Genomic DNA, 115343 nt, shown 5'->3' with positions numbered 1-115343 from the left:
TCCTCACCTTCGACGGCGAAATCGAGGAAGGCAGGCCGTTCGCCCATATGGTCCCGAATGTCGCCATGGTGAGAGCACTGCGCGGTGCTGCCGAACGCCTCGGCATCACCATCCGCCACGGGCTTTCCGCCACCGGCTTCCAGTCCGGCAGCAGCCGTTGCACCGTGTCACTCTCCGACGGCTCGACGGCCGAGACGCGCCTCCTGGTCGCCTGCGACGGTGTGCGCTCCAAACTGCGCGACATGGCCAGCATCAAGACCGTCACCTGGGATTACGGCCAGTCCGGCATCGTCACGACGGTTGCCCACGAGCGGCCGCATGAAGGTGTGGCGGAAGAACATTTCCTGCCGTCCGGCCCGTTTGCCATCCTGCCGCTCACCAACAACCGTTCCTCGCTCGTCTGGACGGAGCGCACGGACGAGGCCAACCGGCTGGTCGCCTCCGACGACCTGGTGTTCGAGGAAGAGCTGCAGCGCCGTTTCGGCCACAAGCTCGGCGAACTGACGGTAGTCGGCGGCAAACGCGCCTTCCCGCTCGGCCTGACGCTCGCCCGCGCCTTCGTGGCACCGCGCGTCGCCCTTGCCGGCGATGCGGCGCACGGCATCCACCCGATCTCCGGCCAGGGCCTCAATCTCGGTTTCAAGGATGTCGCGGCGCTGGCGGAAACCGTCGTGGAAGCCGATCGTCTCGGCCTCGATATCGGCGCGCTCAACGTGCTGGAGCGTTACCAGTCCTGGCGGCGTTTCGATACGTTCCGCATGGGGGTCACGACCGACGTGCTGAACCGGCTGTTCTCCAACGACGTCACCCCGATCCGCATCGCCCGCGACTTCGGCCTGGGCATCGTCGAACGCATGCCAAAGCTGAAGAGCTTCTTCATCGACCAGGCAGCGGGCAAGAGCGGCGAAGGCGGTCCGAAACTGTTGACGGGTCAAACAATTTAAGCCCGCGCCCAGAGCCCCTCATCCCGCTGCCGCGACCTTCTCCCCGCACGCGGGGCGAAGGGGTTATGCCGCACCGACGTGTTCAAGCAACGAAGCCCAGCGACGTGCAGCTCGGCAAATGGGAGCGAGGCGGATACGGCTTGCGTCCTTCTCCCCGCAAGCGGGGAGAAGGTGCCGGCAGGCGGATGAGGGGCAAACCTCAGTCCTCGATCTTGCGGGCCTCGGAGATCAGCATGATGGGGATGCCGTCGCGGATCGGGTAGGCGAGCTGCGCCTTCTGGGAGATCAGCTCGTTGGTCTCGCGATTGAGGGACAGCCGGGTCTTGGAGAGCGGGCAGACGAGCAGGTCGAGCAGTTTCGGATCGACCTTGCTGAGTTTCTCGTCCATGGACCCGGGACCTTTACTGAAGCATGGTGTCGGAATCGCCGAAATCCCGCGCCAGCAGGATTTCCGTGATGGCGATCAGCGTCTCGGCGCGGGTCCGAAGGTCCGGCGCTTCGAGAAGAGCCTGTTTCTCGGCTGGTCCAAAGGGCGACATCATCGACAGCGAATTGACCAGCGTGCGGTTGCCGGCGCGCTCGACGCTTTCCCAGTCCGCCTCCAGCTTGTTGGCGTCGAGATAGGCGCGGAAGACGCGCAGCAACTCGGCGCGGTCGACCGTACTCTCGTCGTCCTCGGTGGAGAGGTCGGTCATCATCGGCGCGATCTTGAAGGTGCGGTAGGGATGGCCCTGGCCCACCTCTTCGATGAGCCGGAAGCGGCAGATGCCGCTGATCGAGGTGATGTATCGGCCATCGCCCGTTTCGGCAAATGATGTTATGCGGCCGATGCAGCCGACCGTCGAGAGCGGAGCACGCGGACCTTCGGCGGCCTCGCCGGATTCGAGCAGCGACGGCTGCACGATGCCGATCAGCCGGTCACCGGCAAGCGCCGCGTCGAACATGGCGAGATAGCGTGGTTCGAAGATGTTGAGCGGCAGCTGTCCACCGGGCAGAAGCAGCGCACCGGTAAGAGGAAATACAGGGACCGTCTCCGGCAGATCCTCGCGCTTCAGATATCTCGCATTTCCCACATGCATGGGTCCGACACTCCCAGACGATCACCAGCTCAGACCAAAGATTCGCCGCTCCGAATAATGTGGGGCGCCCACCGGAGAACGCAAGGCCAATCCTCGAGGATTGGCCCTGGCTTACAAAAACAGTGCCGGGCTCACGAAAACAGAATGGAGGACAGTCGGCGGCGGGCGGCGATCGTCGCCGGGTCCTTCGGTCCCCAGACATCAAAGAATGCCAGGAGCTGGCGGCGCGCACCATCGTCGTCGAACGTGCGGTCCTTGCGCATGATCGTCAGCAGGTGCTCGGCAGCCTTGTCGCGTTCGCCCTGGACGTTGAGAATCTTGGCGAGCTTCAGACGGGCGTCGTGATCGTCGGGATTGGCATCGAGCTGGCGCTCGAGAGCCACGGGATCGCCGAGCTTGCGGGCTTCCTCGATCTGCTCGAGCTTCTTGGCGACCGCCTGGATCGCCGGTTCCTTGGCGAGCTCTTCCGGAAGGGAGGCAAGCATCTGGCTCGCACGGGCCGTCTCGCCCATCGCGATCAGGCACTGGATCATTCCGGCGGCAGCCTTGGCATTTTCCGGATCGGCCTGCAGGACGGCGCCGTAGAGCTGGGCCGCGTCCTGAATATCGCCGGCGACCAGGAAGGCCTCGGCTTCCGCGAGGGCTCCCTCGATCTCGGCCGCATCTTCGGCGCCCGGAGGTCCGGCGAGCTTGTCGATGAACTGGCGAACCTGGCTTTCCGGCACCGCGCCCATGAAGCCGTCGACCGGGCGACCGTCAACGAAGGCGATGACCGCCGGGATCGACTGGATGCCGAGCTGGCCCGGGATCGACGGATGATCGTCGATATTCATCTTGACGAGCTTGACCCGGCCCTGGCCTTCGTTGACCACCTTTTCGAGCACCGGCGTCAGCTGCTTGCAGGGACCGCACCAGGGCGCCCAGAAATCCACCAGCACCGGCTGGCGGCGCGATTCTTCGAGCACGTCCTTGGTGAAGCCGGCGGTGCTGGTGTCGGATACGTAACCCCCAGCAGGACCCGATGCCGCCGGAGCCGCTCCGAAGCTTGCCGAAGCAGTCATCTGCCCGCCGTAGGAACCGCCATAGGGGTTATTGCTGCCGCTCATGAATGTTCTCCCGGGAACGCTTTCGCATCTTTGCCATCTAGGCTGCAAAGATCGTATGTCAGTCTGTCACTTTCAAGACAAGCGGCGCATGGCCGGTCGCCTCCAGAAAGCGGATAAGATCGCCGCTGGCAATGGACGTCGTGGCATCATTCGACAGCGGATGGCCGTTGATGATGTCGTGCTTCATCAGGTCTTCGTCGAGCACGAAGGTAACATTTCGACCCGTATCGTTGAAGGCGCCGAATACCGTCACCGAACCGGGAACCACGCCGAGATATTCCAGGAGCATTTCGGGCCGGCCGAACGAGACGCGGCTCGATGCTCCGATCACCTTGTGCACGGTCTTCAGGTCGACCGTCGCGCGCTCCTCGACCGTCAGGACGAAATACTGGTCCTTCTTGTCCTTCACGAACAGGTTCTTGGTATGGCCTCCGGGGATTTCGTCACGCAGGCTTTCGGATTCCGCCACGGTGAAAACCGGCGGGTGCGTCTTGGTCGAATGGGGAATATCCAGGCTGTCGAGGAAACGGAAAAGATCCTCGGCGGTTTTCGGCTGTGTCTCGGTCATGCTGATGGAATTGGCTCTGTTGGCGGGCGGTCGGACTATGATCATAACCACAATGTTCCGCTCGGCCAAGGCAAGCTCACACGATCTCGTGAAGCGCTTGACCTGATATGACGGTGCAACCATTTTACGATGTGGAGAACCGGCATCCGGCAATTCCGTCGGCCGACCGTAGCCAGTTGATAAACAATAACTTCTCCAGTTAACTCAAGTTTATTTCGGCGCGATATTCCGCGCCCTCGATATCGGCCCCGGCCGATAACAGCCGCTCAATCTCCAGTGCCGGCGCAGCGCCCGGCTTCTCATCTGAAAGGTCTGCCTCATGGTCACCTTCACGCTCAACGGACAGGAAAGAACGTTCGACGGCGACCCCGACACGCCGCTTCTCTGGGTCATCCGCGATTTCGAAAAGCTCACCGGCACCAAATACGGCTGCGGCGTCGCCCAGTGCGGCGCCTGCACGGTCCACCTGGACGGCATGCCGCGCCGCTCCTGCGTGACCCCGATCGCGACTATCGAGGGTTCGGACGTGGTCACCATCGAAGGTGTTTCCGGCAAGGAAGCCGATGCGATCAAGACTGCTTGGGCGGGCCTCGACGTGCCGCAATGCGGTTACTGTCAGTCCGGACAGGTCATGTCGGCGGTCGCCCTGCTGCAGATGGTGCCGAAGCCGACGGATGCCGATATCGACGGCGCGATGACCGGCAATATCTGTCGATGCGCCACCTACCATCGCATCCGCGCGGCGATCCACAACGCCGCCAATTCGATGGAGGGCTGAGCGATGACCATCCAGGACATCAACACCACACGCCGCGGCTTCCTCGCCGGCTCCGGCCTCGTCATCGGAGTGGCGATCGCGCCAAAGATGCTCTCCGCTGCGCCGACCGGCGTGCATGCCGGCGGCGATCCGGCGCTTGCGCCGATGAACGCCTTCGTCAAGATCGGCACCGACGACACCGTGACCGTGCTTTCCAAGCACATCGAATTCGGCCAGGGCCCATTCACAGGGCTTGCAACGCTGGTGGCAGAAGAACTCGATGCCGACTGGAGCCAGATGCGCGCCGTCCATTCGCCGACCGACAACAAGGTTTATGCCAACCTGATGTTCGGCCTGCAGGGCACCGGCGGTTCGAGCGCCATCGCCAATTCCTACGAGCAGATGCGCAAGGCAGGCGCCACTGCGCGGGCGATGCTGGTCGCCGCTGCCGCCGAAGACTGGAAGGTGCCGGTCTCCGAGATCACCGTCCAGAAGGGCCGCATCAAGCATGCCGCCTCCAACAGGGAGAGCGGTTTTGGCGCATTTGCCGAGAAGGCGGCACGCCAGACGCCGCCTGCCGAGCCGAAACTCAAGGACCCCAAGGATTTCGTGCTGATCGGGACGGAACTGCCGAAGCTCGACACCCACGGCAAGACCAACGGCACGTCGATCTTCACGCTCGACATCACGCCGGACAACCTGCTGATCGCCGTCGTCGCCCACCCCGAGCATTTCGGCGCAACGGTGAAGAGCTTCGACGATGCCGAAGCCCGCAAGGAGCAGGGCGTGGTCGACATCAAGCAGGTGCCGGCGGGCATTGCCGTTTATGCGGACAACACGTTCGCGGCGCTCAAGGGCCGCGATGCGCTGAGCATCGAATGGGATCTGTCAAAGGCGGAGACCCGCTCCTCGGAGGAACTCTCGGCCGATTACCGGAAACTCTTCGGCGAAAAGGGACTGGAAGCCACCAACAAGGGCAATCTCGACGACGCCTTCAAGGCGCCCGGCCTGCAGACTGTGGAGGCCGAGATCGTCTTCCCCTTCCTGGCGCATGCACCGATGGAGCCGCTCGACGCCGTCTTCATCAAGGCGGATGACGGATCGGTCGATATCTATAACGGCGCGCAGTTCCCGGGCATGGACCAGGAGGTCGCCGCCAAGATCCTCGGGCTCGACGAAGCGAAGGTCAGGGTGAACACCCAGCTCGCCGGCGGCAGTTTCGGCCGCAAGGCGCAGTTCGGCTCGCCCTACATACAGGAAGCGGCAGCCGTCTATGCCGCAACTGATCGGACCCGTCCCCTGAAGCACATGTGGACCCGCGAGGACGACATCCGCGGCGGCTATTACCGCCCGATGTATGCCCACAGGATGCGCGGCGCCATCAATGCGCAGGGCCAGATCACGGCCTGGGAACAGGTGATCGTCGGCCAGTCGATCATGGGCAAGGCGGATCTCGACGAGACCTCGGTCGAAGGCGCCTCCAACCTGCCCTACACGATCCCCAACCTGAAAGTCAGCGCCCACAACGTCCAGCTCTCCATCCCGCCGCTCTGGTGGCGATCGGTCGGCCACACCCATACCGGCTTTGCAGTGGAGACCTTCGTCGACGAACTCTTCCAGAAGATCGGCAAGGATCCGGTCGAGGGACGGCTTGCGCTGCTTGGCGAAAAGCCACGCCATGCAGGCGTGTTGAGGAAGGCTGCTGAAATGGCGAACTGGGGTTCACCGGCTCCGGAAGGCCGCGCCCGCGGCGTTGCGGTGGTCGAAAGCTTCGGCAGCTTCGTCGGCCAGATCGTCGAGGTCTCGATCGGACCGGAAGGTGCACCCCGCGTTCACAAGGTCTGGTGTGCGGTCGATTGCGGCGTCGCCATCAATCCGAACGTCATCAAGGCGCAGATGGAAGGCGGCATCGGCTATGGCCTCGGCGCGGTTCTCTTCGACGCGGTGACGTTGGCCAAGGGCGGCAAGATCATGCAGTCGAACTTCCACGACTACCGCTCCATCCGCATCAACGAGATGCCGGACGTGGCGGTGGAGATCATCAAGTCGAGCGAAAAGCCGAGCGGCGTCGGCGAACCCGGCGTGCCGCCTGTCGGTCCGGCGGTTGCCAATGCCTGGCGTCGCCTGACGGGAGCGCCGGTCCGGCAACTGCCTATCGTCAACATCGTTTCGGCCTGAGGATCAAAGCCCGATGAACTGGAAATTCGCTATCACCGGCGTCGCTACCCTCTGTCTTTTCGTGGGCGCCGGCACCGCGCTGTCGCCCGCCTCGGTCGCCCAGGACGCCAAGACCGACGCCAAGACGCTCATACCCGCCGCCTCCTTCCAGTCGATCGCCAGCGAGCGGGAACGCTCCGTGGCGCTCTTCCAGGAGGCCGGCAAGGTCATCCAGCACCCGCGCTGCGTCAACTGTCACCCGGCAACCGACCGGCCGCTGCAGGGCGCCAACATGCGTCCGCACCAGCCTCCGGTCTTCCGGGGCGATGGCGGCATGGGCCTGCCCGGCATGCAGTGCACCACCTGCCACAGCGCGGAAAACACGCCCGTCGTCGGCCAGGCCGACACGATCAAGAGCATTCCGGGCAATCCCGCCTGGCATCTGGCGCCGATCGAAATGGCCTGGGTCGGCAAATCGCTCGGGCAGATCTGCCAGCAGATCAAGGACCCGGCCCGCAACGGCGGCAAGACCATGGATCAGATCGTCGAGCACATGGCGCATGACGAACTGGTCGGCTGGGGCTGGAATCCGGGTGCCGGACGCGAACCGGTGCCGGGCACACAGGCCGAATTCGGCGAACTCATCAGTGCCTGGATGAAGTCCGGAGCGGCCTGCCCGGCCTCCTGACAATGAACCAACCGCCGGTTCCGGACGGAACCGGCGGTTTGCAGGCGCTTTGACGGGATCGCAATTTTTCTTCACGCCAATCGTCATTTCCCTGTTGCATTTGAAAAAGGACTGGGCCATATAGCGCCCGTCGCCGGCAACGAGCCACGACGCCACGGTCAAGCTTCACTACCACGGACCGGTGGATTGATGAGCGGGTGTAGCTCAGTGGTAGAGCACAACCTTGCCAAGGTTGGGGTCGAGGGTTCGAATCCCTTCGCCCGCTCCAAATCTCCTCTTCAAGATTTTATAAAGCCGATCTCGATATGACGCCTGGGGGCTCGGCATCTCCCTCGACGACTGCGAAGCAGGCTTCCGTCCCACCTGATTTCCCCATGAATTTGATGACTTTCGCATATTCACCAAATGCGGGAGATGGAATACTGATTGCAACTATCCTGGCGATGTTGCGCCAGTGATTCGGGGGTTGAATTGGGGATGTACCGTCATGGAATCTCGCCCGCACCACAAAAAGCTCAGTCAGAAAACCGCCGTGGAAACCATGCAACGGCTCGAGGGCATCGTCGCCTCTGCAATGGACGGGATCATCACCATTGATGACGAACAACGGGTGATCCTGTTCAATCCGGCGGCAGAGCGCATGTTCGGCCTGTCTGCCAACGAGGCGCTTGGCCAGCATATCTCCCGCTTCATGCCGGAACGACATCGTCCGACCCACGCGGCGCATATTCATCGTTTCACCGAAACCGGGGTAACCACCCGCCAGATGGGATCGCTCGGTGCGATCAGCGGCTTGCGGGCCGACGGCAAGGAGTTTCCGATCGAGGCGTCGATCTCGCAGGTGGAGATCGGCGGCGAACGCCTTGCCACCGTCATCCTGCGCGACATCACCGAGCGCAAGGCCGCCGAGGATGCTCTGCTGGAAAGCCGGCGACGCATGGAGGGGGTCGTGGAATCGGCAATGGACGCACTGATTACCGTCGATGAGGGCCAGCGAATCGTATTGTTCAACCCGGCCGCCGAGCGCATGTTTGGCGTCGCGGGCAAGGATGCGATCGGCTCGCCGATCGAACGTTTCATCCCCGAGCGGTTTCGGCATGGGCATGCCGAACATATCCGCCTCTTCAAGGAGACCGGCGTTACAAACCGCCGGATGGGCGCGCTGGGGGCGATCAGCGGCCTGCGCGCCAATGGCGAGGAATTCCCGGTAGAGGCATCGATCTCGCAGGTACAGATCGGTGACGGAAAGCTGGCAACTGTCATCTTGCGCGACATTACCGAACGCAAGGCGAACGAGGATTCCCGCCAGCTGTTGGCCCGCGAGGTCGATCACCGGGCCAAGAACGCCCTGGCAGTAGTGCAAGCGCTGGTCTCCCTGACACGCGCCGAGACCAAGGAGGAGTTCATCGTCGCCGTTCGTGGCCGCGTTTCGGCGCTGAGCCGCGCCCATTCGCTCCTTGCGCAGAACCGTTGGCAGGGCGGAGACCTCGCTGCGGTCCTCACCGAGGAAACCCGGGCTTATCAGAGCATCAGCCAGCTGATGATCGGCGGACCCGCCATCACTCTTACTCCCAATGCCGTGCAGCCGGTCAGCCTCCTCATTCACGAGCTCGCCACCAATGCCGTCAAATACGGGGCATTGTCGGTCGCCGAAGGGCGTGTCGATGTCTCATGGCGCATCCTGCCGTCACAGGAACTGGAACTCCGCTGGACCGAGGCCGGCGGGCCGGCGGTGCGGAAGCCGGAATCCAAGGGTTTCGGCTCGACCCTGGTGACCGAGGTCGCCACCCGTCAATTGGCGGGCAAACTCGACATCAGCTGGCCTGCGACCGGCATGTGCCTTGTCGCGGTGCTGCCTCGATCCGTCTACCGTCCCGATATTTCGAGCGGCTCGGTTCCCGGCGAGGAGGTCGCGTCCAGGTCGTCGGAGACCGGCTCGGCGGGCCGCATTCTCGTCGTCGAGGATGAGACCCTCGTCGCCATGGAGCTCTGCAGCGAACTTGAATCGCGCGGCTGGGAAGTTGTCGGACCGGCGGCGACCGCCGATGAAGCCATGCGCCTGGTCGACGGCTCGGAACTTCCCGACTTCGCCGTCCTCGATGTCAATCTCGGGGGAAAACCCGTCTACCCATTTGCGGAGTGGCTGCAGACCCATGGCGTGCCCTTCCTGTTCTGCACCGGATATGAGCAGCTTGATGATCACCACAGTTTCAGAAACCGGACGATCATCCGGAAACCTGTAAACATGGCGCTGCTCGAAGGTGAACTGCGCCGCATGATCCAGCCGACATAGCCTTAAAACGGCAAACGCCGCCGGCTTGCGGCCGGCGGTGTCGTCAATTCGGAAAAGCCCGGTCAGGCTGCGCGCGAGCGATAACCGCCGGAAGCATAGCTCTGGGAGGGCGCCCCCGCCTTCGTCTTGAAGCGGGCCATCATGTCGGCGAGGCTGTCTGTTTCCTGCGTCAGGCTCTGGGCGGCGGCGGTGGTTTCTTCCACCATCGCGGCGTTCTGCTGGGTCACCTTGTCCATCTGGTCGGCGGAGGCCGCCACTTCGCGCAGGCTCATCGCCTGTTCGCTGGTGCTTGACGTGATCGTGTTGACGAACGTGCTCATCTGCGCCACTTCGCCGACGATGTCATCGAGCGACTTGCCAGAGGCGGTGACGAGCTCGACGCCCTGTTTGACCTGTGCGGACGATGTCGAGATCAGTGCCTTGATCTCCTTGGCGGCATCGGCCGAGCGCTGGGCCAGCCCACGGACCTCCTGCGCGACGACCGCGAATCCGCGGCCGGCTTCGCCTGCACGGGCGGCTTCCACGCCTGCATTGAGAGCCAGAAGATTGGTCTGGAAGGCGATGTCGTCGATCACGCCGATAATGCGGTTGATCTGCTCGGCCGAGCCTTCGATCGCCGCCATGGCGGCGACCGCACTGGCAACGATCTCGCCGCCGCGCTGGGCCTTCTGCTGGGCAAGCGACGCGACGCCCTGGGCACGGCTTGCGCCGCTGGCGCTGTCGTTGACGGCCGACGTCACCTGGCCGAGAGCCGCTACCGTCTCTTCGAGGCTGGCGGCCTGCTGTTCGGTGCGCTTGGCAAGGTCGTTGGAGGCGATCGAGATTTCCTGGAGGCCGGCGCGGATCGTGCCGACGGCTCCGACGACCGAGCCGATCGCCTCTTCGAGATTGCCGACCGAGCTGTTGAACTTGGCGCGGATGGGCTCGAACTCCGTCGCAACCGCCTGGTCCATCCGGACTGTCAGATCGCCGCCGGCAAGCCGGTTGAAGCCTTCCTCGATGGCATGCACGAAGGCGCGCAGGTCCTCGCCCTTGGCATTGTCGATCGCCGACTGGCGCTGACGCTGGTGTTCTTGCGCCTCGCGGGCCTCGGATGCCTGCTGTTCGAGCCGGATATTCTCCTCGGCGGATGCCTTGAAGACCTGGACGGCCCTGGCCATCGCACCGAGTTCGTCCTGGCGCTCCTGGCCGTCCACTTGGGCGGTGAGGTCACCGGCGGCAAGTTTCGTCATCGTCACGGTCAGGCGACGAACGGTGCCGCCGAGCGACCGGGCAAAGACCAGGAAACCGATCAGCGACAGGATCGAAACGACGACGGTGCCGAGTGCGGTCATCCACAATGCGGCTTCGCTGGCAGCGACCAGCGGCGTGATATCCGATGCGATTTCCAGAACGCCGACCTTGGTCCCCGAGAAGTCGAGAAGCGGCACCGCCTCGACGGCATAATGTTTGCCGCCGATATCCGCGTAGCGTCGCACGACGCCCTTGTCATAGGCCTCCTGCAGTTCCGGCACCGTCAGGATCGGATTGCCGCCATGAGTGGAGGCCTGCTTGTCGAACTTGTCGGCGCCCCGGGTGTAGAGCGTGACATGGGCGTTCACTTCCTTGGTCAGCCGGGAGAAATAGGCATCGACGAGCTTCAGCCCGACGTCCACGACACCGATGACCTTGCCGTCACTGACGACCGGCGCGGTTGCGAACAGGCTGACTGCGGTGCGGCCGGTCTCGATGCCGACAACCAGTTTCTTGTCGCTGAGCGAGGTCGCCACCATCTTGCGACGCGCCTTGACGTTGTCGCCAAAGACATCGGGATCGTGAGCGCGGGCAACGACGTCGGCCGTCGCTCCGACGAAGGTAATCATTTCGAGGCCGCTCGCCTCCTTCACGGTCTTCATATTGGAATAGCGCGAGAGCAGGCCCTGCCGATCGTTGGCAAGGATGAGCGGGGAGGTCTCCGGCAGGGATGCGATCGTCAGCGCGAGCGCGGATGCGGCACGCCCCTGGGCGGCCATGTCGTCCTGGATGACCGCGAGATCGCTGTCGAGTTCCGTCTGCAGCGCCTGCTCGGTCATGCTCGACTGCCGTTCCCAGGCAAGCCCGCCGATCACGACGCTCGCGAAAAGCACGGCTGCAAAACCGAAGAAGGTAAGCCTTCTCGACAGTGGCTTCCTGATGCTGATCTCGTTCATATATCCCTCGAACTGTGCTCCGCAAAAGCAGAGGGCAGCCGCCCGGCGGGCGGCAATGCCAATCCTGAAGAAAACTATGCTGAAATCCGTTGAAATTTAACTAATGTCAAAATCTTACTACGTTCCACAATGTAGAACGGCAAGTGGTAACTTGGTTTCGGAACCCTCACGAAACGATAAAATTGCAAATGAAATCTGCGCCTTACCAATTTTACATGGACGCCGAAGCAAGGCGGGCCTCCATGATAACGGTTATTTGCTCAGGCGCAGATAATCCCGATCCGGACGAGGCCGGCGATCATTGCTTTGAAAAGACATAGTCGGTTTCCTGCAGCAGCACCTCGCCCGGGCGCAGCACGGCATTTGGGAAATCGGCATGGTTGATGGCGTCCGGCCAGACCTGGGTTTCGAGGCAGAACCCGGCGAAGGGACCGTAGCGGCGCCCATCGAGGCCCTCTGCGGGGATCTGCTGCAGCTTGAAGGCGGCATAGAGCTGCACGCCCGGCTCGGTGGTGCGGACTTCCAGCGACACGCCGGAATGGATGCTGCGCGCCAGAGCCACGGAACGCTTGGCCGTTCGCTCCGGCGACAGACAGAAGTTGTGATCGAACAGGACCTGGGCATCGCCGTCGAACCGCCTCATCGGCCCCATGTCGCGCAGGTCGAAAGGCGTGCCTGCGACCGCCATCAGTTCGCCGGTCGGCACCTGCTTGTCGTCAAAGACCAGCACATGGTCCGCGGCGATCATGATGTCGTGATCGAGCGCATCCTCGCGTCCGTCGAGATTGAAATAGGTATGCTGGCAGATATTGGCGAGCGTCGGCTGATCCGTGGTGGATTGGTAGACGACGGAAAGAACGCCATCGCTCTTGAGTTGGTAAGTCGCCGTGACCGTGCAGTTTCCCGGATAACCGGCACGGCCGTCGGGATCGGTGATCCGCAGCACCACCTTGTCGGCGGCATGTTCGACGATCGTCCAGTTGCTGCGGCCGATGCCATCCGAGCCGCCATGGAGATGGGTCACGCCCCGCTCGTTCAGTTCCAGCTGATATTGCTTCCCATCCAGCACGAAGCGGCCACCGCCGATACGGTTGGACGAACGGCCCGGCGTCGCACCGAAATAGGGAGAATGGTTCAGGTAATCCTCGAACCGTTCGAAGCCGAGCACGAGCGGCGGCTGATGGCCGTCGAGCCTGAGGTCCTGGATCACCGCACCCCAGGTGATGACACTCGCGGTGAGCCCGCCGCCGGAGATCCGGACACGATAGACGGTTTCGCCCTTTTCCGTGGTGCCGAAAACTTCGAAATTCTGGTCCGCCATGAGATTGCTCCTCCACCGATATGTTTGCGGCAACCTGCGCGATTTGGCTGCAGGCCGCAACGGCGCGGAGAAGAAAAAGGCTCTAGCGCGTGAGGGCGCGCGTCGCCTGTTCCAGCCCGCCAAGCGTCAGCGGGAACATGCGGTCGGTCATCAGCTGCCGCATGATGCCGATCGACGTTGTATGGCTCCAACGGTCCTGGGGCACCGGGTTGAGCCAGACGCAGCGGCGGAAATGCTCGGTGACGCGCCCTATCCAGGCCCCTCCAGGTTCCTGGTTCCAGTGCTCCACGGAACCGCCCGTATGGGTGATCTCATAGGGGCTCATCGAGGCATCCCCGACAAAGATCACCTTGTAGTCGGCGCCATAGCTGCGGATCAGCTCAAGCGTCGGCGTCCGCTCCGACCTGCGGCCGTTCTCCTTCCACAGCCCTTCGTAGAGGCAGTTGTGGAAGTAGAAATGCTCCATATGCTTGAATTCGGCCCGTGCGGCCGAGAATAGTTCCTCGACAACGCGGATATGATCGTCCATCGAGCCGCCGACATCGAAGAACATCAGGAGCTTGACCGCATTGCGCCGCTCGGGCCGGGTCTGCACATCGAGATAACCGTGTTCGGCGGTGGAGCGGATCGTCCCGGGCAGGTCGAGTTCCTCGACCGCCCCTTCCCGCACCCAGCGGCGCAGCCGCTTCAGCGCAAGCTTGATGTTTCGGGTGCCGAGCTCGACCCTATCGTCGAAGTCGGCGAACTCACGCTTGTCCCACACTTTTACCGCCCGGCGATGGCGGGACTGGTCCTGGCCGATCCGCACGCCTTCCGGATTATAGCCATAGGCCCCGAAAGGGGAGGTGCCCCCTGTGCCGATCCATTTCGAGCCGCCCTGATGCCGGCCCTTCTGTTCCTCCAGCCGCTTCCGCAGCGTCTCCATCAGCTTCTCGAAACCTCCGAGCGACTCGACGAGCTTCTTCTCCTCGTCCGTCAGGTGCTTTTCGACGAGCTTGCGCAGCCATTCTTCAGGGATATTGGCGACATCCAGGCCCGGCTCGCCGGAGACGGCCTCGAGTCCGCGGAAATAGGACGAAAACACCCGGTCAAACTTGTCGATATGCCGCTCGTCCTTCACCAGCGCCGTGCGGGCGAGGAAATAGAAGGCCTCCACGTCGAAATCCGCGATCCCTTCCTCCATGCCTTCGAGAAGGTCGAGAAATTCCCGGAGCGTCACCGGGACTTTCGCTTCTTTGAGGTGAAGGAAGAAGGGAATGAACATCGCGTCGAGGCCTATTCGGTGCCGATCTTCTCCAGGTCGTAAGGGGTCGTCTGGTAGATCTCGTTGATCCAGTTGCCGAACAGAAGATGTGCATGGCTGCGCCAACGGTTCAAGGGCGTCAGCGTGTCGTCGTTATGCGGGAAGTAGTTGTGCGGCATCTTGATCGGCACGCCGGCATTGACGTCCCGGAAATATTCGTCAGCCAGCGAGGTGGAGTCGTATTCCACATGGTTGAACATGTAGAGCCGCTTGCCGGCTTTCTCATGCACCAGGCAGATGCCCATTTCCTCGGATTCCATCAGGATTTCGAGGTCCGGGTGCTTTTCGATGTCGGCGCGGCGCACTTCGGTCCAGCGCGACACCGGAACCTGGAAGTCGTCCGAAAAGCCGTTCAGATAGATCGAGGACGGCACGAGGTTGCGGTGGCGATAGACGCCGAACGCTTTTTCCTTGAGTTCGTATTTCGGCACGCCGTGGAAATGGTAGATCGCCGCCATCGCGCCCCAGCAGACATTCATGGTCGAATGCACGTTGGTCGCCGTCCAGTCGAGAATCTTCTGCATCTCGTCCCAATAGGTGACGTCCTCGAAGGCAAGCGTCTCGATCGGCGCACCGGTGATGATGAAGCCGTCGAACTTGCGGTGCTTCACCTCTTCCCAGGTCTCGTAGAAGGACAGGAGGTGATCTTCCGACGTGTTCTTGGCCTTGTGGCCGCCGACGCGGACCAGCGAGAACTCGACCTGCAGCGGCGAGGCGCCGACAAGGCGCGCCATCTGCAGCTCGGTCTTGATCTTGTTCGGCATGAGATTGAGCAGCCCGATCTGCAGCGGACGAATGTCCTGCCGCACCGCCATGGTTTCGGTCAGCACCCGCACGCCTTCGGAAACGAGCGTCGTGAATGCGGGCAGCGTATCGGGAATCTTGATCGGCATGTCTCAACCCAACAAAAATAAAACCGGCGGCAAAATAAATCGCGACCGGTCCGTGGGAAGACATCTTCTCGCGGCCCTTTAGCGACTTTTTTAACGTGGCTGCAAGCCGGCCGGCCAAATCACCACGAATTCTCGGGAGTTCAAATACGCCTTGCTACTCCCGGCGTCAATGGGAGCATAATCTTCCGCTCACCGCTCCCGCCGCGCCATGAAGGCCAGCCGCTCGAAGAGATGCACGTCCTGCTCGTTCTTGAGGAGCGCGCCATGCAGCTTCGGCAGCGCGTTCTTGACATCGCCGCGCAGATCCGACGGATCGACATCGTCGGAGACCAGGAGCCGGATCCAGTCCAGCGCCTCGGAGGTCGAGGGCTTTTTCTTCAGGCCCGGCATCTCGCGGATCTCGTAGAATTGCGTCAGCGCATTGCGCACCAGCGTCTGCTTGATGCCGGGATAATGAACCTCGACGATGCGGGCGAGCGTATCGACGTCCGGGAAGCGGATATAGTGGAAGAAACAGCGGCGCAGGAAGGCGTCCGGCAGTTCCTTCTCGTTATTGGAGGTGATGATGACGATTGGCCGGACCTTGGCGCGCACCATCTCGCCGGTCTCGTAGACATGGAACTCCATGCGGTCGAGTTCCTGCAGCAGGTCGTTCGGGAATTCGATATCCGCCTTGTCGATCTCGTCGATCAACAGAACGAGCTTCTTGTCGGAGGCAAAGGCCTGCCACAGCTTGCCGCGGCGGATATAGTTCGCGACATCGTGGACGCGTTCGTCGCCCAGCTGGCTGTCGCGCAGCCGCGAGACGGCGTCGTATTCGTAAAGCCCCTGCTGCGCCTTGGTGGTGGACTTGATATTCCACTCGATGAGATCGAGCCCGAGGGCGGCGGCGACCTGCCGCGCCAGTTCGGTTTTGCCGGTGCCCGGCTCGCCTTTGACCAGCAGCGGACGTTCGAGCCGGATCGCGGCGTTGACCGCCACCATCAGATCCTTGTCGGCAATATAGTCCGCTGTACCCTGAAACTGCATCTCGGCATCCTGATCAATTAAGCGCCGCAAACTAAAAGCTCATCCCCGGCGGTGCAACAGCTTTCCCTTTCGGCCGGCTTTGCGCTATGGGCAATGCGCATGAGCCATTCGACCTTCACCATTCTGCTCGGCGGCAATCTCACCGTCACCGACCGCCTGCGGGACACCGTTGCCGGCAGCCGCTTCATTGCGGCCGATAGCGGCATGCGCCATGCAGCGGCGCTGGGCGTCGAACCGGAGCTTTGGGTCGGCGATTTCGACTCCTCCGATGCCGCGCTGATCGCGCAGTTTCCGCAGGTCGAGCGGCAGGCCTTCCCGCCGGCCAAGAACGAGACGGACGGCGAGATCGCGACGGCCGAAGCCGTCGAAGGCGGTGCAACAAGACTGATCTTTGCCGGCGCGCTCGGCGGCGAGCGCAGCGACCATGCGCTTCAGCATCTCTTTCACGCTATGAGCCTGGCCGAACGCGACCTCGACATCATGCTTACGTCGGGCGACGAGGAGGCCGTGCCGTTGCTGCCAGGCACCAAGACTCTGGACCTGCCCAAGGGTTCGCTGTTTTCCGTCATCGGGTTTTCCGACCTGGAAGGGCTCGACATCATCGGCGCACGTTATCCGCTCGACAACTTCTCGCTCCCCTTCGGCTCCTCGCGCACCGTCTCGAACGTTGCGGAAGGCCAGGTGGAATTCCATTTGAGGAAAGGCAAGGCCATGATCCTTGCCCGCCCCTATGACATGACAGGAGCCTAAGCTATTGGCGCCCCCTATCCTGAAACTTGACGATATCTTCCTGAGCTTCGGCGGCGCGCCGCTGCTGGCCGGCGCGGGTCTGCAGGTGGAGCCGGGCGACCGCATCTGCCTCGTCGGCCGCAACGGTTCCGGCAAATCGACGCTGATGAAGATCGCGGCCGGCATGGTCGAACCGCAATCGGGCGAAGTGTTCCGCCATCCGTCCTCGACCATCCGCTATCTCGAACAGGCACCGGATTTCGCCGACTATTCGACGGTGCAGGCCTATGCCGAAGCGGGCCTCGGCCCCGGCGACGATCCCTATCGCGTCACCTATCTGCTCGAACATCTGGGTCTCACCGGCCAGGAACACCCGAACACGCTCTCCGGCGGCGAGTCCCGCCGTGCAGCACTTGCCCGCGTCATGGCGCCTGAGCCGGACATCCTGATGCTCGACGAGCCGACCAACCACCTCGACCTGCCGACCATCGAATGGCTGGAAGACGAGTTGCGCAAGACCAGAAGCGCGCTGGTGGTGATATCGCATGACCGTCGCTTCCTCGAAAAGGTCTCGAATGCCACCGTCTGGCTCGACCGTGGCACCTCACGGCGCCTCAACCGCGGTTTCGGCGAGTTCGAAGCCTGGCGTGACGAGGTGCTGGAGGCCGAAGAGCTGGAGCAGCACAAGCTCGGCAAGGCGATCGAGCGCGAGGAACACTGGCTGCGTTATGGCGTGACGGCGCGCCGCAAGCGCAACATGCGCCGCCTCGGCGAGCTGCAGACGATGCGCAGCAATTACCGCGGCCACAAGGGACCGCAGGGCACGGTCCAGGCGAGCGTCAGCGAAGGCCGCGAATCCGGCAAGCTGGTCATCGAAGCCGAAAACATCACCAAGAGCTACGATCGGCCGATCGTCGCGCCCTTCTCCATCCGCGTGCATCGCGGCGACTGCATCGGCCTCGTCGGCCCGAACGGCGCCGGCAAGACCACACTGCTGAAGATGCTGACCGGCCAGCTGGCGCCCGATACCGGCACCGTCAAGCTCGGCACCAACCTGGAAATCGCCACGCTCGACCAGAAGCGCGAGGACCTGAACCCCGAGGACACGCTGTCCCATTATCTGACGGACGGCCGCGGCGAGACGCTGCTGGTCAACGGCGAGCAGCGGCATGTCGCAGGCTACATGAAGGACTTCCTGTTCCAGCCGGAACAGATCAGGACACCGATCAAGAACCTGTCCGGCGGCGAGCGCGCGAGGCTGATGCTCGCCCGCATCATGGCCCGGCCTTCCAATCTGCTCATCCTCGACGAACCGACCAACGACCTCGACATCGAGACTCTGGACCTGCTGCAGGAAATCGTCGCCGGCTACACCGGCACCGTCATCCTCGTCAGCCACGACCGCGACTTCCTCGACCGCACCGTGACCTCGACCATTGCCCCCGCCAATCCGGACGCACCGGATGGCCGCTGGATCGAATATGCCGGCGGATACTCGGATATGCTGGCGCAGCGGAAAGGCGCGCAGGAAGAACGGCGCCGTGCGGAAAAGGCCGACAAGGCAAGGACCGAATCTTCGGCACCCACCGCTGACGTCCAGAAGGGCAAAGGCAAACTTTCCTACAAGCAGAAATTCGCGCTTGAAAACCTGCCGAAGGAAATGGCGAAAGCCGAGGCCGAGATCGCCGCCCGCGAGAAGAAGATGGCCGATCCCAACCTCTTCACCAAGGATCCCGCCGCCTTCAACAAGCTGGCCGCTGAGATGGAAAAGCTTCGCCAAAACATCAGCAAAATGGAAGAAGAATGGCTCGAGCTCGAAATGCTACGTGAGGAAATCGAGGGCTGATTTTAGATTTGTTAAGCTTAACAATTAGTTAGCTATAAAAATATTTGTCGCGGACCGGAACATATGATGTCCCGAGACGTTCTGGGTATGAATAGTGGTCGAAATGTCCCGGAGACGGATCGGCCTGCCGGGAACCGATCAACCGAATGGGGACATCCAATGCTGACAAATGTTACGCGTCGTCGGCTGGCCACTGAGGCGATGAATCAGAGAGTTATGATTGTCGAAGACGAGTTTCTGATCGCGCTCGATGTGGCTGAGACGATCGAAGCCATGGGCCTCAAAGTCGCGGGTTTTGCCAATGCCCGCAAACACGCCCTCGCACTCGCCGCCTATGCCGATATCGCCCTGGTCGATGTCAATCTTTCGGACGGGCGAACCGGTCCTGAGATCGGCCGCGAGCTTGCCGAGCAATACGGCATTACCGTCGTATTCATGACGGGTAATCCGGACGACGTGAAAGCCGGCGTCAAAGGCTCGCTCGGCGTCCTGACGAAACCGGTCATGCCCGATGTCGTCGAGAAGACGATCGACTACGCCGTTGCCAACCGGCTCGGCGGCATGGCGATCGTGCCGCGTGAACTGAAAGTTTTTCCGCAGAACCACTGAGCATGTTGCTCCCGTAGAATTCGCCTTGAGCCGGTCGCAGACCGCCTCTTGCCAGCTATCTCCCTCGCCGCTAAATCTGATCCTGCTCTAACGGGGTGCCGCGCGTTTTCGTGCGGCTGAGAGGCCTTTGGCCAACCCGCGGAACCTGATCCGGTTAACACCGGCGGAGGGATTAGACGGCTCTTCATCAGCGCCTATTCCCCTTTGTCACCAAAACGAGGAACGCTGATGCGCAGCATCATTCTTTCGATATTCGCGGCCACGGCCGCCTTTTCCCTGTCCGCGCCCGCCGAAGCGCAGGAAAAGACGCTGACCGTCTATACCTATGAGAGCTTCATCTCCGATTGGGGTCCAGGACCTAAGGTCAAGGAGACCTTCGAAAAGACCTGCGCCTGCAAGCTCAACTTCGTCGGCGTCGCCGATGGCGTGGCGCTTCTCACCCGCCTGAAGCTGGAGGGTCCCGGCACCGACGCCGATATCGCGCTGGGCCTCGATACCAACCTGATCTCCGAGGCGAAGGCGACCGGCCTGTTCGAGCCGCATGGGCTCGACGCCTCCGGGGCCAAGGTGCCGGGCAATTACAGCGACGACACGTTCATTCCCTACGATTACGGCCATTTCGCCGTCGTCTACGACAGCCAGGCAATGAAGAGCCCTCCGAAAAGCCTCAAGGAACTGGTGGAGGGCGATCCGGCACAGAAGATCGCCATCGAGGACCCGCGCACGTCGACGCCCGGCCTCGGCCTGCTGCTCTGGGTGAAATCGATCTATGGCGACCAGGCACCGGAGGCCTGGGCCAAGCTCCGGAAACGCGTGCTGACCGTCACGCCAGGCTGGTCGGAGGCCTATGGCCTGTTCACCAAGGGCGAAGTGCCGATGGTGTTTTCCTACACGACCTCGCCGGCCTATCACATGGTCGAGGAGAAGACGGACCGCTACCAGGCCGCCTCCTTTTCCGAAGGACATTACATCCAGATCGAGGTCGCCGGCATGCTGAGGGGGGCGAAGGACAAGGATCTGGCGAAACAGTTCCTGAAATTCATGGTGTCGCCCGCATTCCAGGACGTCATCCCGACCACCAACTGGATGATGCCGGCCGCCAAGACCTCCCAGCCGCTCCCCGACGCTTTCAACAAGCTGGTGCAGCCGACCAAGACTTTCCTGATGGGGTCGGACCAGGTGGCCAAGAACCGGCAGGCGTGGATCGACGAATGGCTGACCGCCATGAGCATGAACTGATCCCATGCTGACGCGAGCCGAGCGGAGACGCGGGATAGGCTGGGGGCTGCTGAGCCTTGTCGGAATCGCCTTCTTCGTCGGCATCGCAGTCGCCGCCCTTCTCTCCTGGGACGCCGGTGACACCCAGAGCCGGCTGTTCACCGCCTATACCTGGCGAATCCTGCGCTTCACCCTGCTGCAGGCGGTTCTTTCGACGCTGCTGTCGGTCATCTTCGCGCTTCCCGTTGCTCTCGCGCTTGCACGCCGCCCAAGCTTTCCGGGCCGAGTATGGGTCATCCGGCTGATGGCATTGCCGATGGGCCTGCCGATGCTGATCGGTGCGCTCGGCCTGATCGGCATCTGGGGACGGCAGGGAGTAATGAACAGCCTGCTATTGAAACTTGGACTCGAACAGCCGATCAGCATTTACGGCCTTTCCGGCATATTGCTGGCCCATGTGTTCTTCAACCTGCCGCTCGCCGCAAGGCTGCTGCTCGCGGCACTGGAACGGTTGCCGGCGGAATATTGGCTCCTCTCCTCCAGCCTCGGAATGAAACCGTTTTCCGTCTTCCGTTTCATCGAATGGCCCGCGGCGCGGCGCGTCATTCCCGGCATCGCCGGCCTGATCTTCATGCTCTGCGCCACGAGCTTCACGCTCGTCCTGGTGCTCGGCGGCGGGCCGGCCGCGACGACGCTCGAGGTCGCGATCTATCAGTCGCTGCGTTTCGACTTCGATCCGCCCCGCGCGATCGCGCTGTCGCTGCTGCAGATCGGCACGACGGCGCTGATCCTGGTCGCGATTTCGCTTTTCCCGGCGCCAGACGATAGCGGCATCACGACAGGCCGGGCCACCCGCCGCTTCGACGGCCGGACAGTGCCGGCGCGGCTCTGGGACACGCTCGCCATTCTGCTCGCGACCGCCTTCCTGATCCTGCCGCTCGCCTCGATCGTCGCTGCGGGCGCTCGGGCCAATCTCTGGAGCCTCCTCAGCAGCGCCACCTTTCTGCGCGCCGCCTGGACCAGTTTCACGATCGCGCTTTCCGCCGGTCTGCTGGCCGTGCTGACCTCCCTGGCTATCATTGCCGGGCGCGAGGCAATTGCAGACATGAAGAGGCCCGCCGGAACGGCCAGGGCGTTTTCCGTGTCCTTGGGTGGAATGTCCTCGCTGGTGCTGCTCGTGCCGCCAGTCGTGCTCGGAACCGGCTGGTTCCTGATGCTGCGCCCGTTCGGCGATGTGGCGCGCTTCGCCCCGGCGCTGGTCGCGATCATCAACATGCTGATGGCGCTTCCCTTCGTGATGCGCGTTTTGGCCCCGGCCGTCGAAACGCATCGCGAGCGGACAGGCAGGCTGTCGGCAAGCCTCGGCCTTTCCGGCTTTTCGCGGGTTTGGAGGATCGACCTGCCGGTTCTGGCGATGCCCCTGCTGACGGCGCTGTCCTTCGCCATGGCGCTGTCGCTCGGCGATCTCGGCGCGGTAGCGCTGTTCGGCTCCAGCGAGCTCACCAACCTCCCCTGGCTTGTCTATAGCCGGCTATCCAGCTATCGAACCAATGATGCGGACGGGCTGGCGCTCATCCTCGGCATCATCTGCCTGGCACTGACGATGATCGGCACTGCCGGCAGGAGGGAAACAAGCCATGACTGACGGCATCGCGCTGGACAAGGTTGAACTGAAGCTCGGCGCCCGGGAATTCCGCTTCGACTGTGCTTTGCCGGCAGGCGCCGTGACGGCGATTACCGGTCCATCCGGCTCCGGCAAATCGACCTTCCTCAATCTCGTTGCCGGCTTCGAGACGCCGGACCGCGGTCGTATCCTGATCGCGGGCGGGGACGTGACGGAAAAACATCCCTCCGAGCGCCCCGTATCGCTGGTCTTTCAGGACAACAATCTCTTCGCCCATCTGGACCTCGCCGCCAACATCGGCCTCGGCATCAGCCCTTCGCTCAGACTTTCCGGCAATGACCGGGCCGCAATATCGCAGGCGCTGGAACGCGTCGGGCTGGGCGGTTTTGAGAAGCGGACGCCGGGGACGCTTTCCGGCGGCGAAAGGCAGCGCGCCGCTTTCGCGCGGGCCCTGGTGCGCAAAAAAACGGTTCTGCTGATGGACGAGCCGTTCGCCGCGCTCGATCCCGGGCTCAGGCTTTCGATGGCCAACCTGCTTATCGACCTGCATCGCGAGACGGGCAATACGGTGCTGATCGTGACCCATGATCCGGATGAGGTCGGCCGGTTAGCCGACCATGCGATCTTCATCGACCACGGCCAGATCCTGCTGCAGGCGCGGGCCGAGGAATTCCTCGTCCGGCGCGATATTCCGGCACTCGCCGAATTTCTCTCCGGCTGATCAGGCAGCCTTTCCGCGAAACCAGGCGCCGGAGCGGATGGCGAGGAACAGTATTCCGCCATAGGCGACCAGACCGGCCGCCAGCGCGAAGAACAATCCGTTCAGCGAACCGGTGAGCTCCAGCGCCAGCCAGCCCCCGAGACCGGCAATGGCAAGTCTCAGGAAACCACAGGCAAGCGGCCAGAGCAGCTGGCCCGCCCCTTGACAGGCGAAATAGAGCGCCAGCCCGGCGCCGAAGAAGCCATAGACCGGCCCGACGATCTGCAGATAGGCGACGCCCGCATCGATGGCGCCATGCTCCTCGCTGAACAGCGAGATCCAGGCAACCGGGAAGATCGCCGCGATCAGGCCGATCATCTCGGTGATGACGAAGGCAATCGCGGCGCCGGTAAAGGCTATGCGCATCGCCCGATCCTTCTGGCCGGCGCCCATATTGGTGCCGACCAGCGCCACCATCGGCGCCCCGATGCCGAAGATCACCGGGATCAACAGATATTCGAGCCGGGCGCCGGTGCCGAAACCGGCAACCGCCGAGACACCCGCCTTGGTCGCCACCAGAGCCGTGGCGAGGCCGATGGTCACATTGGTGAGAACCGAATTGATCGCAGCCGCCGCTCCGAGACGGACGATATCGCGAAACATCGTCCAGCGGAGCGGGCCGACGCCGAAGCGCACGAGATTGCGGCCGGAGAGGATATACCAGGCAAGAACCCCCGTGCCGCCGAAGCTGTAGAGCACCATGGCAAGACCGCCGCCGGCAATGCCGAGCCCCGGGAACGGGCCGAAGCCGAAGATGAGAAGCGGCGATACGGGCACGAGGAGTACAGCACCGACGCAGGTGACCAGGGCCGGAAACAGCATGTTGCCCGTGCCGCGCACGACGCTCGCGAGACCGTTCATCAGCCAGACGAAGATCATGCCGCCGAACACGACGTTGGAATAGACGAGTGCCGCCTCGAGTTCCGCACCTTCGCCGCCGAGCGCCCGATAGATCGGCCGGCCATAGGCGAGCATGACCGCCGAAAACAACAGCCCGATCGCGACATTGACCACGACGGCATGCCAGGCAAGCAGGTCGGCATCGTCACGCCGGCCGCTGCCGAGCGCGCGGGCGATTGCCGAGGAAATGGCTCCGCCGAAACCACCGGCGGACATCATCTGCATCAGCATCACGGCCGGAAAGACGAGCGCCATGCCCGCCAGTGCCGCGGTGCCCATATGCGAAATCCACCAGGTTTCGATGAGGCCTGTCGATGCCTGGGCGAGCATGATCAGGATATTTGGCCATGCGAGCCGGATCAGCATCGGCAGGATCGGATCCTGCAGCAGCTGCCGGGTCCGCGGATCGATCGGTGCCGCGATGGCGTCGTCGAAGGTAGGCACCGCCTCGACGGCTTCGGTGGTCACGGCACTCATCGATCAGCCTCTCTATGCTGCAATAACTGGTTTACGGATGGATATCGACGGCGGATGCGTTCGCTCGCAGCCGGACCGGCCGCGTGGGTGAAGACGGGATCGCTGAGCGGCTTGCCGCTCCGACGGTCGACCATCACCGGTTCGGCCGGCTCGCCGGTCTCCTTGTTGACGATCACCACGCTTTCCCCCTCCGGCGCGAAATGCTGGTTGCCGAAGGCAAGCAGGGCCTGCATCACAGGCTTGAAGTCGCGGCCGCGCTGCGTGAGGTGGTATTCGTCCCGCGGCGGCCGTTCGGAGTAGCGCCGTCGTTCCATCAGCCCGGATTCGACAAGCGACTTCAACCGGCTGGCCAGGATGTTTGGGGCGATATCGAGGTTGCGCTGGAATTCGTCGAAACGTGTCGCACCTCCTAATGCATCGCGCAGGACCAGGAAGCTCCAGCCGTCGCCGACATGTTTGAGACTGCGCAACACCGGGCATCCGGTATCGATGGGACCTGTCCGTTTCATGAGTTCCTTCTCCGGGAAGACGTAGCCTTGTGGCACAAGTGACTTGCAATTTGCAAGTCACTATTTGAGCGATCACGTTTGGCGACGGGGACGGCCACACCGTTATGGAACTCGCCACAATTTGGACGTGCCGCGATGGCATCGCGGAAACGTAGCGGGGATTTTCATTGCAAACGCACCAGCAAGACATATTTCAATAAGAGCATCTGTGCATTCGACGCGAAAATCGCTAAGCGACATAGAGAAGGAGCCGGCTTGGATCGAGAGGACCTCTGCCAAGCCGGATGGCGGACCTTGGGAATGATGGTGCGGAAGACGAGGACGATGAGGCGCGACACAGCGATCCCGGCTGTCTGGGCGATTGTCCGTGCCCTGCCCGGTCGGCGGGCCTTGGGCGCCCTGCTGTTCAGCGGTGCGATCCTTTCCGGCTGCCAGTCGCTCTTCGACCAGGCCTATACCCCGAATGTCTCTCCTTCCGACTCGCCGCAAATCGTCGATGAGGTGCAGAAGAACGATCCGCGGGCGCAGATGGGCGCGCGCGAGCATCCGCGCATCGTTGCGAGCTATGGCGGCGAATATCGCGACGCCAAGACCGAGCGGCTGGTCGCCCGCATCGCCGGCGCGCTGACGGCCGTTTCGGAAAATCCCAACCAGTCCTTCCGCATCACGATCCTGAATTCACCGGCGATCAACGCCTTCGCACTGCCGGGCGGCTATCTTTACGTGACGCGCGGCCTTCTGGCGCTTGCCAATGACGCATCGGAAGTCGCGGCCGTGCTCTCCCACGAGATGGGTCACGTCACCGCCAACCACGGCATCGAGCGCCAGCGCCGCGAAGAGGCGGAAGTGATTGCGAGCCGCGTCGTCGCCGAAGTCCTCTCCAGCGATCTCGCCGGCAAGCAGGCGCTTGCGCGCGGCAAGCTCCGCCTCGCCGCCTTTTCGCGCCAACAGGAACTGCAGGCCGACGTGATCGGCGTGCGGATGCTCGGCGAAGCGGGCTACGACCCCTACGCGGCCGCGCGCTTCCTGGATTCGATGGCTGCCTATGCCCGCTATTCGGCGGTTGATCCGGACAGCGACCAGAGCCTAGACTTCCTGTCGAGCCACCCGAATTCCACCCAGCGCGTCGATCTCGCCCGCCGCCATGCCCGCAATTTCGGCCAGGAAGGCACCGTCGGCGACAAGGGCCGTGATTATTACATCGCCGGCATCGATGGCCTGCTTTATGGCGACAGCCCCCAGGAGGGCTACGTCCGCGGCCAGACTTTTCTGCATGGCGGCCTCGGCATCCGTTTCGACGTACCGCCGGACTTCCGGATCGACAACAAGGTGGAAGCTGTGCTGGCGACCGGCCCTGGCGAAACGGCGATCCGTTTCGACGGCGTTGCGGCGGGCGACAACGACAATCTGCCGAACTATCTGACGAGCGGCTGGGTCGCGGGCCTGCAGCCGGAGACGGTGCGGGAGATCCAGGTGAACGGCATGCCTGCGGCAACCGCACGGGCTTCCGCCGAACGCTGGGATTTCGACGTCACCGTCATCCGCGTGGACAATCAGATATTCCGCTTCTTGACGGCGGTGCCCAAGGGCAGCCCGGCGCTCGATACGACTGCCGAAATCCTGCGTTCGACGTTCCGCCGGATGACGCCTCAGGAAATCGCGGCGCTGAAGCCGCTGCGGGTACGCATCGTCACGGCGACCAGGGACGACACCATCGCATCGCTGTCGGCGCGCATGATGGGCACGGATCGCAAGCTCGATCTCTTCAAGCTGATCAACGCGCTGCCGGCCGGGGGGACGATCTCCCCGGGCCAGAAGTTCAAGATCATTTCCGAATGAGGTAGGGGCGCCGCCTCAGCAGGCGGCCGCAGCCATCTGCGGATTGGCCGACACCAGCGCCGACTTGAGCTTTTCGATAGCCCTGCTTTCGATCTGCCGCACGCGCTCCTTGGAAATGCCGAGTTCTGCGCCGAGCGCTTCGAGCGTCGCGCCGTCGTCGGTCAGCCGGCGGGCACGAATAATCTTCTTTTCCCGGTCGTTGAGCTTGGTGAGCGCGCCCTGCAGCCATTTCAGCCGGCGCTCGCCGTCGATCATCCCGGAAACCTGCTCATCCGGCAGCGGTTCGGCGCTCGCCAGCATGTCGAGCCGTTCGCCGCTATCCGCATCGCCGGCGATCGACGGCGCCTGCAGCGAGGAATCGTTGCCGGAAAGGCGGGCATCCATGGTCTGGACATCGGCGACGCTGACACCGAGCGCCACCGCGATCTCCTCGTGAATTGCCCGGGCGGTGAGATTGGAATCGCCGCGGGCGAGCTTGGCGCGCAGCCGGCGAAGATTGAAGAACAGCGCCTTCTGGGCGGAACTGGTGCCGCCTCGCACGATCGACCAGTTTCGAAGAATGTAATCCTGCATCGAGGCGCGAATCCACCAGCTGGCATAAGTGGAAAAACGCACGTCGCGGGCCGGTTCAAACCTTGCCGCCGCTTCGAGCAGCCCTACATAGCCCTCTTGAACGAGGTCGCTCATCGGCAATCCGAAGCCACGGAACTTCGAGGCCATGGCGATCACGAGACGCATATGTGCAAGGGCAATCTGGTTTCGGGCATCCTGGTCCTGATCGTCCTTCCAGCGGACCGCCAGATCGCGCTCCTCCTCCCGGGCGAGATATGGAGCGGACATTGCTATCTTGATCATCGTGCGGTCTGCGGACATGGCTGTCATCGTGTTCTCCGTGAACGGTCTGATCCGACAAAAACAGCGAGGCACAAACCAGGGACACCGTGCACGCTACAAGCCCGAACGATGATGGAATGAATGTCCTGCCGCTTCTGCTCCCCTCGTCTTGAGTTCCGCGGGGGATTCACAACCGGCTCAAGAGACCGATCTTCCGCCCCGCACTTAGCTGTCCCGAACGCAAACCGACGCACATCAGTTCGCCGTTCCGGCGGGTTAACGCGGAGGCAGGCAAAAAGTTCCAATAAAAAACCCGGCGCGAAGGCCGGGTTTTTGAGAGAACCATGATTGGATGATCAGGCCGCTTCTTCCTGCGCCTCATCTTCCTCGATGTTCTTGCCACGCTTGGGACCCTTGGCGAGATTGACCTCGACAAGGCGGACGGCCTCGGTTTCGGACATCTTGTTGACGGCAGCGATTTCACGAGCCATGCGGTCGAGGGCGGCTTCGTAAAGCTGACGCTCGGAATAGGATTGTTCCGGCTGGTTGTCGGCGCGATAGAGGTCGCGGACCACTTCTGCGATCGAGATCAGATCGCCGGAATTGATCTTTGCATCATATTCCTGGGCGCGGCGCGACCACATGGTGCGCTTCACGCGGGCCTTGCCTTGAACAACCTTGAGAGCGCGCTCGACAAAATCCGTTTCGGACAACTTGCGCATGCCGATGCTGACGGCCTTTGCGACTGGCACCTTGAGGCGCATCTTGTCCTTTTCGAAATCGATTACGAAAAGCTCAAGCTTCATGCCGGCCACTTCCTGCTCTTCAATCGCAGAGATAGTGCCTACACCATGAGCGGGGTATACAATCGATTCACCAGTCTTGAAGCCCTGGCGTGCGGGAGAAGTCTTTTTCTGCTGAGTCGTCATTCGTTTCACAAACTCCCTGTTACTCACCCATTGCCGGGTCGGGGGAACCGGGTCTGTCAGGCCCGGATGAGACGGGGGAAACCGTCGGGTCACTCCATACTGGTCCGACCAACGCGAGCGAAAAAACACCCATCGGGGTACTGCGACCGACAACATTCAAGCGTTGCAATGTCACGGAAACCGCGTTTTGGGTGGTCTGTTGCTTTCGTGATGTTTTTTGGGCACGCACGTGCCGCCTTGTGGAACAGTTCTTATTGTCTACCACAAAAAAGTGCGGAAATCAATAATTTGCTTTTGCAGGTGCACAGAGCGCTACAGCCGCGCTCTGCCCAACAAAAAGGCAAAGTGATTCGAAACCGCTTCCGAGCCATTCCGTCGCGGTAAATCTCAATCGCCCTTGCCGGGCTCGGCGGAGAAATACTGCTCGTACTTGTTGGCAACGCCGTCCATTTCCTTGGCCTCGGGCAGCGCATCGCGCTTGACCGTGATATTGGGCCAGATCTGAGCGAATTCGGTGTTTATCTTGAGCCATTTGTCGAGGCCTGGCTCCGTATCCGGCTTGATCGCCTCGGCGGGACATTCTGGTTCGCAGACGCCACAGTCGATGCACTCGTCGGGATGAATGACGAGGAAGTTTTCGCCTTCATAAAAACAGTCGACCGGGCAGACCTCGACGCAGTCGGTATATTTGCAGCGGATACAATTGTCGGTCACGACATACGTCATGCGGCACTCCAGGACTATCGCGGATCAGCGGCACGTCGACGGATGGGAAGCGCCGGCACACCGGAAAGCCGGGAGAGGCGAAAACCCAACTGCAAAAATGACAGGAGGTAGGCGATCCAGCTTTTCGACAGTCAGGTAAAGCCTTTGGCTTTGCTTAGCAAGGATATCCGTGCTGAAAACCTAGTCGCAGCGGGTCGTTTTTTCTAATCTAGGTCGGCGTCGATACCTGGAAACAGCCGATCGGTCTCGCGGCGCTCCTTCTTCGTCGGTCGGCCGCTTCCCTGCGCGCGTTGCGCCTGTTCGAACAACGTCAGCCTCTTGGTTTCTTCAGGAGGAGGGCTGAGATCTTCATAGAGCAGCCGGGCCTCTTCGAAAGGACCCCGCCTTTCCCCGCCGGTCTTCACCACCAGCACGAGGTCGCGACGCTCAAGCTTGAGATCGATGCGATCGCCCGGCTTCACCTGGGAGCTCGGCTGGGACACCAGATCGCCGTTCACCCGCACGTGGTTTGAACGGATCATATCCTGGGCGATCGACCGCGACTTCGCCATGCGGGCAAAAAACAGCCACTTGTCGATGCGCTGACGCGAACCGGATTGTGGCTGTTTTTCCGTCATGGGCCTTACTTCTTCATCTGCTCCTTGAGAGCTGCGAGCTTTGCAAAGGGCGAATCGGGATCTATCGGCTTTTCCTTGCGCGGCGGCTTTGCCTCAAAACGGGCGGGCTGCGGCCCTTTGCCGCGGTCGTTGCGATCCGGACGAGGACCGCCTTCGTGGCGCTCCCCGCGGTTCGGACGATCGCCCCCGCGATTGTTGGTATTGTTGTTGTCTGGGCGACGGTTGTTGTCGCGGTTCGGCTTGCCGCCGTCCTTGCGTTCGCCACCGCTGCGCTCGCCGGCCGGGCGCGCATCACGCCGCTCGCCACCGTCGCGCCGTTCATCACGACGGCCTTGGGCCGGCTGACCGGCTTCGCCACCGGCATTGTTGCGCTGGCCGCCATGGCCGCGACGATCCCCATGCTGGGGCCGGCCGCCGCGCTGGTTGTTTTCACGGCCGCCGCCCGGACGCCACAGCAGGACCGGCTTCGGCTCTCCAGCCTCGGCAGCCTTTGCCTCGTCGGTGACGTCTCCAGCCGCAGCCTGCTCAGCCGGAGCCTCTTCCGAAGCAACCGCTTCTGCAGTAGCCGTCTCAGCCGGCGCAGCATCAGCCACGGCCTCTGCTGGGGCGGCTTCAGGCGCAGCCTCGGCCGACGGCGCTTCTGCCGTTGTCTCGGCTGGAGCGTCGCTCGCATCGGCGTCGTCACCGTCGGAGGCTTCCGGCGCGTCTCCTGCCGAAGCAGGAGCGACTGCCGGAACGGCGTTGACGGAACCTGCATCCTGGCCCGCCAGGAATGCCTGCGCCTCTTCCGGCTTTACTGCGTCGGCGCGATATCCGAGGCCCTTGAGGATTTCTTCCATATCGTCGGGCGTCGCGCCGAGAATCGAGAGCATCGCGGTCGTAGCCGTGAAGCGGCGGCCGTCATATGCCCCTTCCGGACGCGGCGTCGAACCCGGCTTCCACTGCAGAAGTGGACGGATGAGATCGGCAAGCCGTTCAAGGATGTCGATCCGCACGGCACGCTTGCCGAGGAAGCGGAAACCCGCAAGCTTGTAGAACATCCGCTCGAACGTCGGATCGGCGACCACGGAAGTGCGTCCTGCGGCAAGCGCCGGGATGAGATCGCCGTAACCGGGCTTGTCGAGGCCGTCGTTCTTCAGCGCCCAGAGGAGCGTGATGAGCTCCGCCGGAGCCGGCTTCAAAAGCATCGGCATGAAAACGTGATAGGCGCCGAAACGGATGCCGTAGCGACGCATCGAGGCGCGCGCATCCTGATCGAGCGACTTCACGTCGTCCGCGACGTCGCGCCTGAACAGCACGCCGAGACTTTCGACGAGCTGGAAGGCGAGGCCCTTGGCAAGGCCCTGCAGGTCTTCGGCGCGCGACAGATCGTCGAGCGGCTTCAGAACCGTGGCGATGTGATGATTGACGAAGCGCTCGAGGCGGGCGAGCACATGTTCGCGCGCATTGCCGGTCAGCTGCTCGTCGGAGAGCAGGATGACGCGCGGCCGCATGACATGCTCGGTCGGCGCAAGACGGGCGATAGGTTCGCCGAGCCAGCGCACGAACCCGTCGGAACCGACCGCAAGATCGCTATTGCCGGAGGCATAGAGCCTCGCAGCCCGCGCCTCGAATTCGAGCGCCAGCGCTTTCTGAGCGGCACCCTGCACCGCCTTGGCGTCGGGTCCCTCGGTTCCCGAAACGGGCGTGAACCGGAAACCGGCCAATTGCCCGACGTGATGTCCCTCTACAAAGACATCGCCATTCACACTGATTTCAGCTTCCAGCATCGCATTCTCTCTCAGGCGCTTCATGAGCACAGATGTCCTGCGATCAACAAAGCGTTTCGTCAACCTTTCATGTAGCGCGTCCGATAACCTATCCTCTATTTCCCGTGTCTTTTCTTGCCAGTGTGTCGGATCGGCAAGCCAACCAGGGCGATTAGAGACGTAGGTCCAGGTCCGGATCTGCGCTATGCGGGCCGATAATGTGTCGATTTCACCATCGGTGCGGTCGGCGCGGCGAACCTGCTCCGCCATGAATTCTTCATTCACCGTCCCGAAGCGTACAAGATCGGAAAAAAGAGTCGAAATAAGGTCGGCGTGCTGTGCCGGCGCAATTCGACGATAGTCCGGCAGGGCACAGGCCTCCCAGAGCTTCTCGACCCGCTGGGGCGTTGTAGCGATATCCTTGATTTCGGGATAACGCGAAAGATAATCAAAGGCTTGGCTGTCGGTCGCAGGAAGCGCCCGCGTCAATCCTTGCAGGGTCGGTGAGGCATCCAGGCTTTCCCGCAGAGCCTTGAGCGACGAAAAGTCGAGGTTTTTCGAGCGCCATTGCAGCACTTTGACGGGATCGAAATGGTGGCTTTCGATTCGTTCGACCAGTTCGTCCTCGAAAGGCGAGACCTGCCCGGTCACGCCGAACGTCCCGTCCCGCACATGCCGCCCGGCGCGGCCGGCGATCTGCGCGAGTTCTGCCGGATTGAGGCTGCGGAACTGATAGCCGTCGAACTTCCGATCCTGGGCGAATGCCACGTGATCGACGTCGAGATTGAGCCCCATGCCGATCGCATCCGTCGCAACGAGATATTCGACGTCGCCGGACTGGTAGAGGCCGACCTGTGCGTTGCGGGTCCGCGGGCTGAGCGCGCCCAGCACCACTGCCGCCCCGCCGCGCTGACGGCGGATAAGCTCGGCGATCGCATAGACCTCGTCGGCCGAAAACGCCACGATTGCGGAGCGCTGCGGCAGGCGGGTAATTTTCTTCTGGCCCGCATAGAAGAGCTGCGAGAGGCGTGGCCGCTCGACGACGGTTATTCCCGGCAGCAGCTTTTCGAGAATGGGCCGCATGGTCGCCGCCCCCAGAAGTAGCGTTTCATCGCGGCCGCGCAAATGCAGGATGCGGTCGGTAAAGATGTGGCCGCGCTCGAGATCTCCCGCGAGCTGCACCTCATCGATTGCGACGAACGAGGCTTTGGTCTCGCGTGGCATGGCTTCGACGGTGCAGACGGAAAAGCGCGCGTTCGGCGGTGTGATCTTTTCCTCACCGGTGACGAGCGCCACCTGGGAGGCACCGACCTTCTCGACAAGGCGCGTGTAGACCTCGCGCGCCAGCAGCCGGAGCGGCAGGCCGATCACACCGGTGCCATGCGCCACCATGCGCTCGATGGCATAATGGGTCTTGCCGGTATTGGTAGGTCCGAGGACGGCGGTGACGCCGCGCCCGCTGAGCATCATGGGCTGGAAATTCAAAGCCTGGTTCCGCGCATCACATAAGCCTCAAGTCTCGCGCCGTCGCCCAAAACTAAAAGCCACGCAACACATGGCGATCTCGGTGGGCAAACGCAAGCCTGAAGAATGGTTTTGCGGCAGCGGAATGATCGCCGAGGGCGGCGTATCAACGCTCGACGTTTCGAATTTTAAGCGTGAAGGAACAGACGCGAACGAATCGGAGACGAATCGCAGACTCCAGACGATTCAGCTTTTGTTCACTGCTATATGTTGATGCGACTCCGCACTTCCCCACGACATCCTGAATCTGCATCGCGATTGGAGGCACACAATTGCAGGATTCATCCCGAAGCTGCGCTTTCACGAAGAATCGCAAGAGTCAATCCATTGATATGGTTAATGTTTTATCAACCGATTTAGATCGCTCCGCCCTCGTTCGAAGACGGAATTAAGATTCAGGCCAAACGCGGAACGAATCGCCGACGAATCACAGACATCCATGTCTTCGCCATTTGTTCTCACAAGATATGGTAGGTACAACCAGGACAGACCCGCAAGAAAATCGGCGCGGCGAGGGCCGTCGGAAGTGAATCGTTCAGGTGCCGTTAACATTGGCTGACGCAGTTTGACCACATGAGAGCACACGTTTGCATGCCGATGGAACAAAAATCACGGCGCTACGTTTCCTCGCCAAATCCATACCGGATTATCTAGCGGAGTAGAAAACCATGCTCGGAACCGTGTTGCTCGTCATCCTCATTCTGCTACTCATTGGCGCGTTGCCGAATTGGGGTTATAGCCGAGGCTGGGGCTATGGTCCGTCGGGCGGATTGGGCCTTGTCGTGCTTATCATCATTATCCTGCTGCTGATGGGCAGGATCTAAAAGCGGCGTAGCCGTGTGTACCAAAGGGAAGGGAAACTGACATGATGAAGAAGATTCTGATTGCGGGCTGCATGATCGCCACGCTCGCCTCCTGTACTGCAACTGAACGCGGCACCGCAATCGGCGCCGGCACGGGTGCCGTTATCGGCGGCGCCGTGACGAATAGCTGGGGTGGCGCGGCAGTTGGTGCGGTTGCAGGCGGCCTTGTCGGCGCTGCGATCGGCCAGTCCTCGGAACGCCGCGGCTACTGCATCTATCGCGACCGTTACGGCCGCCGTTACGAGGCGCGTTGCCGCTAACCGCGAGCAACAATCCAGTCCCTCAGGACCGGTGCCCGAGCAATCGGCGCCGGTTTTGTTTTGCTCTGAGAGACCGTTGCATTAACCGTTGGCCAAAGCCGGAACGAATCGCCGACGAATCGGCGACATCACCGGTTTCGCGGTTTGTTCACCGCAATATATCGTGCAATAACAATTCGTTAACCATAGAGACCGACCGTTTCGGCGCACCACGATGCGCCGAAACCCTCTCAAAGGTTAACGGTGAAGATCAGCTCGCGAAGAACTGGCCGCCATTCGCCGTCAGCGTCGACCCGGTGATGAAGCCGGCATCGTCGGAAGCGAGGAATACGACGCACCGGGCAATCTCTTCCGGCTCGCCGAGGCGTCCGACCGGGATCAAGGGGAGTATCCGCTCGTTCAGCACCTTTTCCGGCACCGCCCGCACCATTTCGGTCGCGATATAGCCGGGGCAGATGGCGTTGACGGTGATGTTCTTTGCAGCGCCTTCCTGGGCCAGCGCCTTGGTAAAGCCGAGATCGCCGGCCTTGGCTGCCGAATAGTTCACCTGACCCATCTGGCCCTTCTGGCCGTTGATCGACGAGATGTTGACGACCCGGCCGAATTCGCGCTCGCGCATGCCGTTCCAGATCGGATGCGTCATGTTGAAGAGGCCGGTCAGGTTGGTGCCGATCACCTCGTTCCACTGTTCGGGCGTCATCTTGTGGAACATGCCGTCACGGGTAATACCCGCATTGTTGACAAGCACTTCGATCGGGCCGAGTTCGGCCTCCACTCTTGCTATTCCGTCGACGCAGCCCTGATAGCTGGAGACATCCCACTTGAAGACGGGAATCCCGGTCTCGTCGTGGAAGGCTTTTGCCTTTTCCTCATTGCCCGCAAAATTTGCCGCGACACGATAACCTGCCGCCTTCAACGCGACGGAGATGGCTGCCCCGATCCCACGCGTTCCTCCCGAAACCAATGCAACCCTGCTCATGCGATCTTCCCCTTTGCGTTGTGATCCGATCCTTCTATGTGAACGGATACTTACCTAGTTTGACATGCTTTCGTCGGGGAGATAGGCCCGCCGTGAAGTTTTGCAACCTCGGCGGGATTATCCACAGTCATCCAACGGTATTACATGGCCTCAAGGCACATGGCGACGCCCATGCCGCCGCCGATGCACAGCGTGGCAAGGCCCTTCTTGGCGCCGCGGCGCTTCATCTCGAAAAGAAGCGTGTTGAGAATGCGGGCACCCGATGCGCCGATCGGATGGCCGATCGCGATCGCCCCGCCGTTGACGTTGACGAGCGACGGATCGAAGCCGAGATCCTTGGTGACGGCGCAGGATTGCGCGGCAAAGGCTTCGTTGGCCTCGATGAGATCGAGATCGCCGACCTTCCAGCCCGCCTTTTCGAGCGCCTTGCGGGAAGCCGGGATCGGGCCGGTGCCCATGATCTGCGGATCGACGCCGGCGGTCGCCCAGGACACGATGCGAACCATCGGCGTGATGCCACGGCGGGCGGCTTCCGCTTCCGTCATCAGCACCGCAGCGGCCGCACCGTCATTGAGGCCCGAGGCGTTGCCGGCGGTCACCGTACCTTCCTTGTCGAAGGCGGGGCGCAGCTTGGCCATCGAATCGAGCGTCGCACCGGCACGGATATACTCGTCGTTCTCGACGGTCACGTCACCCTTCCGCGTCTGGATGATGTAGGGGATGATTTCGTCCTTGAAGCGGCCGGCATTCTGCGCGGCCTCCGCCTTGTTCTGGGAAGATACGGCGAACTGGTCCTGCTCCTCGCGGGAGAGCTGCCACTGGCGGGCGATATTCTCCGCCGTGATGCCCATGTGGTAACCGTAGAACGCGTCGGTCAGGCCGTCCTTGATCATCGTGTCGATCATCTTGAAATCGCCCATCTTCACGCCGCCGCGAAGGTGCCCGCAATGCGGAGCCATGGACATCGATTCCTGGCCGCCGGCAACGATGATCTTGGCATCGCCGAGAGCGATCTGCTGCATGCCGAGGGCAACGGCGCGCAGGCCCGAGCCGCAGAGCTGGTTGATGCCCCAGGCGGTGGCTTCCTTCGGCACGCCGGCCTTCATGGCCGCCTGCCGGGCCGGGTTCTGGCCCTCGCCCGCGGGCAGGACCTGACCGAGGATGACCTCGTCCACCTCGGCCGCCTCGACGCCGGCGCGCGCCAGCGCACCCTTGATCGCCGCCGCACCGAGTTCGTGCGCCGGGACATTGGCAAAGGCGCCGTTGAAGGAGCCGACGGCCGTGCGGCCAGCGGCTGCGATTACGATGGATGGATTGGACATGGACGTTTCCTCTTATCCGTTATTTGTCTGCGAGACTGGCAAAGCTTGAGCCGAGAGTCAAACGGCAGCCGAACGCCGCGGCGGACCTGTCGGGCGTTTCGAAAATGCCCGTTAGATTTCACGGGTTTGCTGCGCAATAAACGCGTCGCCGCGCCGCACAAATCGATTGTAAGTCCTCGTCATTTAGGCTTACATTCCTGTCGGGAGAAGCATGCCAATCGATAATGACCAAACCATATTGACGGGAGCAGGAGGCAATCATGGCGAAGACCGAAGGCGAAATCATAATCAAGAAATATGCCAACAGGCGCCTCTACAACACGGGCACCAGCACCTATGTGACGCTGGAAGACCTGGCGAAGATGGTGAAGAAGGGCGAGGAATTCACCGTACAGGACGCCAAGAGCGGCGACGACATTACCCATTCGGTTCTGACGCAGATAATCTTCGAGCAGGAATCGAAGACCGGCAACACGCTGCTGCCGATTTCCTTCCTGCGGCAGCTGATTTCCTATTACGGCGACCAGATGCAGATGGTGGTTCCGACCTTCCTCGAACACTCGATGCAGGCTTTCACCGACCAGCAGGTTCAGATGCGCGAACAGATGACGCGCGCCTTCGGCGATACGCCGCTCAGCAAGAACCTGCAGATGCCGATCCAGATGATGGAGGAACAGGTGCGCCGCAATACGGACATGTTCCGCCAGGCCATGCAGATGTTCTCTCCTTTTGCGGGACAGCCCTCGGCACCTGCCGCCAAGAAGACCGACGCCAAGGACATCGACGAGCTGAAGGAACAGCTCCGCAACCTGCAGAGCCGCCTCGATAATCTCTAAGACCCGAAGGGCGGTTAGAGCCCGATCGACACGTCGCGGCCGGCTGCGCGGATTGCTACCGCGAAGCCGCCGATGACGTCGACGAAGGTGATCGTCATCAGGATGAAGAAGATCTGCGTCGCGGCATCCCGCACCAGCAGGAATTCAACCAGATAGGCGATGAAGACCAGCATCGACAGCATGTGGTTGATCAGCGAGCCGCGACCGTTGCGGCTGGCTTTCAGGATTTCCACGAACAGGAAGACGAGCGAGATGACGATGATCACGTCGCCGAGCGTCATGGTCCAGACGGCACCCGACAGCATCTGAAGCGAGCTGATGACGTTGCCGAGCGACGCGACCCCACCGCCGCCCAGAATACCGAGCATGCCCAGGTTATAGAGAATGAACGGGATGATCATCAGCGGCAATGCAGCAAGCATGGTCTCGGACTCCAGTCGATATGGCCGGACTGTACGTGCTTGCCTTGCTTTCGCAAGTCTTGGCGCAGCAAAACAAGTTCTACGCGCAACAAAAAAGGCCGGCGGAGCCGACCTTTGATGCAATAGAACGAAAAACGCTTATGCGTTTTCCTTCGGCGTCAGAACCTGACGACCGCGATACATGCCGGTCTTCAGATCGACATGGTGCGGGCGGCGCAGTTCGCCGGAGTTCTTGTCTTCGATATAGGTCGGAGCCTTGAGTGCGTCTGCGGAGCGGCGCATACCGCGCTTCGACGGGCTCGTTTTTCTCTTCGGTACAGCCATTTTCGTTACTCCACTTGCGTGCAAAACATAATCCCCGGCCGGAACTGAGGCCGATTGGACATGTCTCGATCTCGGAAATTTGGGCGGCTTATACATGCCCTGCCGGGCTTTGACCAGTCCCTGCCGGGATTTTTTGAGAAATATGCGGCTTAAGCCTCATCCTCCGGCACGATCCAGGTTTCGGCCAGTGCGGCCTCCTGCCACTTGAGCCAGGCCGGATGGGATTTCATCGCCGCCATATAGGCAAGCGTCTCCGTATCCGTCGTCAGGTCATAGACGTCGAAACGGTTGACGACAGGCGCAAACATCGCATCCGCTCCGGAAAATTTGCCGAACAGGAACGGCCCGCCGGACTTCGCCCGGAGTTCGCGCCAGATCGTCTCGATGCGGGCCACGTCGTCCATCACGCCCTCGGCGAGGGGGATCTTCGCCTTCGGCCGGCGCATGTTCATCGGGCAGGCGTTGCGCAGCGCCCGGAAGCCGGAAATCATCTCCATCGAGATGGACCGCGCAACGGCGCGGTCAGCGGCGACTTTCGGCCAGATGCCTTTGTCAGGGAAAAGCTCGGCGGCGTATTCGATGATCGAAAGCGATTCCCAGACGCGAATATCACCCTGGTGCAGCACCGGCACCTTGCCGGTCGGCGAGATCGGCTTGAATTTCGGATTGCCGGCGGGGAAGTCGAAGGGGATCAGCACTTCCTCGAAGGGAATGCCCGCCGCCGTCAGCGCGATCCAGGGGCGAAAGGACCAGGAGGAATAATTCTTGTTACCGATATAAAGGGTAAGCTTTTCCATGCGCCACATCTCCGGTTGGTTCATTCAGCCTCATAATGGGCTTACCCGGACGCGACCAATGAAATCGATAGACCTCAATCATAAATGCATTTGATGTAATCGCCAGAACCGCGCGCTCGGCTCTCGACAACGCCGGCCAGCCGCTGCACGCCGCGGCTCGGTTTGCCGGCGACACGGGTGATCGGATTGGGAAGTGCTACGGCCAGAAGTGCGGCCTGCCGGGCGCTCAGTTTCGAAGCCGGAACCTTGAAATGATATTGCGCCGCTGCCTCCGCGCCATAGATGCCCGGCCCCCATTCGGCGATGTTCAGATAGATCTCCATCATCCGCCGCTTCGACCAGACGAAATCGGCACCCATCGCCAACGGCAGTTCCAGCCCCTTGCGGATGAAGGAACGGCCGTTCCAGAGGAACAGGTTCTTGGCCGTCTGCATCGGTATAGTGCTCGCGCCTCGCGTCGCCTCGCCGTCGAGCGCATCCTCGACCACGCCACGCATCTGGTTCCAGTCGACGCCGCCATGGAAGCAGAACTGGCCGTCCTCCGACATCATGACCGATCGGACGAGGTTGGGTGAAATCTCCTCGAGGCTTACCCAGCGCCGGTCGTATCCGCGAAACAGCGCGAGCTCCGACAGCATCAGCGTCGAGACCGGGCGGGTGAACGGCAGCGCGTAGACGAAGATCAACAGATAGGGCAACACCACCAGCGCGACCGCGATGAGCACGATCCGGCGGATCAGAGTTCCGGAAACCGGGCGCCGTCGCCAGCGGGGCCTCACGGGCTCCTCCTCCTGCACCTGCTGTTCGGGTGTGATGTCCAATATCGCACTCGTCCCTCGTTTTGAGTTTCATAACCGTTCAACGTGGCCAAGGCGAGTCTGGCGCCGAAAACTTCGCGTGTCCTGGTGAATCGCCGTTGCCAGCAAACACTCGGCATGCCAAACAGCGGCCATGACGGACGCGAAAACGGCATTCGAAACACGCCTGCGGCAGAGCGCCGCCGAGACGGGAGCCCTGCTTTCGTCTCTCCTGTCCGATACCCCTCTTCCCGACGAGATGACCCGCCCGACGCATCTGATGGCGGCCATGCGGCATGGTTCGCTGAACGGCGGAAAGCGGCTGCGGCCCTTCCTCGTGCGAGAGAGTGCGGCCCTGCTGGGCGGGCCGGCGGATGCAGCACTTCGGGTCGGCGTCGCACTCGAATGCCTGCATTGTTATTCGCTGATCCACGACGACCTGCCGGCCATGGACGACGACGACCTGCGCCGCGGCCAGCCGACGGTACACAAGGCCTTCGACGAGGCGACTGCGATCCTCGCAGGCGACAGCCTGCTGACCTACGCCTTCGATATCATCGCCGCGCCGGAAACCGAACTCGCCGACCGGCTGAAGACGGAACTCGTTCTCTCACTTGCCCGCGCTGCGGGACCGGGCGGCATGGCGGGCGGCCAGGCGCTCGATCTCGCCGCCGAAAAATCGCCCCCCGACGAGGCCGGCATCACCATATTGCAGGCGATGAAAACGGGTGCGCTGCTGCGCTTTGCCTGCGAGGCGGGGGCAATCATCGCAGGCTCTGAACCGGAGCATCGCGAAAGGCTGCGGCTGTTCGGCCAGAAGATCGGCCTTGCCTTCCAGCTCGCCGACGATCTGCTCGACCTGACTTCGGATGCGGCAACCATGGGCAAGGCAACCGGCAAGGATGCGGGACGCGGCAAGGGCACGCTCGTGGCGCTGCACGGTATAACATGGGCGGAAGGCCGGCTCGATGTTCTGACGAAGGAAGCCATGGAACTACTTGCGCCCTACGGCGAAAAGGCGTCCATTCTGCAGGAGACGGCGCGCTTCATCGCCAGCCGGGAAAACTGAAAAGGATAGGAAACGAGAATGCCGGACGTCCTGAGCTATCTGCCCTACATGTGGCCGGCCTATGTGGCCTATGTCATCAATGTCGCAAGCCCGGGCCCGGCCAATTTCGCCATCATCGGCACCTCGATCTCGCAAGGCCGCCGCGCCGGCCTGATCACAGCGCTCGGCATCGCCTGCGGTTCTTTCACCTGGGCTTGCGCCGCAGCGCTCGGTCTTGCGGCACTGCTCCGCAACTATGCGATTGCCCTGGAGATCATGAAGGTGCTCGGCGGGATCTATCTGATCTACCTGGCCTGGAAGGCCTACAAGTCCGCGCGCCTGCCGGATTCCAAGGTCGCCCTCGGCAATTCGAAAACGAATTATACCGCCCGCCAGCTCTGGCTGCGCGGTTACGCGATCCACGTCACCAATCCGAAGGCGATCTTTGCCTGGCTGGCGATCATTTCGCTCGGCCTGCCGGACAATGCGCCGACCTCGGCGATCCTGTTGATCATCGCCGTCTGCATGAGTTCGAGCATGCTGATCTTCACCACCTATGCGCTGGTGTTTTCGACGTCCCATGCACTACGCGGCTACAAGGCCGCGCGGCGCTGGGTCGAAGGCACGATGGCGGTGTTCTACAGCGTCGCCGGCCTGAAGCTGCTGACGAGCCGCATCTGAACGGCTCGCCTTCCTTATCAGCCTTTTTTTGATCAGCCCTGGGTGATCGGTGCGATCGCCACTTCGACACGGCGGTTCTGCGCGCGGCCATCCGAGGTCGCGTTGGAGGCAACCGGCTGCGACGGTCCGAAGCCCATCGTCGACATGCGGCGCTGGTCCACACCCCCACGGCTTCCGAGATAGTTCGCGACGGAAGCGGCGCGGCGTTCGGAGAGCGCCTGGTTATGCTGCAGGCTGCCGGTCGAGTCCGTATGGCCGTTCACGTCGATCAAGGTGCGGTTGAACTTGTTCAACACGATCGCGACGGCATCGAGCGTCCGGTAAAAGGGCGGGATCACCTGGTCTTGGTCGGTGGCAAACGTGATGTTCGACGGCATGTTGAGAATGATGCGGTCGCCGACGCGGGTCACCGAAACACCGGTGCCCTGCAGCTGGGCGCGCAGTTCCGCTTCCTGATTGTCCATATAGGCACCGATCCCGCCGCCGGCGAGCGCGCCGATACCGGCGCCGATCAGCGCGTTGCGGCCCGCATGGCGTCCGCCGGTCAAGCCGCCGGCCAGCGCGCCGAGGCCTGCGCCGATGGCAGCGCCGCCGGTGGTGTTGGAAATTTTCTGCTCGCCCGTATAAGGATCGGTCGTGGTGCAGGCAGAAAGATAGGTCGCGCAAAGTGCGACGATTGCGATTTTCTTGAGCATGTAAATAAACGTCCCCGTCGTCAGTGGTGCCATCTCATTTACCATGAATTGCGGCAATAACGAGGAGGCCGGCGTATCTTCGTTATTGACCGGAAGGCGGGCGAGAACGCTGCCAATCAAGACACCCGGCGAAGAAATCCGCTAGAGCGAAAAAACGGGCGGATCAGCCGGCGGCCGGCAGGCCTTTCAGGACTTCGAGCAGCCGGTCGCATTCGGCATCCGTGCCGATGCTGATGCGCAGATAGTCGGCTATGCGCGGCTTGTTCCAGTGGCGGACCAGCACGCCTTCGGCCCGCAGGGCTAAATAGACGTCTGCGCCCGGCAAACTGGGATGCCTGGCGAAGACGAAGTTCGCCTGCGACGGCAGAACCTCAAAACCCATCGCGAACAATTCAGCGCTGACACGGTCGCGCGTCGCGATGATCTTCTGCCGGCAGGCCTCGAACCACGAGACATCCTCGACCGCGGCCGTCGCCGCAACCTGCGCCAACCGGTCGAGCGGATAGGAATTGAAACTGTCCTTCACCCGTTCCAGGGCATCGATCAGGTGCCGCTGGCCGAGCGCGAAACCGACGCGCATGCCGGCAAGCGACCGGGATTTCGACAGCGTCTGGATGACGAGAAGGTTTGGATAACGGGCAATCAGGCTCGCGGCCGTCTCGCCGCCGAAATCGATATAGGCCTCGTCCACCACGACCGGCGCGTCCGGATGCGTGGCCACCAGCGCCTCGATCTCCGCAAGCGACAAACCGACGCCGGTCGGCGCATTCGGGTTCGGGACGATGATCGCGCCGCAGGGGCGGTCGTAGTCGGAGATCTTGATCCGGAAGCCTTCATCGAGGGGGATTTCGACCACGTCGATATCGTAGAGCCGGCTATAGGTCGGATAGAAGCTGTAGGTAATGTCCGGGTAAAGCAGCGGCCTGTCGTGTTTCAGCAAGGCCTGGAACGTATGCGCCAGCACCTCGTCCGAACCATTGCCGACGAACACTTGATCCGCCTGCACCCCGAAACGCGCCGCGATCGCCTCCCGCAACACCGTTGCCGATGGATCCGGATAAAGCCGAAGAGCATCGTCCGCCGCCGCCTGGATCGCGGCGACCGCCTTTGGAGACGGCCCGTAGGGGTTCTCGTTGGTATTCAGCTTTACGAGATTCGCGATGCGCGGCTGTTCGCCCGCGACATAGGGTTTCAGCGTGCTGACGATCGGCGACCAGAACCGGCTCATGCGATTATTCGGCAGCCGTGCGCTGGCCGAAGCGTTGCTCGATATAGTCGATGACCAGCTTCTCGAAATCGGCGGCGATGTTCACGCCGCGCAGGGTGAGCGCCTTCTTGCCGTCGATGAAGACAGGGGCTGCCGGCGTTTCACCCGTGCCCGGCAGCGAAATGCCGATATCGGCATGCTTGCTCTCGCCCGGGCCGTTGACGATGCAGCCCATGACAGCCACGTTGAGCGCTTCGACGCCCGGATATTTCTCGCGCCAGACCGGCATGTTCTTGCGCAGGTCGTTCTGGATGTTCTGGGCGAGTTCCTGGAACACCGTCGAGGTGGTGCGGCCACAGCCGGGACAGGCGGCGACGACGGGTACGAACTGGCGGAACCCCATGACCTGCAGCAGTTCCTGCGCCACCTGCACTTCGCGGGTCCGGTCGCCGTTAGGCTCCGGCGTCAGCGAAACGCGGATCGTATCGCCGATCCCGTGCTGCAGCACATAGCCCATGGCGGCCGAAGAGGCTACGATACCCTTGGAGCCCATGCCGGCTTCGGTGAGGCCGAGATGCAGCGCATGGTTGGAGCGCTCGGTGAGCATCGAATAGACGGCGATCAGGTCCTGCACCTGGCTGACCTTGGCCGACAGGATGATGCGATTGCGCGGCAGGCCGATCTGTTCGGCAAGCTCGGCGGAAATCAGCGCCGACTGGACGATCGCCTCATGCATGACCTGGCGAGCCGACAGCGGCGAACCATTTGCGGCATTGCGGTCCATCAGCGTGGTCAGCAGATCCTGGTCGAGCGAACCCCAGTTGACGCCGATGCGAACCGGCTTGTCGTAGCGGATCGCCATCTCGATGATGTCGGCGAACTGCTTGTCCTTCTTGTCCTTGAAGCCGACATTGCCCGGATTGATGCGGTATTTGGCGAGCGCCTCCGCGCAGGCCGGATGATCGGCGAGCAGCTTGTGGCCGATATAATGAAAATCGCCGACCAGAGGCACGTCCATGCCAAGCCGCAGCAGACGTTCGCGGATCTTCGGCACCGCTGCTGCACTCTCGTCGCGGTCGACGGTGATGCGCACGATTTCCGAACCGGCCTTGTAGAGAGCCGCGACCTGGGCGACCGTTCCGTCGATATCGGCGGTATCGGTATTGGTCATCGACTGCACGACGACTGGCGCGCCTCCCCCGACGATGACGCCGCCGACATCGACGGCGACTGTGGCGCGGCGCGGTTTCGGGTCGTAGTCGATGGGTGCGGTCATCGGAAGTCTCGTCGGCTTGGGAATGAAGCGCCTTTCAGGTGGCGTATGGCTCGCGGCTTGTCAACCGCCGCGACACTCACTTTATCGCACCGACCTTACCTGTTCCAGCCCGGCAGGCTGACGCACCTAGTGATGCGCCGTGTCCGCATGTTTGGCCAGAGGCGAGAGTATAAGCACCACGACGATCAGCGCCGAGAGGCCGGCGAAGATGATCGCAAGGCCGGTATGCTCTGCAATGAAGCCGATGGCCGAAGGCGCGACCAGGATGCCGGAGTAACCCATGGTCGTGACCACCGAAAGGCCGACACCGGCCGCCATGCCCGGCAGGTTTCCGGCCGCAGAGAAAGCGATCGGCACGATGTTCGATATGCCGACGCCCGTCAGCGCAAAGCCGGCGATCGCCATCGGCGCATTCTGCGCGAAGCCGATCAGCAGCAGGCCGAAGATCGAGATGACGGCGCAGACGCGCAGCGTTTTCACCGCGCCGAAACGGTCGCGGATCAGGTCCCCGGCAAAACGCATCGCCGCCATGGTCAGCGAGAAGGCCGCGAAGGCGAAGCCGGACAGCGTGACTGAAGCCGCGAGCTCGTTGCGAAGATAAAGCGCACCCCAATCGAGGATCGCGCCTTCCGGGATCATGCAGAACAGCGCCATGATGCCGATCAGCCAGGGCAGTGGCGAACGCGGCAGGCGGCTTCCGCCATGCCTGGCTTCGTCCGGATGCGGGGCATCATGCAGGACGGTCCGCCAGGCAGCGACGATCATCAGCGCGGCCAGCACCGTGACCAGAATGGCATGGGCGGAAACGCCGATATGTTCGATCAGAAAACCGCCCGTCGACGATCCCAGCAATCCGCCGAGGCTCCAGAAGGCGTGGCAGGACGACATGATCGCGCGGCGCATGTTTTTCTCGACCGAGACCGCATTGGCATTCATCGCCACGTCCATGGCCCCGATCAGGCCACCGAACAGGAATATGGCGACCGCACCGGACCAGATGCCGCCGACCCAGGTGAGCAGAAGCAATGTCGGGGTCAAAAGCACGGATGTATATTTGGAAACCTGGCTCGATCCGAAGCGGGCAATCTGGCTGCCGGCAATCGGCATCATCAGCAGCGATCCGAGCCCGAAAGTCAGGATCATCAGCCCGAGCGCGCTTTCGCTCAAGCTCAGTCGGCTCGCGAATTCCGGGATTTTCGGCGCCCATGCACCGATCATGAAGCCGTTCATCAGGAAGAGCAGCGACACGCCCGCCCTTTCGCGGGTGAAGAAGGCTCGGGAGCTGGAGGAAGCGTTTGAGGGTGCGCGACTGTCCATGGATATGTTCCTCTTGATCGCCGCGAACATATTTAAATCGATTGAATTTGCAACGCCGCGAACAAGCCCTCCCTCTCACAAATTGTATCCAGGCGAAACCCACAACGAATAGAAAAGTTCGCGGCCGGACTGCCACGCGGCCGGCATGAGGCCCGGCGCAATCCTGAAGTACGGCGCCGACCTGATGCTCATCTTTGGCGAGGGGCTCGGCTGGAAAGTTCGGGCAGCTGGGGAAGGCGGCTGAAATCAGCCGCCATAGACGATGAGCAGATCCTTGGCGTCGATCTGGTCGCCGGCCTTGACGAGGACCTCGGCCACCGTGCCATCCTTCTCCGCATGCAACGCGGTTTCCATCTTCATCGCTTCGATGGACAGCAGCACATCGCCGGCTTTCACGGCTTGGCCGGTCGTTGCAAAGACGCGGCTGATGACGCCCGGCATCGGCGCGCCGAGATGAGCGGCATTAGCGATATCTGCCTTGCGGCGCACCGCACTGCCGGAAGCCCCATGCGCCCGGTCCGGCACCTTGATGCGGCGCGGCTGGCCGTTGAGTTCAAAGAACACGGTCACCATGCCTTGTGCGTCCGTGCCGCTCATCGCCTGGTTGACGACAACAAGCGTCTTGCCCCGCTCGATATCGGCAAACAGCTCCTCGCCGTCTTTGAGGCCGTAGAAATAGGCATGCGTCGGCAGAACCGAGACCGGGCCGTAAGTGTCCGAAGCCAGCGCAAAGTCGGTAAAGACCTTCGGGTACATCAGGTAGGAGGCGAACTCGAAATCGTTGACCTTGCGCTCCAGCTTGTCCTCGATCGCCTTGCGCTCGGCGTCGAGATCGGCCGGGGCCAGAAGCGAGCCGGGCACCGCCGTATAGGGCGCCTCGCCCTTCAGCACCTTTTTCTGCAGCGCCTCGGGCCAGCCGCCGGGCGGTTGGCCGAGATCGCCCTTGAGCATCGATACGACGGAGTCGGGAAACGCGATGTCCTTGGCCGGGTTCTCGACATCGGCAACCGTCAGGTCTTGGCTGACCATCATCAGCGCCATGTCGCCGACCACCTTGGAGGACGGCGTCACCTTGACGATGTCGCCGAACATCTGGTTCACGTCCGCATAGGTTTGGGCGACCTTGTGCCAGCGGGTTTCAAGCCCGAGCGAACGGGCCTGTTCCTTGAGGTTGGTGAACTGGCCGCCCGGCATTTCGTGCAGATAGACTTCCGAGGCCGGTCCCTTGAGGTCGCTTTCGAAGGCGGCATACTGGCCGCGCACCGCTTCCCAGTAGAAGGAGATGCGGCGGATCCATTCCGGATCGAGGCCCGGATCCCGCTCGGAGCCGGAGAGCGCTTCGACGATCGAGCCGAGGCAGGGCTGGGACGTATTGCCGGACACCGCATCCATCGCCGCATCGACCGCATCGACGCCCGCATCCACCGCCGCAAGCACCGTCGCGGCCGCGATGCCCGAGGTGTCATGGGTATGGAAATGGATCGGCAGGCTTGTCGCCTCGCGCAGCGCCTTGAACAGCACCCGCGCCGCGGCCGGCTTCAGCAGGCCGGCCATGTCCTTCAGCGCGATGATATGCGCGCCCGCCTTCTCCAGCTCTTCGGCCAGAGAAACGTAATATTTGAGGTCGTATTTCGGTCGTGCGGAGTTCAGGAGATCGCCGGTATAGCAGATCGCCGCCTCGCAGAGCTTGTTCTCCTCCTGGATCGCATCCATCGACACACGCATGTTCTCGACCCAGTTGAGGCAGTCGAAGACACGGAACAGGTCGATACCACCCTTTGCGGCCTGGGCGACGAAATACTTCACCACGTTGTCGGGATAGTTCTTGTAGCCGACCCCGTTCGCGCCGCGCAAAAGCATCTGCAACAGCAGGTTCGGCGCGTCCTCGCGGATCATCGCCAGGCGCTCCCACGGATCTTCGGTGAGGAAGCGCATGGAAACGTCGAACGTCGCCCCGCCCCAGCATTCCAGCGAGAACAGGTTCGGCAGCGCCCGCGCATAGACGCCCGCCACCCGCGCGATGTCATAGGTGCGCATGCGGGTCGCCAGCAGCGACTGATGGCCGTCGCGCATCGTCGTGTCGGTCATCAGCACGCGCTTCTCGTTGCGCATCCATTCGCCGAATTTTTTCGGCCCGAGCGTGTCGAGGAGCTGCTTGGTGCCGTCCGGGATCGGGCCGTTGATATAGGGCAGGACAGGCTTTGCGGCGTGCTCGGAAGGCACGGGCCGGCCCTTGGTTTCCGGGTGGCCGTTGACGGTGACGTCGGCAAGATAGGTGAGCAGCTTGGTGGCACGGTCCTGCCGCTTGACCTGCTCGAACAATTCCGGCGTCGTATCGATGAACCGCGTCGTATAGGTGTTGTCGCGGAATTTCTGATGGCCGATGATCGCTTCGAGGAAGGTCAGGTTCGTGGCGACGCCGCGGATGCGGAATTCCCGCAGCGCCCGGTCCATGCGGTCGATCGCCTCCTGCGGCGTGGTGCCGGCAGCCGTTACCTTGACCAGCAGCGGATCGTAATAGCGGGTGATGATCGCACCCGAATAGGCCGTGCCGCCGTCCAGACGTATCCCGAAACCGCCGGCCGATCGGTAGGCGGTGATGCGGCCGTAATCCGGGATGAAATTGTGCTCCGGATCTTCGGTGGTGATGCGGCATTGCAGCGCGTGGCCGTGGAGGCGGATGTCAGCTTGGACCGGCACGCCGGATTCAGGCGTGCCGATCGCAAACCCCTCGAGGATGTGGATCTGTGCCTTGACGATATCGATGCCGGTGACGACTTCCGTCACCGTGTGCTCGACCTGGATGCGCGGGTTCACCTCGATGAAGTAGAATTTTCCGGTATCGGCATCCATCAGGTACTCGACCGTGCCGGCGCCGACATAGTTGGTCGCCGCGGCGATCTTCAGCGAATAGGCGGCCAGTTCCTGCCGCTGGGCTTCCGACAGATAGGGGGCCGGGGCTCGCTCCACGACCTTCTGGTTGCGACGCTGGATCGAACAGTCGCGCTCGAAGAGATGCACGACATTGCCGTGGGTATCGCCGAGGATCTGGCTCTCCACGTGCCGGGCGCGCTCGACGAGTTTTTCCAGATAGACTTCGTCCTTGCCGAAGGCGGCCATCGCCTCGCGCTTGGCTTCCACGACTTCCCTGGCGAGGTCTTTCGGATCGCGGATGGCGCGCATGCCGCGCCCGCCGCCGCCCCAGGATGCCTTCAGCATCACCGGATAACCGATCTCCTCAGCCATCCTGGCGACTTCGGCCATATCGTCCGGCAGCGGCTCGGTTGCCGGCACCACCGGCACGCCGACGGAAATCGCCAGGTTGCGCGCCGCGACCTTGTTGCCGAGCTGGCGCATCGTGTCCGGTCGGGGCCCGATGAAGATGATGCCTGCATCGTTGCAGGCCTCCACGAATTCCGGACTTTCGGAGAGCAGGCCGTAGCCCGGATGAATGGCGTCGGCGCCGGAAAGCTTGGCGACGCGGATCACTTCCGGGATCGAAAGATAGCTTTCGATCGGTCCCATGTCCTTGGAAAGATGCGGGCCGCGGCCGACCTGATAGCTCTCGTCGGCCTTGAACCGATGCAGCGAGAGCTTGTCCTCCTCCGCCCAGATCGCAACAGTCTTGATGCCGAGCTCATTGGCCGCACGGAAGACCCGGATCGCTATTTCGGAGCGGTTGGCAACTAAGATCTTGGAAATAGGCAAGACGGATCTCCTCAGGCGCCATCGAAAGTAATGCTGCACTGCAAAGAAATCAGTATTGCCTTAATCAGGCAAGCGCAATTTCTTGGGGAGACCGGATGTGTCGCAAGAAGACCAATCGCTCAGGCAATCAGGCCGAGGCGAAATGCCGAAGCGACCACATGCTGGCGGTTCTTGGCGCGCAGCTTCTCCTGAAGCCCGTTGATGTACCAGTCGACCGTATGGCTCGAGATATCGAGCGACTTCGCGACCTCGTTGGAGGTCAGGCCGTCGGCGAGCAGGACGATGACTTCCATCTCGCGGCGGGTAAGCTGGGTATCCACCTTTGCGACGGCCTCCAGCTCTTCCGCCTGTCCGCGCAGGTCCAGAAAGCGCCAGAACGCCTTCTTGGCGGCGGCCTCGAACAGCGCCATTTCAGCGGGCGAGAGATCCACCGGGCGGCCACCGAGCGTCATGTTGCCGAGCAGGCCGTTGCGGCCATGGACCGGAAACACGTAGCCGTCCTGAAGGCCGTGACGTGTCCCCTCCTGCATCATCCGCTGCATGCGCTGCCGATGCGGATCGTTCCGCAGCCTGAGGACAGCATCCCGCCAGCGGAAGGGTCTTTGCGCGATGCTGAGCATCCGGACGGTCGGATCGACCAGGGCATATTTGCGGGCTTCGTAGATTTCCTGCCAGCCTTCCGGCCACCGGCCGGCCAGGACAAGACCGTCCGGATTCTGAAGGGAGCGCGGCCGGATGACCAGTCCGTAATATTCGAATCCATAGGCCTTCAGCACAGATTCGAGCCGGGCCGTCAGCTCCACTTCGGTCTTGATTTCCCCCACGAGTACCAAGAGTTGCACGACCAGCTGAATGTTCAAGGCTTGCTCCCCGCCGCGTTCTCTCCGGGCGATTCTTGTCTTTATCTTAAATTTCAGTAACTTCCCTTATGCACAATCGATTAGCATAGTTATCATTCTTTGAAGGTATACCGCGAAATCTAGCCCTTGACGGCTTTGTGCAATAAGCCGTCGGTTGGTTCAAGACACTGAATGCGGGAAGCCTTGCCCTCCATGAAACATTTCTGGCAGAAGAGTATTATCTCCGGCTTCCGTCGCGGAATTGCCGTTTCCGATCACTAGATTACCGGTGCCGCCCCGATGGCGGCTCCACTTGAAAGAGGTTGCGCCAGTTGACGCTGTTCCAGGTTTACGCACGAGCGCTCCAATATCTGGCGAAGAACAAATGGCGCGTCGGCGCCGTCGTCATCGCCAATATCGTGCTTGCCGTCATCACCATTGCCGAACCGATCCTTTTCGGCCGGATCATCGATGCCATTTCGTCCGGCAGTACCGTCACGCCGGTACTGATGTTATGGGCCGGCTTCGGTGTCTTCAATACCGTTGCCTATGTGCTTGTCGCTCGTGAGGCGGACAGGCTCGCCCATGGCCGACGCGCATCGCTGCTGACAGAGGCTTTCGGACGAATCATCTCCATGCCGCTCGCATGGCACCACACCCGCGGCACATCCCATGCGCTGCACACCCTGCTGCGTGCGGCAGAGAGCCTGTTCGGCCTGTGGCTCGAATTCATGCGTACTCACCTCGCTACCGCCGTGGCGCTCGTCCTGCTGGTCCCCACGGCGATCTCGATGGATTGGCGGCTGAGCCTCGTCCTTCTGGTGCTGAGCATCCTCTACTGGATCATCGGGGTGACGGTGATGAACCGCACCAAGGAGGGGCAGGCGTCGGTCGAAAACCATTACCACACGGTCTTTTCGCATGTGAGCGACGCGATCAGTAACGTATCGGTGCTGCACAGCTACAATCGCATCGAGGCCGAGACCAAGGCGCTCAAGGACTATACCAAGGACCTGCTGGCCGCCCAGTATCCGGTGCTCGACTGGTGGGCTCTGGCCGGCGCGCTCAACCGCACCGCCTCGACGGTGTCCATGGGCGTCATCCTGGTCATCGGCACGCTTCTGGTTCAGCGCGGCGAAATCCGGGTCGGCGACGTCGTGGCCTTCATCGGCTTCGCCAACCTGCTGATCGGCCGCCTGGACCTCCTGCGCCAGTTCGCGACCCAGATCTTCGAAGCGCGCGCCAAGCTCGAGGATTTCTTCCTCCTCGAGGATTCCGTCGAAGAGCGCGCCGAGCCGGCGGACGCCGCCGACCTCGGCGAGGTTCGCGGCGATGTGGAATTCCGCGATGTCTCCTTTGGCTTTGCCAGCACGAGCCAGGGCGTCCACAACGTCTCCTTCACGGCGAAAGCCGGAGAGACCGTGGCGATCGTCGGCCCGACCGGCGCCGGCAAGACCACGCTCATCAACCTCCTGCAGCGTGTCTACGACCCCCAGGAAGGCAAGATCCTGATCGATGGCATCGACATCGGCAAGGTGACGCGGAAATCGCTGCGCCATTCCATCGCCACCGTCTTCCAGGATGCAGGCCTCCTGAACCGGTCGATCAGCGAGAACATCCGCCTCGGCCGCGAAGGCGCAAGCGAGGAAGACATCGCGATGGCAGCGGAAGCCGCCGCCGCTGCCGAGTTCATCGAAACGCGGTTGAACGGCTACGAGACTCCGGTCGGCGAGCGCGGTAACCGGCTGTCCGGCGGCGAGCGCCAGCGCATCGCCATTGCCCGCGCCATCCTCAAGAACGCCCCGATCCTCGTGCTCGACGAGGCTACCAGTGCGCTGGACGTCGAGACCGAGGCTCGCGTCAAGACCGCCATAGACCGCCTCCGTGAAAACCGCACCACCTTCATCATCGCCCACCGGCTTTCCACCGTCCGCGATGCGAACAAGGTGATCTTCCTGGAGAACGGACGCGTCGCCGAAATGGGCAGTTACGACGAACTCAGCGCGAGCGGCGGACGCTTCGCCTCGCTGCTGAAGGCAAGCGGCATCCTGACCGACGACGACGAGGCGGCGGACCCTGTCGTGTCGGTGGCACAGCCCACCTGATCGCTTAGAGCGTTCCTTGTTGGATTGAAGCATTCTGCCGGAGCAGGTTTTCGTCGGGGCAAAGGCGATTGCCGACGGGCATACCTGACGGTACGTCCGAGCCGATCGCCTTTGATCCTGGCGGAAAGATGCCCGGCCCTTCGGGTTGGCTGAAACGGGCCGCTTGATCGTCCGGCCGGCTTGGCCGTAGGACCGGGCTACGACGCGCGCCGGCCGGACGACCATTCGACTCCGTTTGAGCCAACAGAATGCTTCAATCCAACAGGGAAACGCTCTAAAGGAGCCTTCAATGAAAAACCCGCCGCCATTTGCATGGCGGCGGGTTTTCTTTTGTCGGTTTCAGTTTCCCGGGTCGACCGAAGGCTCAGCTACTGGCCGGTTCCGGCAGACGCTTGGCCACGGCTCCGCCGAGGAGGAAACCTTCCGTTTCATTGACTGCCTGACCGTCGATGGTGACCTTACCGCCCTCGACGGCGATCTTGTGCACCGTGTCGTCGATGGTCAGTTCGGCAGTGAAGCCATCCCAGTCGCTCGGCAGGGCCGGATTGACGAACAGCCGGTCGCCCTGGCGGCGGATACCGAGAATGCCCTCGGTCGCCGCGCGGTAGAGCCAGCCAGCAGAACCCGTATACCAGGTCCAGCCGCCGCGCCCCGTATGGGAACCGTGACCGTAGACATCTGCCGCGACGACATAGGGTTCGACGCGATAGGTTTCGGCCGAGTCGCGGTCCAGCGCATGGTTGATCGGGTTCAGCATCTGGAAGCACTTCCAGGCATCGTCGCCCCGCTTCAGCGCTGTCAGCGCCAGGACGACCCAGATCGCCGCATGGGTGTACTGGCCGCCGTTTTCGCGAATCCCCGGCGGATAGGCCTTGATATAGCCCGGGTCCTTGCGGGTATCCTGGAACGGCGGCGTGAAGAGCCGGATAATGCCGGCTTGGCTGTCGACCAGCTTTTCGAGCACTGCATCCATGGCCTGGGCGGCGCGTTCCGGATCGCCTTCGCCCGAGAGCACGCTCCAGGACTGGGCAAGCGAATCGATGCGGCATTCGTCGCTGGTGCTCGAGCCGAGCGGTGAGCCGTCGTCGAAATAGCCACGGCGATAGTAGGTACCGTCCCAGCCGGCCTTTTCGAGCGCCTGCTTGAGCGTCTCGATATGATCCGTCCAGCGCTGGATGCGCTTCTTGTCCTTGCGGGCCTCCGCATAGGGCAGGAAGTTGCGCAGCGCCGCGGCCAGGAACCAGCCGAGCCAGACGCTCATGCCGCGGCCACCGATGCCGACGCGGTTCATGCCGTCGTTCCAGTCGCCCCCGAGGATGAGCGGCAGGCCCTTGTCGCCGGTGCGGGTGATCGCCAGGTCCAGCGCCCTTGCAGCATGCTCGTAGATGGTGGCGGTCTCGGTCGAGACCGTCGGCTGGATGAAGGAGTCGTGCTTGTTCTTTTCGAGCACCGGACCGTCGATGAACGCCAGCTCCTCGTCGAGCAGCGATGCGTCGCCTGTTACCGAGACATACTGGTGGATACCGTAGGCAAGCCAGACGACGTCGTCGGAGATCATCGTCCGGACGCCGGCGCCGGAGCCGGGCAGCCACCAGTGCAGCACATCGCCTTCCTTGAACTGCCGCGAAGCCGCGTTGACAATCTGGCGGCGGGCGAGCGACGGCTCGTGCACCAGGAAGGCCAACGTATCCTGCAGCTGGTCACGGAAGCCGAAGGCGCCGGATGCCTGGTAGAAGGCGGTCCGGGCCATGATGCGGCAGCCGAGCGCCTGGTAGGGCAGCCAGTGGTTGACCATGTTGTCGAGCGACTTGTCAGGCGTCGAGATCTTCAGGCGGCCGGTAAAGCCGGTCCAGAAGTCGCGGTTCGCCTCGAGGATCGGAGCGAACTCCTCGCCGCGCAGCTGGGCCGCCAGCGCCTGCGCCTCTTCCTTCGTATCGGCATCGCCGAGATAGAAGGTGACCGTCTTCTCTTCGCCCGGCGCAAGCTCGATGTCGTAGGCGAGTGCCGCGCAGGGGTCGCCGTCGAGATCGAGGGCGTTGCTGAGCGCCGAAGCGGACATCACAGCCGCCGGCATCTGGACCGAACCGAAACGGCCGATGAATTCGCGGCGGCTCGCCGTGAAGCCGACCGGCGTCTCCTTCATGCCCATGAAGGCAAAGCGGCGGTAGTCGATGCTGTAGGAATTGGTGGCGAAAAGCGTCCCCGTTTCCTCGTCGCGGCTGGAGAGAATGAACGGGATGGAGCGAGCCGGATTGGCGCCGAGCAGCCATTCCACATAACCGTAGATGCGCAGCCTGCGGGTTTCCGAACCGCCGTTGTGGAGAAGGATGGATGAGAGCTTTACCGCCCGCGTCCGATCGACCGTCTGGGTCAGCCTGATCTTCAGGCCTTCTTCCTCGCTCGAAAAGACCGAATAGCCAAGGCCGTGCCGGGCTTCGAACTTAACCTCCGGCTTGCGCGACAGGACCGCGAACGGCGTCATGACGGCGCCGTTATCCCGGTCGGCGATGTAGAATGCCTCGCCGGGACGGTTGATGACCATGTCGTTGGTCCAGGTCGTCAGCTGGTAGTCGCGGGAATTCTTGGCCCAGGTGAAGCCTGACCCTTCCGCCGAAATGTGGAAGCCGAACTTGTCGTTGGATATGATGTTGATCCACGGCTGCGGCGTCGACTGGCCGCCGTGCAGGCGCACCACATATTCGCTGCCGTCCTTGGTGAAACCGCCGAAACCGTTCCAGAACTCGAGATCCGCCGGTGCCTCGATCGGAGCCGGAGGCTGGAATATCTCGCCGTTCAGCAGCGGACGACGATCGACCTCGATCTGCTGGTCCTTCGGCGGTGCGAAGATCGTTGCCGTGCGGTTGAGCTGGTCGCTGATCTTGCCGTTGCGGGCGTGCAGAACCACGCGGGATGCGGCGATCAGGCCTTCCGAACCCTCGTCGTCCATGATGTCGCGGCGCAGCGAGAAGACATGCTGGCGCTGGCCTTCCTGCTGGCTGAGGCGGCGGGCGCTCTCGGAAAGATGTTCGAGCGCCTGCTGCATCTCCTGCGCGTAGGAGGCCGCCCGCTCGTTGAAGATTACGAGATCGGTGACGACGCCGCGCGAGCGCAGATATTCCTGGGCGCTCATCGCTTCCTTGGCAACCGGCATGTCGTTGTCGTCGTTGATGCGCAGCGTGAAGATCGGGAAGTCCCCCGAAACAGACGAGGGCCAGAGCGACGACTGCTGCTGCATGCCTGCGTGTATGGTCGCCTGGTCGGCGCGCAGCTGCATGTCCGGATAGATGAGATAGCGCGCCAGGTGCTGGAACGCCGCCGCATCCTGCGACGAGACGCCGAGATGGCGCATCTGTACCTGCGTGCGCGTCCAGGCCTGCGTGAGCTCGGTCTGGAAGGCATCCGGATGGCGATAACGTTCGATCGCCTGGTCGAGCTCTTCGCGCCTGGGTGCGGCGATCGTCCAGAAGATGACGCTCACCTTCTTGCCGGCCGGCACGCGCACGACGCGGCGAAGCGACAGGATCGGGTCGAGCGTGAAGCCGTCGGTGCCCGACAGGGTCGCGCCGGGATCGAAGGCAGCAGCTTCCGAAAGCGTGCGGCCGCGGCCGAGGAACTTGCGGCGATCTGTCTCGAATTCGGTCGGGCGAGCCGAACCGGCGTTGTCGGCGGCCAGATGGGCGATCACCATGTCCGGCTCGTTCGGCGCGCGCTTGTTGCGCCAGGCGCGGATGACGTCGCCGCGGCGGCCGATTTCCGTGCGGACGAACATCCGCTGGAAGACCGGATGGGCGTTGTCGTCGTCCTCGGTGGTCAGCACGGGTTCCATATAGGAGGTCACTTCGATGAAGCGATCCTCCGTACCCATGTTGAGCAGCGTCAGGCGGCGGCCTTCGGCATCGTGTTCGCTGGCGACGATGCATTCGACCGTGCTCGTGAGGTCGCCGATCGTCTTGTGGAATTCCGCCCGTTCGTCGGAGAAGATCGCCCTTGTCTTTTCGCCTTCGATCCGACGCGGCTCGGCGGTGGCGGACCACCATTCGCCGGTCGTGGTGTCGCGCAGGAACAGGAACTGGCCCCAGCGATCTTCGGTCGGATCGGGCTTCCAGCGGGCGACAGACAGCCCGTTCCAGCGGGAATATCCGGAGCCGGTCGCGGTGAGCATGACCGAGTAGTGGCCGTTGGAGAGCAGCACCAGTTCCCGGTCCTTGGTGGCCGGGTTGGTGATGGTGCGGATTTCCGAACGCAACAGTTCGCCCTGGCCCTTGCCGGGGGTCTCTTCGTGCTTGGCGCTCATCACCGGAATATCGCGCGGCGCCTTTTCCTGCAGCAGCAGTTCGGCAGCCTCGATGGTCGGGTCGGAATGGAAGAGCTCGCGCAGCAGGCCGTTCATCACGACGTTGGCGATCGCGGCGATCGACATGCCGTGGTGGTGGGCATAGTAGTTGAACACCACCGCGTAGCGCTTGCCTTCCGGTACGCGGGTCGGCGTGAAGTCCACCGCGTCGTAGAAGCCGAACACCCCGAGCGCTCCGAGCGAGCGCAGTTCGGTGAGGTTTTCAGAGGCAGCGATCGGGTCGTACTGGCTGGCCAGGATCGACGCATAGGGAGCGATGACGGCGTTCTGCCCGAGACCGCGCTTGAGGCCGAGCGTCGGCACCCCGAAGTTCGAATATTGGTAGTACATCTGATGGTCGAGAGCGTTGAACGCCGCCTCCGAGATGCCCCATGGCGTGCCGAGGCGGCGGCCGTGGTTCATCTGTTCCTTCACGATCAGATTGTTGGTCTGATTGAGGATGCCCCCCTGGCGCTCCTGCATGACGAGCGGCGGCATGAGGTATTCGAACATCGAGCCGGACCAGGAAACCAGAGCACCTCGCGCACCGATCGGCACCACCTGGCGGCCGAGCTTGTACCAGTGCTCGGTCGGCAGGTCACCCTTGGCAATCCCGAACAGGCTGGTCAGACGCGCTTCGGATGCGAGCAGGTCATAGCAGGCTTCGTCGATCTCGTTGGTTTCGACACGATAACCGATCGACAGAAGGCGGCGCTCCTTGCGGAACAGGAAGCTGAAATCCATCGCGAAAGCGAGGCGGCGGGTTCGGTCGCGCAACACGCCGAGCCGCTCCCGCAGCGATTCGATATTGGCATTGTCGAAGACGCTGTCGGCGATATGCGCCTCGCAGGCAGCGACGAGAGACGCGGTCCAGCGGGTGACTTCGTCGCTCTGCGCCGAACGGACTTCCTGGTCGAGGTTGACCGCGAGCTTCTGGATATCGCGGGCAAGCACGGCGAGGTTGATGATCCGGATCGATGCGAATTCATGCTCGCGCTTCACCGCGGCAAGCGCGTTGCCGAAGCCGACGATACGTTCTTCCAGACGGCGGCGCAGCGGGCGCACGGTCTTGCGATCGTCCGGCAGAGCCTTCAGCGTTTCGGCCAGGATGCCGGAAACGTCGCCGATGCCGTCGAGATTGCCCTGGAGGTGCGCGGAAGGAGCCTCGGCCCAGATGCGCAAGGCCGACGAGATGGCGATCAGGTGGCCGGCGAAGTTGCCGCTGTCGACCGACGAGACGTAGCGAGGCATCAGCGGCTGCAGGGTATCGGTATGATACCAGTTGTACATGTGGCCGCGGAACTTGTCGGCTCTTTCAACCGCCGAGATCGTCTGCTCGATGCGCTCGACCGTGTCGGTGAAGCTGATCCAGCCGAAATGCCGCGCCGAGATCGTCGACAGCAGGTAGACGCCGATATTGGTCGGCGACGTGCGCTTGGCGATGACCGGGTTAGGCTTCTCCTGGAAATTGTCCGGCGGCAGGTAGTTCTGCTCCGCGGTCACGAAGGTCTCGAAATACCGCCAGGTGCGGCGGGCGATCTTGCGCAGTTCGACGGACACGGGCTCCGGCACGAACAGCCGGTCTTCGGTCTCGGCCGACTGGCTGACATACCAGGCAACGAGCGGCGAGAAAATCCACAGCACGGCGAACGGGATGCCGACCAGGAACGCATTGTCGCCCGGCATGGCCGACAGGATGATGCTGAGCACGGCAATCGCCGGCGCATGCCACATCGTCTTGTAGTAATCCTGCGGGCTCCCTTGCGCGCTCGACTGGATCGAAGCGGCCGTGCGCCATTCCAGCATCAGCTTGCGGCTGAAGAACAGGCGGTAGAGAGACCGGGCGATCGCGTCGGTCATGATGCAGGCGGAATCCGCGATGAAGACGACGCGGAGCGCGACCTGCGCATTGGCGGAACGCATGTCCGACCAGACGGAATAGAAATGCGCGCCCGGGACGATGTCGGTGGAGCCCGGCAACAGGCCGGTGACCAGGCTGAGGGTCGGCGCGACGAACAGCGAGAAGATCAGCAGGATCTGCCAGATCAGCGCGCCGAGCGGATCCATGAAGTACCAGCCAAGCACGGAAGCGAAGAACCAGGCGATCGGGGTCAACGACCGGCGCAGGTTGTCGACCATCTTCCAACGGCCGAGCGCGGTCACGCCCCGCTTGGGATCGAGGATATAAGGCAGGAGCTGCCAGTCGCCGCGGGCCCAGCGATGCTGACGCGAGACTTCAACCTCGTAGCGGACCGGAAAGTCCTCGACCAGTTCCACGTCGGTGATGAGGGCGCAACGTGCGAACGAACCTTCGAGCAAGTCATGCGAGAGCACCGAATTCTCGTCGATCCGACCTTTCAGCGAAGCCTCGAAGGCATCGACGTGATAGAGGCCCTTGCCGGTGAAGCTGCCTTCGCCCGTCAGGTCCTGATAGACGTCGGAGACGGTGAAGACGTAAGGGTCGAGGCCGCGGCCGACGGAGAAGACGCGCTGGAAGACGGAGGCTTCCTTGCCGGTCGTCAAGGACGGCGTCACGCGCGGCTGCATCAGGCCATAGCCATGGACGACGCGGTTGGTTTTCGGATCGAGAACCGGCTGGTTGATCGGGTGGTGCATCTTGCCGACAAGCTTGGTCACCGCATCGCGCATCAGGCGCGTATCGGCATCGAGCGTCATGACGTATTGGACGTTCGACGGAACGATATTGGCACCCGGAAGATAGCTGGTGTCGCGATCACCGCGCAGCAGCATGTTGAGCTCATGCAGCTTGCCGCGCTTGCGCTCCCAGCCCATCCATGCGCCTTCGTTCGGATTGAACAGACGGCGGCGATGCAGCAGATAGAAGCGCGTCTTGCCGTCTTCCCCATACTTGGCGTTGAGCGCCGCGATCTCGCGCTTCGCATAGTCGAGGATTTCGAGGTCGGTATCGGTCTCCTCGAACTTGCTGTCGCGCCAGTCGCTGAGCAGCGAGAAATAGATCTCGCCATGCGGATTGGCGAGATAGTGGACCTCGAGGTTTCGGACGAGTTCGTCCACGGTATCCCGGTCTGTGATCAGGCAGGGTACGGCGACCAGCGTCCTCGCCGCTTCCGGAACACCTTCCTTGAATTCGTAGCCGACCAGCCGGGCCGGTCTCACCACATAGGTGACCAGCGTATTGAACAGGCCCGTCGCGCCTTCGGAAGCCGGCAGCGCGAACATCAGCAGGAAGAAGAAGACGACCGGCAGCGGAATATCCGCCTGCACCAGGAACCAGCCTGCAATCGCCATGGCGAGCACGGTGATGAGGATGACGGGGCCGGCGATCGCGAACCAGTTGAGGCGGCGGACGAGGCGGACAACCCTTTGGACGAACAGCAGATTGTAACCGACTGCCGCTTCCAGCTCCCGCCGGCGGCGGCCGACGACGAAAGCTCCGACATTGGTCTCGCGCGGATCGGCATTTTCTTCCGCCGCCGCTTTTTCGGCGAGCTGGATGGCAGCTTCCGCAACCTCGGCCTCGCTCTTGCGGGAACGGCGGGCAATCTGTTCGATACGGTTGCGATAGGCGTTGCGCGAGCCGAAATCGAGCGCCTGATAATCGGTGCGCTCGCGGAAGATCTTGTCGATCTGCGAGACGTCTTCGAACCAGACGCTCCATTCCGTATCGTCGATCTCGCGCAGGCTCTTGATGATGTTGCCCATCGTCACGTTGCCGGACGAAAGGCGGTTCTGCTCGGCGAGCATCACCTCTTCGACGTCGGTGCCCGCCTGTTCGAGACGCTGCTCCAGCCAGGCGACGGCAAAACCCGAAGTCTGCGAGGCGTTGCGAAGGCGATAGAGGAACTGCGCCGTGAACGTATTGTCGTTCGTCAGGTTCTCGATGCCCTTCAGGACATCGGCGCTCGCCTCCTCGTTATTGAGACGGATGATCTCGTCGGCCGTCTCGTTGGCGCGGCGGCGCATGTTGCGCGAGCGATCGACGCGGGTCGCGATGCGGCGCAGGTTCTCGATCAGCACGAAACGGATGAAAGAGGGCAGCGCCCAGAGTTCGCCGATCTCGAGCGGTTCCTTGACCTGGAAACCTTGGACCATGGCGGCCAGCGCCTCGCGGGAAACGCTGCTGTGCGTATGGGCGACATAGAGCCAGGCGAGCACCAGCACACGCGGCAATTCCTGGCCGCCCACCTTCATCGTGGGCAACTGGCGGAAGAATTTTTTCGGGAAGTCGCGGCGGACTTCCTGGATCGCCTCTTCGGCTATGTAATAGTTGTCGAGCAGCCATTCGGCGGCAGGCGTGATCGACGCCCCGGCATCGACGTCGGTAGCGGTCGCCCGATAGACCCGCAGGATTTCCTTCTCGTTTTCATGATGCCGCTTGAAGAACTCGAATTCCATCAGGCCCGGCAAGCTGGGCGTACCCTCCTTGCCGAGTTTCTCGCCGCATTCCCTCAATGCATCGATGTTGAAATAGGTCGAGCGGATCGAATCGTTGTGATCGATCTGCTTGGCTTCGGTTTCGCGCGAGGAAGCTGACGGCGGAGTGTGAAATGACATGGATACGGGCTTCTGCTGAAAACTCTAAGGGTTTGTCGGCCTCGCCTTACTCGGCCTGCATCGGAAGCGCCAGTCATCATTTGGATTATGGTGACCGGCCGGATGCAAACCCGCGAGGATGGGAAATAGAGAGCAGTCCGGATATTGCAAACGACTGACTGGAATCTATTGCTCACTTCCTGCGGATTGACACATGTTTCGGCTCTATCGAGCCTAGCCTGAATGGAACCTGAACGGAAGCAGGCCATTGATAATTCGAGGAATTCCACACTTGTGCAACAACCGCGCCTGAACGTCTTGCGACAGCCGAACCGGGGGAAATTAAACGCCGAGGGTTACCTTTCAAAGGCGGCGCTGCTATTCATCTCATCATGCAAGGGCGATCTCGTCGCGGCCCGCAACCAATCCAATCGAACTTTCGGTGTTTTGAGCAATGACGATCCAGCTTTCCAATGACATGGCCGACGTGGTGGCCACCCGCCGTTACCTTCATCAATATCCGGAACTCGGGCTGTCCGAGTTCAACACATCCGATTTCGTCGCCAGGCAACTCACCGATCTCGGATATGAAGTCACCCGCGGCCTCGGCAGGACGGGCGTTGTCGCGACCCTCAGGAACGGCACCGGCGGCCGGTCGATCGGCATCCGGGCCGACATGGACGCGTTGCCGATCGAGGAAGAAACCGGTGCGGAATATGCCAGCAAGAACAAGGGCCTGATGCATGCCTGCGGCCATGACGGCCACACCGCCATGCTGCTGGGCGCCGCCAAGATCCTTGCCGAGAGGAAGAATTTCGACGGCACGATCCACCTGATCTTCCAGCCGGCGGAGGAGAATTTCGGCGGCGCCAGGCTGATGATCGAGGACGGCCTCTTCGAGCGCTTCCCTTGCGATGCCGTCTTCGGCCTGCATAACGACCCCAGCCTGCCCTTTGGCCAGATCGGCGTGAAGGAAGGTCCGATGATGGCGGCGGTCGACGAATGCCGCATCACGGTCAACGGCCGCGGCGGCCATGGCGCCGAGCCCCAGGATACGTCGGATCCGATCGTCTGCGGCGCGAGCATCATCATGGCGCTGCAGACGATCGCCTCGCGCAACATCCACCCGCTCGACCAGATGGTCATCACCGTCGGCGCCTTCCATGCCGGCATGGCCAGCAACGTCATTCCCGAGCGGGCGGAAATGCTGCTCACCATCCGTTCCTTCGACCCGGACGTCCGCAACGAGCTGGAAAGGCGTATCCGCATGGTCGCCGAAGGCCAGGCCGCCAGCTACGGCATGAGCGTCACGCTTGACTACAAGCGCGGTTACGAGGCGACCATCAACCACAAGGCGGAAACGGATTTCGTCCGCGATCTCGCCCGTCGTGTCGTCGGCGAGGACAAGGTCGTCGACCTGCCCCGCCCGTCCATGGGCGCCGAGGACTTTGCCTATATGCTGGCGGAGCGGCCGGGCACCTATTTCCTGCTCGGCACCAGGCGTACCGACAACGACCCGCCGCTGCACCACCCGCGCTTCGACTTCAACGACGACGCGCTGCCGATCGGAACGAGCTTCTGGGTGGAGCTTGCCGAAGCCTATCTGCCGGTGAAATAGGCCCTTAAACGAAAACACCTCCCGCGCAGCGAAGCGCGGGAGGTGTTTTCGGCCTTGGGAGGACCAAGCCCGAGTTTCAAAAAGGCGAAGCCCGAAGGCCTTATGGGAAAAGGCCGAGCGTCACGGCGCCGACAAAGATGAAGGCTGCCGTCACCAGGGCCGTGTTCGCCGCCCATTGCCATTTGCCCGCAAAGCCGCGAGCTGGGAAAGACCGTGTCTGATGCTCGATGTGACGCATGGATGTCTCCCGGGTTCTGCTTTCGCCCTTTTCGGACGTTGACCCTATGCTAGCTTATCTCTACCAACCCGATAGAGATAATGTTCCAAGCATCCACCAGTTCCGTAGAAAATCCTTTTTTCTTAACGCCCCATCCGCGTATTTAACGGTTTATTATACCCAAGCCGATTGCGAGCCCCTCAGGCGCCAAAACGATCCAGCGCCAGACGGAAAATGTCGGGGTCAATATTGCCGCCCGAGCAGACCGCAATCACGGTATCGCCCAGCGTCTCGCCATGGAAAAGAGCGGCCGCCAATGCCACCGCGCCGCCGGGTTCCACGACGATCTTCAACCGGCTGAAAGCGAGCGCCACCGCATGCAGCGCTTCGTCGTCGGTCACCACAAGGCCCTCGCCGCAGAGCTTCGACATGATCGGGAAGGTGATGTTGCCGGGCTGCGGCGTGACGATCGCATCGCAGAGCGAGCCGCCCTGGCTCGCATTTCGCTCGATCTTTCCGGACGCCAGCGAACGTGTCACATCGTCGAAGCCTTTCGGCTCGCAAGGGTGTACGACAAAACCGGGCGCCTTGGCGTTCAATGCCAGCGCGACACCGGAAATGAAGCCGCCGCCCCCCGTCGGCACCAGCACGTCGGCCTTCTCGATACCCTCTTCCCTGGCCTGTTCGGCGATTTCGAGCCCGGTCGTGCCCTGGCCGGCGATCACCAGCGGTTCGTCGAACGGCTTGATCAGCGTCAGGCCGCGCTCCTGCGACAGCCGCGCGCCGATCACATCGCGATCCTCGTTGAGGCGGTCATAAAGAACGACGTCGGCGCCATAGGCGCGGGTATTCTCGATCTTGATGCGCGGCGCATCGGACGGCATGATGATCACGCTCGGAACGCCGTGCATCTTCGCCGCCAGCGCCACGCCCTGGGCATGGTTGCCGGACGAGAAGGCGAGCACGCCCTTGGCCCGGACATCGGGCGACAGCGCCGAGATCGCCGACCAGGCACCGCGAAACTTGAACGAACCGGTGTGCTGCAGGCATTCCGGCTTGACGAAGATGCGCCGCCCGGCGATTTCGTCGAGGAAGGGCGAGGATAACAGCGGCGTGCGGCGCACGTAGCCATCGAGACGGGCACGGGCGGCTTCGATCATGGCGATATCGGTCATGCGGGAAATTCCGTTCGGAGGGCGAGGCGGTGAGGCCACAAGCCTATCGGCGGTTTCCGTTTCGGTAAAGACCGGAAGAGGATCGGTTCAGCCGGCTTCCGCCTCTTGGGAAAGCGGCGCGGAACCGAGCTTCACCACCGCCTTGATGGGCAGGTGGTCGGAGGCAAGCCGCGCAAGCGGGCTGTCATGGGTTTCGACGGCATCGATCAGCCCGGGCTGGTTCGCCATGATGCGGTCGAGCGCCAGGACAGGCAGGCGCGAGGGGAAGCTCGGCACCGCAGCCGGGAGACCGAAAACGGTGGCAAGCGTGTTCAGGGAAGAGCGGTCGCCAAGCCGCCATTCGTTGAGATCGCCCATCAGAACGGTCGGCTGCTCGTCACGCGACCGCAGGATGTCGAGGATCATGCGGGCCTGCTGCTGGCGCGAACGGTTGAGCAGGCCGAGATGGGCCGCGATGATCCGGAATGCGCTACCGTCCTTGAGCTCCAGTTCGGTGATCAAGGCACCGCGCGGCTCGAGCCCCGGCAGTTTGACCTGATGAACGTCGCGCACCAGGCCTTCGCGAAAGAGGATCACATTGCCATGCCAGCCATGCGCCTTGGCGACACCGGAAACGGGCACCGGGAAAAGCCCCGTCTCCCGCTCCATCCAGGCGAGGTCGAGCAGGCCGCGCCGCTCGCCGAACCGGGAATCCGCTTCCTGCAGCGCGATCACATCGGCGCCGATCTCGCGGATCACATGGCTGGTGCGGGCGGGATCGAACCTGCCGTCGATGCCGACGCATTTGTGCACGTTGTAGGAGGCGATCAGCATGCCGTGCCCGCGTTCAAGCCCCTCATGCGTTCCGGCGCCGCGGTTCCTGCGGGCCCGGATGGAAGCCAGAATGCTTTTCGGAAGGTTGGGACGTTTTTCCCGCATGGTTCTTTTGACTATTCGCCGATCAATGAAATTTATAGGGCAAGCGATCTATCTATCCAGCAACTAGAGGTAGGGCGATCCCAGCCAGAGCACGCGCTCGATGAGACGCACGAGGAAGGGTCTTGCCATCAACCCCTCGAGCGTCACTTCGGTTGCGGAAGAAATCGCCAGGTCTATCCTTCGTTCCAGGGCTTCCGCGAAAGGGCAATCCAGGACTTCGAGATCGACCTCGAAATTGAGCCGGAGCGATCGCGGATCGAGGTTCGAGGAGCCGACATAGGCCCAGCGCCCGTCGATCACAAGAAGCTTGGAATGGTTGAACGGGCCGGACGCCCGCCAGATGCGGCAGTAGTTCTTCAGCATCTGGTCAAACTGTGCGGTCATCGCCCGATCGACCAGAACCAGATTGTTGGCGGTCGGCACCACGATATCGACCTCCACCCCGCGCCGGGCAGCGGTAACGAGCGCGGTGATCAGCTCGCGGTCCGGCAGGAAATACGGCGAAACGATGCGGATCGAGGAGCGCGCTACGGAAAACGCGCCCATCAGCATCTTGTGGTTCGTCTCGACGCTGCGGTCGGGACCGGAGGAAACGGCGCGCATGATGACCGGCGAACCGGGCTCCGTCTCCGGCGGCTGCAGCGCCCAGGCCGCACCCTCCAATGCCTCGTCGGCGGCATATCGCCAATCGGCGGCGGCAATGGCAAACAGGTCGGCGACAACCGGCCCGGTTACCTTGAAATGGGTGTCGAACGAACATTTGTTGCCGCTGAATTCGCTCGAGAACCCTTCACGGATATTCATGCCGCCGGTAAACGCCACGCGGCCGTCGATCACCAGGATCTTCCGGTGGGTGCGCAGGTTCGCATAAGGCAGTCTCAGGCCCATGATGACGTTGCCGTTGAAGACATCGACCGTGACCCCGCCCTCTCTGAGCGTACCGAGCACGCTCGGAACCGAATACCTGGCACCGACCGCATCGATCAGCACACGCACCTCGACGCCGCGCTTGACCGCGGCAACCAGGGCTTCCGCGAACCGGATGCCGATCCTGTCCCGGTCGAAAATATAGGTCTCGAGGATGAGGCTGCGTTTCGCCTTGGCGATCGCCTTCAGCATCGCCCCATAGGCTTCATCCCCCGTATCGAGCGCGACGATCGTATTGCCGGTGGTCAGCCGGTGGCGCGTCACCCGGTCGCCGAGCGTCTTCATTGCCCGGAACCGGTGCCCGAACTCCTCGATCACCAGGTCGTTGGTCGCATCGTAGGAAACCACGTGCGCGCGGATTTCGCCCTGCAGCAGCGCGCGACGATCGCTGATGACGGCGCGGCGAATACGGTTTACCCCCGCCACCAGATAAAGCAGCGCGCCGATGATCGGAGACAGAACGATGACGCCGACCCAGCCGATGGCGGAGCGGACTTCTTCCTTGGTCATCGCTGCGTGGATCGCAGCTGCGGCCCCCATCAGGACCGACAAAACGAAGAGGATATGCGGCCAATAGGGTTCGATGAGATCCAGCATAGCGAGCAATATAGGCGCGCTCGCGTGAAGAGCAATCGGAGCCGCACCAATAGGTTAGCGCGGCTCCGGAGGTATCAGGCAGCGAGTTGCTTCGCGAAGACTTCGAGCGAGGCTTCGAACGTGTCGAAGATCGTGTCGATCTGTTGTTCGTTGATGATCATCGGCGGGCAGAGCGCCAGCGAGTCGCCGATCGCCCGCGAGATCAGGCCCTTTTCGAGCATGATCGCCAGCAGCTTGGGACCGAGCTGGCCGGCCGCGAAACCGTCGCGTGGCTTCAGTTCCAGGGCGCCGATGAGGCCGACGCCGCGCGCTTCGATCGCCAGCGGGTGGCTTTCCAGCGCCTTTAGCCGGCCCTGGAACTTCGGTGCAAGCGCCCGGACGTTGCCCACGAGGTCGCGTTCCTCGATGATCGCCAGGTTTTCCAGCGCGACCGCAGCGGCGACCGGATGGCCGGCCGCGGTCACCCCATGGCCGAACGTGCCGATCTTCGCCGATTCGTCGGCAAGCGGCCCGTAGACGTTCTCGTTGATCAGCAGCGCCGAGATCGGCTGGTAGGACGACGAAATCTGCTTCGACAGGGTCATGATGTCCGGCTGTAGCGAGTAGGTCGTGGTGCCGAACATCTCGCCGGTGCGCCCGAAACCGCAGATCACCTCGTCGGCGATCAGCAGGATGTCGTATTTCCTGAGCACTTTCTGGATCGCATCCCAGTACCCGGCCGGCGGCACGATGACGCCGCCCGCACCCATGACCGGCTCGCCGATAAAGGCGGCGACCGTTTCCGGGCCTTCCTTGAGGATCAGGTCTTCGAGGTCCTTGGCACAACGCTCGACGAAGGCCGATTCCGTCTCGTTTTCCTGTTTGAAGGCGCGGTAATGCGGGCAGGTCGTGTGGAAGACGCCGGCGAGCGGCAGGTCGAAGGAGCGGTGGTTGTTCGGCAGGCCGGTCAGGCTGGCGCTGGCGATCGTCACGCCGTGATAGCCCTTGATGCGCGAAATGATCTTCTTCTTTTCCGGCTTGCCGAGCGCGTTCGAACGATACCAGACCATCTTCATGGCGGTGTCGTTGGCCTCGGAACCGGAATTGGTGAAATAGGCCTTCGACATCGGCACCGGGGCCATCTGGATCAGCTTTTCGGCAAGATCGATCGACGGGCCGTGACTGCGGAGGGTAAAGGTATGGTAATAGGGGAGCTTGGCCATCTGCTTGGCAGCCGCTTCGACAAGCCGGCTTTCGCCGAAACCGACGCCGACGCTCCAGAGACCGGCCATGCCCTCGATATATTTGTTGCCGTTCACGTCGTAGACATAGATGCCCTCGCCGCGGTCGATCACCAGCGATCCGTCGCGCTCCAGTGCGCGGGCATTGGTGTAGGAGTGGAGCTGGTAAGCCTTGTCCCGGGCTTCGATGGAATTGGGCTGAATAGTCACGACGGACCTCCTGTGAGACACGCAACGGTCTATGAATTTCATAGGCGGAAACGGCGATGTTGGACAGCCCAAATCGCCGTTTTCAGAGAGGCCAGCTGTTCAAAATAGTTGACGCGTCGATCAGTTTATTTGTTCACTTCAGCGTCATCGCAGCGACCGGAGGTTCGGCGCCGGCCGGGATCGGGCTTTTGTAGTCCTGTCCCTTGCGACGCTTCTTAAGATCGGCCCAGGCCGCCTCGCGGAGCTGATCGCTTGTTATCGCGGCCAGTCCGGTCGCGGCCATCGCCTTGGCGACGGAAACCATGCCCTTGTGGGCAAGCGGGCTCTTGCCCTGCGCCACCACCTGCCAGGTGTGAAGCTGGGTGCCGATGGCGAGCGTCGCGCCATAGGCCTGCACGGTCGGCACGACCCAACTGACATCGCCGACATCCGTCGACCCGCCCATCTGGCGGTTTTCGGTGTGAGCCGGCAGGATGAAATCGGCGAGCGGAACGTCCCGCTGTTCCAGGCGCTCCTGGTTCCAGCTTGCCGCAATGTCTTCCGGCGTCAGCGTCGCACGGATCTGCTCGGCAAACTCGATATCAGCGGCGTCGAAGGACGGCGGGCCCATGCTGTCCCAGACGTCCTGCATGACGTCCATCAGCGGTGTATTGACGACGAGGTTGGAAACGCCCGCCAGGATCGTGCTCTCGACCTTGGTCTCGGTCATCAGTGCCGCGCCTTCGGCGACCTTCTTGACGCGCTCGATCAGTGCGAAAAGCCCGGGCAGGTCAGCGGAGCGAACGACGTAACGCACCTTGGCATGCGCCTGTACGACGTTCGGCGAGATCCCGCCGCTATCCAGGACCGCATAGTGGATGCGGCTCTCTGACGGCATGTGCTCGCGCATATAATTGACACCGACGCTCATCAGCTCGACGGCATCGAGCGCGCTGCGGCCGAGTTCCGGCACGGCCGACGCATGCGCGGCGCGGCCCGTGAAGGTGAAGTCGATCCGGCAGTTGGCAAGCGAGGTCTCCCGCTGCACGCCGGCGAAATTGCTCGGATGCCAGCTGATCGCAATGTCGACGTCCTCGAAGGCGCCGGCCCGCACCATGAACGCCTTGGCGGCGCCGCCTTCTTCCGCCGGGCAGCCGTAATAGCGCACGCGGCCGGGGGTGCCGGTCTTTTCCAGCCAATCCTTCAGCGCGGTCGCCGCCAGCAGCGACGCGGAGCCGAGAAGATTGTGGCCGCAGCCGTGGCCGTTCGTGCCGGGGATCGTCGGGTCATGCCGGGTGACTCCGGCCTTCTGGCTGAGGCCGGCCAGCGCATCGTATTCGCCGAGAAAGGCGATCATCGGGCCGCCCTCGCCCGCCTCGCCGATCAGCGCGGTCGGAATTCCGGCGACGTTTTCGGTGATCTTGAAGCCCTGAGCCTCCAGCATCTCGCGATGCGCGGCAGCGGAAAGCGTTTCCATGTAGCAGGTTTCCGGCGTCTCCCAAACGCGGTCCGCGAGTTCCGTGAAGACCTCTTTTTTGCGGTCGATGAAATCCCAAACGAGCGGGAGATTGGAATTGCTTGTCGTCATGAAACCACTGCCTCGATAGATTTATGCTGGTCGGAAGGCCAGAACCGTAGCCAATTCCTGGCCGATGGCAATGCGGCATTGCAGCAAAAGCCGGTCCTGTGGAGGGTTGGGGGAGGAGGGAATGCGGATGTGAGCGGTACGCGAATGTTAGTATCTCGACAACCGGATCATAATCGTTATGCTCCCGCGCCACGGCCCGCAGGCAAATCTACGAAACGCGCCGAAACTAATAAAAATGCACGGGGATTTTGCCGATTTTGTGGAAAATTTTCTAAAGAATGAAGCGGGCGTGAAATCCGATACGGCGGGAGGCCGTTGATCGGGATCAAAGAACAAGAGGGACATGCGCGGCCTGAAGGCCGGAGCGGACCCGCCAGGAGAAACGCATTTTGAAGGCCGGCCGCAGCGAAATATCGCCGGCCAGGAGGTGAACACGGGAATACCAGTCTTTGGGCGCTATATACGCGCCATTCCAGCTGAAGACATCCACCGGGCACGGCACATAAGCCGGCCACAGGTCATCGGGAGATCAAAAATGAAATACAAACTCGCCCTTGCCGCAGCGCTGCTGTCGGCAACATTCTTCGCAAGCGCAGCCAGCGCCAAGACCTTCGTATATTGCTCGGAAGGCTCTCCGGAAGGCTTCGATCCCGGCATCTATACCGCCGGCACGACCTTCGACGCTTCGGCGCATCCGATCTACAACCGCCTGCTCGAGTTCAAGCCGGGCACGACCCAGCCGGAAGCAGCCCTTGCCCAGAGCTGGGAGATTTCCGCTGACGGCACGGTCTACACCTTCAAGCTGCGTCCGAACGTCAAGTTCCAGACGACCGACTTCTTCAAGCCGACCCGCAACCTGAACGCCGACGACGTCGTCTTCTCGATCGGCCGCCAGATCGACGAGAAGAACGCCTGGAACAAGTACATTGCCGGCGCGACCTGGGAATATGCCGACGGCATGGGCTTTCCGAAGCTCATCAAGTCGATCGAGAAGGTCGACGACCTGACCGTCAAGGTCACGCTCAACCGTCCGGAAGCGCCGTTCCTCGCCAACCTCGCCATGCCGTTCGCCTCGATCATGTCGAAGGAATATGCCGACAGCCTCGACAAGGCCGGCAAGAAGGAACAGCTGAACCAGATGCCGGTCGGCACCGGTCCGTTCACCTTCGTCGGCTACCAGCAGGACGCCGTCATCCGCTACAAGAAGAACGCCGATTTCTGGGGCCCGGCTCCGAAGATCGACGACCTCGTCTTCGCGATCACCACCGACGCCGCCGTTCGTTACCAGAAGCTCAAGGCCGGCGAATGCCACCTGATGCCGTATCCGAACGCCGCCGACGTGAAGGCCATGAAGGCTGATCCAAACCTTCAGGTTCTGGAGCAGGAAGGCCTGAACGTCGCCTATCTCGCCTACAACACGACCAAGGCTCCGTTCGACAAGGTCGAAGTCCGCAAGGCGCTGAACAAGGCGATCAACAAGAAGGCGATCGTCGACGCCGTCTTCCAGGGCATGGCGACACCCGCCGTCAACCCGATCCCGCCGACCATGTGGTCCTACAGCAAGGCGACCCAGGACGACACCTACGACCTCGAAGCGGCCAAGAAGATGCTCGCCGACGCAGGCGTCAAGGACCTTTCCATGAAGGTCTGGGCGATGCCGGTTTCGCGTCCCTACATGCTGAACGCCCGCCGCGCGGCCGAAATCATCCAGGACGATTTCGCCAAGATCGGCGTCAAGGTCGAGATCGTTTCTTTCGAATGGGCTGAATACCTGCAGCGTTCGAAGGACAAGAACCGCGATGGCGCCGCCATCATGGGCTGGACCGGCGACAACGGCGACCCGGACAACTTCCTTGATACGCTGCTCGGTTGCGACGCCGTCGGCGGCAACAACCGCGCTCAGTGGTGCAACAAGGAGTTCGACGACCTGGTGAAGAAGGCCAAGGTCGTCTCCGACCAGGCCGAGCGCACCAAGCTCTACGAACAGGCTCAGGCGATCTTCAAGAAGGACGCTCCCTGGGCAACCATCGACCACTCCCTCGCCGTCGTTCCGATGCGCAAGGGCGTGACCGGCTTTACCCAGAGCCCGCTCGGCGACTTCACCTTCGAAGCTGTCGATATCGCCCAGTAATTTCTGCTTCGCGACGATTTTGCCGCGGGACGCGTTGCGTTTCCCGCGGCATTTTCTTATGAGACGCCAAAATTTTGGCGAAGACGCCACGATTGCCGTCTTCGTGGCTTGACAAAACCGTGAATCGGCCACGAACCAAAAACCACGAAGGTTTCGAATGTTTGGCTTCCTGTTGCGGCGTATCGCCGTGTTGATCCCGACTTTCATCGGGGTCTCGATCATTGCGTTTTCATTTATCCGACTTCTGCCGGGTGATCCGGTTGCGCTTCTTTCGGGCGAACGCGTCATGTCGCCGGAGCGGCATGCCCAGATCAGTGCCCAGCTCGGCATGGACCGGCCGCTGATCGTCCAGTATTTCGATTATCTCGGCGGCGTGCTGACCGGCGATTTCGGATCGTCTATCGTTTCCAAGAAGCCGATCCTCGAGCAGTTCTGGGCGCTGTTTCCGGCGACCGTGGAGCTTTCCTTCTGCGCCATCGTCATCGCCGTCGCTCTCGGCATTCCGGCCGGCGTGATCGCTGCGATCAAGCGCGGCTCGATCTTCGACCAGGGGCTGATGGGCATCGCGCTTGTCGGTTATTCGATGCCGATCTTCTGGTGGGGCCTGCTGCTGATCATCCTCTTCTCCGGCACCCTGCAATGGTTCCCGGTTTCCGGCCGCATCTCGCTGATGTTCTTCTTTCCGCCGGTCACGGGCTTCATGCTGATCGATTCGCTGCTCTCGGGACAGAAGGGCGCCTTCGCCTCGGCGATCAGCCACCTTGCGCTGCCTTCGATCGTGCTTGCGACCATTCCGCTCGCCGTCATCGCCCGCCAGACGCGTTCCGCCATGCTGGAAGTGCTCTCGGAAGACTACGTCCGCACCGCCCGCGCCAAGGGCCTTTCGCCCTTCCGCGTCGTCGGCATCCATGCGCTGCGCAACGCCATGATCCCGGTCATCACCACGATCGGTCTGCAGATCGGCGTCATGCTCGCCGGCGCCATCCTGACCGAGACGATCTTCTCCTGGCCGGGCATCGGCAAGTGGATGGTCGACAGCGTCTTCCGCCGCGACTACGCCGTCATCCAGGGCGGCCTGCTCCTGATCGCGGCCATCATCATGTTCGTCAATCTCATCGTTGATCTGCTCTACGGGCTGATCAATCCCAGAATCCGACATTGATCCGGCACCAAGAAGGAGAAAATCCCATGGCCGATACCACTGTTACCAAGACCGCCGAACCGGTTTCCAGCGCCGCGATGCGCCGCCAGATGCTCCGCGAGTTCTGGTTCTACTTTTCCGAAAATCGCGGCGCCGTTCTGGGGCTCATCATTTTCGTCGCCCTCGTCATCGTGGCGATCTTCGCGTCGTTCATCGCCCCGCATTCGCCGTTCGAGCAGTATCGTGATTTCGCTCTGCTTCCCCCGGCCTGGGCCGAGGGCGGCAACCCGTCCTACCTGCTCGGCACCGATCCTGTCGGCCGCGATATCCTGTCCCGCCTGATCTATGGCGCACAGTATTCGCTGTTCATCGGCGTCTTCGTGACGACGCTGTCGCTCACCGGCGGCATCATCGTCGGCCTAATCGCCGGTTATTACCGCGGCTGGATCGATACCGTCATCATGCGCCTGATGGACATCATCCTCGCCTTCCCGTCGCTGCTGCTCGCCCTCGTGCTCGTCGCGATCCTCGGGCCCAGCCTCACCAACGGCATGATCGCCATCGCGCTCACCCTGCAGCCGCATTTCGTGCGCCTCACCCGCGCCGCCGTGATGGCCGAAAAGAGCCGCGACTACGTGACCGCGGCCCGGCTTGCCGGGGCCGGTCCCATTCGCCTGATGTTCCGCACCATCCTGCCGAACTGTACCGCGCCGCTGATCGTCCAGGCGACGCTTTCCTTCTCGAACGCCATCCTCGATGCGGCCGCCCTCGGCTTCCTCGGCATGGGCGCCCAGCCGCCGGCACCGGAATGGGGCACGATGCTTGCCGAAGCGCGTGAATTCATCCTGCGCGCCTGGTGGGTCGTCACCTTCCCCGGCGTCGCCATTCTCGTCACCGTTCTCGCCATCAACCTGATGGGCGACGGCCTGCGCGATGCGCTCGACCCGAAACTGAAGAGGTCCTGATCATGGCGCTTCTGCAAATCGATAACCTCACCGTCGAATTCGAAACCGCCACCGGCTGGTTCCGCGCCGTCGACGGCGTCTCCATCTCGGTCGAAAAGGCCGAGGTCCTGGCAATCGTCGGCGAATCCGGCTCCGGCAAGTCCGTCGCCATGCTCGCCGTCATGGGCCTTCTCCCCTGGACTGCCAAGATCACCGCCGACCGCATGCTCTTCGAAGGCCGCGACATCCAGAACATCAGCCCGGCCGAGCGCCGCAAGCTGATCGGCAAGGATATCGCGATGATCTTCCAGGAGCCGGTTGCCAGCCTCAACCCGTGTTTCACGGTCGGCTTCCAGATCGAGGAAGTGCTGCGCATCCATCTTGGCCTCGACGCAAAAGCCCGCCGCGCCCGCGCCATCGAGCTGTTCAGCCAGGTCGGCCTGCCCAACCCGGAAGAGCGGCTGAACCACTTCCCGCACCAGATGTCCGGCGGCCAGTGCCAGCGCGTGATGATCGCCATTGCGATCGCCTGCAATCCGAAACTGCTGATCGCCGACGAGCCGACCACCGCGCTCGACGTGACGATCCAGAAGCAGATCCTCGACCTGATCATGGCGCTGCAGGCGAAAAACGGCATGGGCCTGATCATGATCACCCATGACATGGGCGTCGTCGCCGAGACCGCCGACCGCGTCGTCGTCCAGTACAAGGGCCGCAAGATGGAGGAGGCCGACGTGCTCTCCCTCTTCGAAAACCCGAAGAGCAACTACACCAAGGCGCTGCTGGCGGCGCTGCCGGAAAACGCCACCGGCGACCGCCTCACCACGGTTTCCGCCTTCTTCGACGGCAATCCGGAACCCGCTCCGGGAGTAAGCGCATGAGCGAGACCATGACCGACAACACCATGCTCGAAGTGCGCAACATCAAGCGTGATTACGAACTGCCGGGCGGCCTCTTCAAACCGAAGAAGATCATCCATGCGGTGAAAGGCGTCTCCTTCAAGCTGGAACGCGGCAAGACGCTGGCGATCGTCGGCGAGAGCGGCTGCGGCAAGTCCACCCTGGCCCGCATGCTGACCTTCATCGACGAACCGACCGGCGGCGATCTGCTGATCGACAACAAGAAGGTCGATACCCGCCCCGGCCACCTGACCCAGGACATGCGCCAGAAGGTGCAGATCGTCTTCCAGAACCCCTATGGCTCGCTCAATCCGCGCCAGAAGATCGGCGACGTGCTCGGCGAACCGCTCGCGATCAACACCGACATGTCGGCTGCCGAACGCCGCGACCGCGCCAGCGAAATGCTGACGAAGGTGGGCCTCGGCCCGGAACACTATAACCGCTACCCGCACATGTTCTCGGGCGGCCAGCGCCAGCGCATCGCGATTGCCCGCGCGCTGATGCTGAACCCGAAGCTGCTGGTGCTCGACGAGCCGGTTTCGGCTCTCGACCTCTCGGTCCAGGCCCAGGTGCTGAACCTGCTCGCCGACCTGCAGGACGAGTTCAACCTCACCTACGTCTTCATCAGCCACGACCTGTCGGTAGTGCGCTACATCGCCGACGAGGTGATGGTGATGTATTTCGGCGAAGCGGTGGAATACGGCACCCGCGAAGAGGTGTTTTCCGACCCGAAGCACGACTATACGCGCACGTTGTTCAAGGCGACGCCGAAGGCCGATATCGAGTCGATCCGCGCCCGCGTGGCGAAGAAGAAGGCGGCAACGGCGGCTTAGGCTGAGCATCAGGCTACCGGGCGCTCCCAAGTTTGGAAAATCTGCTGTTTGAGGAAGCCCGCGAGCCGAGCCACCCTCACCTCAAGCGGATCGCCTATCAATGTATGGGGCGTCGCGTGGAGCCCCTCCCCCTTGTGGGGAGGGGTTGGGGAGGGGACTTCATCCAGCATCAAAACCCCTCCCGCCTGCCGGCCACCCTCCCCACAAGGGGGAGGGTTAAGGATGCCGCGCTGCCGCACATTCCATATGCGATCGCCCTGCCCGCGAGGAAGAAGATCACCAGCTACATGGCCTTCCCGCTTACCCGCATCTGCCGGGTGAAACGGTTATTTGTTTAGGAGAGGGTGTCTCCAGCCGATCTCCCCCCTTGAGGGGGAGATGTCCGGCAGGACAGAGGGGGGTATGGCGGGTACGCCTTCCAACGCTGTCTCTCCATGTTTGCCCGTGGATAATGGGTCGCCGCTTCCCAGCATCTCCAGTGACTTAACCGCCTCATCATCCCCACCCCTCGCCACCATGCCTACAATCCTACCGCTTCCGTCGCCGGAGTGTTTCGCGAGACGTTCGCGGGCAGGCGGAGGCCGGCGCTTTCATTGGAACCGTAACGTGCGGGGATGGTGGAAGAGGTCAAAACCATGGAGTGCTCATCGCAAGACGAACATTCCTATCAAGCCTCCCCCGGACAGCCATGTCCGGTTCGGTTGAGCCGTGCAAGTGGCAGGCCTGTCCCGAAAGGATGGGCGCAAACAAAGCCACGCAGCGAGGCGAGGTGATCACCTGTAGGGGAGGGACACCCCGAAAAGACGCCGAAGGCCACGCGAATGCGGAGCCACCTATTAAAATCTATTGAGGTTCCGCATTCGTGTGGGCTCTCCGATCTTTGAAAACCACGGCAGGCGACTGCGCGGGGCGCCGGAGTGCTGGCCGAAAGCGAGCGGACGCCCGAGCGCCTTCCCGCGCGAAGGCTCCAACATCTCTATTCCACGAAAACTCGAACGCTCGCGGCGCGGCCGGCGGCGTCGATCACGGTCAGCGTCGAATAACCGGCGCCGTCGGGTTTCCACTCGCTGGTGCGGCGACGGGACAGTTCGCTGAGCGGCTTGCCGTTGGCGAGCCAGCGGAAGGGTGCCCGGCCGCCCTGCAGCTTCAGGACCAGCGGCGAAATATCGCCCGATTGCGCCCCGAGATCGACGCGCGCGCCTTCCGGCGGATAGACGATCTGCGGCGCCGGCTCCCGCGTCGAGGCGGAAATGAGCCCATTCGCGGTCATCGAGAACCGCCTCTGGCTGATCGGCAGTTCGGGCTGGGCAATGCGGACGGCACCCGATGGCGCCGATGGCAGCGGCGTGATCGGTACGCCGGATTTCGAAAAGGCCTCGAACAGGATCGGCGCCGCCGTCTGATAGCCGGCAATCCCCGGCACCGCACCATTGTCCGGCCGGCCGACCCAGACGCCCAGCACATATCGCCCGTCGAACCCGACCGACCAGGCATCGCGATAGCCGTAGCTCGTGCCGGTCTTGTAGGCGATGCCGAGCCTGCGGCTGCCCTGCGGCGGCAGCACGTCCGACAGAATGTCGGCGACGTTCCACACCGCCTGCGGCTCGAGCAGCGGCTCGCCGTCGATCATGCCCGGCTGGTCCTCTATGCCGTTGCCAATCCTCATCGGATTGCCGCGATTGGCGAGCGCTGCATAGGCCTGCACCAGATCCTTGAGCGTGATGCCGACGCCGCCGAGGCCGATCGCCAGACCCGGCGCCTCGTTGGCCGGCAGGACCGGCCGCACATCCGCGCGGCGGAAACGGATCATCAGCCGCGACGGCCCGACGGCATCCAGCAGCCGCACCGCGGGCACGTTGAGCGACAGTTGCAGGGCCTGCCGGACGCTGACGTCGCCCTGATAAGTCATGTCGAAATTTTTCGGCCGGTAACCGAAGAAATCCGCCGGCCGGTCCTCGATGATCGTCTCCTGGGACACCAGCCCCTGCTCGAAGGCGAGCCCATAGATGAACGGCTTCAGCGTCGAGCCGGGAGAGCGGTTGACCCGCGTCATGTCCACCCAGCCGGAGCGGCTCGCATCGAAATAATCGGCAGAGCCGACCTCGCCGACGATCGCACCGGTCGTGATGTCGGCCATCACCATGGCGACGGAAACCTTGGGGCTGAGCTTCACCGAAGCTTCCCTCGCGACCTGCTCCAGCCCCTGCTGGACACTTCGTCTCAAGGTCGTCTTATGCTGTTCGATCTTCGGCTGCTTGCGGATAGCCGCTTCGGCGAGATGCGCCGCATAGGCCGGCAATTGCAGGCGCCGGGTGGGAATGCCGTCACTCGACGCCCGCTCCGCCTCGCCGTCGCCGGTAACCGCGGCCACGGCCGAGCGCATCAGCACCCGCTCCCGCGCCGCTTTCGCTATCCTGAAATGCCGGTCCGGCCGCCGGCCTTCCGGCGATTGCGGCAGGGCGACGAGAAGGGCGGCTTCCGCCACCGTCAGCCGCCGCGGCTCCTTGCCGAAATAGGCAAGGCTTGCGGCCCGCACGCCTTCTAGATTGCCGCCATAAGGCGCATGGGTGAGGTAGAGTTCGAGAATTTCCGTCTTGGACAGCCGCCGTTCTATCTGGACCGCGCGCACGACCTGGCGGAGTTTTGCCGCAACGGACCGGCTCTCGCGCGGCTCGATCAGCCGAGCCACCTGCATCGACAGCGTCGAGGCGCCCGAAACGACACGACCGTTGGTGACAAGCTGCAGCATCGCTCGCCCGAGCGCCCACGGATCGACGCCGGAATGCTGGTAGAAACGCTGATCCTCATAGGCGACCAGCATTTTGAGGAACCGTGGATCGACATTCTCGATCGTCGTGCGAAGCCGCCAGCGGCCTTCGGGTGTCGCAAAGGCGCGCAGCAGTTCGCCATCCGCATCCAGCACTTCGGCGGAAGCCACCCGCGCCCTTTCGAGCGGCGGCGGATAGGCCCTGTCGGCCGCTTCGAGGCCGGCGATCAGCCCCGCCGCAGTGACGAGGGCGATCACCAGACCGATCGAAAGTTTCCACCTGAGCTTCATCGGAACGAGCTGCCGCTTACTGGGCGGCCAGCACCTCCATCTTGCCCATTGCGGTACGGGCCGAGAACTGCGGACGATACATGTCCTCGACCTGGGCCGCCGGATGATCGTAGACGCCGGGCGTCACGGCACGGACCACATAGGCGAGCGTTATCTCGCGGTTGTCGCCGGCGCTCCGGTCGAAGGCCGCGACGAAACGGTCGTTGCGGAACTCGGTGTGGGCTGCCTGCACTTCCTCGATCCAGTCGAAGTTGGCAAGGCTCGCGCTGTTGACGATGCTCGGGTTGTCGATCTCGAACCCGGCCGGCAGAAGATCGGTGACGACGATGCGCGACGGCCAGCTATTGCTCTCGGTGATCGTGATCACCGCGACATAACGCTGGTTCTGCTGCGCTTCGCTGACATTCGTCTCCTCCCCATCCATCGAATAGTAGGTCCGGGTGATCTGGAAACCGTCGCCGCCGGCCGGCAGCGGCTGGGCGGGGGCTGCGACCGTGGTGATCGAGGCCGACAGCGGATCGGCGCTGTTGTTCTTGACGGTCAGCGGATGGCCGATCAGCGCATCGCCGGTCATCTGCGACATCAGCGTACCGCGATGATCGGCGCCGTTGACCTGCAGGCGCAGACCGTCATCACCGTTCTGAAGCGCGCGGGCGGCGAGCAGCATCCAGGTCTGTTCCTGGGTGCTGGTGTATTTTTTCTGTCCCCATTCCTTGGCGACGATGGTGGCGAGCGCCGGAACAATCGGCGGCACCGGCCGGCTTTCGGCGGCAAGCGCCAGAACGGCGGCACCGTCACGCAAGGACGAGCCGTAATCCGAGCGCGACAGGCTGACCCTTTGGATCTGTGCGGCTTCCGACATCTGCAGCGAGGCCGCAAAGATATTCTTTGACCGCTGGGCATCGCCGTAAAGCGCCAGCGCCGCGGCGATATGGGCCTTGGCGAGCGGTGTCGGGAAATCGTTCAGCATCGTGTCCGCGTAATAGCGCAGGTCGCTGATCGCGGCCTTGCGGTTGCGGGCGAGCACATAGAGCGCATAGGCGATCTCGTTGCCCTGGTCCTTGACGTTGTTGGTGAAGCCGAGCGAGTTCTGCAGGCTGTCGAGAGCCTGGACGAGCGCCTGTTCCGGCACGTCGTAGCCCTGCTCGCGGGCGCGGCTGAGGAAGTCGCTCACGTAGGAATCGAGCCACAGGTCGCCGCCTCCCGGACCCCAGAGGCCGAAACTGCCGGCCGAGGACTGGTAGGACAGCACGCGATAGATCGCATCCTGGACCCGCTTCTTGACCTCCGTATCGTCGGCAAGGCCGTTCTGCACCGCCATCTGGCTGAGATAGAGAAGCGGCAACGCGCGGCTGGTCGTCTGTTCGGCGCAGCCATAGGGATACCGGCTGAGGCTCATCAGCAGCGCCGGGATGTCGAAGGCGGTCGAGCGGCTGACATTCACGCTGACCGAGGCGCCCGGCAGGATGCTGTCGGCAAGCAGGTTGGCATCCACCGTCACGCTGGCGCCCGGCTTCAGCTGGACAAGCCGCTGCTGGGTGATCGGCATGGCGGCCGGCCGCACCGGAATATCGAGCACTTGGTCCAGCGACATGCCCGACGCATTGGAAAGGCGGACCAAGATCGACCCGTCGCCCGGCTCGACACCGCGCAGCGCAAGCGTGACATCCGACTTGCCGCCAGCTGCGAGCGTGATCTTTCCGGTCCCCTTCTGATCGACGGCGACCGGCTTGTTGGTAGTGATGGCAAGCTGATAGTCGCCGGCCGGCGCATCGGTATTGGCGATATCGAGCCTCAGATTGGTCTGGTCGCCGGGGGCGAGGAAGCGCGGCAGGCTGGCGGTAATCACCACCGGATCGCGGATCACCACGTCCTTGACGCCATGCCCGACGCCGGTCTTCGACCAGGCGACCGCCATGACGCGCGCCGTGCCGTTGAACTGCGGAATGTCGAAGGAGACATTCGCCTTGCCCTGCGCATCGAGCTTTATAGGACCCGAGAAGAAGGCGATCAGCTTTTCCTTGGGCGGGCTCGACTGCAGCGCCGTGCTGCCGCCGTCGCCGCCGGTGCGCAACCGCCCGGTGGCTCCGAGCGAACCGTCGATCAGACGGCCATAGAGGTCGCGGATTTCGAGGCCGAGGCGGCGCTGACCGAAATACCAGTCGTCCGGCGCCGGAGGCTGGTAACGGGTGAGATTGAGGATGCCCACATCCACCGCGGCAACAGTAACATAGGCGTCCTCGTTGGCGCCCGCTCCCGCGACCTGCAGCGAAATGTTCAGCGGCTGGCGCGGCAGCGTTTTTTCCGGAGCGGTGATCGATACCTGCAGATCGCGGTTTTCCGGATCGACCTTCAGCCAGGTGACGCCGATGGCGCGCATCGGCATGCGGCTCTCCTGCGCCTGACCCGGACGATAGAGCGTCGCGGTGACATAGGAACCGGCGCCCCAGGCCGCGGTGACGGGGATCTCCACCTCGCCGCCATTGGCGCCGATGCTGGCGGTCTTGACCGCAATCAGGCTCTCGGAACCGGAGGTGATCATCAGCTCACCGGCATATCGCGACGAGACCTTGAGCTTGGCCGTCTCGCCGACCTTGTAGCTTTGCTTGTCCAGCGCGATTTCCAGCGCGTCCGGAGTCTCCGTCGAGGTCGCGGTCACAAACCAGCCGGCATCGAATTCGACGCTGGAGGTGGGGCCACCGATATCTGCCGTTTCGACCTCGAGCCGGTAGCGGCCCCACTTGACCGGCACGGAAACCTTGCCGCCATCGGCGGTAACATTCACCGTGCCGTTGGCAGCCTGGCTGGTGCGGGTCACCGGCTCATATCGCCAGGACGAACCGTCGCGATACCACTGGTAATCTCGGTCGATCTTGATCAGCTTCCAGGGCAGGTTCTGGATAGCCTGCTTCTTGCCGGCGGCGTCCACCATGATCACGGTGAAATTGCCGACCGAATTTTCGCCGAGATCGCCGGAGAATTCCGGCTTGATGCCGATCCGCGCGCCTTCTGCCTTGACCGGCAGGGTGATCGAACGCTCGATGGCGCGGCCGCCCGCCTCCTGCATGCGCACGACGATATCGGCATTCACCAGCTGCGTCGTCGAAGGTGCTTCGGCAACTGTCACGTCGAAGGTTGCCTTGCCGTCGTCGTCGAGCGGCTCGAGCTCCTCCAGCGGAATGCGTACCGCTTCGCTCGCCTCTTCATCGACGAGGCCGAACTGGTAGCCCGGGAAGGCCGGATTTTCGCGCGTCGTCTTCAGCGCGATTTCGCCTTCGAGATTGAGCCCGGCCGCCGGCGCCCCATAGAGGTATCGGCCGTCGATATTGACCGGCACCGGCTCCCCGACCGCGATTTCCTTAGCATCGCTGGTCATGTCGAACTCGATGCGATCCGGCACGAAGTCGTCGACGAGGAAGGTCTTTTCGCCGATCGCCGAGCCCTTGGGGTCAGTGAAGATCTGCATCGTCCAGGTGCCGCGCATCGAGGTGGCCAGCAGCGGCAGGTCGAGCGTGTAACCGCCGAGCGAACCGTTGTTGACCATGCGCCGATCCTCGACGCCATCCGGCCGCAGGAAAACGAAGGTGAGCGGCAGGTTCTCGATCGCCGTCGCATCGATATTGCGGGCAATCGCCGAGGCATGAACGGTCTCGCCGGGCCGATAGATGCCACGTTCGGTCCAGGGCAGGATGTCGATCGCGCCGGGCGCCGGACGCCCCGTGACGCCGCGGTCGGACAGGTCGAAGCCGGCACGGGCCATGTCAAGGAAGACATAGTCCTGGCCGTTGTTCTGGGCGGCGAGCACGGCCGGTACCATCGCCGCCGTGCCGCGCATCAGGCCGGCGGTAAACACAGCGCGGCCATCCGCATCGGTCTTCGCCGTGCCGAGGATTTCATTGTTCTTGGCGAGAAGCTGCAGGTCGACGCCGGCGATCGGCTTGGCGCTGCCGAGCGAGCGGGCAAAGACGTTGAGGCCGTCCGTGCCGGCATAGGTGGTGAGACCGATATCGGACACCACGAACCATTGCGTCGCCTTGGTATCGTATTCCTGGCTCGTGGCATTGGCGGCAGCCGCCGTCAGCATATAAACGCCCGGCTTGCGGGTCGGCAGCGCTTCGTCGACCGGGAAGCTGGTCACGACGTCCTTGTTGAGATCCTGGGCGATATCGATCGTGCCCTGCCAGACCAGTTCCCCGCTCTGCTCCTCGATCTGCGTGGCGTTATAGCCGTCCATCTGGGTCAGGAACTGAGAATTGGCGAGCAGCGGTGCAATGCTGCGGTCGCCGACGCGGTAGAGCTTCAGGTTGGCCTTCTCGGTGTTGACCGAGACGATCGGAATGCCGCGGCGCGCGGTCGACGGCAGCACGAAACTGTCGCCGGTGAAACGCACGCTCGCCGAACGGTCCTTGACGTAGATGTCGATATCCACCTGGGCAACAAGCGGCTCGTCCACGGAAGACGGCAGGCCGCGGCGCAGCGACAACTTGTAGCGCTGGCCATGGGCGAGGCCTTCGACGCAGATCTGGTTGTCCTTGGCTTCCATAGCCTTCGGCGCCTGGCCGTTGAGCACGACGAAAGGTGCGTAGTCGACGCCGATCTTCACCAGCGGTTCGGAGAACTGCACGCAGACCCGCGGGTTGGCGCTGTCGGCATCGACCGTGTTGCCGGTCATGCGGAAACCCTGGCGTTCGCGCAGATCGTTATAGGCGGCCTGCACGGTGCGGGCATTGACGAGCGCGAGGCTCGCCTTGTAGGCGTTGAGCGCTGCGCGATAATTCTGCTGCTTGGCCAGTGCTGCGGCGAGAACTGCCAGCGCATCGGCGCGGGTCTGGGTGGTGCGCGAAAGCTGGTAGCCATTGACCGCGGCAAGCGTGCCTTCGCCATCGGCGCTGCTGTTGTTCTTGGCGGTGCCGGCGGCGCGGGCAAGCTCGATCCACAGCGCACCGTCTTCGGGGATGATCGAAAGCGCGCCTTTGAAATTGTAGATCGCAGTATCGACATTGCCGGCCAGCAGCTGGCCCTGGGCGATCGTCTTGAGGTTCTCGACGCCATACCCCTTCTGGTTGTCGCCGAGCGACAGGCCATCCTTCTGATCACGCGCCTGCTGGAGAACCTCTTCGGAGAGGAAGGACAGTTTCGGCGGGGCGCCGATATCCGGTTCAACCGCCGTTACGACGATCTTGCCGGCCGTGGCGCCCTGGAACGGGTTGAGCTGGCTGTAATCCGACTTGAGGAAGCACCATTTGGCCTTCTCGTTATAGGTGAAAGCCTTGCAGGCATTGTCGCCGATGCAGGCTGCCTCGCATTGGGGCTGGCTGACATTCTTCACGGTTCTGAGATCGAAACCGAGATAATCGCTGTTCGGAGTGCTTTCGATCCGCCGGTCGGCCGCGGTCAGCGGCGAGACGGAGGCGAATGCGGAAACGATGAGAGCGAGAAAGCCGAAAAACGCGCGCCTAGACATAGAAAGTCCCCCCGTGGCTGCCGTCGGAAGTTGCAGTTTTCTAATCTATCCCGTGACTTGTCAACGAACCTCAGCGAGTCGCGTCGCCTATTTTTATGAAGAGATTGTCACAAGACGAATGGCGTGCCGGAACGGATCAGGCCATCAGCCCGGCAGCGGTAAATCCGCCATCGACGGCGAGAATCTGGCCGGTCACATAGGAAGACTGGCGCTCGTCGACGAGGAAGGCGATGGCCGTGGCGATCTCTTCCGGCCGGCCGTAGCGGCGCATCGGCACGGTGCGGTTCCACTCCTCGCGCGTCACGGCCGTGTGGGTTTCCTTGACCATCGGCGTCTCGATCGGCCCCGGCGCAATCGCGTTGACGCGGATCAGGTCGTCTGCGAGTTCGACGGCCATGATCTTGGTGAGCGTCACCAGCGCGCCCTTCGACGCGCCATAGGCGGAGCGGCCGAGATTGCCCTTGATGCCGGAAACCGAAGCGATGTGGACGATGGAGCCGCCGCCGTTCTCCCGCATGATCGGCGCCAGCGCCTGGGACAGGGCAAACGCGCCGACGACGTTGACCTCGTACATGCGCCGAAGCTGATCGGTCGTGGTCTCGGCGAACCGAACGTTCGAACCGATGCCGGCGCTGTTGACCAATGCCTGCAGCGGGCTGTGGAGCGCTTGGCACCGCTCCGCAAAATCCGCGATCGCCTTCTCGTCGGTGATATCGAGGAGAACGGCGGTGAGAAGACCGGCGCGATTGCCGAGACGTTCCATCAGTCGTTCGAGTGCTTCGGCATCGCGGTCGGCGGCCAGCACATGCCAGCCGGCCTCGATCAGAAGCTCCGTCGTCGAAAGGCCGATACCCGATCCCGCACCGGTGACGACGACGCTGCGCATGTTCAGCTCTCCCGGTTTTCGATGATGACCAGTTCGAAGGTGACGCCGACCGGATTGTCGCCCCGCGCCAGCCGGCCGTGATAGATCACCCCGTCCGTATCGACGACCGCAGCCTCGATCGAGGCCCGGAGCCCGTCCGGCGTCTTTTCCAGCACGCCGTTCTCGATGGCGATCTCGGTCGCGAGGCAGACGATCCGACGCCCATCCTCGAAGACGGGCTCGTTGATGCTGCCTATGCCGTAGATGCGGGCGCTCTCGATGCCATGCTCGCGGCAGACGTCTTCGATCGTTATCCCGACGTCCTCGTTCGGGCGCACCCGTAGCAGGATCCCGTTGCCCTCGCCGCTCTTGCCTTTGGCGGAAAACAGCGTGAAATTGGTTTCCGGATCGGGGATGGACGAGAAGGTCGCGGTGGCGCTGCCATAACCTTTGACTGCGATCGGTTGGCTCACCACACTGTCGAAGGGCAGCACATGCCCCATGCGCAGAGCCCCTTCGCCCGTATCCCAGACGCCATGGCAGTGCAGGAACGGCGCACCGTCCCGTTCGCCGACCATTGCGGTCGCGGTCTGGAACCTGCCGCCCGCTTCCGGCGCGAAAGTGTCGCTGTACCAGGCAACATGGTCCTCGTCCGGCGAGAAGGCCGGCAGGACATACCGGAACGGATCGCAGGCGCCGCCCTCGATATTGAGGAAACCGCCCTTGCAGCCCGCCTCCGCGAAAATGCGCGCCACCCCGGCCATAAAGACCTCGCCAGGCCGCAGGACGCCCTCGACCGGCGTCAAAGTGGTCCGTACCGCCTCTCGCCTGATCGGCGCGACAGGGCCCGGATGCTTGAGCTGGCGCAGCGCCGGCCGATCATTAGCCGGCTTATCATCAAGCTCGCCGCGCGCCTGCAGCTCCTCTCGGATCATCTTCTTGGTGATCTTGCCATAGGCGGATTTCGGCAGCGCATCCCAGAAGATGAACCGCTTCGGCATCTTGTAGCGGGACATCCTGCCGTCGATGAAGGCGAACAGGTCCCTCTCGGTCACCGCCGAACCGGGCTTGGCGACGCAGACGGCGATGCCGACTTCGCCCCAGAGCGGATCCGGCACTCCGAGAACCGCCACCTCGCTGACATCAGGATGGGTGAGAAGCTTCTCCTCGATCTCGCGCGGATAGACGTTCGAGCCGCCGGAAATATACATGTCGGAGGCGCGGCCGGTGATGTAGAGAAAACCCTCCGCATCCATATGGCCGAGGTCGCCCGTGCGGAACCAGCCGTTGCGGAACGCCTTCTCGTTGGCCTCCGGATTGTCGTAATAACCGGCAAAGATCGCCGGGCCGATGCAGCAGATCTCGCCGGTCTCGTAAGGCGCGACCTCCTCGCCCGCATCGTTCTGGATCGACACCTGCATGCCCGTGCGCTCTATGCCGCAGGTACCGATCCTCGCCGCTTCGCCGTCCTCGGGCGAATGTAGTGCTGGCGGCAGAACGGTGATCGCCCCGGTCACCTCACCGAGCCCGAAATATTGCACGATTACCGAGCCCAGGCTTTTCAACGCCCGCTTCTGGTCCTCGCGATACATCGGCGCGCCGGCATAGATGACGTATCGCAGCGAGGAATGGTCGTATGTGTCGGCAGCCGGATGCTCGACCAGAAGCTTCAAAATGGTCGGCACCGTGAACATGGTCGAGACGCGCCATTTTTCGATCAGCGCCCAGGCGGCGTCGATATCGAACTTTTCCGTCGGCAGCAGGATGGTCTTCACCCCATGCGCGACCTGAGTGAGCTGATGAACGCCCGCGCCATGCGACAGAGGGGCGACGACCAGCGCCGCATCGGCGGAGGTCACGCCCGGCATCAGGTCGCAGAGATGGTTGTTGATCACGAAGGCCATCTGGCCGTGGGTCAGCACCGCCGCCTTCGGCCGGCCGGTCGTGCCCGATGTGAAGAAGAACCAGCACGGATCGTCGCGCTCGACCCGCGCCTCGACCGGCTTCCTGCCACGGAATTCGTCAACGATTGCATCATGGGATGGCCCGAAGTCCGCTTCGCCGATGGCAATGACGAAACCGATCTGCGGATTGCTCTCCCGCACCACCCGCGCATGATCCGGGAACGAGGCGTTGCAGATCAGACCGGTCGCGCCGCTCGCCTTGGCGAGATAGGCGACCTCTTCCGGCGTCTGCCGGAAATTGGTCGGCACCCAGACGGCGCCGATCCGGAAACAGGCAAACATGCTCTCGAACATCTGATTGCAGTTCTGCGACTGGACCAGGATGCGGTCGCCCTTGGTGACCCCGAAGTGCTGCTGCAGCGCCGCGGCCATCGCGTCGATGCGGGCCTCGAACTCCTCCCAGGTCCACGTCTTCTCGGCCCAGACAAGCGCGATCCCCTGCGGTTCGCGGCGCATCGCCTGCGTCACGAAGCGGGCAAGGTTCATCACCCGCGTCGAACGGGGGCTCAGCCCGCCCTTCGGCTCAGTCCGATCGCCGACGCCAACCGAGGTCGTCGCATTCATTTCGTCCGCTCCAGGATCGACACGTAGTTGGCGACGGCAGCGCCGCCCATGTTGAAGACGCCGGCCATCGTCGCCTTCGGCAGCTGCATGTCGCCCGCCTCGCCGCAGAGCTGCATCGCCGCCATCACATGCATGGAAACCCCGGTTGCGCCGATCGGGTGGCCCTTGGATTTCAGCCCGCCGGACGGGTTGACCGGCAGGCGGCCGTCCTTGCGGGTGATGCCCTCGCGGATGACGCGATAGCCCTTGCCGGGTTCGGCAAGCCCCATCGCCTCGTATTCGATGAGCTCGGCGATGGTGAAGCAGTCATGGGTTTCGACGAAGCTCAGATCGTCGAGCGAAACGCCCGCCTCCGCCAGAGATTTCTGCCAGGCCATGCGCGCGCCTTCGAAAGCGATCGGATCGCGCCGCGACATGGCGAGGATATCGTTGACGTGATTGTGCGCCTTGAAGGCGACGGCGCGCTTCATGCCGGCCGCGACTTCCGGCGAGGCGATCACGATCGCCGCCGCACCATCCGAAACCAGCGAGCAATCGGTACGCCTCAGCGGCGCCGCCACATAGGGGTTCTTGTCGGACACCGTGTTGCAGAAATCGAAGCCGAAATCCTTCTGCATATGGGCATAGGGGTTCTTCATGCCGTTGGCGTGGTTCTTCGCCGCGATCATCGCAAGCTCTTCCGAACGGTCGCCATAACGCTGGAAATAATGGCTGGCGATGCGGCCGAAGAGGCCGGCGAAACCGCCTTCGACATCCGCCTCCTCCTCGCGGTAGGAGGCCGACAGCAGGATGTCGCCGGTCTCCCTGGTGGGCAGCGCGGTCATCTTCTCGGCACCGACGACCAGCGCGATCTTGCCGCGCCCGGCAGCGATGAAATCGAGCGCGGAATAAAGGGCCGCGGAACCGGTGGCGCAGGCATTCTCCATCCGCACCGCCGGTACATGATCGAACCCGTCGGCCGCCATCGCCACCAGTGCGCCTTGAAAATCCTGCTTGGAAAAGCCGTTGTTGAACACGCCGACGAAAATGCCGTCGACATCCTTGGCCGTGATACCGGCGTGTTCGAGGGCCGGATTGATCACCTCGGCCATCAATTCCCGCGTCGAGCCCGCTTCGGACTTGCCGAATTTCGAATGGGCCCAACCGACGATCTCTGCTCCTGCCATGACCTTCTCCTTTGTTTCAAACACGTTCCGGTGTTCTCGACCGGGCCGTCTGCGGCGCCTTTCGAGGCGCCGGATTTTCCGAACTGAATAACGATTTCAGCTTGCCCTGCACCCGCTCGACCTCATGGGCCAGCTGGGCCGCAAGCTCCTTCTGGCGCACCTCACCCATGCGGCTGTCGATCGCGGCGATCGACAGAGCCCCGGCGAGCCGCCCGTCGGGCAGCAGGATCGCCATGCCGATCCCCCAGGAATTGGCGATCACCCGCCCGGGATTGAGCGCGTAACCAAGCTCACGCGTGCGGACGACGTCCTCGCGGATGATATCCGTCGAATAGCCGGGATACTGGGCGGTAATGACGCCCTCGATCCGGCCGAGGATGGCCTCCACTTCCGCATCTGGCAATGCCGCCAGCATGGCGAGCGAGCCGGCGCCGACGCCAAGCGGGTTCTGGTCGCCGGTGAGCAGCGCGTGGGTGCGCACCGGATGCGTGCCCTCCTCGCGATGCAGACAGACGGCATAGTCGTCCCGCCGCATCGACACGAAACTCGTGTCGGCGGATTTGGCCGAAAGCCGTTTCAGGCTCTCGCCCGCCATTTCCAAGAGGCCATGCCGGCGCGAGGCCAGCATGCCCAGCACATAAAGCTCCCCGCCGAGATAATACCGGCGGGTAAGCTCGTCCTGCTCGACGAGGCGGGACCGCATCAGCGCCATCAGAAGCCGCCGGGCGGTGGGTTTGTTGAGGCCGCTATCGGCGACCACATCGGCCAGCGCCACGCCTTTTTCCGCTCCGCGACCGACGATGGAGAGAAGCTGCAGCGCCCGCTCCACCGCCTGCGCACCCGAGCCGGAAGCGGCACCTTCCCGAAGACCCGACAGGTTTTCGTTCACTTGTTGCATATGCCGCTTCCTACCCGATGCATGTCCGCCGCAGATCAGCTCAACGACTTGCCGATGGCCTTTTCGAGGATTGCCCAGGCCTCGTCGCCGTATTTCGACTTCCAGTCCTTGTAGAAATTGGCAGCACGCAGCTTCTCCTGGAAAAGCGCGCCGTCCGGCTTGTTGAACTTCATGCCCTTGGCCTCGAGCTCCGCCTGGACGGTGGCGTTGAGGCCCATGACATCCTTGCGCTGCAGCTCGGCGGCGGCGTTGAAGTGCTTCGAGACGATCCCCTGCAGATCCGCCGGCAGCGCCTGCCAGGAGCGGCGGTTGAGCAGGATCCAGAAACCGTCCCACATGTGGTTGGTCATCGAGACGTATTTCTGCACCTCGAACAGCTTGGCGGTCGTCAGGATGGCGAGCGGGTTTTCCTGCCCGTCGACGATGCCGGTCTGCAGCGCCGTATAGGTTTCGGCAAAATTGATGCTGGCCGGCGCCGAGCCGAAGGCGGTGAACATCGAGGTCCAGAGCGGGCTCACCGGCACGCGGATCTTGAAGCCCTCGAGATCCTTCGGCGTCGTAATCGGTCCCTTGGACGAGGTGATCTGCCGGAAACCGTTGTCCCAGATCTTGTCGAGCGTCAGCAGCCCCTTCTTCTCGATCTCGGCGCGAACATATTTGCCGAGTTCGCCGTCCATCGCCGGCCAGACCTTGTCATAGCTCGGGAATGCGAAGCCGACGCCGTTGAGCGAGGCGTTCGGCACCAGGGTCGACAGGATGATCGGCGACAGGCTGAACATTTCGACGCCGCCCGAACGCACCTGGTTCAGCATGTCGGTGTCGGCGCCGAGCTGGCTCGACGGGAAGATGTTGATCGCCATGCGGCCGCCGCTCTCCTCCTGGATCTTGGCGACGGCTTCCTTGGCGCGGACGTTCATCGGATGCGTCAGCGCCTGGTTGTTGGCGAACTTGTAGGTGAACTCGGCGGCGTTGGCCGGCCGCGTGCGGATTGAAAAGGTCGTGGCGATGCCGGTCGTGGCCGCGCCCAAAAGAAGCGTTCTGCGGTTGACGTTCATGAAATCCTCCTCCGATTTCAGTTCCTAGGTCTTTTTGGTCTCACGGCCTTCATAGGAAAACCGTCGAGAAATAGGGCACGGCCGCGATCACCAGAAGGCCGATCATCAGCGCGCCGATATAGGGCCAGATGGCCTTCATGGCTTCATCCGGCGAGACATTGCCGATCTTGCAGGCGATGTAGAAACCGATGCCGATCGGCGGCGTCATCAGGCCGATATTCATCGCCGTCACCACCACCATCGAATAGTGGATGTCGTTGATGCCGAGCGAGCGGGCCACCGGAAACATGATCGGCGCCATCAGCACGATCGCCGGCAGGCCTTCCAGCACGCAGCCGAGCACCATGAAGATCAGGATGGTGACACCCATGAAAGTCATCCATCCACCCGGCAGGCCCTGAACCGCCTGCACAAGCTGCGCCGCGAACCCCGTCTGGGTCAGCGCCCAGGCCATGGCGGACGCAGCCCCCAGGATCATCAGGATCGCGCCGGAAAGGGCCGCCGTCTCCACCAGCATGGAATAGACTTTCTTCAGGCTGATGCCGCCATAAAGCGTCGCGCCGATGATCATCGCGTAGAGGACGGCGATCGTCGAAACTTCCGTTGCGGTGGCAATCCCCTCGCCAACGGCGGTGCGGATCAGGAAGGGCAATAGCAGTGCGGGGGCTGCGACCAGAAACGCCTTCTTGATCACCGAAAGCGGCGCACGGCGAACACCGGCCATGGATTCGTGCCGCGCCTTCCAGCGCGCCAGGATCGCCAGCACCAGCAGCAGAACCATGGCAATCGCGAAACCCGACGTGAACAGCCCGGCAATCGAAACGCCGGCCGCGGATCCGAGCACGATCAGCACGATCGACGGCGGCACGGTTTCCGCCATCGCCGCCCCGGTCGCCAGCAGCGCGATCATCTCCGGCGGCTTGTGGCCACGCCGTTTCATTTCCGGAAACAGCGCCGGCGCGACCGTCGCCATGTCGGAGACCTTGGAGCCGGAAATGCCGGACACGAGGAACATCGAGCCGAGCAGGACATAGGACATGCCGGCACGGACATGGCCGAGCAGCGAGGCGAGCACCTCGACGATCGCCCTGCCCATGCCGGTCGCATCCAGCACGCAGCCGAGCAGCACGAAGATCGGCACCGAGAGCAGGATGATGCTCGACATGCCCTCGTCCATACGGCCGATCATCACGAAGACGGGCACGGACGTCGTGAAGGTCAGGAAAGCCAGCGTCCCGAGGCCGAAGCAGAAAGCGATCGGCACCCCGAGAACCAGGAACAGCGCCACAAACCCGACGAGGAAGATCGGAATGTTCCAGTTGCCGATCTGCTTGAGGCTCGGCCCGACGAGCCAGAGCAGCGCCGTCACGGCGGCGATCACCACCACGGATATCGCCACCTGCCGGAAGGTCGATCCCTTCAGCGCATTGACGACCGCGAGGATCAGCATCAGCCCGATACCGACCGGCAGGGCGGCGGCGCGGAAACTCATCGGAATGTTGAGCGCTGCCGAGGTGATGTAGGATTCCTCGATCGCGTATTCATAGGCCGGCCGCAGCATGACGCCGAGGAAGAGCGCCATCAGCAGCAGGGCGAGCGTATTCGCCAGGCCGCGCAGCTTTTCCGGCAGCATGCCGACGAAAAGCGTCAGCCGCAGGTGTTCGCTGCGGTCGACCGCCATGGCGGAGCCGAGCATGGCGAGCCAGAGAAAGGAGATCGACGCCACCTCGTCGATCCAGACGACCGGCAGTGAAAAGACATAGCGCGAAATCACCCCGGCCAACAGAAGCGCGATAATGCCAACGAGAAGTGCTGCGGCAACCGCTTCTACCGGCCGCATCCAGACGGAACCGCTCTGCTGCGGCGCCACGCCCTCAAGCCCGGCGAGCAGAGAAGCCTCATCCATGGGCTCGATCGTATTATGGGCTGCGGTCACGCTTCATCCTCCTCTGTGCTGAGAAGGGGACAAACGGAAGAAACACTCCGGATAATCGCGGCCGAGCCGCTAATCCGGGCGGCCTACACCCCTCTCCGGCGTAACCGCTTTTCCTCCCGACGTCCGGCTCCTCCAGCCATCCGCAGTGGTCCATGATCTGGATCTTATTCTTCTTCAAGTTGCCGGAGTTTGCTGAAGACAGACAGATTAGGCAAGCCTAAATTTGCCGCCGGAGTAGAAAACTTTAAAACCGATCCACATCATGGATCTTGTTCCAAGGGACCGGCAATAGCCTCAATTCAAGCTGCCGGACACCGTCACATGCAGCCCTCCATCGATCGGAAGCTCGACGCCGGTGATGTATTTTGCCTCGTCGGACGCGAGGAAAACCGAGGCCCAGGCGATGTCCCAGCCGTCTCCCTGGCGTTTCATTGGCGAAAGGGCGTCTCTTTTGGCCTTCATCTCCTCGGTGGAGCCATAATAACCGCTGATCTGTTTCTGGATGTGCGGCGTGTCCATCAAGCCCGGCAGAATCGCGTTGGCGCGGATGCCCTTGGCCGCATATTCGATCGCAATCGCGCGCGTGAAGTGGTTTAGCGCCGCCTTCGATGCATAATATGAAACGTATGGATAACCGGTCCACCGGATGGAGGCGAGCGAGGAAATATTGATGATCGCGCCGCTGCCCTGCTTCTCCATGATAGGCAGAACGGCCTTGCAGGTTAGGAACGCGCTGGTGAGGTTGACGTCCATCACCTTGCGCCAGCTTTCTTCGGTTGCCTCGGCCGCCCCGCCCGGCAGGTTTATGCCGACATTGTTGTGCAGCACGTCGATGCGGCCGAAGCGCTCCATGGTCGTTTCGACGACGGCAGCAATATCAATGGATTTGGTGACGTCTGCGGCAAGCGCCAAGCCCGTGCGGCCCTCGGATTCGATAACGTCGACGGTGTTCCTCGCCGCATCGAGATCGACGTCGACGCAGACGACGATGCCGCCCTCGCGGGCATAGGCGACGGCCGCGGCCTTGCCGTTCCCGAAACCCGGGCCGACCGAACCGGCGCCGAACACGAGAACGACCTTGTTCTTCATGCGATCCATAACTGCTCCTCCGAGCCACCCTCCCCGGCGACTCGAAACAACTTACGGTGCGGTTTTCATCCGGTCCATGTTCAATCGCGGACAGAACCTGTTCAAAAAGTACCGGACCGCTCCGAACCGCCTGATGTTCGGCCGCATTCCTCGGGGCGACCCGAAATACCGGACGTTATTTTTCTTCGGCGGAGCCGGCCCCGAATGCGGATCGAGCGAGATATCGGGCGTGGTCACGGACATCCTTCGGCCAACTCTCCGTCAGCTCCTTGAAGCGATCCTCCTGCCCGGCATAAAGCGCCCGCGCCGCGTCCTCATATCCCGGCTGATCCCCGCCGAGTGCCCGCATGAAACGGTCGGCGGCCTCCCGAGCCCGGCGCCTATCATCTCCCGAACGGCTGGATGCACGCGCCGCATCGACGAGCTTGCGCAGAACCACCGAGGCCCCGCCCGGCTGCTGGCCGAGCCATTCCCAATGCCGCGGCAGCAGTGTCACCTCGCGCGGCACCACGCCAAGCTTCGGCCGTCCGGGCCGCCGTTCCACCGGCTCGACAGGCTCCACATTGTGCGTGGGAAGGCGGCCGAGACAGTCTTCGAGCGTGCCGCGGAGATCGAGATCGACGGGCTTTCCCGTCACATCGTCGAAAACCAGAACGCCTTCATGGCCGCCGGCCTTGATCGCCGTCACGACCTCGGCCGGTGAACCGCCGGCAATGCGGTTTTCGCCTCGAAAAGCGGTCCAATGAAAATCTGCCATCTGCTTCCTCTGCATGGAGGAGGAGATTTATCCGGGTAAAATAAGCTCGTCAATCCGGATCAGGCGGTCCGCTGTCTAAGGCGCCCCAAACCGTCGCGAAGATGACCCGCGGCGCGGATGATCGCCCGACGCGCCGCCGGTTCGATAGTCCTTGCGATCACCCAGGCGACGAAAAGCAGGACGGCAACCAGCACGATGGCAACGATCCAGCGGTTCTGGTCCGTGCCGAAACGGGCAAACACGGCGTAACCGATATTCTGGTGCAGCAGGTAGAGCGGATAGGTGAGGCCGCCGAGCCCGATCGCCAGTGCCGGAGAAATGCGCAGCGACGGAGCCGCAGCGCAGACCGTAACCGCTGCGAGCGCCAGCGGCCCGATCAGCGCGAGCCCGACGGCACTGCGGTTCAGCCCGTATGTTGCGATGAAATCCGGCTCGGTCAGGAAGGGGGTGGCGATTGCCCAGCAGACGGCGGCTGCAAGCACAAAGAGGCTCGAAAGGGAGGCATGCTGTCTCACCTTGTAAAGCGCCAGGCCGAAGGCGAAGTAACCGGAATATTCGGTGATCAGCAGTTTCTGGATCGCGCCGCTGCCGATGAAGGCCTCGTTGACGACGGAAATCGCCAGCCATGCCAGCACGACAATGCGCCAGCCGCGCTCGAAAAGACCGGTAGCGATCAGCAGGAAGACCCAGAAGTAGAAGATGATCTCGTAGGCGATCGTCCAGTAGGCCCCGTCGAGAAAGGGCTGGCCGAGGCCGCGCGAGATGATGACGACATGCGCCAGCCATTGTTTGACCGTCGGCGGATCGAGGGTCGGCACATGCCAGACAGCGAGCACGATGGCGGTGATCGTCGCGCAGGTGATGAAGGTCGGCCAGAGCCGCGCGAAGCGTCCGGCGGCAAAATCATAGGCCGTGCGGCCTTCCGCAGACATGGTGATGACATAGCCGGAAATCCCAAAGAAGATCAGCAGGCCGGCATCGAACCACATGGCAAAGGGTGCGAGTTCCGGAAAGCCGATGCTGCCGCCCTCGCCGGAAATCCGCATGCGGAAACCGTAGTGGAAGGTCAGCACCATTAGCGCCGAAACGAGGCGCAGGATATCCAGGTTCAGCAGCCTTGGCGTCTTCGGGGCCGTCATCCGATCCTCTGGGGCGTGGAATAAATCCGCCCGACCCTATCGCACCCGCCTTTGGAAAAGGTGAATCCTTCCCCGAGAATATGAGCGTTTCCGGCTGTCCAACCTCGGGGGACACAAGGACTTTCTTTCCTTTCCTTGACGAATATCGTTTCCTATCAAAATCATGACGGGACCAATGGACAGTCCCGAGGGAGGTTTCGATGTCGGTTTATCTCTGCGGCGCCTGCGGCACCTCTTTCGAGGAAGCTCAGGACGCGCCGGAAGCGTGCCCGATCTGCACAGACGAGCGCCAGTATATACCGCCTTCCGGCCAGGCCTGGACGACGACGGAAAAGCTTGCACGGACGCACCGAAATTCTTGGGTGCAGCTCGAACCGGCACTGTTTGCGATCCAGACCGTCCCCGCCTTCGCCATCAACCAGAGGGCCCTGCTGGTTCGCACGCTGGCGGGAAACATCCTTTGGGATTGCATCGCGCTCCTCGACGACGCGACCAAGGCGATCGTCCAGTCATTGGGTGGCCTCAGTGCCATCGCGATCTCCCATCCGCACTATTACACGACCATGCAGGACTGGGCCGCCGCCTTCGACGCGCCGATCTATCTGCATGCCGCGGACAAGGAGTGGATCTGCCGTCCCTCGGATCACGTCCGGCTGTGGGACGAGGATGCCCTGGTGCTCTCCTCGTCCGTCACCCTGGTTCATGGCGGTGGGCACTTTGCCGGCGGCACCGTCCTGCACTGGACGGGCGAAGACGACAAGGGCGTGCTGCTGGCCGGAGATATCGTCCAGGTCACGCCGGGCGCCGACCACGTCTCCTTCATGTGGAGCTACCCCAACATGCTGCCGCTCAGCGCCGCGGAAGTTGCCGATGTCGCGGAGCGGCTGGCACTTTGGCCTTTCGAGCGGATTTACGGCGCCTTCTCGCACCAGAATGTCCGCCAGGATGGGCAGGCGATCGTCGCCCGCTCCGCCAGGCGTTACATCGACCGGCTCGCCAAATGAAGAACGCGCGGGCGTTGCCGCCCGCGCGTCCGATAATCCCGGAACCCGGATCGTTTACTTCAGGCCGAGAAGCTTCTTGGCATTGCCCTCGTAGATCTTCTGGCGGGTGGCGTCGGAGATGTTCATGTTGTCGAGAACCTTGATGGTCTCGCGGATGTACATCGGACCGCCTTCCGGATCGAACGGCGCGTCGGACGCGAAAAGCACGCGGTCTTCGCCGAAGAATTCGATGGCATGCTCGATTGCCTTGGTCGAACCGAAGCTCGCCGTATCGGCATAAAATTCCTTGAAATATTCGAGATGCGGGCGCTCCAGCGCCTTCAGCACCGTGGAAAGGTCGCGGTCGGTCGTGCGCTTGCCCATCTGGTCCCAGCCGGCACCGACGCGGCCTTCGAAGAAGGGCACCATGCCGCCGGCGTGATGGGTGACGACCTTGAGACCCTTGTACTTGTCGAAGATGCGCGAGAACACGAGGCGGGCCATCGCGGCCGAAGTTTCATACGGCCAGCCGAAGGTCCAGAAGATCTCGTATTCCGAACGGTCTTCGGTCAGGTAATCCGGAAAGTTGGCGCCGCGCGACGGATGCAGGAAGACAGGCTTGCCGGACTTCGCCATATATTCGAAGAAGGGCTCGAACTGCGGCAGGTCGAGCGGCTTGCCGCTGTAGTTGGTGAAGATCTGAACCGCGCATGCGCCGAGATCCTCGACCACGCGCTTGGTTTCCGCCATCATCCATTCCTGGTTTTCCATCGGAACGGTGGCGATGAAGGCCGGAAAACGCTCCGGATACTTGTCGCAGAGTTCCTTCTGGGAATCGTTGCCGATCCGACCGAGGTCATAGGCGCGCTCAGGCCCAGCCAGCTTTTCGAGCGGCGGAGAAGCAAGCGACAGGACCTGCTGATAGTCACCGCCGAACATGTCCATCACCTGGAAACGGCGGTCGAGGTCCGTCATCATCGGTACCGCGCCCGAACGCATGGTGACGTCAGTCATCGTGCCGATATAGCCGATCAGCTTGTCGAAAAAGGGCTTCGGCCAGATGTGGTTGAAAGCGTCGATCTTCTTCATGGAATGCTCCTCCTGTCTGTCCTGCGACGGCACCGGGAACTTGAGGGAAGTCCAGTGCCCCGAGGCGTTTAAAAAATCCGCGAGCCGAGCGATGCCGGGATCTCGGCCATGCTCCGTTGCGGCAAAATGCGAAGGCAGTCGCCGGAAGTCAACACATTTTCTTGTATTATGAGATTATCGACCAGAAATCCTGTGTCGATGCGAGGCCAGCGCGGCGGTGATCTCACCGGCTGCGATCAGCACTTCCCGGCCGATATCCTCCACGGCGGAGCCGCGGGCGTGTTCCTGAGCGATCGTTACGGAAAAGCTGGCTATGGGGCTCTGGCCCACATCGAAGATGGGCGCCGCGAAACCGACGACACCGGGCGTCACCTCGCCATGGGCCACGGCGTAACCCTTCTTGCGAACCGACTTCAGCCCGTCGAGGACGGCTTCCACGGTATCGCCGGCGCCCGCCGCCTGCCAGTCGTCGAGCGTGCGATTGATCAGCGGCACCAGATTGCGGCGCGGCAGGAAGGCGACGATGGAGCGGCCGATCGCGCCCCTGCTAAGCGGCATCGGCCGCCCGCGCGGATAGCTGCTGATCGCCTCCCGGCTGGAACTGACCGAATCGACGCAGAGGATCTTTTCGCCGTACCAGCGCACCAGAAGCGCCGTGCATTCGTATCGCCCGGTGAGTTTCTGGAGGTAGGGGGCGCCGGAGAGGATGAGATTGTCGGATTTCCGCAGGAGATAATCCATCTCCACCACCCGCGGCCCCAGGGTGAAGCCGGTATTCGGCATGGAGGTGAGGAACCCACTGTCCTTCAGGATCTTGAGATAGCGATAAAGCGTCGGCCGGCTATAGCCCAGCTCTTCCATCAGCTCTTCGGGGGTCCATTCCAGACGATCCTCGGTGAAAACCTCAAGGACGGCTTGCAGGCGTTCGAGACTGTTGACGGCCTTTTTTCTCAAGATGCTCCCGCTCTTTCCTGACGGCGCGCGACATCAGACCGGCCGGACATACGCGGCAATAACGATAACTGCGAAAACTGCAATGGCAAGTGGTGCTACTCGGCCGCCTTCAGCGGAGGCAGGCGGGTGCCGCCGGGAGCGCTGACTGTCTCCTCGGTCGCGACCACGCGCCGGATCGCCGCCAGATATTCCGCCTGGAGAGCCGTCGGCTGCCAGTTGCGGCGGGTGGTGATGCCGATCGACAGCGGTTTTCCCGATACGTCATAATTCAGAAGCGTCAGGAACCCCGCCTTCAGCTCGTGCCGGATCTGGTGCCGGGAAAGCAGCGCCAGCCGATCCGTCTGCATCAGGATACCGCGCAACGCCGTCAGCGAACCGGTCTCGACGGTTCCCTGCATCTGCGGTCCATCGGGGAACCTCGCCGCCAGGGCATCGAACGTGTTGCGGTTGGGGGTGCCCTTGCGGGCCACGACCCAGGGGTAGGCGGCGAGTTCGGCAAGCGAGACGTCGGCCTTGCCCGAAAGCGGGTGACCCGCGCCGGCAACGACCGCGAGCCGGAAATCGAAAAGCGGCTCCTGGACAAGCGACGGCGTGAGCCGGCTGCGCAGCGCGCCGATCAGGAAATCGATATGCCCCATTTCCAGATCGCTGAGGAGCTGCTCATAGCTGCCTTCGAGGATTTCGAACCGCGCCAGGGGATGGGTGAGGGCCAGCGAGGCGATCGCATCCGGCACGATGGTTGTGCGCGCCATCGGCAGCGCGCCGATCGATACCAGGCCGTCGAACTTGCCGCGCAACTCCTGCACTTCCTCGGTGGCATTGCCGAGCTCTTTCAGAGAAAGGCCGGCCCAGCGGGCGACGGCGCGGCCGGCACTGGTGAACCGCGTCGCGCGGCCATCGGCCTCGAAAAGGCTTGTCCCGAGGATTGCCTCGGCATTGCGCGCCGTGCGCTGAACCGCGGCACCCGATTGGTCGAGGATACGCGCGGCCCCTGGAAACCCTCCGGTCTGGGCAAAGGCCTGCAGGGCGCGCAGGTGGGAGATCGTCAGCCGCGCATCGGCAGAGGAGCCGCGAGAACCCGAATCCGCCTGGAGCCTCTGGCAACCGGTCCTGATAAGATCGAGCGCCCTGAGCGATCGGGTCTGGACGACCCGGCCTGCCGGGGTCGCCATCGCGTGGCCCGGCCCGCGCTCGAGAAGCCGAGTTCCAAAGCGGTCTTCGAGGCGGGAAATCGCCTGCGAGGCCGCCGGCTGGGTGACGCCGACGATATCGGCCGCCCGCGTCAGCGAGCCGGTGCGCAGGCAGGCGCAGAAAAGACGGATATGGCGCAGATTGGGATAGTCCACGTGCCTGTCCTCCCCTGCCTTTCTCCTCCCGGCAGCGGGTCGAAACGGTGCAAGTCCGGCACTTGCCCCGTTTCGGTTGATTTACGGCGCGACGTTGCGCTCGCCGGTCAGCTGTTCGTTCATCCATTCCGCACTGGCGCGAATGCCGCCGAGCGGGAAGACATGGATCTGCTGGATGAGGCTTTCCGGATGGGAAGCCTTGTAGTCGGCGATCTCGGTCAGCACTTCCGTCGGCTCGTAGGGAACCAGGAGCTTGCTGAGGTCCATCGCGCGCTTCTGCAGCACGCCGAGCGACGGGCCGACACCGCAGGCGATCGCGAACTTGATCAGCGTCTGCAGCTTGGTCGGCCCGGCAATCCCGAGATGGATCGGCAGCTTGACGCCGGCGGCAGCGATGCGCTCCGCCCAGGCGATCACCGGCTTGGCATCGAATGCGAACTGCGTGGCGATCGCCATCTCCGCATCGGTGCGCTCGGAATAGGCCTGCTTGAACTTCAACGCCTCGTCGACGATCCTGTAACCGCCATCCTTGTCGATGTCCTTGTTGCCTTCCGGGTGGCCTGCGACATGCAGCCGCTTGAAGCCGTAGCGGTCGAACAGGCCGGTCTCGATCAGCTGGATGGAACTGTCGAAATCCCCTGCCGGCGTCGATACCCCGCCGCCGAGCAGCAGCGCCTGTTCCACGCCCGCCTCGTTCCTGTAGCGCTTGATCCAGTCTTCCAGGATCGCGCGGCTTGCGATGATGCGGGAGGGAAAATGCGGCATGACGGGGAAGCCGTCTTCGTGCAGACGCCTTGCGGTCTGCACCATGTCCTCGATCGGCGTCCCGTCGATATGGGCGATATAGACCCGCGTGCCCTTCGGCAGCAGTGCCTTGAAATCTTCGATCTTGGCCGCCGTGCGCGGCATGACTTCGATGGAATAGCCGTCGATAAGGTCCCTGAAGCTTGCCGGCTCGGCGGACTTCTCTTCCTGCTTGCCCCTGAATAGATTCAAAAGTGCCATTGTTGATCCTCCCCCCGTTTAGCCAATGAAAAACGTCCGGTCAGACGGACGGAGCGGCGTGCGAGAACAACCCGTTCTCGCACGCCCTTCGATTAGAGGGCCTTCTTTGTGCGCCAGCTTTCGGCGTAATTTTCACGTGCTTCCTGAGCGTAGGGCACGGCCGCGACACGAACGCGGATCTCAGCCTGCTTGTGGCCCTGCTCGACGGAGGTCTTGGAAGTGCCGCCATCCGGCTCGCCCCAGATGAGCGTCAGGATGTCGTTTTCCTTGATGTCGGCATCGACGACGCCGAGCGACAGCATGGAACGCTCGTTGTAGCTATAGCCGTTGAACATCGACAGGCCGACGACCTTGCCGTCCTTCAGAACCTTGTCGAAGCTGGACGAGGCGTAGTTGGAGAGCGGGAAGTCGATCCACTTGGCGGCCTGTTCGCCGGGCTGGAAAGCCGAAGCGATGACCTTGACGACGTCGTCGGAATTCCACTCGAAAGTGACCTTGCGGCGCTGCGGGGTCGCCTTCTGCTTTTCGACTGCGGCGCGGCCGACAAAGTCATGGTCGAACTTGACGTAGACGCCGTAACCCAGCTCGTAGGGGTTGAGATAATAGTCTTCGATATTGTCGGAGACATAGCTGCCGCCGATCGAGCCCGAAGCTTCGTAGCTCTGGGCAGAAAGCCAGTCGCGATAGGCCTGCAGTTCGTCGCCGGTGTAGATCGCCGGAAGCGGCGACGGGATCCAGCCGGATTCCAGCGTGTTGGTGGCGTAGGCTCGGCTGCCGACCGGGCGCAGATCGACGCCGGCCTCTTCAGCGGCCTTGATGATCGCGGCGCGGACTTCGTCCTTCTCCGCATACGGACCCCAGATTTCGAGACCCGGAGCGCCGGCCATGCCGTGACGCAGGGCCTGGACCTTGCGGCCGCCGACATTGATCCAGTCGACGTGGAAGAATTTGATCTCCGGGATCGGGCCGCCGTTCATCTTTTCAAAGACCTTCGGCGCATCCGGACCCTGGATCTGGAAGCGGTAATGGATGCGGGTGACGAGCTTGCCGTCCGGACGCGAAGGCGAACGCGGGTCGTGGGTCAGCTTGACGTTATATTTGCCGAGCGATGCGTTGTAGAGCAGCCAGTTGGCGGTCGGCGCGCGGCCGACGAGAACGAATTTCTCTTCCGTTTCGCGGAAGATGATCATGTCGCCGATGACGTGACCGGCCGGCGTCACCGGAACGTAGTGCTTGGCACGATCGACGCCGAAATTGGCGAAGCTGTTGATCGACAAGCTTTCCAGGAACTTGGCAGCGTCCGGGCCTTCGACGACCAGTTCGTCCATGTGATGCGACTGGTCGAAAAGAACCGCGCCTTCACGCCAAGCAGCCTGTTCCGAACGCCAGTTGGAGAATTCCGGAGCCACGACCGGGTATACATAGATACCGGTCTTGGAGTTGCGCAGATGCTCGACGGTGTTGCCCGCATCCTTCAAAACTTGAGTGAGATTGGCCTGAGTCACGGAATTCCTCCCTATGGTTTGTCTGTGGCTTGAGACGTCATGTATACATGACGGCATCGGAAGACAAATTCAAGGGGAAATATTCGGCAGGCTGACGATCGCCTCCGGATAGTAAACCGAAGGCTTCCGACCATCAAAACCCTCACCAGGCGTTGGGTCTCAGGCGTTGAGGAGCACCAGACCGGGAACGGTCAGCATCAGTTCCGGATCCTCGAACACGGCGTATTCGAGGTTCTTGCGGGCGATGCGGGCATGTTCGCGGGCGATGAATTCGGCTCTTGCACCTTCACGGCCGGCAATCGCCGATACCAATGTGCGATGTTGCTCCTGCGCGATATGCAGAGACTGGCGGAAGGCCGCCACGTGGGCCCGGCCCGACAGGAAAGCCGATGGCGACGCGAACGGCAGCCGTGTCGCGCGCTCGACCTCCCGTTGGATCACCGTGCTGCCGGAAAGCTCGACCAGCACCACATGAAACCTTGCGTTCGCCTCCGAATAGGCTTCCAGGTCCACGTCGTCCGCAGCCTCACCGAAACAATCGTCAAGCCGCGCCTGGATCTCCCGAAGCTGATCCAATCCCGCCTGGGAGACACCGCGTTCGGCGGCAAGCCGCGCCGCCGTCCCCTCCAGCACGCCGCGCAGCTCGATCGCGTCGACGGCATCCGCATAGGTGAAGCTTCGGACCACGAAACCGCCATTCGCCAACCGGTCGAGGAGCCCCTCTTCCGCAAGACGCGACATCACTTCGCGCACCGGCGTTCGGGAAATCTGCAGCGTCTCGGCCAGCGACACTTCGAAAAGCCGGGTGCCTCCGGGGTAGTCGCCGCTCAGGATCTTCTTGCGAAGCTCCATCAGCGCGCGCATCGTGTGGGTCGTTCTCGAGGTCTCTTCCAAATCCGCACCTTTGCCTGAGACAAGCCGGCGCAACCTCGGCCTGTCGATCGGCAAATCTTAGCCATATCCGATGGATTGGCCAAGCCTCATGTATACAGGGGGCTGAGGCTGTGGGCGACGGTGGGGGCCTGAAGCGGAAAAGCATGGCCCGTATACAAGGCAACGCGCTGAAGAGGTGAGCTTATTTGCCCTGACGCCGAGCCGAAAGGACCCGCGCAACGGTTTCCCTGAGATCGCCGGCCGGCTTCGCGCCGCTCGCCGCCATCTCATCCTGGATGGCGGCAATCTCGCGGGCAAGCCCGCCGTTCAGCCCCAGCGCATCCAGCGTGACGCCGCTCTCGCGCATCTCGGCAGCCCGGCGGCGGCCGTGGCGGGTGGTGCGCTCGAACTGGTAATCCGGGAATTTCGACCAGTCGAGACCGGGAAAGCTCTGGGAGAGCGAGCCCAGGATCTCCTCGAAACAGCCCGAGGCCTCCGCGGCAAGAAGCGCCTCGACGGTGATCGCTTCCAGGCCTTTGACGAACACGGAGCGCACCATCTTGATGGCTGTTGCGGAGCCCACTGCTTCTCCGGCTACATCGGCGCCGAAGCCGAGACCACGAAAACGCTCCAGAAGCTCGGCGGCGCTCTTGCCGGCGATCAGAACCGGGGTCGCATGGCCCTTCGGATGGACAGGCGCCATGACGGCCATGTCGAGATAGTCGGCACCGGTCTCGTTGATCAGCGCGGCAGTCTCGCGCTTGCGGCCGGGGGAAACGGAATTGATGTCGATCAGCAGTGCGCCCTGGCCGAGATACGGCGCGATCGACTGGGCGGCTGTGAGGCTCTGGTCGGCCGTGACCGCGCTGAAGATCCACTCGGCGTCGGCAAGCCCCGCAGGCGAGGCTTCCGGCCTGACACCGCGGCTTGTCATCGCCGCCTGCATCTCGCCCGCCTTGTCGGCATCGTCGAGCAGCAGGTCATAGGCACGGAATTCGCCATTCTCGAGCTTCGGAGCGAGGCTGTCGTGAAAGGCGCGTGCCGCTTCGCCAAAACCCAGAAATGCTATCCTCATGCCCGTATCCTACTCTCAGTCGCCGAAAACCATGCCGTCGAAAAGCTTGCGCGCCGTGCGCAACACCGCCGCACGATAGACCTCGCCGTCCTTCATGGTGGCGATGACGCTCATCTCACCGGTCGGATGCTCGATCGACAGCAGCTTCTCGTCGCCGTCCGGAATGACGGCCAGCTCAGATGCCGGACCTTCCGGCAGAAGGCAGGCGGTCGCAACGCTGACCGCGCCGAGCACGCCGATCGCGTCGTGGCACGTATGCGGGATGAAGGTCCGGGTCGAGATCGCCCCGCCCGCCCTCGGAGCTGAGACCATCGTCATCTTCGGCACGGATTTTTTGGTGACGTCGCCAAGATTCATCATCGGCCCGGCCTTCAGCCGGATAGCCTCCAGCTTGGCGCGCAGTTCCTGGTTCGCTTCGAGAGCCTTGGGGCTTTCCGAACCGGTAATGCCGAGCACGTCGCCGCGCATGACAACGCAGGGCATGCCGTTATCGATCAGCGTGCAGGCGATACCATCGATCACGTCGACCGAGTTTCCGGTCGGCAGCAGCGCGCCGCAGGAGGAACCCGCCGTATCGGCAAACACGATCGGCACCGGCGCAGACGTGCCCGGCACGCCGTCGATCCGGGCATCGCCCTTGTAGGTCACCTGGCCGCCGGGCGTTTCGATCGTCGCAATGGCGATCTGCCCGGTGTTTTCCATGAAGATCGAGACTTCGGTCTTTTCGCCCTTGACCGGCACCAGCCCGCGCTCGATGGCGAAAGGCCCGATGCCCGCAAGGATATTGCCGCAGTTCTGCGCGTCGGTGACGATCGGCTGGTCGACGAAAACCTGCAGGAAAAGATAGTCGATATCGACCCCTTCCCGCTCCGACTTCCGGACCACTGCCACCTTGGAGGTGAGCGGATGGGCGCCGCCCATGCCGTCGATCTGGCGGGGATCGGGCGATCCCATCACCCGCAGCAGGAAACCGTCACGGTCGGCCGGCAGGTCATCAGCAAGAAAATATCCGCCCTTGGACGTGCCGCCACGCATCCACATGCAGCGCACGCCGGTATCAATGTCACTCATGATCAATCTCCCACTTCTCCCCACAGGAAAAGGAGAAGCAACTTTCGCCGCTCAACGTCATCCTCGGGCTTGTCCCGAGGATCTGCAAACGGCCGATGTGGATGGATCCTCGGGACAAGCTCGAGGATGACGTCCGAACGCACTGCTCAAATATACTTCAGGCCTTTTTCGGCGAGCTTGCCGCGCATGTTGTAGATATCGAGGCCAAGTTCGCCGGCCGCGAGCCGCTTGCGCTTGTCCTCTTCCGCCGCGACCCGGGCTTCCGCCTTCTTGGCAACCGCTTCCGCTTCCTCGCGGGCAACCACGCAGACACCGTCGTCATCGGCAACAATCACGTCGCCGGGGCGAACATAGGCTCCGGCGCAGACGACCGGAACGTTGACGGAGCCGAGGGTTTCCTTGACCGTACCCTGGGCATAGACCGCCTTCGACCAGACCGGAAACTTCATCTCGGTGAGATCGACCACGTCGCGCACGCCCGCATCGATGATCAGGCCCTTGCAGCCGCGCGCCTGGGCGGAGGTCGCGAGCAGGTCGCCGAAATAGCCGTCTTCGCAGGGGCTGGTCGGCGCGAGCAGCAGGATATCGCCGGCCTTCAACTGCTCGATCGCCACATGCAGCATCCAGTTGTCGCCCGGAGGTGCGGAGATCGTGACGGCGCTCGCCGCAAGGCGCGCGCCCGGATAGATCGGCCGCATGTAGCTGGCAAGCAGGCCCTTTCGGCCCTGCGCCTCATGCACCGTGGCGACGCCGCAGGCGGCCAGCCGGTCAATGACCGACTGGTCCGCGCGTTCGATATTCTGGACGACGACCGACATCAGAGTTCATCCCCCATCACAGTTCGTCGACGGTGCGTGGGAAGACCGACTGGAAGCCTTCCGCATGGGTGGACTTGCGTCCGCTGGCCTGGCCGCCGGAATTGCGCATGAAGTGGTTGCCGCGGTTTTCGGCAACGTTCTTGTAGAAATCCCAGAGGTGCTCCTGGCCTTCCATGCACTGGATGGCCGCCCACTTCTTTTCCCAGACGGGCGAGATGTCGAGGAAGACGTCCGGCTTCCATTCCATCTGTTCGGTCTGGTGTGGCTCGAACAGATAGAGCTGCGGCGCGCCAAGGATCTTTTCGCCCGGATTGTGGCCCCAGGCCTGGGCGATCATGCGGGCTTCGATCGCTACCTGCGTCGCATACATGTGGTCGGTGTTGTAAGGGTCCCACTTGGAGTGGGAGAGCATGAATTCCGGCTGAACCTTGCGGATCACGTCGACCAGCTTGAACTTGGCGTCCTGGTCGACGACCAGCGGATAATCGCCAAGATCGAAGAACTGGATGTCGGTGACATCAAGCGCCCGTGCCGCATTTTCCGCTTCCCTGCGGCGCTCGGTCTTCACCTTTTCGAGCGTCATGCCCGGGTTCTTCCAGAGTTTGGCGCTTTCGCCGCGCTCGCCATAGGACAGGCAGACGACGGTGACGTCGTAGCCCTTCTCCTCATGAAGCGCGATCGCGCCGCCGCAACGCCAGACGAAATCCGCCGAATGGGCGCTGATGACCAATGCTGTCTTTGCCATGGGATGCCTCTTGACTTACTTGTGTGCCACCGGCGGCGTGCCGTGCGTGTGGAAGGTTTCGATCGTCTTCATGCCCCAGGCCTGGCCCTTCTTGCGGTCCGCTTCGGTCCAGACGACCGGCTTCCAATCGGGACGAAGGATCAGGCGGGCGCCTGCATTGGCAAGCTCGACGCGGTTGCCGGCGGGCTCCCAGACATAAAGGAAGAACGTACCCTGGATCGCATGCTTGTGTGGACCGGATTCGATGTGCACGCCGTTTTCCAGGAAGATGTCGGCGGCACGCAGGATGTCCTCGCGCTGGTCGCAGGCATAGGTAACGTGGTGGAAACGGCCGTGCGAACCGGTATGGTCCTCCGAGCAGGCGAGGTCATAGGTCTTGTTGTTGATGGTGAACCAGCAACCGCCGAGACGGCCGTTGTCGAGCTGGATCATCTCAGTGACCCGGCTGCCCAGCGCCGTGGTCATGAACTCGCGGATCAGGCTGACATCGGCAGCGAGCAGGTTGACGTGGTCGAGGCGGCGCGGGCAAGCGCCGCGGCCATGGTAACGCTGGGCGATATTCTTCAGCGCCGGTTTTTCTTCCGGCGGCGCCACATATTCCCTGGTGTCCCAGTAAAGCTCGAACAGATGGCCGTCGGGGCTTTTGAACTGGTAGGCGCGGCCGTGGCCGAGATCGCCCTCCGTCCAGCCGACGCCCCAGCCCTTTTCCTCGATTACCTTGACCCGGCGTTCCAGCGCTTCAGCGGACGACGTGCGATAGGCGATATGGCCGACGCCGGTCGTGTGATGCCTGGTGAGCTTCAGCGTGTGGAACTCGTAGTCGTCATAGGCGCGCAGATAGACGCTGTCGCCCTCGCGGCCGCTTTCCGTTAGCCCGTAGACACGGGTGAAGAAGTCGAGCGATTCCTCGAAACGGTCTGAATAGAGCTCGACGTGGCCCAGATGGGCGACATCATAACAGGGTTCGGTCATGGCTTTTCCTAGATGGTCGATCTATCGCGCCCGGCGGACAGGCGCATTCTCCTCCAAAAATCGAGCCCGCGTCCTCCACTCCAACACGGCCGGCGCATGGGCGCCGCAGCTTGGCATGAAGACATAAAAGCAGATCGGCAGCCTGACGAATAGGTTCTGCTGACGCGGCATAAGTTTTGGTTGAGATCAGGAAAAGCAGCCCGGCAAATGGCGAGCGAAGACGGGACGCTAAAGGCCCGAAGAAAACGGCGCGGCGGCAGAACCGCCGCGCCGGAGGACGTTACCCGGCGATATAGGGCGCAATTTCGTGATAGCCGCGCCAGATCATCTCGAGCGCCACGTAAAGGATGACGGCCAGACCGACATAGGCAATCCAGCGATGCTTGTTGAGCAGGCGTGCGATGAAGCTTGCCGCGATACCCATCAGCGCGATCGAGAGGACCAGGCCGAAGATCAGGACTTCTGGATGTTCATGGGCAGCACCCGCAACGGCAAGCACGTTGTCGAGCGACATGGAGACGTCGGCAATGACGATCTGCCAGGCAGCCTGGGAGAAAGTCTTGCGCGGCGCACCGCCCGCGACCGTACCGTCAGCATTGAGGTCTGTATCCTGCAGCGCCTCGTTGGCTTCGTCCTCATGCTGGTGGGGCGTGCGCAATTCGCGCCACATCTTCCAGCAGACCCAGAGAAGCAGGACACCGCCGGCCAGCAGCAGGCCGACGACCTGCAGGAGCTGGGTCGTGGCGAGCGCGAAACCGATACGCAGCACGGTCGCTGCGATGATGCCGACCAGAATAGCTTTGGACCGCTGTTCCTTCGGCAGGCCGGCAGCGGCTAGGCCGATGACGATCGCATTGTCGCCGGCCAGCACGAGGTCGATCATGATAACCTGCAGGAGGGCGGACAATGCCTCCGGCGTAAAGAATTCCATCATTTGGCACCCAATCTCTCAAAGGCGGGAGTGCCCGCGAGTGGACCGAGACGAACTTGAGACGCTCACGACCTGCATTTCCGCCTGTCGTAGGTCACCGCCGTTGTCGTCACATGATTTCCACGAACACCAGGCACCCAAGTTGGATTAATCCAGTCCGACATCACAGCTCAAGCATGAACTGTCAGAGGGGCCCGGTCCTGGTGGCGTGAGATTTAGCCGCATGATCGCAGAAACTCAAGTGGCGAGTTTATGAAACAGCCGGTTTTTGGGCGGTTTTTGCCCGGGATCGTTGACGATCCGTTGTAATCTGCCCACAGCGCCAATAGCCGCCTTGGCGGAACTGGTCGGCGGCCTTGCCACGAACTGCCACGAAATTACGAAAGGGTGGGGTCGAGCTTGTCGCGCAGCCAGTCGCCGACAATGCTGATCGACAGCGTCGTCAGCATGATCACGACCGAAGGGGCAAGCATGATCCACGGCGCGCGGGTCAGGTATTCGCGCCCGAAACCCACCATGTTGCCAAGGCTCGTCTCCGGCGGCTGCACGCCGAGGCCGAGGAAGGAAAGACCGCTTTCCATCAGGATGATTTCCGGGAAAGTCAGCGTCATCGAGACGATCAGCGTCGAGGCGACATTCGGTAGGATATGGTGGAAATAGACCCGCGCCGGCGTCGCGCCGAGCTGCACGACGGAAGCCGCATACCCTTGCGAACTCGCCGAGATCGCAAGGCCGCGGGCGATGCGGGCATAACGCTCCCAGCCGTAGAACCCCATGAGGCAGACGAGCAGCACCATCGAGGAGCCAAAGAAGGCGAGCACGGCGAGCGACATGATCAGGAACGGCAGCGCCGCCTGGAAATCGGCGAGCACCAGCACGAGATGTTCGACTGCACCCCGGAATTGCGCGGCCGCGAAGCCGAGCGCCGTGCCGAACACCGCCGACAGGATCGTGGCGCCGAAGGCGATGATCAGCGACACCCGGACCGACTGGAGGAGGCGCGAAAGCACGTCGCGGCCGAGTTCATCGGTGCCGAGCAGATGTTTCAGGGCGCCCGGATGGGAAAGCCGGCTCGACAGGTCCATCGCGGTGATGTTGTAGGGGCGGATCTGGTCGGCGAAGATCGCAACCGCGACCATGGCCGCCAGCCATAGAATGCCGAGGCCAACGGTGAACGGCACGTTGCGGCGCAAACGCGTGATGAAGGTCGCGTACCAGCCGGGCGTCCGCGGGATTTCCGACAGATTGATCGTAGCCATATCTCTTGTCCTCAATGCGCCGCGTTGGAGCGAAGGCGGGGGTCGAGCCAACCGTAGAGCAGGTCGACGACCAGGTTCGAAACCACCATGGTGGCTGCAATGATCAGCAGGATGCACTGGACGACGGCCAGGTCGCGGTTGCCGACCGAGACGATCAGCAGGCGTCCGATGCCCGGCCACGAGAAGATCGATTCCACCACGACGGCGCCGGCGATCAGCGAACCGACCATGAAGCCGACGATCGTTACGATCGGCACGGCGGCGTTCGGCAATGCATGGTTCCAGACCACGTCAGGCCATTTCAGGCCCTTGGCGGAGGCGGTGCGGATATAGGGCTGCCCCATCACCTCGATCATGGCGCTGCGCGAGAAACGGGCGAGGATGCCGATGCCGCCGATGCTCATGGTGATCGTCGGCAGGATGCCATGCACCCATGTATCCTGGCCGCCGGAGGGCAACACCCCGAGAATGACCGCGAAGATCAGCACCAGCAACAGGCCCATGACGAAGGAGGGGATCGTAAAGCCGAGGACCGCAAGCAGGATCACGCCGCGATCGGCGAAACTCTGGCGATGCAGTGCTGCATAGACGCCCGCCGGGATGCCGAGGACCAGCTTCAGGAGCAGCGCCGGCAGGGTGAGCTGCAGCGTCGCAGGCACGCGCTGCAGAACCAGATCCAGCGCCGACGCCTTGTCGCGCATCGATACCCCGAAATCCCCGGTGAAGATCGATTTTACATAGGCGAGGTATTGCACCCAGAGCGGCTGGTCGAGCCCCCAGGAGCGACGGAACGCGTCGACAGCCTCCTGGGGCACGTCCGGGCCGAGCATGACCTGGGCCGGATCGCCGGACATGCGCAGCACGACGAAGGCGAAGGTGACGACGGCAAAGATGGTGACCAAGGCCCGAAGGAGCCGAACGGCTACGAAGCGGATCATCGACGGCTCCTCTCAGGCTGCGATCGAGGCGGCTTCGCCGGCAACGACATGGCACGCGGCAGTGCGGCCATTGCCGATCGGGCGAAGCTGCGGCACGACGGAACGACAGACATCCCGTGCCAGCGCACACCGCGGATGGAAGGCGCAGCCGGACGGACGATTGGCCGGGTTCGGCGGCTCGCCCTGGAGAATGACGCGCCCTTCGAGGATCTTGCCCGGCACCGGCACGCTGGAGACCAGCGCCATGGTATAGGGATGCTGCGGCGAGTGGAAGATCACGTCGGAAGAGGCTTCCTCGACGATCCGGCCGAGATACATCACCGCCACTCGGTCGGCGATGTTGCGCACCACCTTGAGGTCATGGCTGATGAACACCATGGCGATGCCGTTCTGCTCCTGCAGGTCGCGCAGCATGTTGACCACCTGCGCCTGGATGGAGACGTCGAGGGCGGAAACCGGCTCGTCGCAGACCAGAAGCCTGGGGCGTGCGGCAAGCGCGCGGGCGATCACGGCGCGCTGCCGCTGGCCGCCCGACAGTTCGTGCGGATAACGACCGGCCTGATCCGGACGCAGGCCGACGGCCGTCATCAGCTCGGCGATGCGGGCTTCCTGGTGCTGTTTCGGAATGAGCTTGTGGATTTCCAGCGGCTCGCCGATCTGTTTTGCGATCGTCACGCGCCGGTCGAGGGCCGCCAGCGGATCCTGGTAGACGAACTGCATCTTCGCCCGCAGTGCGCGCCATTGCGGCGTCTTCAGATGCGGCATCGGCTTGCCTTCGAACCTGACTTCGCCGCCCTGTGCGGCGTCGATGCCGAGCAGCATCCTGCCGAGCGTCGATTTGCCCGAGCCGGACTCGCCGACGACGCCGAGCGTTTCGCCAGGTTTCAGCGCCAGAGAAATGCCGTCCACGGCGCGCACCGGATGCGCTTTTGCAAACACGCCTCGGCGGATCTGGTAGATTCGGACGAGATTGTCCGCTTCGATGAGGGCGGTCATTGCAGCATGTCCTCGATCACTCTGGTTCTTCTCTCGACAGGCTCATTGGCCGGAACCGGCCGGAAGCAGGCGAGCTGCCGGCCATCGGCCGACGTCTCGAGCGCAGGGCGCTCGCTGCGACAGGCCTCCACCGCGCGAAAACAACGCGGCGAAAAGGAGCAGCCTTCGGGCAGATGTTTCGGGTTCGGAACCGTGCCGGGGATGGGGATGAGCCGGTGGCGGGGACCGTCGATCCGCGGGATCGCGTCGAAAAGACCGCGCGTATAGGGATGGCGCGGCTCGGAAAAGAGCTGCGCGACACTGCCCTCCTCGACGATCCGGCCGGCATACATGACGCAGACCCGTTCGCAGACCTGGGAAACGGCGCCGAGATCGTGGCTGATGAACACCGTCGCCATGCCGGTCTCGGCCCGGAGCTGGATCAGCAGGTCGAGGATCTGCGCCTGGATCGTCGCGTCGAGCGCCGTGGTCGGTTCGTCGGCGATCAGGAGGTCCGGTTCGCCGGCAAGCGCCATGGCGATCATCAGCCGCTGACACTGGCCGCCCGAGAATTCGTGGGGATAGAGGTCGAACCGGCGGCGCGCGTCGGGAATGCCGACCATGTCCAGCAGCCGCAGCGCCTCTCGTCTGGCCGGATCGCCTCTGAGGCCGCGATGCAGCGCCAGCGCCTCGACGATCTGGCGGCCGATCCGCAGAACAGGATTGAGCGAACTCGACGGATCCTGGAAGATCATCGCGATCCGTCCGCCACGCACCTGCTCGAAGACTTCGCGCGGGCCACCGGCGAGTTCCTGCCCCTCAAGCCGCACGGAACCGGTAACACTCGCCTTGCCGGGAAGCAGCCCCAGAGCCGCGAGCCACGTCACCGATTTTCCGCAACCCGATTCGCCGACGAGGCCCACTGCTTCGCCCCGGCCCACATTGAGGTCGATGCCGTGCAGAACCTGGACGCCGTCAAAGGCGACCTTCAGGCCACGCAGCTCCACCAGATTGGACGATGCTCTATCCATATCCCGCCATACTCCTGCCTTCCGCCGTTTCCGGCCGGGGCATTGCCGCTTTTGAAAACAGATGCTCCGGCGGCCGTCCGGTCGCCGGAGCAGTGGGGACAATCCGATCAGATCGCCCAGTTGGAGGAGCGGAAGTCCATCGCGAAGGCCGGAGCGGCCTTCCACTTGAGCGACGACTTCATGCCCGTGAACACGGCGTTCTGGTGCAGGACCTGATAGACCGGGTCTTCGCGCTCGGCGATTTCCAGCATGCGGGCGATCGCCTTCTTGCGCAGTGCGCGGTCGGTGGAGGTTTCCATGACCTGCGAAAGCTTGTTCATTTCGGCGTTCGTCCAGTCCTTCTTCTGCTGGACTTCGCCGTTCGGGCCGAACTGCACGACGAGGGGAGTGATCGGGTCGTTGATCGTGTTGGAAGCCGACCAGTCACGGACGCCCTTGACGCCTGCCGGATCGTGGATCTGGCCCCAGTTTTCCTTCATTTCGATCTGCACGTTGATGCCGACCTGCTTCCACATCTCGACCATGATCTGGCCGTTGGCCGTCTGGTTCGTGTAGTAGTTGTTGAGCAGGCGATATGGGATCGGGTCACCCTTGTAGCCGGCCTGCTTGAGGAGGTCCTTGGCGAGCTGCGGATTGAATTCCGGAGCGGCCCAGCCTTCGATGAACATGTCCGAGGTCCGGAAGGATTCGAACTGCAGACCGGCCGGGATGACGGTCTGCCCGGCCCAAAGCGCCTCGACGATCGCCTTGCGGTCGATCGAATGCGTCATCGCGCGGCGCATCAGCGGGTTGGCAAGGATCGGGTTCTGAGTGTTGAAGACCGAAACGCGGTGGTTCCAGATGGTCGAGCTCTGAACTTCAAAGCCCTTGGCAGCCCTGATCGTGGCGATCTGGTCCGGCGGCAGGTCGCATGCGAAGTCATATTGGCCGGAAAGCAGGCCGTTGACGCGCGAGGCAACTTCCGGAACTTCGACGAAGCGGATCTGGGCGAGCGGCGGGCGGCCACCCCAGTACTGGTCGAAGGCGACGAGCGTCAGCGAGACGTCCGGCTTGTATTCGGCAACCATGTAGGGACCGGTCGTGATCGGCTTGCGGGCCCATTCGGTAAAGGACTTGGCTTCGTCCCAGGCGCGGCGGTTGGTGATCTGGCTGCCACCGGAATAGAGGCGGCCTTCCATCGTGACATCCGGCGTCGCGTTGTGGAAACGGACGGTATATTTGTCGACGGCCTCAACGCCGGCAAGGGCCGGCCACAGGCGACGGCCAACACCGGGAACGGTAGCCGGCAGTTCCTTGACGGTGGTCGGCTTGTGCTCGGATTCGAAGATCGTCTTACCGCCGGCCGGCTCCGTATTGCCGAACACGCGCTCCCTGGAGAACGAGAACACGACGTCGTCGGCCGTCAGTTCGTCGCCGTTGTGGAACTTGACGCCCTGGCGCAGCTTCAGTTCCAGCGTCTTGTCGTCGATCCGCTTCCATTCGGTCGCGAGACCCGGGATCGGACCCTGATTGCCCATCCAGTTGCGCAGAATGAGGCCTTCCCAGAGGTTCGGAAAGAAAACGCGCTCGCCGACATTCGACTGTTCGTGCCAGACGTCGAGCGTGTTGTTGTTGGTGATCTTCTGGACGGCGATGGTAATCGAAGGGCGCTTGTCGCCCTGTGCGATCGAGAAGCGCGGCAGGATCAGCGAACCGGCAGCGGCGCCGGCAAGGCCAAGCGTGCTGCGGCGGGTGAAGTTGACCATGGAAATTGTCCTTTGGCTTCGGTTGATGGGCGAGTTCGATCAGGCCCTTTATGGGCTCGAGCGGTGACGGCTGAGGGTTTCGAAGAGCCTGGCCCGCCAACGACGCGCCATTTTCTCGGGCCGCGGACATGAAAGC

88 protein-coding genes, 1 tRNA gene, 1 pseudogene and 2 riboswitches (1 of these 92 cut by a window edge) are annotated in these 115343 nt (G+C 62.7%); of the genes and pseudogenes, 27 read left to right on the top strand and 63 right to left on the bottom strand.

The window, feature by feature from the left end; all coding sequences use genetic code 11:
• Nucleotides 1–944, top strand: partial view of a ubiquinone biosynthesis hydroxylase gene (locus ACZ9EJ_RS20245; protein ID WP_046640172.1) — the 3' portion only. It extends 271 nt beyond the left edge of the window; 944 of the gene's 1215 nt are visible here — the last part of the coding sequence; its start codon lies off the left edge, out of view; its stop codon occupies nt 942–944.
• A 199-nt stretch (nt 945–1143) separates the two neighbouring features.
• Here the strand turns inward: ACZ9EJ_RS20245 and ACZ9EJ_RS20240 are convergent, their stop codons facing one another.
• The 4 genes from ACZ9EJ_RS20240 to ACZ9EJ_RS20225 form a co-directional block, all read right to left on the bottom strand.
• Nucleotides 1144–1332 carry a Trm112 family protein gene (locus ACZ9EJ_RS20240; RefSeq protein ID WP_046631772.1) on the bottom strand — a complete coding sequence of 63 codons (189 nt, stop codon included), beginning with the start codon at nt 1330–1332 and terminating at the stop codon, nt 1144–1146.
• A 13-nt stretch (nt 1333–1345) separates the two neighbouring features.
• Nucleotides 1346–2023, bottom strand: coding sequence for an LON peptidase substrate-binding domain-containing protein (locus ACZ9EJ_RS20235; RefSeq protein WP_046631771.1), 678 nt, complete (start codon nt 2021–2023; stop codon nt 1346–1348).
• A 131-nt stretch (nt 2024–2154) separates the two neighbouring features.
• Nucleotides 2155–3129, bottom strand: a complete 975-nt coding sequence (gene trxA, locus ACZ9EJ_RS20230) for a thioredoxin (protein WP_046640173.1) — start codon at nt 3127–3129, stop codon at nt 2155–2157.
• A gap of 58 nt (nt 3130–3187) precedes the next feature.
• On the bottom strand, nt 3188–3697 hold the full coding sequence (locus ACZ9EJ_RS20225; protein WP_046631767.1) for a prolyl-tRNA synthetase associated domain-containing protein: 510 nt from the start codon (nt 3695–3697) through the stop codon (nt 3188–3190).
• Between the two features lie 319 nt (nt 3698–4016).
• On the opposite strand from ACZ9EJ_RS20225, the gene ACZ9EJ_RS20220 reads away from it, so the two are divergent.
• From ACZ9EJ_RS20220 to ACZ9EJ_RS20200, 5 genes are all read left to right on the top strand, one after another.
• Entirely contained in the window at nt 4017–4475 is a 459-nt protein-coding gene (locus ACZ9EJ_RS20220) for a (2Fe-2S)-binding protein (protein ID WP_046631762.1), read from the top strand.
• 3 nt (nt 4476–4478) lie between these two features.
• Complete coding sequence (locus tag ACZ9EJ_RS20215; RefSeq protein ID WP_046640174.1) at nt 4479–6632, top strand: xanthine dehydrogenase family protein molybdopterin-binding subunit; 2154 nt, start codon at nt 4479–4481, stop codon at nt 6630–6632.
• 13 nt (nt 6633–6645) lie between these two features.
• Nucleotides 6646–7299 (top strand): Isoquinoline 1-oxidoreductase subunit, encoded by a 654-nt coding sequence (locus tag ACZ9EJ_RS20210; RefSeq protein ID WP_251089826.1) that lies wholly within the window; start codon nt 6646–6648, stop codon nt 7297–7299.
• Between the two features lie 193 nt (nt 7300–7492).
• Nucleotides 7493–7567, top strand: a tRNA-Gly gene (locus ACZ9EJ_RS20205).
• Nucleotides 7568–7840: 273 nt separating this feature from the next.
• Nucleotides 7841–9592 carry a PAS domain S-box protein gene (locus ACZ9EJ_RS20200; protein WP_476099751.1) on the top strand — a complete coding sequence of 584 codons (1752 nt, stop codon included), beginning with the start codon at nt 7841–7843 and terminating at the stop codon, nt 9590–9592.
• 62 nt (nt 9593–9654) lie between these two features.
• Here ACZ9EJ_RS20200 and ACZ9EJ_RS20195 read toward each other — a convergent pair whose 3' ends face one another.
• From ACZ9EJ_RS20195 to ACZ9EJ_RS20175, 5 genes are all read right to left on the bottom strand, one after another.
• Entirely contained in the window at nt 9655–11781 is a 2127-nt protein-coding gene (locus ACZ9EJ_RS20195; protein WP_046640176.1) for a methyl-accepting chemotaxis protein, read from the bottom strand.
• Nucleotides 11782–12079: 298 nt separating this feature from the next.
• Nucleotides 12080–13102 carry an aldose epimerase family protein gene (locus ACZ9EJ_RS20190; protein ID WP_046640177.1) on the bottom strand — a complete coding sequence of 341 codons (1023 nt, stop codon included), beginning with the start codon at nt 13100–13102 and terminating at the stop codon, nt 12080–12082.
• An 82-nt stretch (nt 13103–13184) separates the two neighbouring features.
• Nucleotides 13185–14366 (bottom strand): vWA domain-containing protein, encoded by a 1182-nt coding sequence (locus ACZ9EJ_RS20185; protein ID WP_046640178.1) that lies wholly within the window; start codon nt 14364–14366, stop codon nt 13185–13187.
• An 11-nt stretch (nt 14367–14377) separates the two neighbouring features.
• Nucleotides 14378–15298 carry a homoserine O-acetyltransferase MetA gene (metA, locus tag ACZ9EJ_RS20180; RefSeq protein ID WP_046631749.1) on the bottom strand — a complete coding sequence of 307 codons (921 nt, stop codon included), beginning with the start codon at nt 15296–15298 and terminating at the stop codon, nt 14378–14380.
• Nucleotides 15299–15356: 58 nt separating this feature from the next.
• Nucleotides 15357–15434: riboswitch (SAM riboswitch) on the bottom strand.
• A gap of 53 nt (nt 15435–15487) precedes the next feature.
• Nucleotides 15488–16327 carry an AAA family ATPase gene (locus ACZ9EJ_RS20175; RefSeq protein ID WP_046631746.1) on the bottom strand — a complete coding sequence of 280 codons (840 nt, stop codon included), beginning with the start codon at nt 16325–16327 and terminating at the stop codon, nt 15488–15490.
• A 93-nt stretch (nt 16328–16420) separates the two neighbouring features.
• Here ACZ9EJ_RS20175 and ACZ9EJ_RS20170 point away from each other — a divergent pair, with 93 nt between their 5' ends.
• The 6 genes from ACZ9EJ_RS20170 to ACZ9EJ_RS20145 all read left to right on the top strand — a co-directional run bounded on the left by ACZ9EJ_RS20170 (nt 16421) and on the right by ACZ9EJ_RS20145 (nt 23074).
• Nucleotides 16421–17077: a thiamine diphosphokinase gene (locus ACZ9EJ_RS20170; protein ID WP_251089836.1), complete on the top strand. Its 657-nt coding sequence runs from the start codon at nt 16421–16423 to the stop codon at nt 17075–17077.
• A 4-nt stretch (nt 17078–17081) separates the two neighbouring features.
• Complete coding sequence (locus ACZ9EJ_RS20165) at nt 17082–18902, top strand: ABC-F family ATP-binding cassette domain-containing protein (protein WP_046640180.1); 1821 nt, start codon at nt 17082–17084, stop codon at nt 18900–18902.
• 159 nt (nt 18903–19061) lie between these two features.
• Nucleotides 19062–19511, top strand: coding sequence for a response regulator (locus tag ACZ9EJ_RS20160; protein ID WP_046631735.1), 450 nt, complete (start codon nt 19062–19064; stop codon nt 19509–19511).
• Between the two features lie 81 nt (nt 19512–19592).
• A riboswitch (TPP riboswitch) is annotated at nt 19593–19700 on the top strand.
• 39 nt (nt 19701–19739) lie between these two features.
• Complete coding sequence (gene thiB / locus ACZ9EJ_RS20155; protein ID WP_046640181.1) at nt 19740–20750, top strand: thiamine ABC transporter substrate binding subunit; 1011 nt, start codon at nt 19740–19742, stop codon at nt 20748–20750.
• Between the two features lie 4 nt (nt 20751–20754).
• A complete protein-coding gene (gene thiP, locus ACZ9EJ_RS20150) occupies nt 20755–22374 on the top strand; it encodes a thiamine/thiamine pyrophosphate ABC transporter permease ThiP (protein ID WP_046640182.1) in 1620 nt (539 codons plus the stop codon).
• A complete protein-coding gene (locus ACZ9EJ_RS20145) occupies nt 22367–23074 on the top strand; it encodes a thiamine ABC transporter ATP-binding protein (RefSeq protein ID WP_046631728.1) in 708 nt (235 codons plus the stop codon). Before thiP ends, ACZ9EJ_RS20145 begins: the two co-directional genes overlap by 8 nt.
• Here the strand turns inward: ACZ9EJ_RS20145 and ACZ9EJ_RS20140 are convergent, their stop codons facing one another.
• Nucleotides 23075–24424, bottom strand: a complete 1350-nt coding sequence (locus ACZ9EJ_RS20140; protein WP_370649710.1) for an MATE family efflux transporter — start codon at nt 24422–24424, stop codon at nt 23075–23077. It abuts the gene before it with no gap.
• Between the two features lie 62 nt (nt 24425–24486).
• Complete coding sequence (locus tag ACZ9EJ_RS20135; protein ID WP_046631726.1) at nt 24487–24999, bottom strand: helix-turn-helix transcriptional regulator; 513 nt, start codon at nt 24997–24999, stop codon at nt 24487–24489.
• Nucleotides 25000–25323: 324 nt separating this feature from the next.
• Here ACZ9EJ_RS20135 and ACZ9EJ_RS20130 point away from each other — a divergent pair, with 324 nt between their 5' ends.
• Complete coding sequence (locus ACZ9EJ_RS20130) at nt 25324–26838, top strand: M48 family metalloprotease (RefSeq protein WP_251089828.1); 1515 nt, start codon at nt 25324–25326, stop codon at nt 26836–26838.
• Nucleotides 26839–26853: 15 nt separating this feature from the next.
• On the opposite strand, the gene ACZ9EJ_RS20125 is transcribed toward ACZ9EJ_RS20130, so the two are convergent.
• The 5 genes from ACZ9EJ_RS20125 to ACZ9EJ_RS20105 all read right to left on the bottom strand — a co-directional run bounded on the left by ACZ9EJ_RS20125 (nt 26854) and on the right by ACZ9EJ_RS20105 (nt 33162).
• On the bottom strand, nt 26854–27720 hold the full coding sequence (locus tag ACZ9EJ_RS20125) for an RNA polymerase factor sigma-32 (protein WP_007771992.1): 867 nt from the start codon (nt 27718–27720) through the stop codon (nt 26854–26856).
• A gap of 308 nt (nt 27721–28028) precedes the next feature.
• On the bottom strand, nt 28029–28601 hold the full coding sequence (locus ACZ9EJ_RS20120; RefSeq protein WP_046631724.1) for a CarD family transcriptional regulator: 573 nt from the start codon (nt 28599–28601) through the stop codon (nt 28029–28031).
• Between the two features lie 387 nt (nt 28602–28988).
• The gene (fdxA, locus tag ACZ9EJ_RS20115; protein WP_046631722.1) at nt 28989–29327 is read right to left on the bottom strand and encodes a ferredoxin FdxA; all 339 of its coding nucleotides are present in this window, start codon (nt 29325–29327) and stop codon (nt 28989–28991) included.
• A 203-nt stretch (nt 29328–29530) separates the two neighbouring features.
• The gene (locus tag ACZ9EJ_RS20110; RefSeq protein WP_046631720.1) at nt 29531–29944 is read right to left on the bottom strand and encodes an RNA-binding S4 domain-containing protein; all 414 of its coding nucleotides are present in this window, start codon (nt 29942–29944) and stop codon (nt 29531–29533) included.
• 5 nt (nt 29945–29949) lie between these two features.
• A complete protein-coding gene (locus ACZ9EJ_RS20105) occupies nt 29950–33162 on the bottom strand; it encodes a helicase-related protein (protein ID WP_046640213.1) in 3213 nt (1070 codons plus the stop codon).
• Between ACZ9EJ_RS20105 and ACZ9EJ_RS20100 the strand changes: the two genes are divergently transcribed.
• The 3 genes from ACZ9EJ_RS20100 (at nt 33137) to ACZ9EJ_RS20090 (ending at nt 34339) form a co-directional block, all read left to right on the top strand.
• Nucleotides 33137–33430 (top strand): hypothetical protein, encoded by a 294-nt coding sequence (locus ACZ9EJ_RS20100; RefSeq protein ID WP_251089829.1) that lies wholly within the window; start codon nt 33137–33139, stop codon nt 33428–33430. The genes ACZ9EJ_RS20105 and ACZ9EJ_RS20100 overlap by 26 nt on opposite strands.
• A gap of 454 nt (nt 33431–33884) precedes the next feature.
• Nucleotides 33885–34040 (top strand): DUF3309 family protein, encoded by a 156-nt coding sequence (locus ACZ9EJ_RS20095; protein ID WP_007775119.1) that lies wholly within the window; start codon nt 33885–33887, stop codon nt 34038–34040.
• Nucleotides 34041–34081: 41 nt separating this feature from the next.
• Entirely contained in the window at nt 34082–34339 is a 258-nt protein-coding gene (locus tag ACZ9EJ_RS20090; protein ID WP_046631716.1) for a YMGG-like glycine zipper-containing protein, read from the top strand.
• A gap of 250 nt (nt 34340–34589) precedes the next feature.
• Here the strand turns inward: ACZ9EJ_RS20090 and phbB are convergent, their stop codons facing one another.
• Together phbB and ACZ9EJ_RS20080 are read right to left on the bottom strand one after the other, a co-directional pair.
• Nucleotides 34590–35318 carry a beta-ketoacyl-ACP reductase gene (phbB, locus tag ACZ9EJ_RS20085; RefSeq protein ID WP_046640183.1) on the bottom strand — a complete coding sequence of 243 codons (729 nt, stop codon included), beginning with the start codon at nt 35316–35318 and terminating at the stop codon, nt 34590–34592.
• 140 nt (nt 35319–35458) lie between these two features.
• The gene (locus tag ACZ9EJ_RS20080) at nt 35459–36640 is read right to left on the bottom strand and encodes an acetyl-CoA C-acetyltransferase (RefSeq protein ID WP_046631712.1); all 1182 of its coding nucleotides are present in this window, start codon (nt 36638–36640) and stop codon (nt 35459–35461) included.
• Between the two features lie 260 nt (nt 36641–36900).
• Here ACZ9EJ_RS20080 and phaR point away from each other — a divergent pair, with 260 nt between their 5' ends.
• A complete protein-coding gene (gene phaR, locus ACZ9EJ_RS20075) occupies nt 36901–37476 on the top strand; it encodes a polyhydroxyalkanoate synthesis repressor PhaR (RefSeq protein ID WP_046631710.1) in 576 nt (191 codons plus the stop codon).
• 14 nt (nt 37477–37490) lie between these two features.
• On the opposite strand, the gene ACZ9EJ_RS20070 is transcribed toward phaR, so the two are convergent.
• The 4 genes from ACZ9EJ_RS20070 to mtgA form a co-directional block, all read right to left on the bottom strand.
• Nucleotides 37491–37898 (bottom strand): hypothetical protein, encoded by a 408-nt coding sequence (locus ACZ9EJ_RS20070; RefSeq protein WP_037081348.1) that lies wholly within the window; start codon nt 37896–37898, stop codon nt 37491–37493.
• Nucleotides 37899–38036: 138 nt separating this feature from the next.
• The gene (gene rpmF / locus ACZ9EJ_RS20065) at nt 38037–38222 is read right to left on the bottom strand and encodes a 50S ribosomal protein L32 (protein ID WP_007759580.1); all 186 of its coding nucleotides are present in this window, start codon (nt 38220–38222) and stop codon (nt 38037–38039) included.
• Nucleotides 38223–38371: 149 nt separating this feature from the next.
• On the bottom strand, nt 38372–39019 hold the full coding sequence (locus ACZ9EJ_RS20060; protein ID WP_046640214.1) for a glutathione S-transferase family protein: 648 nt from the start codon (nt 39017–39019) through the stop codon (nt 38372–38374).
• A gap of 74 nt (nt 39020–39093) precedes the next feature.
• Nucleotides 39094–39840, bottom strand: coding sequence for a monofunctional biosynthetic peptidoglycan transglycosylase (gene mtgA / locus ACZ9EJ_RS20055; RefSeq protein ID WP_046631703.1), 747 nt, complete (start codon nt 39838–39840; stop codon nt 39094–39096).
• Between the two features lie 130 nt (nt 39841–39970).
• Here mtgA and ACZ9EJ_RS20050 point away from each other — a divergent pair, with 130 nt between their 5' ends.
• Both ACZ9EJ_RS20050 and ACZ9EJ_RS20045 read left to right on the top strand, forming a co-directional pair.
• Nucleotides 39971–40885: a polyprenyl synthetase family protein gene (locus ACZ9EJ_RS20050; RefSeq protein ID WP_046640184.1), complete on the top strand. Its 915-nt coding sequence runs from the start codon at nt 39971–39973 to the stop codon at nt 40883–40885.
• Nucleotides 40886–40903: 18 nt separating this feature from the next.
• Complete coding sequence (locus tag ACZ9EJ_RS20045; protein ID WP_046640185.1) at nt 40904–41545, top strand: LysE family translocator; 642 nt, start codon at nt 40904–40906, stop codon at nt 41543–41545.
• Between the two features lie 32 nt (nt 41546–41577).
• Here ACZ9EJ_RS20045 and ACZ9EJ_RS20040 read toward each other — a convergent pair whose 3' ends face one another.
• The 6 genes from ACZ9EJ_RS20040 to ACZ9EJ_RS20015 all read right to left on the bottom strand — a co-directional run bounded on the left by ACZ9EJ_RS20040 (nt 41578) and on the right by ACZ9EJ_RS20015 (nt 50608).
• Nucleotides 41578–42240 carry a YiaD family glycine zipper/OmpA-like lipoprotein gene (locus ACZ9EJ_RS20040; protein ID WP_046640186.1) on the bottom strand — a complete coding sequence of 221 codons (663 nt, stop codon included), beginning with the start codon at nt 42238–42240 and terminating at the stop codon, nt 41578–41580.
• Nucleotides 42241–42403: 163 nt separating this feature from the next.
• A complete protein-coding gene (hisC, locus tag ACZ9EJ_RS20035) occupies nt 42404–43468 on the bottom strand; it encodes a histidinol-phosphate transaminase (RefSeq protein WP_046640187.1) in 1065 nt (354 codons plus the stop codon).
• Between the two features lie 4 nt (nt 43469–43472).
• Complete coding sequence (gene ispG, locus ACZ9EJ_RS20030; protein ID WP_046631695.1) at nt 43473–44723, bottom strand: flavodoxin-dependent (E)-4-hydroxy-3-methylbut-2-enyl-diphosphate synthase; 1251 nt, start codon at nt 44721–44723, stop codon at nt 43473–43475.
• Between the two features lie 126 nt (nt 44724–44849).
• Nucleotides 44850–46040 (bottom strand): MFS transporter, encoded by a 1191-nt coding sequence (locus tag ACZ9EJ_RS20025; RefSeq protein ID WP_046640215.1) that lies wholly within the window; start codon nt 46038–46040, stop codon nt 44850–44852.
• 246 nt (nt 46041–46286) lie between these two features.
• On the bottom strand, nt 46287–49748 hold the full coding sequence (gene pyc, locus ACZ9EJ_RS20020) for a pyruvate carboxylase (protein WP_046640188.1): 3462 nt from the start codon (nt 49746–49748) through the stop codon (nt 46287–46289).
• Nucleotides 49749–49867: 119 nt separating this feature from the next.
• Complete coding sequence (locus tag ACZ9EJ_RS20015) at nt 49868–50608, bottom strand: LuxR family transcriptional regulator (protein ID WP_046640189.1); 741 nt, start codon at nt 50606–50608, stop codon at nt 49868–49870.
• 311 nt (nt 50609–50919) lie between these two features.
• Between ACZ9EJ_RS20015 and ACZ9EJ_RS20010 the strand changes: the two genes are divergently transcribed.
• Nucleotides 50920–52692, top strand: a complete 1773-nt coding sequence (locus tag ACZ9EJ_RS20010) for a glucan ABC transporter ATP-binding protein/ permease (protein ID WP_046640190.1) — start codon at nt 50920–50922, stop codon at nt 52690–52692.
• 364 nt (nt 52693–53056) lie between these two features.
• Here ACZ9EJ_RS20010 and ACZ9EJ_RS20005 read toward each other — a convergent pair whose 3' ends face one another.
• Complete coding sequence (locus ACZ9EJ_RS20005) at nt 53057–61561, bottom strand: glycoside hydrolase family 94 protein (protein ID WP_046640191.1); 8505 nt, start codon at nt 61559–61561, stop codon at nt 53057–53059.
• Nucleotides 61562–61994: 433 nt separating this feature from the next.
• On the opposite strand from ACZ9EJ_RS20005, the gene ACZ9EJ_RS20000 reads away from it, so the two are divergent.
• Nucleotides 61995–63158, top strand: coding sequence for a M20 aminoacylase family protein (locus ACZ9EJ_RS20000; protein WP_046631688.1), 1164 nt, complete (start codon nt 61995–61997; stop codon nt 63156–63158).
• A 100-nt stretch (nt 63159–63258) separates the two neighbouring features.
• Here the strand turns inward: ACZ9EJ_RS20000 and ACZ9EJ_RS19995 are convergent, their stop codons facing one another.
• From ACZ9EJ_RS19995 to ACZ9EJ_RS19970, 6 genes are all read right to left on the bottom strand, one after another.
• Entirely contained in the window at nt 63259–63396 is a 138-nt protein-coding gene (locus ACZ9EJ_RS19995) for a hypothetical protein (RefSeq protein ID WP_210013146.1), read from the bottom strand.
• 179 nt (nt 63397–63575) lie between these two features.
• On the bottom strand, nt 63576–64550 hold the full coding sequence (locus ACZ9EJ_RS19990; protein ID WP_046640192.1) for a threonine ammonia-lyase: 975 nt from the start codon (nt 64548–64550) through the stop codon (nt 63576–63578).
• An 87-nt stretch (nt 64551–64637) separates the two neighbouring features.
• Nucleotides 64638–65468: an endonuclease/exonuclease/phosphatase family protein gene (locus ACZ9EJ_RS19985; protein ID WP_046631684.1), complete on the bottom strand. Its 831-nt coding sequence runs from the start codon at nt 65466–65468 to the stop codon at nt 64638–64640.
• Between the two features lie 63 nt (nt 65469–65531).
• A complete protein-coding gene (gene cls, locus ACZ9EJ_RS19980) occupies nt 65532–66992 on the bottom strand; it encodes a cardiolipin synthase (RefSeq protein WP_046631682.1) in 1461 nt (486 codons plus the stop codon).
• Between the two features lie 74 nt (nt 66993–67066).
• Nucleotides 67067–68422, bottom strand: a complete 1356-nt coding sequence (locus ACZ9EJ_RS19975) for an aspartate aminotransferase family protein (protein WP_046640193.1) — start codon at nt 68420–68422, stop codon at nt 67067–67069.
• 133 nt (nt 68423–68555) lie between these two features.
• Nucleotides 68556–69989, bottom strand: coding sequence for a M20 family metallopeptidase (locus tag ACZ9EJ_RS19970; protein WP_046640194.1), 1434 nt, complete (start codon nt 69987–69989; stop codon nt 68556–68558).
• Nucleotides 69990–70524: 535 nt separating this feature from the next.
• Between ACZ9EJ_RS19970 and ACZ9EJ_RS19965 the strand changes: the two genes are divergently transcribed.
• From ACZ9EJ_RS19965 to ACZ9EJ_RS19945, 5 genes are all read left to right on the top strand, one after another.
• Nucleotides 70525–72120, top strand: a complete 1596-nt coding sequence (locus tag ACZ9EJ_RS19965) for an ABC transporter substrate-binding protein (protein ID WP_046640195.1) — start codon at nt 70525–70527, stop codon at nt 72118–72120.
• A 157-nt stretch (nt 72121–72277) separates the two neighbouring features.
• Entirely contained in the window at nt 72278–73282 is a 1005-nt protein-coding gene (locus ACZ9EJ_RS19960; protein ID WP_007758456.1) for an ABC transporter permease subunit, read from the top strand.
• A 26-nt stretch (nt 73283–73308) separates the two neighbouring features.
• The gene (locus ACZ9EJ_RS19955) at nt 73309–74226 is read left to right on the top strand and encodes an ABC transporter permease subunit (protein WP_046640196.1); all 918 of its coding nucleotides are present in this window, start codon (nt 73309–73311) and stop codon (nt 74224–74226) included.
• 2 nt (nt 74227–74228) lie between these two features.
• Nucleotides 74229–75086, top strand: coding sequence for an ABC transporter ATP-binding protein (locus ACZ9EJ_RS19950; RefSeq protein ID WP_080954143.1), 858 nt, complete (start codon nt 74229–74231; stop codon nt 75084–75086).
• Complete coding sequence (locus tag ACZ9EJ_RS19945) at nt 75083–75937, top strand: dipeptide ABC transporter ATP-binding protein (RefSeq protein WP_370649708.1); 855 nt, start codon at nt 75083–75085, stop codon at nt 75935–75937. Before ACZ9EJ_RS19950 ends, ACZ9EJ_RS19945 begins: the two co-directional genes overlap by 4 nt.
• A 976-nt stretch (nt 75938–76913) precedes the next feature.
• Here ACZ9EJ_RS19945 and pbpC read toward each other — a convergent pair.
• The 11 genes and pseudogenes from pbpC to ACZ9EJ_RS19890 all read right to left on the bottom strand — a co-directional run bounded on the left by pbpC (nt 76914) and on the right by ACZ9EJ_RS19890 (nt 95892).
• Complete coding sequence (gene pbpC / locus ACZ9EJ_RS19940) at nt 76914–78995, bottom strand: penicillin-binding protein 1C (RefSeq protein WP_046631664.1); 2082 nt, start codon at nt 78993–78995, stop codon at nt 76914–76916.
• A 16-nt stretch (nt 78996–79011) separates the two neighbouring features.
• The gene (locus tag ACZ9EJ_RS19935; RefSeq protein WP_046641772.1) at nt 79012–84459 is read right to left on the bottom strand and encodes an alpha-2-macroglobulin family protein; all 5448 of its coding nucleotides are present in this window, start codon (nt 84457–84459) and stop codon (nt 79012–79014) included.
• Nucleotides 84460–84595: 136 nt separating this feature from the next.
• Nucleotides 84596–85345 (bottom strand): SDR family NAD(P)-dependent oxidoreductase, encoded by a 750-nt coding sequence (locus ACZ9EJ_RS19930; RefSeq protein ID WP_046631660.1) that lies wholly within the window; start codon nt 85343–85345, stop codon nt 84596–84598.
• Nucleotides 85346–86223: 878 nt separating this feature from the next.
• Nucleotides 86224–87852: pseudogene (locus ACZ9EJ_RS19925) on the bottom strand (acyl-CoA synthetase); the annotation flags it as partial.
• Nucleotides 87849–89018 carry an acetyl-CoA acetyltransferase gene (locus ACZ9EJ_RS19920; protein WP_046641771.1) on the bottom strand — a complete coding sequence of 390 codons (1170 nt, stop codon included), beginning with the start codon at nt 89016–89018 and terminating at the stop codon, nt 87849–87851. The gene ACZ9EJ_RS19920 and the pseudogene ACZ9EJ_RS19925, both read right to left, overlap by 4 nt.
• A gap of 16 nt (nt 89019–89034) precedes the next feature.
• Nucleotides 89035–89916: an IclR family transcriptional regulator gene (locus tag ACZ9EJ_RS19915; protein WP_046641770.1), complete on the bottom strand. Its 882-nt coding sequence runs from the start codon at nt 89914–89916 to the stop codon at nt 89035–89037.
• 35 nt (nt 89917–89951) lie between these two features.
• A complete protein-coding gene (locus tag ACZ9EJ_RS19910) occupies nt 89952–90971 on the bottom strand; it encodes a TRAP transporter substrate-binding protein (RefSeq protein WP_046631655.1) in 1020 nt (339 codons plus the stop codon).
• 49 nt (nt 90972–91020) lie between these two features.
• Complete coding sequence (locus tag ACZ9EJ_RS19905; protein ID WP_046641779.1) at nt 91021–92877, bottom strand: TRAP transporter large permease; 1857 nt, start codon at nt 92875–92877, stop codon at nt 91021–91023.
• A gap of 324 nt (nt 92878–93201) precedes the next feature.
• The gene (locus tag ACZ9EJ_RS19900; RefSeq protein WP_046641769.1) at nt 93202–94005 is read right to left on the bottom strand and encodes an SDR family NAD(P)-dependent oxidoreductase; all 804 of its coding nucleotides are present in this window, start codon (nt 94003–94005) and stop codon (nt 93202–93204) included.
• A gap of 166 nt (nt 94006–94171) precedes the next feature.
• On the bottom strand, nt 94172–94753 hold the full coding sequence (locus ACZ9EJ_RS19895; protein ID WP_046641768.1) for a DUF2239 family protein: 582 nt from the start codon (nt 94751–94753) through the stop codon (nt 94172–94174).
• A gap of 59 nt (nt 94754–94812) precedes the next feature.
• On the bottom strand, nt 94813–95892 hold the full coding sequence (locus ACZ9EJ_RS19890; protein ID WP_046641767.1) for an acyltransferase family protein: 1080 nt from the start codon (nt 95890–95892) through the stop codon (nt 94813–94815).
• Nucleotides 95893–96092: 200 nt separating this feature from the next.
• On the opposite strand from ACZ9EJ_RS19890, the gene ACZ9EJ_RS19885 reads away from it, so the two are divergent.
• Nucleotides 96093–96896: an MBL fold metallo-hydrolase gene (locus ACZ9EJ_RS19885; protein ID WP_046641766.1), complete on the top strand. Its 804-nt coding sequence runs from the start codon at nt 96093–96095 to the stop codon at nt 96894–96896.
• 54 nt (nt 96897–96950) lie between these two features.
• Here ACZ9EJ_RS19885 and ACZ9EJ_RS19880 read toward each other — a convergent pair whose 3' ends face one another.
• The 17 genes from ACZ9EJ_RS19880 to ACZ9EJ_RS19800 form a co-directional block, all read right to left on the bottom strand.
• A complete protein-coding gene (locus ACZ9EJ_RS19880) occupies nt 96951–97964 on the bottom strand; it encodes an amidohydrolase family protein (RefSeq protein ID WP_046641765.1) in 1014 nt (337 codons plus the stop codon).
• A gap of 174 nt (nt 97965–98138) precedes the next feature.
• Nucleotides 98139–98918 (bottom strand): IclR family transcriptional regulator, encoded by a 780-nt coding sequence (locus ACZ9EJ_RS19875; protein WP_046631646.1) that lies wholly within the window; start codon nt 98916–98918, stop codon nt 98139–98141.
• A 95-nt stretch (nt 98919–99013) separates the two neighbouring features.
• The gene (locus ACZ9EJ_RS19870) at nt 99014–100264 is read right to left on the bottom strand and encodes a LysR family transcriptional regulator (RefSeq protein WP_046631644.1); all 1251 of its coding nucleotides are present in this window, start codon (nt 100262–100264) and stop codon (nt 99014–99016) included.
• Between the two features lie 81 nt (nt 100265–100345).
• Nucleotides 100346–101269, bottom strand: coding sequence for a methylenetetrahydrofolate reductase (locus tag ACZ9EJ_RS19865; protein ID WP_046631642.1), 924 nt, complete (start codon nt 101267–101269; stop codon nt 100346–100348).
• A 92-nt stretch (nt 101270–101361) separates the two neighbouring features.
• Entirely contained in the window at nt 101362–102774 is a 1413-nt protein-coding gene (gene ligM, locus ACZ9EJ_RS19860) for a vanillate/3-O-methylgallate O-demethylase (RefSeq protein WP_046631640.1), read from the bottom strand.
• A gap of 159 nt (nt 102775–102933) precedes the next feature.
• Complete coding sequence (locus ACZ9EJ_RS19855; RefSeq protein ID WP_370649709.1) at nt 102934–103668, bottom strand: GntR family transcriptional regulator; 735 nt, start codon at nt 103666–103668, stop codon at nt 102934–102936.
• Nucleotides 103669–103849: 181 nt separating this feature from the next.
• Nucleotides 103850–104722, bottom strand: a complete 873-nt coding sequence (locus ACZ9EJ_RS19850; protein WP_046641764.1) for an NAD(P)-dependent oxidoreductase — start codon at nt 104720–104722, stop codon at nt 103850–103852.
• Nucleotides 104723–104737: 15 nt separating this feature from the next.
• The gene (locus tag ACZ9EJ_RS19845; RefSeq protein ID WP_046641778.1) at nt 104738–105793 is read right to left on the bottom strand and encodes a 4-oxalomesaconate tautomerase; all 1056 of its coding nucleotides are present in this window, start codon (nt 105791–105793) and stop codon (nt 104738–104740) included.
• Nucleotides 105794–105939: 146 nt separating this feature from the next.
• Nucleotides 105940–106611 (bottom strand): 4-carboxy-4-hydroxy-2-oxoadipate aldolase/oxaloacetate decarboxylase, encoded by a 672-nt coding sequence (locus tag ACZ9EJ_RS19840; protein WP_046641763.1) that lies wholly within the window; start codon nt 106609–106611, stop codon nt 105940–105942.
• Between the two features lie 16 nt (nt 106612–106627).
• Nucleotides 106628–107356, bottom strand: coding sequence for a PIG-L deacetylase family protein (locus tag ACZ9EJ_RS19835; RefSeq protein WP_046631631.1), 729 nt, complete (start codon nt 107354–107356; stop codon nt 106628–106630).
• Between the two features lie 15 nt (nt 107357–107371).
• The gene (locus ACZ9EJ_RS19830) at nt 107372–108328 is read right to left on the bottom strand and encodes a VOC family protein (protein WP_046641762.1); all 957 of its coding nucleotides are present in this window, start codon (nt 108326–108328) and stop codon (nt 107372–107374) included.
• Nucleotides 108329–108608: 280 nt separating this feature from the next.
• Nucleotides 108609–109262, bottom strand: a complete 654-nt coding sequence (locus ACZ9EJ_RS19825; RefSeq protein ID WP_046631629.1) for a TerC family protein — start codon at nt 109260–109262, stop codon at nt 108609–108611.
• Nucleotides 109263–109636: 374 nt separating this feature from the next.
• Nucleotides 109637–110518 (bottom strand): ABC transporter permease, encoded by an 882-nt coding sequence (locus tag ACZ9EJ_RS19820; RefSeq protein WP_046641761.1) that lies wholly within the window; start codon nt 110516–110518, stop codon nt 109637–109639.
• 11 nt (nt 110519–110529) lie between these two features.
• Nucleotides 110530–111456 carry an ABC transporter permease gene (locus ACZ9EJ_RS19815; RefSeq protein ID WP_046631625.1) on the bottom strand — a complete coding sequence of 309 codons (927 nt, stop codon included), beginning with the start codon at nt 111454–111456 and terminating at the stop codon, nt 110530–110532.
• Nucleotides 111457–111468: 12 nt separating this feature from the next.
• The gene (locus ACZ9EJ_RS19810; protein WP_046641760.1) at nt 111469–112452 is read right to left on the bottom strand and encodes an ABC transporter ATP-binding protein; all 984 of its coding nucleotides are present in this window, start codon (nt 112450–112452) and stop codon (nt 111469–111471) included.
• The gene (locus tag ACZ9EJ_RS19805; RefSeq protein WP_046641759.1) at nt 112449–113462 is read right to left on the bottom strand and encodes an ABC transporter ATP-binding protein; all 1014 of its coding nucleotides are present in this window, start codon (nt 113460–113462) and stop codon (nt 112449–112451) included. Before ACZ9EJ_RS19805 ends, ACZ9EJ_RS19810 begins: the two co-directional genes overlap by 4 nt.
• 107 nt (nt 113463–113569) lie before the next feature.
• Nucleotides 113570–115207 (bottom strand): ABC transporter substrate-binding protein, encoded by a 1638-nt coding sequence (locus ACZ9EJ_RS19800; protein ID WP_046641758.1) that lies wholly within the window; start codon nt 115205–115207, stop codon nt 113570–113572.
• Between the last annotated feature and the right edge of the window lie 136 nt (nt 115208–115343).

This window comes from Neorhizobium sp. USDA 3394, assembly GCF_056280385.1.
Note: the sequence above shows the minus strand (reverse complement) of the source record. Positions and strands in the feature narration are given on the sequence as shown.

What these genes read in the sequence shown, in the direction of transcription:
- ACZ9EJ_RS20240 (WP_046631772.1), bottom strand. Translation starts at nt 1,332, where the DNA reads ATGGACGAGAAACTCAGCAAGGTCGATCCGAAACTGCTCGACCTGCTC.
- ACZ9EJ_RS20235 (WP_046631771.1), bottom strand. Translation starts at nt 2,023, where the DNA reads ATGCATGTGGGAAATGCGAGATATCTGAAGCGCGAGGATCTGCCGGAG.
- trxA (WP_046640173.1), bottom strand. Translation starts at nt 3,129, where the DNA reads ATGAGCGGCAGCAATAACCCCTATGGCGGTTCCTACGGCGGGCAGATG.
- ACZ9EJ_RS20225 (WP_046631767.1), bottom strand. Translation starts at nt 3,697, where the DNA reads ATGACCGAGACACAGCCGAAAACCGCCGAGGATCTTTTCCGTTTCCTC.
- ACZ9EJ_RS20220 (WP_046631762.1), top strand. Translation starts at nt 4,017, where the DNA reads ATGGTCACCTTCACGCTCAACGGACAGGAAAGAACGTTCGACGGCGAC.
- ACZ9EJ_RS20215 (WP_046640174.1), top strand. Translation starts at nt 4,479, where the DNA reads ATGACCATCCAGGACATCAACACCACACGCCGCGGCTTCCTCGCCGGC.
- ACZ9EJ_RS20210 (WP_251089826.1), top strand. Translation starts at nt 6,646, where the DNA reads ATGAACTGGAAATTCGCTATCACCGGCGTCGCTACCCTCTGTCTTTTC.
- ACZ9EJ_RS20200 (WP_476099751.1), top strand. Translation starts at nt 7,841, where the DNA reads ATGCAACGGCTCGAGGGCATCGTCGCCTCTGCAATGGACGGGATCATC.
- ACZ9EJ_RS20195 (WP_046640176.1), bottom strand. Translation starts at nt 11,781, where the DNA reads ATGAACGAGATCAGCATCAGGAAGCCACTGTCGAGAAGGCTTACCTTC.
- ACZ9EJ_RS20190 (WP_046640177.1), bottom strand. Translation starts at nt 13,102, where the DNA reads ATGGCGGACCAGAATTTCGAAGTTTTCGGCACCACGGAAAAGGGCGAA.
- ACZ9EJ_RS20185 (WP_046640178.1), bottom strand. Translation starts at nt 14,366, where the DNA reads ATGTTCATTCCCTTCTTCCTTCACCTCAAAGAAGCGAAAGTCCCGGTG.
- metA (WP_046631749.1), bottom strand. Translation starts at nt 15,298, where the DNA reads ATGCCGATCAAGATTCCCGATACGCTGCCCGCATTCACGACGCTCGTT.
- ACZ9EJ_RS20175 (WP_046631746.1), bottom strand. Translation starts at nt 16,327, where the DNA reads ATGCAGTTTCAGGGTACAGCGGACTATATTGCCGACAAGGATCTGATG.
- ACZ9EJ_RS20170 (WP_251089836.1), top strand. Translation starts at nt 16,421, where the DNA reads ATGCGCATGAGCCATTCGACCTTCACCATTCTGCTCGGCGGCAATCTC.
- ACZ9EJ_RS20160 (WP_046631735.1), top strand. Translation starts at nt 19,062, where the DNA reads ATGCTGACAAATGTTACGCGTCGTCGGCTGGCCACTGAGGCGATGAAT.
- thiB (WP_046640181.1), top strand. Translation starts at nt 19,740, where the DNA reads ATGCGCAGCATCATTCTTTCGATATTCGCGGCCACGGCCGCCTTTTCC.
- thiP (WP_046640182.1), top strand. Translation starts at nt 20,755, where the DNA reads ATGCTGACGCGAGCCGAGCGGAGACGCGGGATAGGCTGGGGGCTGCTG.
- ACZ9EJ_RS20145 (WP_046631728.1), top strand. Translation starts at nt 22,367, where the DNA reads ATGACTGACGGCATCGCGCTGGACAAGGTTGAACTGAAGCTCGGCGCC.
- ACZ9EJ_RS20135 (WP_046631726.1), bottom strand. Translation starts at nt 24,999, where the DNA reads ATGAAACGGACAGGTCCCATCGATACCGGATGCCCGGTGTTGCGCAGT.
- ACZ9EJ_RS20130 (WP_251089828.1), top strand. Translation starts at nt 25,324, where the DNA reads ATGAGGCGCGACACAGCGATCCCGGCTGTCTGGGCGATTGTCCGTGCC.
- ACZ9EJ_RS20125 (WP_007771992.1), bottom strand. Translation starts at nt 27,720, where the DNA reads ATGACAGCCATGTCCGCAGACCGCACGATGATCAAGATAGCAATGTCC.
- ACZ9EJ_RS20120 (WP_046631724.1), bottom strand. Translation starts at nt 28,601, where the DNA reads ATGACGACTCAGCAGAAAAAGACTTCTCCCGCACGCCAGGGCTTCAAG.
- fdxA (WP_046631722.1), bottom strand. Translation starts at nt 29,327, where the DNA reads ATGACGTATGTCGTGACCGACAATTGTATCCGCTGCAAATATACCGAC.
- ACZ9EJ_RS20110 (WP_046631720.1), bottom strand. Translation starts at nt 29,944, where the DNA reads ATGACGGAAAAACAGCCACAATCCGGTTCGCGTCAGCGCATCGACAAG.
- ACZ9EJ_RS20105 (WP_046640213.1), bottom strand. Translation starts at nt 33,162, where the DNA reads ATGATGCTCAGCGGGCGCGGCGTCACCGCCGTCCTCGGACCTACCAAT.
- ACZ9EJ_RS20095 (WP_007775119.1), top strand. Translation starts at nt 33,885, where the DNA reads ATGCTCGGAACCGTGTTGCTCGTCATCCTCATTCTGCTACTCATTGGC.
- ACZ9EJ_RS20090 (WP_046631716.1), top strand. Translation starts at nt 34,082, where the DNA reads ATGATGAAGAAGATTCTGATTGCGGGCTGCATGATCGCCACGCTCGCC.
- phbB (WP_046640183.1), bottom strand. Translation starts at nt 35,318, where the DNA reads ATGAGCAGGGTTGCATTGGTTTCGGGAGGAACGCGTGGGATCGGGGCA.
- ACZ9EJ_RS20080 (WP_046631712.1), bottom strand. Translation starts at nt 36,640, where the DNA reads ATGTCCAATCCATCCATCGTAATCGCAGCCGCTGGCCGCACGGCCGTC.
- phaR (WP_046631710.1), top strand. Translation starts at nt 36,901, where the DNA reads ATGGCGAAGACCGAAGGCGAAATCATAATCAAGAAATATGCCAACAGG.
- ACZ9EJ_RS20070 (WP_037081348.1), bottom strand. Translation starts at nt 37,898, where the DNA reads ATGCTTGCTGCATTGCCGCTGATGATCATCCCGTTCATTCTCTATAAC.
- rpmF (WP_007759580.1), bottom strand. Translation starts at nt 38,222, where the DNA reads ATGGCTGTACCGAAGAGAAAAACGAGCCCGTCGAAGCGCGGTATGCGC.
- ACZ9EJ_RS20060 (WP_046640214.1), bottom strand. Translation starts at nt 39,019, where the DNA reads ATGGAAAAGCTTACCCTTTATATCGGTAACAAGAATTATTCCTCCTGG.
- ACZ9EJ_RS20050 (WP_046640184.1), top strand. Translation starts at nt 39,971, where the DNA reads ATGACGGACGCGAAAACGGCATTCGAAACACGCCTGCGGCAGAGCGCC.
- ACZ9EJ_RS20045 (WP_046640185.1), top strand. Translation starts at nt 40,904, where the DNA reads ATGCCGGACGTCCTGAGCTATCTGCCCTACATGTGGCCGGCCTATGTG.
- ACZ9EJ_RS20040 (WP_046640186.1), bottom strand. Translation starts at nt 42,240, where the DNA reads ATGCTCAAGAAAATCGCAATCGTCGCACTTTGCGCGACCTATCTTTCT.
- hisC (WP_046640187.1), bottom strand. Translation starts at nt 43,468, where the DNA reads ATGAGCCGGTTCTGGTCGCCGATCGTCAGCACGCTGAAACCCTATGTC.
- ispG (WP_046631695.1), bottom strand. Translation starts at nt 44,723, where the DNA reads ATGACCGCACCCATCGACTACGACCCGAAACCGCGCCGCGCCACAGTC.
- ACZ9EJ_RS20025 (WP_046640215.1), bottom strand. Translation starts at nt 46,040, where the DNA reads ATGGACAGTCGCGCACCCTCAAACGCTTCCTCCAGCTCCCGAGCCTTC.
- ACZ9EJ_RS20005 (WP_046640191.1), bottom strand. Translation starts at nt 61,561, where the DNA reads ATGTCATTTCACACTCCGCCGTCAGCTTCCTCGCGCGAAACCGAAGCC.
- ACZ9EJ_RS20000 (WP_046631688.1), top strand. Translation starts at nt 61,995, where the DNA reads ATGACGATCCAGCTTTCCAATGACATGGCCGACGTGGTGGCCACCCGC.
- ACZ9EJ_RS19995 (WP_210013146.1), bottom strand. Translation starts at nt 63,396, where the DNA reads ATGCGTCACATCGAGCATCAGACACGGTCTTTCCCAGCTCGCGGCTTT.
- ACZ9EJ_RS19990 (WP_046640192.1), bottom strand. Translation starts at nt 64,550, where the DNA reads ATGACCGATATCGCCATGATCGAAGCCGCCCGTGCCCGTCTCGATGGC.
- ACZ9EJ_RS19985 (WP_046631684.1), bottom strand. Translation starts at nt 65,468, where the DNA reads ATGCGGGAAAAACGTCCCAACCTTCCGAAAAGCATTCTGGCTTCCATC.
- cls (WP_046631682.1), bottom strand. Translation starts at nt 66,992, where the DNA reads ATGCTGGATCTCATCGAACCCTATTGGCCGCATATCCTCTTCGTTTTG.
- ACZ9EJ_RS19970 (WP_046640194.1), bottom strand. Translation starts at nt 69,989, where the DNA reads ATGACGACAAGCAATTCCAATCTCCCGCTCGTTTGGGATTTCATCGAC.
- ACZ9EJ_RS19965 (WP_046640195.1), top strand. Translation starts at nt 70,525, where the DNA reads ATGAAATACAAACTCGCCCTTGCCGCAGCGCTGCTGTCGGCAACATTC.
- ACZ9EJ_RS19960 (WP_007758456.1), top strand. Translation starts at nt 72,278, where the DNA reads ATGTTTGGCTTCCTGTTGCGGCGTATCGCCGTGTTGATCCCGACTTTC.
- ACZ9EJ_RS19955 (WP_046640196.1), top strand. Translation starts at nt 73,309, where the DNA reads ATGGCCGATACCACTGTTACCAAGACCGCCGAACCGGTTTCCAGCGCC.
- ACZ9EJ_RS19950 (WP_080954143.1), top strand. Translation starts at nt 74,229, where the DNA reads ATGGCGCTTCTGCAAATCGATAACCTCACCGTCGAATTCGAAACCGCC.
- ACZ9EJ_RS19945 (WP_370649708.1), top strand. Translation starts at nt 75,083, where the DNA reads ATGAGCGAGACCATGACCGACAACACCATGCTCGAAGTGCGCAACATC.
- pbpC (WP_046631664.1), bottom strand. Translation starts at nt 78,995, where the DNA reads ATGAAGCTCAGGTGGAAACTTTCGATCGGTCTGGTGATCGCCCTCGTC.
- ACZ9EJ_RS19935 (WP_046641772.1), bottom strand. Translation starts at nt 84,459, where the DNA reads ATGTCTAGGCGCGCGTTTTTCGGCTTTCTCGCTCTCATCGTTTCCGCA.
- ACZ9EJ_RS19930 (WP_046631660.1), bottom strand. Translation starts at nt 85,345, where the DNA reads ATGCGCAGCGTCGTCGTCACCGGTGCGGGATCGGGTATCGGCCTTTCG.
- ACZ9EJ_RS19920 (WP_046641771.1), bottom strand. Translation starts at nt 89,018, where the DNA reads ATGGCAGGAGCAGAGATCGTCGGTTGGGCCCATTCGAAATTCGGCAAG.
- ACZ9EJ_RS19915 (WP_046641770.1), bottom strand. Translation starts at nt 89,916, where the DNA reads ATGCAACAAGTGAACGAAAACCTGTCGGGTCTTCGGGAAGGTGCCGCT.
- ACZ9EJ_RS19910 (WP_046631655.1), bottom strand. Translation starts at nt 90,971, where the DNA reads ATGAACGTCAACCGCAGAACGCTTCTTTTGGGCGCGGCCACGACCGGC.
- ACZ9EJ_RS19905 (WP_046641779.1), bottom strand. Translation starts at nt 92,877, where the DNA reads ATGGATGAGGCTTCTCTGCTCGCCGGGCTTGAGGGCGTGGCGCCGCAG.
- ACZ9EJ_RS19900 (WP_046641769.1), bottom strand. Translation starts at nt 94,005, where the DNA reads ATGGATCGCATGAAGAACAAGGTCGTTCTCGTGTTCGGCGCCGGTTCG.
- ACZ9EJ_RS19895 (WP_046641768.1), bottom strand. Translation starts at nt 94,753, where the DNA reads ATGGCAGATTTTCATTGGACCGCTTTTCGAGGCGAAAACCGCATTGCC.
- ACZ9EJ_RS19890 (WP_046641767.1), bottom strand. Translation starts at nt 95,892, where the DNA reads ATGACGGCCCCGAAGACGCCAAGGCTGCTGAACCTGGATATCCTGCGC.
- ACZ9EJ_RS19885 (WP_046641766.1), top strand. Translation starts at nt 96,093, where the DNA reads ATGTCGGTTTATCTCTGCGGCGCCTGCGGCACCTCTTTCGAGGAAGCT.
- ACZ9EJ_RS19880 (WP_046641765.1), bottom strand. Translation starts at nt 97,964, where the DNA reads ATGAAGAAGATCGACGCTTTCAACCACATCTGGCCGAAGCCCTTTTTC.
- ACZ9EJ_RS19865 (WP_046631642.1), bottom strand. Translation starts at nt 101,269, where the DNA reads ATGGCACTTTTGAATCTATTCAGGGGCAAGCAGGAAGAGAAGTCCGCC.
- ACZ9EJ_RS19850 (WP_046641764.1), bottom strand. Translation starts at nt 104,722, where the DNA reads ATGAGGATAGCATTTCTGGGTTTTGGCGAAGCGGCACGCGCCTTTCAC.
- ACZ9EJ_RS19845 (WP_046641778.1), bottom strand. Translation starts at nt 105,793, where the DNA reads ATGAGTGACATTGATACCGGCGTGCGCTGCATGTGGATGCGTGGCGGC.
- ACZ9EJ_RS19840 (WP_046641763.1), bottom strand. Translation starts at nt 106,611, where the DNA reads ATGTCGGTCGTCGTCCAGAATATCGAACGCGCGGACCAGTCGGTCATT.
- ACZ9EJ_RS19835 (WP_046631631.1), bottom strand. Translation starts at nt 107,356, where the DNA reads ATGGCAAAGACAGCATTGGTCATCAGCGCCCATTCGGCGGATTTCGTC.
- ACZ9EJ_RS19830 (WP_046641762.1), bottom strand. Translation starts at nt 108,328, where the DNA reads ATGACCGAACCCTGTTATGATGTCGCCCATCTGGGCCACGTCGAGCTC.
- ACZ9EJ_RS19825 (WP_046631629.1), bottom strand. Translation starts at nt 109,262, where the DNA reads ATGATGGAATTCTTTACGCCGGAGGCATTGTCCGCCCTCCTGCAGGTT.
- ACZ9EJ_RS19820 (WP_046641761.1), bottom strand. Translation starts at nt 110,518, where the DNA reads ATGGCTACGATCAATCTGTCGGAAATCCCGCGGACGCCCGGCTGGTAC.
- ACZ9EJ_RS19815 (WP_046631625.1), bottom strand. Translation starts at nt 111,456, where the DNA reads ATGATCCGCTTCGTAGCCGTTCGGCTCCTTCGGGCCTTGGTCACCATC.
- ACZ9EJ_RS19810 (WP_046641760.1), bottom strand. Translation starts at nt 112,452, where the DNA reads ATGACCGCCCTCATCGAAGCGGACAATCTCGTCCGAATCTACCAGATC.
- ACZ9EJ_RS19805 (WP_046641759.1), bottom strand. Translation starts at nt 113,462, where the DNA reads ATGGATAGAGCATCGTCCAATCTGGTGGAGCTGCGTGGCCTGAAGGTC.
- ACZ9EJ_RS19800 (WP_046641758.1), bottom strand. Translation starts at nt 115,207, where the DNA reads ATGGTCAACTTCACCCGCCGCAGCACGCTTGGCCTTGCCGGCGCCGCT.